At 67.4% G+C, this 115,343-nt stretch carries 97 protein-coding genes, 6 tRNA genes, 1 pseudogene and 1 riboswitch (2 of these 105 cut by a window edge); of the genes and pseudogenes, 58 read left to right on the top strand and 46 right to left on the bottom strand.

The features are described from left to right. The 5 genes from R5O87_RS05195 to dnaE form a co-directional block, all read left to right on the top strand. On the top strand, positions 1-47 hold the 3' end of the coding sequence (locus tag R5O87_RS05195) for a YggT family protein (RefSeq protein ID WP_003801741.1). Its footprint begins 241 nt before the window's first position; the window shows 47 of its 288 coding nt (coding positions 242-288); its start codon lies beyond the left edge, outside the window; it ends in the stop codon at positions 45-47. Between the two features lie 166 nt (positions 48-213). Further along, entirely contained in the window at positions 214-909 is a 696-nt protein-coding gene (locus tag R5O87_RS05190; RefSeq protein WP_331573491.1) for a DivIVA domain-containing protein, read from the top strand. A gap of 81 nt (positions 910-990) precedes the next feature. After that, the gene (gene lspA, locus R5O87_RS05185; RefSeq protein ID WP_410556724.1) at positions 991-1,563 is read left to right on the top strand and encodes a signal peptidase II; all 573 of its coding nucleotides are present in this window, start codon (positions 991-993) and stop codon (positions 1,561-1,563) included. After that, positions 1,556-2,482, top strand: coding sequence for an RluA family pseudouridine synthase (locus R5O87_RS05180; RefSeq protein ID WP_410556723.1), 927 nt, complete (start codon positions 1,556-1,558; stop codon positions 2,480-2,482). The genes lspA and R5O87_RS05180 overlap by 8 nt, the downstream gene beginning before the upstream one ends. A 52-nt stretch (positions 2,483-2,534) precedes the next feature. Then, a complete protein-coding gene (dnaE, locus tag R5O87_RS05175) occupies positions 2,535-6,092 on the top strand; it encodes a DNA polymerase III subunit alpha (protein ID WP_410556722.1) in 3,558 nt (1,185 codons plus the stop codon). A 62-nt stretch (positions 6,093-6,154) separates the two neighbouring features. Here dnaE and R5O87_RS05170 read toward each other — a convergent pair whose 3' ends face one another. Then, positions 6,155-6,613, bottom strand: coding sequence for a flavin reductase family protein (locus tag R5O87_RS05170; protein ID WP_306926770.1), 459 nt, complete (start codon positions 6,611-6,613; stop codon positions 6,155-6,157). 193 nt (positions 6,614-6,806) lie between these two features. Between R5O87_RS05170 and R5O87_RS05165 the strand changes: the two genes are divergently transcribed. The 3 genes from R5O87_RS05165 (at position 6,807) to nrdR (ending at position 9,486) form a co-directional block, all read left to right on the top strand. Continuing rightward, entirely contained in the window at positions 6,807-7,373 is a 567-nt protein-coding gene (locus tag R5O87_RS05165) for a hypothetical protein (protein WP_410556721.1), read from the top strand. A 9-nt stretch (positions 7,374-7,382) separates the two neighbouring features. Further along, entirely contained in the window at positions 7,383-8,777 is a 1,395-nt protein-coding gene (hisD, locus tag R5O87_RS05160) for a histidinol dehydrogenase (RefSeq protein WP_410556719.1), read from the top strand. 136 nt (positions 8,778-8,913) lie between these two features. Next, positions 8,914-9,486, top strand: coding sequence for a transcriptional regulator NrdR (nrdR, locus tag R5O87_RS05155; protein WP_410556718.1), 573 nt, complete (start codon positions 8,914-8,916; stop codon positions 9,484-9,486). Positions 9,487-9,623: 137 nt separating this feature from the next. Here the strand turns inward: nrdR and ppgK are convergent, their stop codons facing one another. Together ppgK and map are read right to left on the bottom strand one after the other, a co-directional pair. Next, the gene (ppgK, locus tag R5O87_RS05150; protein WP_410556717.1) at positions 9,624-10,427 is read right to left on the bottom strand and encodes a polyphosphate--glucose phosphotransferase; all 804 of its coding nucleotides are present in this window, start codon (positions 10,425-10,427) and stop codon (positions 9,624-9,626) included. Positions 10,428-10,507: 80 nt separating this feature from the next. Beyond that, complete coding sequence (gene map / locus R5O87_RS05145; RefSeq protein WP_387100833.1) at positions 10,508-11,386, bottom strand: type I methionyl aminopeptidase; 879 nt, start codon at positions 11,384-11,386, stop codon at positions 10,508-10,510. A 123-nt stretch (positions 11,387-11,509) separates the two neighbouring features. On the opposite strand from map, the gene R5O87_RS05140 reads away from it, so the two are divergent. Next, complete coding sequence (locus R5O87_RS05140) at positions 11,510-11,674, top strand: SPOR domain-containing protein (RefSeq protein WP_190603389.1); 165 nt, start codon at positions 11,510-11,512, stop codon at positions 11,672-11,674. A 7-nt stretch (positions 11,675-11,681) separates the two neighbouring features. Here the strand turns inward: R5O87_RS05140 and panB are convergent, their stop codons facing one another. Then, positions 11,682-12,587 (bottom strand): 3-methyl-2-oxobutanoate hydroxymethyltransferase, encoded by a 906-nt coding sequence (panB, locus tag R5O87_RS05135; protein WP_410556715.1) that lies wholly within the window; start codon positions 12,585-12,587, stop codon positions 11,682-11,684. 243 nt (positions 12,588-12,830) lie between these two features. Here panB and glnA (R5O87_RS05130) point away from each other — a divergent pair, with 243 nt between their 5' ends. The 5 genes from glnA (R5O87_RS05130) to R5O87_RS05110 all read left to right on the top strand — a co-directional run bounded on the left by glnA (R5O87_RS05130) (position 12,831) and on the right by R5O87_RS05110 (position 18,930). Next, the gene (gene glnA / locus R5O87_RS05130; protein WP_076798006.1) at positions 12,831-14,171 is read left to right on the top strand and encodes a type I glutamate--ammonia ligase; all 1,341 of its coding nucleotides are present in this window, start codon (positions 12,831-12,833) and stop codon (positions 14,169-14,171) included. A 9-nt stretch (positions 14,172-14,180) separates the two neighbouring features. Continuing rightward, on the top strand, positions 14,181-17,192 hold the full coding sequence (locus R5O87_RS05125) for a bifunctional [glutamine synthetase] adenylyltransferase/[glutamine synthetase]-adenylyl-L-tyrosine phosphorylase (protein WP_410556714.1): 3,012 nt from the start codon (positions 14,181-14,183) through the stop codon (positions 17,190-17,192). 21 nt (positions 17,193-17,213) lie between these two features. Then, positions 17,214-17,639: a VOC family protein gene (locus R5O87_RS05120; RefSeq protein WP_410556713.1), complete on the top strand. Its 426-nt coding sequence runs from the start codon at positions 17,214-17,216 to the stop codon at positions 17,637-17,639. A 6-nt stretch (positions 17,640-17,645) separates the two neighbouring features. Further along, positions 17,646-18,161, top strand: a complete 516-nt coding sequence (locus R5O87_RS05115; RefSeq protein ID WP_410556712.1) for a GNAT family N-acetyltransferase — start codon at positions 17,646-17,648, stop codon at positions 18,159-18,161. Between the two features lie 103 nt (positions 18,162-18,264). Continuing rightward, positions 18,265-18,930 (top strand): hypothetical protein, encoded by a 666-nt coding sequence (locus tag R5O87_RS05110; RefSeq protein ID WP_410556711.1) that lies wholly within the window; start codon positions 18,265-18,267, stop codon positions 18,928-18,930. Positions 18,931-19,047: 117 nt separating this feature from the next. On the opposite strand, the gene glnA (R5O87_RS05105) is transcribed toward R5O87_RS05110, so the two are convergent. Next, on the bottom strand, positions 19,048-20,472 hold the full coding sequence (gene glnA / locus R5O87_RS05105) for a type I glutamate--ammonia ligase (protein WP_003801701.1): 1,425 nt from the start codon (positions 20,470-20,472) through the stop codon (positions 19,048-19,050). Positions 20,473-20,743: 271 nt separating this feature from the next. Here glnA (R5O87_RS05105) and R5O87_RS05100 point away from each other — a divergent pair, with 271 nt between their 5' ends. Then, complete coding sequence (locus R5O87_RS05100) at positions 20,744-21,181, top strand: RDD family protein (protein WP_410556710.1); 438 nt, start codon at positions 20,744-20,746, stop codon at positions 21,179-21,181. Positions 21,182-21,244: 63 nt separating this feature from the next. Here R5O87_RS05100 and R5O87_RS05095 read toward each other — a convergent pair. The 4 genes and pseudogenes from R5O87_RS05095 to lipB all read right to left on the bottom strand — a co-directional run. Then, positions 21,245-21,547, bottom strand: a pseudogene (locus tag R5O87_RS05095) (DUF3817 domain-containing protein); the annotation flags it as partial. Between the two features lie 150 nt (positions 21,548-21,697). Then, a complete protein-coding gene (locus R5O87_RS05090; RefSeq protein ID WP_410556709.1) occupies positions 21,698-22,450 on the bottom strand; it encodes a DUF4191 domain-containing protein in 753 nt (250 codons plus the stop codon). An 88-nt stretch (positions 22,451-22,538) separates the two neighbouring features. Next, on the bottom strand, positions 22,539-23,558 hold the full coding sequence (lipA, locus tag R5O87_RS05085) for a lipoyl synthase (protein ID WP_410556708.1): 1,020 nt from the start codon (positions 23,556-23,558) through the stop codon (positions 22,539-22,541). After that, positions 23,555-24,223 carry a lipoyl(octanoyl) transferase LipB gene (gene lipB / locus R5O87_RS05080; RefSeq protein ID WP_410556707.1) on the bottom strand — a complete coding sequence of 223 codons (669 nt, stop codon included), beginning with the start codon at positions 24,221-24,223 and terminating at the stop codon, positions 23,555-23,557. The genes lipA and lipB overlap by 4 nt, the downstream gene beginning before the upstream one ends. A 179-nt stretch (positions 24,224-24,402) precedes the next feature. Between lipB and R5O87_RS05075 the strand changes: the two genes are divergently transcribed. Further along, entirely contained in the window at positions 24,403-26,910 is a 2,508-nt protein-coding gene (locus tag R5O87_RS05075; RefSeq protein ID WP_462836393.1) for a protein kinase domain-containing protein, read from the top strand. Positions 26,911-26,933: 23 nt separating this feature from the next. Here the strand turns inward: R5O87_RS05075 and R5O87_RS05070 are convergent, their stop codons facing one another. Beyond that, the gene (locus tag R5O87_RS05070) at positions 26,934-27,827 is read right to left on the bottom strand and encodes a TIGR01777 family oxidoreductase (RefSeq protein ID WP_410556705.1); all 894 of its coding nucleotides are present in this window, start codon (positions 27,825-27,827) and stop codon (positions 26,934-26,936) included. 73 nt (positions 27,828-27,900) lie between these two features. Between R5O87_RS05070 and R5O87_RS05065 the strand changes: the two genes are divergently transcribed. Next, a complete protein-coding gene (locus R5O87_RS05065; RefSeq protein ID WP_410556704.1) occupies positions 27,901-31,464 on the top strand; it encodes a S41 family peptidase in 3,564 nt (1,187 codons plus the stop codon). Positions 31,465-31,552: 88 nt separating this feature from the next. On the opposite strand, the gene R5O87_RS05060 is transcribed toward R5O87_RS05065, so the two are convergent. The 5 genes from R5O87_RS05060 to R5O87_RS05040 form a co-directional block, all read right to left on the bottom strand. Beyond that, positions 31,553-31,981, bottom strand: a complete 429-nt coding sequence (locus R5O87_RS05060; protein ID WP_410556703.1) for an OsmC family protein — start codon at positions 31,979-31,981, stop codon at positions 31,553-31,555. A 162-nt stretch (positions 31,982-32,143) separates the two neighbouring features. After that, on the bottom strand, positions 32,144-32,497 hold the full coding sequence (locus tag R5O87_RS05055) for a hypothetical protein (RefSeq protein WP_410556702.1): 354 nt from the start codon (positions 32,495-32,497) through the stop codon (positions 32,144-32,146). 173 nt (positions 32,498-32,670) lie between these two features. Further along, positions 32,671-34,431 (bottom strand): 2-oxoglutarate dehydrogenase, E2 component, dihydrolipoamide succinyltransferase, encoded by a 1,761-nt coding sequence (sucB, locus tag R5O87_RS05050; RefSeq protein ID WP_462836392.1) that lies wholly within the window; start codon positions 34,429-34,431, stop codon positions 32,671-32,673. A 115-nt stretch (positions 34,432-34,546) separates the two neighbouring features. Next, positions 34,547-35,929 carry a dihydrolipoyl dehydrogenase gene (gene lpdA, locus R5O87_RS05045; RefSeq protein ID WP_410557534.1) on the bottom strand — a complete coding sequence of 461 codons (1,383 nt, stop codon included), beginning with the start codon at positions 35,927-35,929 and terminating at the stop codon, positions 34,547-34,549. 258 nt (positions 35,930-36,187) lie between these two features. Further along, positions 36,188-37,705, bottom strand: a complete 1,518-nt coding sequence (locus R5O87_RS05040; RefSeq protein WP_410557532.1) for a leucyl aminopeptidase — start codon at positions 37,703-37,705, stop codon at positions 36,188-36,190. A 204-nt stretch (positions 37,706-37,909) separates the two neighbouring features. Between R5O87_RS05040 and R5O87_RS05035 the strand changes: the two genes are divergently transcribed. From R5O87_RS05035 to R5O87_RS05020, 4 genes are all read left to right on the top strand, one after another. After that, positions 37,910-38,848: a proteasome assembly chaperone family protein gene (locus R5O87_RS05035; RefSeq protein WP_190603358.1), complete on the top strand. Its 939-nt coding sequence runs from the start codon at positions 37,910-37,912 to the stop codon at positions 38,846-38,848. A gap of 93 nt (positions 38,849-38,941) precedes the next feature. Continuing rightward, a complete protein-coding gene (locus R5O87_RS05030; protein WP_410557531.1) occupies positions 38,942-40,282 on the top strand; it encodes an MFS transporter in 1,341 nt (446 codons plus the stop codon). A 177-nt stretch (positions 40,283-40,459) separates the two neighbouring features. Next, positions 40,460-41,968, top strand: a complete 1,509-nt coding sequence (locus R5O87_RS05025; RefSeq protein WP_410557530.1) for a DUF4192 family protein — start codon at positions 40,460-40,462, stop codon at positions 41,966-41,968. A 457-nt stretch (positions 41,969-42,425) separates the two neighbouring features. Further along, a complete protein-coding gene (locus R5O87_RS05020) occupies positions 42,426-43,703 on the top strand; it encodes an RNA polymerase sigma factor (RefSeq protein WP_410557529.1) in 1,278 nt (425 codons plus the stop codon). A 582-nt stretch (positions 43,704-44,285) separates the two neighbouring features. Here the strand turns inward: R5O87_RS05020 and R5O87_RS05015 are convergent. Continuing rightward, a complete protein-coding gene (locus R5O87_RS05015; protein ID WP_111903465.1) occupies positions 44,286-44,507 on the bottom strand; it encodes a DUF7455 domain-containing protein in 222 nt (73 codons plus the stop codon). A gap of 225 nt (positions 44,508-44,732) precedes the next feature. Here R5O87_RS05015 and R5O87_RS05010 point away from each other — a divergent pair, with 225 nt between their 5' ends. Next, positions 44,733-46,838 (top strand): DNA gyrase/topoisomerase IV subunit B, encoded by a 2,106-nt coding sequence (locus R5O87_RS05010; protein WP_410557528.1) that lies wholly within the window; start codon positions 44,733-44,735, stop codon positions 46,836-46,838. Between the two features lie 67 nt (positions 46,839-46,905). Here R5O87_RS05010 and R5O87_RS05005 read toward each other — a convergent pair whose 3' ends face one another. After that, positions 46,906-47,892 (bottom strand): M56 family metallopeptidase, encoded by a 987-nt coding sequence (locus R5O87_RS05005; RefSeq protein ID WP_410557527.1) that lies wholly within the window; start codon positions 47,890-47,892, stop codon positions 46,906-46,908. Between the two features lie 6 nt (positions 47,893-47,898). After that, a complete protein-coding gene (locus tag R5O87_RS05000; protein ID WP_190603345.1) occupies positions 47,899-48,285 on the bottom strand; it encodes a BlaI/MecI/CopY family transcriptional regulator in 387 nt (128 codons plus the stop codon). A 272-nt stretch (positions 48,286-48,557) separates the two neighbouring features. Between R5O87_RS05000 and R5O87_RS04995 the strand changes: the two genes are divergently transcribed. From R5O87_RS04995 to cydD, 3 genes are read left to right on the top strand one after another with little or no spacing between them, the layout of a single operon-like run. Then, positions 48,558-50,159 carry a cytochrome ubiquinol oxidase subunit I gene (locus R5O87_RS04995; protein ID WP_410557526.1) on the top strand — a complete coding sequence of 534 codons (1,602 nt, stop codon included), beginning with the start codon at positions 48,558-48,560 and terminating at the stop codon, positions 50,157-50,159. 31 nt (positions 50,160-50,190) lie between these two features. After that, positions 50,191-51,240 carry a cytochrome d ubiquinol oxidase subunit II gene (cydB, locus tag R5O87_RS04990; RefSeq protein ID WP_410557525.1) on the top strand — a complete coding sequence of 350 codons (1,050 nt, stop codon included), beginning with the start codon at positions 50,191-50,193 and terminating at the stop codon, positions 51,238-51,240. Positions 51,241-51,246: 6 nt separating this feature from the next. After that, positions 51,247-54,717: a thiol reductant ABC exporter subunit CydD gene (gene cydD / locus R5O87_RS04985; protein ID WP_410557524.1), complete on the top strand. Its 3,471-nt coding sequence runs from the start codon at positions 51,247-51,249 to the stop codon at positions 54,715-54,717. Positions 54,718-54,769: 52 nt separating this feature from the next. On the opposite strand, the gene R5O87_RS04980 is transcribed toward cydD, so the two are convergent. After that, the gene (locus R5O87_RS04980; protein WP_410557523.1) at positions 54,770-55,000 is read right to left on the bottom strand and encodes a zinc-ribbon domain-containing protein; all 231 of its coding nucleotides are present in this window, start codon (positions 54,998-55,000) and stop codon (positions 54,770-54,772) included. Between the two features lie 86 nt (positions 55,001-55,086). Between R5O87_RS04980 and R5O87_RS04975 the strand changes: the two genes are divergently transcribed. Beyond that, entirely contained in the window at positions 55,087-56,076 is a 990-nt protein-coding gene (locus tag R5O87_RS04975) for a GNAT family N-acetyltransferase (protein ID WP_410557522.1), read from the top strand. A 19-nt stretch (positions 56,077-56,095) separates the two neighbouring features. On the opposite strand, the gene R5O87_RS04970 is transcribed toward R5O87_RS04975, so the two are convergent. Together R5O87_RS04970 and R5O87_RS04965 are read right to left on the bottom strand one after the other, a co-directional pair. Next, the gene (locus R5O87_RS04970) at positions 56,096-56,614 is read right to left on the bottom strand and encodes a DinB family protein (RefSeq protein ID WP_410557521.1); all 519 of its coding nucleotides are present in this window, start codon (positions 56,612-56,614) and stop codon (positions 56,096-56,098) included. 9 nt (positions 56,615-56,623) lie between these two features. Continuing rightward, positions 56,624-59,137, bottom strand: a complete 2,514-nt coding sequence (locus R5O87_RS04965) for a DNA gyrase/topoisomerase IV subunit A (RefSeq protein ID WP_410557520.1) — start codon at positions 59,135-59,137, stop codon at positions 56,624-56,626. 56 nt (positions 59,138-59,193) lie between these two features. On the opposite strand from R5O87_RS04965, the gene R5O87_RS04960 reads away from it, so the two are divergent. From R5O87_RS04960 to R5O87_RS04945, 4 genes are all read left to right on the top strand, one after another. Further along, positions 59,194-61,884 carry a bifunctional acetate--CoA ligase family protein/GNAT family N-acetyltransferase gene (locus tag R5O87_RS04960; RefSeq protein WP_410557519.1) on the top strand — a complete coding sequence of 897 codons (2,691 nt, stop codon included), beginning with the start codon at positions 59,194-59,196 and terminating at the stop codon, positions 61,882-61,884. Between the two features lie 78 nt (positions 61,885-61,962). Next, a complete protein-coding gene (locus R5O87_RS04955; RefSeq protein WP_410557517.1) occupies positions 61,963-62,703 on the top strand; it encodes a DUF5998 family protein in 741 nt (246 codons plus the stop codon). Between the two features lies 1 nt (position 62,704). Next, complete coding sequence (locus tag R5O87_RS04950; RefSeq protein WP_410557516.1) at positions 62,705-63,988, top strand: alkaline phosphatase family protein; 1,284 nt, start codon at positions 62,705-62,707, stop codon at positions 63,986-63,988. Then, on the top strand, positions 63,981-64,700 hold the full coding sequence (locus tag R5O87_RS04945; protein WP_410557514.1) for a thymidine kinase: 720 nt from the start codon (positions 63,981-63,983) through the stop codon (positions 64,698-64,700). The genes R5O87_RS04950 and R5O87_RS04945 overlap by 8 nt, the downstream gene beginning before the upstream one ends. 4 nt (positions 64,701-64,704) lie before the next feature. Here the strand turns inward: R5O87_RS04945 and sepH are convergent, their stop codons facing one another. Next, on the bottom strand, positions 64,705-66,333 hold the full coding sequence (sepH, locus tag R5O87_RS04940; protein ID WP_410557513.1) for a septation protein SepH: 1,629 nt from the start codon (positions 66,331-66,333) through the stop codon (positions 64,705-64,707). A gap of 257 nt (positions 66,334-66,590) precedes the next feature. Between sepH and R5O87_RS04935 the strand changes: the two genes are divergently transcribed. Further along, positions 66,591-66,890: a DUF4193 domain-containing protein gene (locus R5O87_RS04935; RefSeq protein WP_306922384.1), complete on the top strand. Its 300-nt coding sequence runs from the start codon at positions 66,591-66,593 to the stop codon at positions 66,888-66,890. Positions 66,891-66,915: 25 nt separating this feature from the next. On the opposite strand, the gene R5O87_RS04930 is transcribed toward R5O87_RS04935, so the two are convergent. Then, the gene (locus tag R5O87_RS04930) at positions 66,916-67,404 is read right to left on the bottom strand and encodes a DUF3093 domain-containing protein (RefSeq protein WP_410557512.1); all 489 of its coding nucleotides are present in this window, start codon (positions 67,402-67,404) and stop codon (positions 66,916-66,918) included. Positions 67,405-67,481: 77 nt separating this feature from the next. On the opposite strand from R5O87_RS04930, the gene dut reads away from it, so the two are divergent. The 4 genes from dut (at position 67,482) to R5O87_RS04910 (ending at position 69,883) form a co-directional block, all read left to right on the top strand. Next, on the top strand, positions 67,482-68,027 hold the full coding sequence (dut, locus tag R5O87_RS04925) for a dUTP diphosphatase (RefSeq protein ID WP_410557511.1): 546 nt from the start codon (positions 67,482-67,484) through the stop codon (positions 68,025-68,027). Positions 68,028-68,101: 74 nt separating this feature from the next. Then, positions 68,102-68,809 (top strand): DUF3710 domain-containing protein, encoded by a 708-nt coding sequence (locus tag R5O87_RS04920; protein ID WP_410557510.1) that lies wholly within the window; start codon positions 68,102-68,104, stop codon positions 68,807-68,809. After that, the gene (locus R5O87_RS04915; RefSeq protein ID WP_410557509.1) at positions 68,802-69,131 is read left to right on the top strand and encodes a single stranded DNA-binding domain-containing protein; all 330 of its coding nucleotides are present in this window, start codon (positions 68,802-68,804) and stop codon (positions 69,129-69,131) included. The genes R5O87_RS04920 and R5O87_RS04915 overlap by 8 nt, the downstream gene beginning before the upstream one ends. Beyond that, positions 69,128-69,883 carry a DUF3159 domain-containing protein gene (locus tag R5O87_RS04910; protein ID WP_410557508.1) on the top strand — a complete coding sequence of 252 codons (756 nt, stop codon included), beginning with the start codon at positions 69,128-69,130 and terminating at the stop codon, positions 69,881-69,883. The genes R5O87_RS04915 and R5O87_RS04910 overlap by 4 nt, the downstream gene beginning before the upstream one ends. Here R5O87_RS04910 and R5O87_RS04905 read toward each other — a convergent pair. Both R5O87_RS04905 and R5O87_RS04900 read right to left on the bottom strand, forming a co-directional pair. Further along, complete coding sequence (locus tag R5O87_RS04905; RefSeq protein ID WP_410557506.1) at positions 69,853-70,686, bottom strand: potassium channel family protein; 834 nt, start codon at positions 70,684-70,686, stop codon at positions 69,853-69,855. The two genes, R5O87_RS04910 and R5O87_RS04905, sit on opposite strands and share 31 nt — an antisense overlap. Further along, positions 70,687-71,358, bottom strand: coding sequence for a potassium channel family protein (locus R5O87_RS04900; protein WP_410557505.1), 672 nt, complete (start codon positions 71,356-71,358; stop codon positions 70,687-70,689). A 94-nt stretch (positions 71,359-71,452) separates the two neighbouring features. Here R5O87_RS04900 and R5O87_RS04895 point away from each other — a divergent pair, with 94 nt between their 5' ends. The 12 genes from R5O87_RS04895 (at position 71,453) to R5O87_RS04840 (ending at position 86,943) form a co-directional block, all read left to right on the top strand. Continuing rightward, on the top strand, positions 71,453-73,429 hold the full coding sequence (locus tag R5O87_RS04895; protein ID WP_410557504.1) for an APC family permease: 1,977 nt from the start codon (positions 71,453-71,455) through the stop codon (positions 73,427-73,429). Beyond that, positions 73,426-74,799, top strand: a complete 1,374-nt coding sequence (locus tag R5O87_RS04890; protein WP_410557502.1) for a class I SAM-dependent RNA methyltransferase — start codon at positions 73,426-73,428, stop codon at positions 74,797-74,799. The genes R5O87_RS04895 and R5O87_RS04890 overlap by 4 nt, the downstream gene beginning before the upstream one ends. 149 nt (positions 74,800-74,948) lie before the next feature. Next, positions 74,949-77,774, top strand: coding sequence for an aconitate hydratase (locus R5O87_RS04885; RefSeq protein ID WP_410557501.1), 2,826 nt, complete (start codon positions 74,949-74,951; stop codon positions 77,772-77,774). 151 nt (positions 77,775-77,925) lie between these two features. Further along, positions 77,926-79,899 carry a 1-deoxy-D-xylulose-5-phosphate synthase gene (gene dxs / locus R5O87_RS04880; RefSeq protein WP_410557500.1) on the top strand — a complete coding sequence of 658 codons (1,974 nt, stop codon included), beginning with the start codon at positions 77,926-77,928 and terminating at the stop codon, positions 79,897-79,899. Further along, positions 79,896-80,441 (top strand): DUF402 domain-containing protein, encoded by a 546-nt coding sequence (locus tag R5O87_RS04875; RefSeq protein WP_410557499.1) that lies wholly within the window; start codon positions 79,896-79,898, stop codon positions 80,439-80,441. The genes dxs and R5O87_RS04875 overlap by 4 nt, the downstream gene beginning before the upstream one ends. Beyond that, entirely contained in the window at positions 80,438-80,998 is a 561-nt protein-coding gene (locus tag R5O87_RS04870; RefSeq protein WP_410557498.1) for a hypothetical protein, read from the top strand. The genes R5O87_RS04875 and R5O87_RS04870 overlap by 4 nt, the downstream gene beginning before the upstream one ends. 100 nt (positions 80,999-81,098) lie before the next feature. Continuing rightward, positions 81,099-81,317, top strand: a complete 219-nt coding sequence (locus R5O87_RS04865; RefSeq protein WP_410557497.1) for a helix-hairpin-helix domain-containing protein — start codon at positions 81,099-81,101, stop codon at positions 81,315-81,317. 89 nt (positions 81,318-81,406) lie between these two features. After that, positions 81,407-82,384, top strand: coding sequence for an aldo/keto reductase (locus R5O87_RS04860; RefSeq protein WP_410557496.1), 978 nt, complete (start codon positions 81,407-81,409; stop codon positions 82,382-82,384). Then, positions 82,384-83,418 (top strand): nucleoside hydrolase, encoded by a 1,035-nt coding sequence (locus R5O87_RS04855; RefSeq protein ID WP_410557495.1) that lies wholly within the window; start codon positions 82,384-82,386, stop codon positions 83,416-83,418. The genes R5O87_RS04860 and R5O87_RS04855 overlap by 1 nt, the downstream gene beginning before the upstream one ends. Positions 83,419-83,553: 135 nt before the next feature. Then, positions 83,554-84,375, top strand: a complete 822-nt coding sequence (locus R5O87_RS04850) for an ECF transporter S component (protein ID WP_410557494.1) — start codon at positions 83,554-83,556, stop codon at positions 84,373-84,375. A 19-nt stretch (positions 84,376-84,394) separates the two neighbouring features. After that, entirely contained in the window at positions 84,395-85,240 is an 846-nt protein-coding gene (locus R5O87_RS04845) for an energy-coupling factor transporter transmembrane component T family protein (protein ID WP_410557493.1), read from the top strand. Continuing rightward, positions 85,237-86,943: an ABC transporter ATP-binding protein gene (locus tag R5O87_RS04840; protein ID WP_410557492.1), complete on the top strand. Its 1,707-nt coding sequence runs from the start codon at positions 85,237-85,239 to the stop codon at positions 86,941-86,943. The genes R5O87_RS04845 and R5O87_RS04840 overlap by 4 nt, the downstream gene beginning before the upstream one ends. Before the next feature lie 153 nt (positions 86,944-87,096). On the opposite strand, the gene R5O87_RS04835 is transcribed toward R5O87_RS04840, so the two are convergent. The 12 genes from R5O87_RS04835 to R5O87_RS04780 all read right to left on the bottom strand — a co-directional run bounded on the left by R5O87_RS04835 (position 87,097) and on the right by R5O87_RS04780 (position 102,024). Next, positions 87,097-89,280 carry a 3-hydroxyacyl-CoA dehydrogenase NAD-binding domain-containing protein gene (locus tag R5O87_RS04835; protein WP_410557539.1) on the bottom strand — a complete coding sequence of 728 codons (2,184 nt, stop codon included), beginning with the start codon at positions 89,278-89,280 and terminating at the stop codon, positions 87,097-87,099. 791 nt (positions 89,281-90,071) lie between these two features. Beyond that, positions 90,072-90,998, bottom strand: a complete 927-nt coding sequence (locus R5O87_RS04830) for a DUF222 domain-containing protein (RefSeq protein ID WP_410557491.1) — start codon at positions 90,996-90,998, stop codon at positions 90,072-90,074. A 421-nt stretch (positions 90,999-91,419) separates the two neighbouring features. After that, on the bottom strand, positions 91,420-92,751 hold the full coding sequence (locus R5O87_RS04825) for an HRDC domain-containing protein (RefSeq protein WP_410557490.1): 1,332 nt from the start codon (positions 92,749-92,751) through the stop codon (positions 91,420-91,422). 163 nt (positions 92,752-92,914) lie between these two features. Then, positions 92,915-94,318 (bottom strand): iron uptake transporter deferrochelatase/peroxidase subunit, encoded by a 1,404-nt coding sequence (gene efeB, locus R5O87_RS04820; protein ID WP_410557489.1) that lies wholly within the window; start codon positions 94,316-94,318, stop codon positions 92,915-92,917. Next, the gene (gene efeO / locus R5O87_RS04815; protein WP_410557488.1) at positions 94,315-95,511 is read right to left on the bottom strand and encodes an iron uptake system protein EfeO; all 1,197 of its coding nucleotides are present in this window, start codon (positions 95,509-95,511) and stop codon (positions 94,315-94,317) included. The genes efeB and efeO overlap by 4 nt, the downstream gene beginning before the upstream one ends. A 97-nt stretch (positions 95,512-95,608) precedes the next feature. After that, positions 95,609-96,463 (bottom strand): iron uptake transporter permease EfeU, encoded by an 855-nt coding sequence (gene efeU / locus R5O87_RS04810; protein WP_410557487.1) that lies wholly within the window; start codon positions 96,461-96,463, stop codon positions 95,609-95,611. A gap of 260 nt (positions 96,464-96,723) precedes the next feature. Next, positions 96,724-97,422, bottom strand: a complete 699-nt coding sequence (locus R5O87_RS04805) for a DUF3000 domain-containing protein (RefSeq protein WP_410557538.1) — start codon at positions 97,420-97,422, stop codon at positions 96,724-96,726. 68 nt (positions 97,423-97,490) lie between these two features. Continuing rightward, a complete protein-coding gene (locus R5O87_RS04800; protein WP_410557537.1) occupies positions 97,491-98,603 on the bottom strand; it encodes a threonine aldolase family protein in 1,113 nt (370 codons plus the stop codon). 61 nt (positions 98,604-98,664) lie between these two features. Beyond that, positions 98,665-99,501 (bottom strand): SDR family NAD(P)-dependent oxidoreductase, encoded by an 837-nt coding sequence (locus tag R5O87_RS04795; protein WP_410557486.1) that lies wholly within the window; start codon positions 99,499-99,501, stop codon positions 98,665-98,667. After that, positions 99,498-100,901 (bottom strand): DUF6421 family protein, encoded by a 1,404-nt coding sequence (locus tag R5O87_RS04790; RefSeq protein WP_410557485.1) that lies wholly within the window; start codon positions 100,899-100,901, stop codon positions 99,498-99,500. The genes R5O87_RS04795 and R5O87_RS04790 overlap by 4 nt, the downstream gene beginning before the upstream one ends. Positions 100,902-101,065: 164 nt before the next feature. Beyond that, the gene (msrB, locus tag R5O87_RS04785) at positions 101,066-101,518 is read right to left on the bottom strand and encodes a peptide-methionine (R)-S-oxide reductase MsrB (protein ID WP_410557484.1); all 453 of its coding nucleotides are present in this window, start codon (positions 101,516-101,518) and stop codon (positions 101,066-101,068) included. Between the two features lie 14 nt (positions 101,519-101,532). Further along, positions 101,533-102,024: a hypothetical protein gene (locus R5O87_RS04780; protein ID WP_306922438.1), complete on the bottom strand. Its 492-nt coding sequence runs from the start codon at positions 102,022-102,024 to the stop codon at positions 101,533-101,535. Between the two features lie 117 nt (positions 102,025-102,141). On the opposite strand from R5O87_RS04780, the gene R5O87_RS04775 reads away from it, so the two are divergent. Further along, a complete protein-coding gene (locus tag R5O87_RS04775) occupies positions 102,142-103,434 on the top strand; it encodes an alpha/beta hydrolase family protein (protein ID WP_410557482.1) in 1,293 nt (430 codons plus the stop codon). A gap of 11 nt (positions 103,435-103,445) precedes the next feature. Here the strand turns inward: R5O87_RS04775 and ybaK are convergent, their stop codons facing one another. Genes ybaK through R5O87_RS04760 form a run of 3 tightly spaced genes read right to left on the bottom strand, consistent with a single transcriptional unit; the run spans position 103,446 to position 105,395 of the window. Then, positions 103,446-103,949, bottom strand: coding sequence for a Cys-tRNA(Pro) deacylase (gene ybaK / locus R5O87_RS04770; protein WP_410557481.1), 504 nt, complete (start codon positions 103,947-103,949; stop codon positions 103,446-103,448). A 12-nt stretch (positions 103,950-103,961) separates the two neighbouring features. Then, positions 103,962-104,420, bottom strand: coding sequence for a SufE family protein (locus tag R5O87_RS04765; protein ID WP_190243062.1), 459 nt, complete (start codon positions 104,418-104,420; stop codon positions 103,962-103,964). A 51-nt stretch (positions 104,421-104,471) separates the two neighbouring features. Continuing rightward, positions 104,472-105,395 carry a sulfurtransferase gene (locus tag R5O87_RS04760; protein WP_410557480.1) on the bottom strand — a complete coding sequence of 308 codons (924 nt, stop codon included), beginning with the start codon at positions 105,393-105,395 and terminating at the stop codon, positions 104,472-104,474. A gap of 218 nt (positions 105,396-105,613) precedes the next feature. On the opposite strand from R5O87_RS04760, the gene zapE reads away from it, so the two are divergent. After that, entirely contained in the window at positions 105,614-106,651 is a 1,038-nt protein-coding gene (zapE, locus tag R5O87_RS04755; protein WP_410557479.1) for a cell division protein ZapE, read from the top strand. A gap of 126 nt (positions 106,652-106,777) precedes the next feature. Here the strand turns inward: zapE and R5O87_RS04750 are convergent, their stop codons facing one another. The 6 genes from R5O87_RS04750 to R5O87_RS04725 all read right to left on the bottom strand — a co-directional run bounded on the left by R5O87_RS04750 (position 106,778) and on the right by R5O87_RS04725 (position 107,753). Then, positions 106,778-107,014, bottom strand: coding sequence for an antitoxin (locus tag R5O87_RS04750; protein WP_410557478.1), 237 nt, complete (start codon positions 107,012-107,014; stop codon positions 106,778-106,780). A gap of 169 nt (positions 107,015-107,183) precedes the next feature. Next, positions 107,184-107,255: transfer RNA gene (locus R5O87_RS04745), tRNA-Val, on the bottom strand. 52 nt (positions 107,256-107,307) lie between these two features. Beyond that, positions 107,308-107,380 (bottom strand) — tRNA-Gly (locus tag R5O87_RS04740). A gap of 56 nt (positions 107,381-107,436) precedes the next feature. Beyond that, a tRNA-Val gene (locus R5O87_RS04735) sits at positions 107,437-107,511 on the bottom strand. 38 nt (positions 107,512-107,549) lie between these two features. Further along, positions 107,550-107,620 (bottom strand) — tRNA-Cys (locus R5O87_RS04730). Positions 107,621-107,680: 60 nt separating this feature from the next. Next, positions 107,681-107,753 (bottom strand) — tRNA-Gly (locus R5O87_RS04725). A gap of 307 nt (positions 107,754-108,060) precedes the next feature. On the opposite strand from R5O87_RS04725, the gene R5O87_RS04720 reads away from it, so the two are divergent. From R5O87_RS04720 to R5O87_RS04680, 9 genes are all read left to right on the top strand, one after another. Then, positions 108,061-108,132: transfer RNA gene (locus tag R5O87_RS04720), tRNA-Val, on the top strand. A 96-nt stretch (positions 108,133-108,228) separates the two neighbouring features. Beyond that, positions 108,229-109,074 (top strand): PD-(D/E)XK nuclease family protein, encoded by an 846-nt coding sequence (locus R5O87_RS04715; protein WP_410557477.1) that lies wholly within the window; start codon positions 108,229-108,231, stop codon positions 109,072-109,074. 57 nt (positions 109,075-109,131) lie between these two features. Further along, positions 109,132-109,734, top strand: a complete 603-nt coding sequence (def, locus tag R5O87_RS04710) for a peptide deformylase (RefSeq protein WP_410557476.1) — start codon at positions 109,132-109,134, stop codon at positions 109,732-109,734. Beyond that, positions 109,731-110,651 (top strand): methionyl-tRNA formyltransferase, encoded by a 921-nt coding sequence (fmt, locus tag R5O87_RS04705; protein WP_410557475.1) that lies wholly within the window; start codon positions 109,731-109,733, stop codon positions 110,649-110,651. The genes def and fmt overlap by 4 nt, the downstream gene beginning before the upstream one ends. Beyond that, on the top strand, positions 110,648-112,228 hold the full coding sequence (locus R5O87_RS04700; protein WP_410557474.1) for an RsmB/NOP family class I SAM-dependent RNA methyltransferase: 1,581 nt from the start codon (positions 110,648-110,650) through the stop codon (positions 112,226-112,228). Before fmt ends, R5O87_RS04700 begins: the two co-directional genes overlap by 4 nt. Before the next feature lie 71 nt (positions 112,229-112,299). After that, positions 112,300-112,956, top strand: coding sequence for a ribulose-phosphate 3-epimerase (rpe, locus tag R5O87_RS04695; protein WP_410557473.1), 657 nt, complete (start codon positions 112,300-112,302; stop codon positions 112,954-112,956). Between the two features lie 142 nt (positions 112,957-113,098). Next, a riboswitch (FMN riboswitch) is annotated at positions 113,099-113,246 on the top strand. A 95-nt stretch (positions 113,247-113,341) separates the two neighbouring features. Continuing rightward, the gene (pnuC, locus tag R5O87_RS04690) at positions 113,342-114,067 is read left to right on the top strand and encodes a nicotinamide riboside transporter PnuC (protein ID WP_410557472.1); all 726 of its coding nucleotides are present in this window, start codon (positions 113,342-113,344) and stop codon (positions 114,065-114,067) included. Next, complete coding sequence (gene ribD, locus R5O87_RS04685) at positions 114,064-115,236, top strand: bifunctional diaminohydroxyphosphoribosylaminopyrimidine deaminase/5-amino-6-(5-phosphoribosylamino)uracil reductase RibD (RefSeq protein ID WP_410557471.1); 1,173 nt, start codon at positions 114,064-114,066, stop codon at positions 115,234-115,236. The genes pnuC and ribD overlap by 4 nt, the downstream gene beginning before the upstream one ends. After that, positions 115,236-115,343, top strand: partial view of a riboflavin synthase gene (locus tag R5O87_RS04680; RefSeq protein ID WP_410557470.1) — the 5' end (the start) only. The gene runs 540 nt beyond the window's last position; only the first 108 of its 648 coding nucleotides appear in the window; it begins with the start codon at positions 115,236-115,238; its stop codon lies beyond the right edge, outside the window. Before ribD ends, R5O87_RS04680 begins: the two co-directional genes overlap by 1 nt.

The following is a 115,343-nucleotide window of genomic DNA, read 5'->3' as shown; positions in this document are numbered from 1 at the left end:
TCATCGGCCTGAGCATTGCCATGGCGATCACCAAGTCATTTGCATAACTTCATATCAGCTTGCCGCGCAAGGACGGTCCGCAGGGATCCCCGGGCGCAGAAGACCTTTTGTTCGACGCCACGGTGTTGAATTAGAGGAACCAGACCAAATTTAGGTACCGTAGTTTTGACGGCCGGAAGGCCTCCTGACGAACTAGACCAACGAGGTGACCAGATGGCTTTGACGCCAGAAGACGTTGTCAACAAGCGCTTTCAGCCGACCAAGTTCCGCGAAGGCTATGACCAGGACGAAGTTGACGACTTCCTGGACGAGATCGTCGTCGAACTGCGGCGCCTGAACCAGGAGAACGAAGAACTTCGCAAGAAGCTCGCCGAAGGCGGCTCCGGATCGCCGGCTGCCACCTCCGCCGTCGCCCCTGTCGTCGAGAAGGTCCCCGCACCGTCCAAGTCCGAAAAGGACGAGGCTCGCGCGAAGGCCGAAGCCGAGGCCAAGGCGGCCGAAGCTGCCAAGAAGAAGGAAGCCGAGCAGGCTGCTCCCGTCGCAGCCCAGGCACCCGCCGTCACCAGCAGCAACGTCTCCGAGTCGGCTGCCGGCCTGCTGGCCATGGCCCAGCAGATGCACGACCGCCACGTGGCAGAGGGCCAGCAGCAGCGCGACAAGATCATCGCTGAAGCACAGATCGAAGCCAGCAGCCTGGTCAACGACGCGCAGGAGAAGTCCCGCAAGATCCTCGGTGCCCTGGAGCAGCAGCGCTCCGTCCTCGAGCGCAAGGTGGAGCAGCTGCGCGGCTTCGAGCGCGACTACCGCTCACGCCTGAAGGCCTACATCGAGGGCCAGCTGCGCGACCTGGACGCCCGCGGTTCCGTTGCCGCCCCCGAGGTTGGCGAAAGCAGCAGCGCCGCCGTTTAGCACGTATTCTGAAGGCCGGTGGCTGAGGATTCCTCGGCCACCGGCTTTTGCCATTAACGAGCGTTCCCGAATGAAAGCACCATGACTGACGACCTTGCCGCTGACGCAGCGCACCCAGCTTCATCATCACCGCGGCCACGGCGCGCCGTCCTGCTGTCCCTGTTCGCCGGGCTGGCAGTCTTCGCCTACGTCTTCGACCAGCTCACCAAGCTGTGGGTCACCAGCACCATGGTGGAGGGCGAACGGATTCCCGTGCTGCCCCCGCTGCTCCACTGGTACTACATCCGGAACTCCGGTGCTGCCTTCTCCATCGGGGAGAACGTGACCTGGGTGTTCTCGATCATCATGGTGGTGGTGGCCGCCGCCATTCTGTTCCAGCTGCGCAAGCTCGGATCTGCGTGGTGGGCGCTGGCGCTGGGACTGCTGTTCGGCGGCGCGCTGGGGAACCTGACGGACCGGCTGTTCCGGGAACCGTCGTTCGGAATGGGGCACGTGGTGGACTTCATCCAGCTGCCCAACTTTGCGATTTTCAACATCGCCGACTCCGCCGTCGTGTCATCCGTGGTGATCATCTGCCTGCTGACCCTGCGCGGGATCGCCCTCGACGGGTCACACCACAGCGTCGAAAAGCGGGAGGGCGGCGACGATGTCTGAGCGGGTGGTGGTGCCCGAGGAACTGGACGGGACCCGCGTGGACGCCGGCCTGGCCAAGCTGATGGGCATGTCCCGTTCGTCCGCGGCAACGCTGATCGCCGAAGGCAACGTGGTCAGCGGCGGCAAGCCGGTGGGCAAATCCGCCAGGCTCGCGTCCGGCGCCGTGCTGCATGTGACCGTCCCCGAGCGCCGGGATCCCCTTGAAGTCGTGGAGGAAGTTGTGGAAGGCCTGAAGATCCTGCTGGATGACGACGACTTTGTGGTGGTCGACAAACCGGTGGGCGTCGCGGCGCACCCGTCTCCGGGCTGGGTGGGACCCACCGTCGTCGGCGGCCTCGCCGGTGCGGGCTACCGGATCTCCACCTCCGGTGCCACGGAACGTGCCGGCATCGTGCACCGGCTCGACGTCGGAACCTCCGGGGTCATGGTGGTGGCCAAGACAGAACCCGCCTACACGGCCCTCAAGCGGGCGTTCAAGGAACGCACCGTGGACAAGGTCTACCACGCCGTGGTCCAGGGCCTGCCGGACCCCCTGCAGGGCACCATCGACGCCCCGATCGGCCGCCACCCCGGCCACGACTGGCGCTTCGCCGTCATCGAAGACGGCCGGCCGTCGGTGACGCATTACGAGGTCCTTGAGGCCTTCGGCAAAGCCACCCTGGTGGAAGTACACCTGGAGACAGGCAGGACCCACCAGATCCGGGTCCACTTCGCAGCGCTCCGCCACCCGTGTGCCGGCGACCTCACCTACGGGGCCGACCCCCGGCTCGCCGCCACGCTCGGGCTCACCCGGCAGTGGCTGCACGCGCGTGAACTGGGCTTTGACCACCCGCGCACAGGGGAACGCGTCACGGTGACCAGCGAATACCCCGAGGACCTCGCCTACGCCCTGGAGGTCCTGGGCACGGGCAAGGCCTGAGTCTGCGGCACGCCGACATTAATTGTCAGGGGGTCGGCACTAGAATGGTCCGGTGACTTCCAGCAATGACTCGTTCGTACATCTCCACACCCACACCGAGTATTCGATGCTGGACGGCGCCGCCAGGCTCGGCGAGCTGTTCGACGAAACCGAGCGGCTGGGGATGCCCGCCCTCGCGACCACCGACCACGGCTACCTCTTCGGTGCCTTCGACTTCTGGCGGAAGGCTACCGACAAGGGCATCAAGCCCATCATCGGCGTCGAAGCGTATGTGACGCCCGGGACCGCACGCGGCGACAAGGGCCGCGTCCGCTGGGGCGACGAGAGCCAGCGCAAGGACGACGTCTCCGGCGGTGGCTCCTACACCCATATGACCCTCCTGAGCTACAACAACGTGGGCATGCGGAACCTGTTCCGTGCCTCCTCGATCGCCTCGCTGGACTCGGTCTTCGGCAAATGGCCCCGGCTGGACCGCGAGCTGCTGAACACCTACTCGGAAGGGCTCATCGCCACCACCGGCTGCCCTTCCGGCGAGGTCCAGACCCGGCTCCGGCTTGGCCAGTACCGCGAAGCGCTGGAAGCCGCCGCGGAGTTCCGGGACATCTTCGGCGCGGAGAACTACTTCTGCGAACTCATGGACCACGGGCTGGACATTGAACGCCGTGTCACTGGCGACCTCCTGCGGCTGGCCAAGGAGCTGAACCTCCCGCTCGTTGCCACCAACGACCTGCACTACACGCACGAGCACGACGCCAAGGCGCACGAGGCCCTGCTGGCCATCCAGTCAGGCTCGACTCTCCTCGAACCCACCTACGACAACGGCGGCTCGCGTTTCGCGTTCTCCGGCAGCGGCTACTACCTGAAGTCGCCGCGGGAAATGCGCGAGCTCTTCCGCGACCACCCGGACGCCTGCGACAACACGCTGCTGATCGCTGAGCGGTGCGAGGTGTCCTTCAACACCGGCGCCAACTACATGCCCCGCTTCCCCTGCCCCGAGGGCGAGGACGAAACGTCGTGGCTGGTCAAGGAAGTGGACAAGGGACTCCAGTACCGCTACCCCGCAGGGATCCCGGACGAGGTCCGCAGGCAGGCAGACTACGAGCTCGGCGTCATCACCTCGATGGGGTTCCCCGGGTACTTCCTGGTGGTGGCCGACTTCATCAACTGGGCCAAGAACAACGGCATCCGCGTGGGTCCGGGCCGTGGCTCCGGTGCAGGTTCCATGGTGGCCTACGCCATGCGAATCACCGACCTTGACCCGCTGCGGCACGGCCTGATCTTCGAGCGGTTCCTGAACCCCGACCGTGTGTCCATGCCCGACTTCGACGTCGACTTCGATGACCGGCGCCGTCCGGAGGTCATCGACTACGTGACCCGGAAGTACGGCGACGAGCGCGTGGCCATGATCGTCACCTACGGCACCATCAAGACCAAGCAGGCACTCAAGGACTCCTCCCGCGTGCTCGGCTACCCGTTCAGCATGGGTGAACAGCTGACCAAGGCACTGCCGCCTGCCGTGATGGCCAAGGATATTCCGCTTGCCGACATCCAGAACAAGGACGCCAAGCGCTACAGCGAGGCGGCGGATTTCCGGCAGCTGATCAGCACGGACCCCGAGGCCGCCAAGGTTTTTGAGACCGCGCTGGGAATTGAGGGCCTGAAACGCCAATGGGGCGTGCACGCGGCCGGTGTGATCATGTCCTCGGACCCCATCATCGACGTCATCCCGATCATGCGCCGCTTCCAGGACGGCCAGGTCATCACCCAGTTCGACTACCCGACGTCCGAGGGCCTCGGCCTGATCAAGATGGACTTCCTCGGTCTTCGAAACCTGACGATCATTTCCGATGCCCTCGAAAACATCAAGATGAACCGCGGCATCGACCTTGACCTGGAAACGCTGGAGTTGGACGACGCCGCGTCCTATGAGCTGCTGGCCCGCGGTGACACGCTGGGCGTTTTCCAGCTCGACGGCGGCCCCATGCGGTCCCTGCTCAAGCTCATGAAGCCTGACAACTTCGAAGACATCTCCGCCGTGCTGGCGCTGTACCGGCCGGGTCCGATGGGTGCCAACGCGCACACCGACTACGCGCTGCGCAAGAACAAGATCCAGGACGTCATCCCGATCCACCCGGAACTGGCGGAGCCGCTGGAGGACATCCTTGGCGGCACCTTCGGACTGATCGTGTACCAGGAACAGGTTATGGCCGTGGCGCAGAAGCTCGCCGGCTACTCCCTGGGCCAGGCAGACATTCTGCGCCGCGCCATGGGTAAGAAGAAGAAGTCCGAGCTGGACAAGCAGTTCGCCGGCTTCTCCCAGGGCATGCAGGACAACGGCTACTCCATGGAGGCCGTGAAGACCCTGTGGGACATCCTGCTGCCCTTCTCCGATTACGCCTTCAACAAGGCGCACTCGGCGGCGTACGGCGTGATCTCGTATTGGACGGCGTACCTGAAGGCGCACTATGCGCCGGAGTACATGGCCGCGCTGCTGACCTCGGTTGGCGACGACAAGGACAAGTCCGCGATCTACCTCAACGAGTGCCGCCGCATGGGCATCACGGTGCTGCCGCCGGACGTCAACGAATCGGCCCTGAACTTCACCCCGGTAGGGGAGGACATCCGCTTCGGCATGGGCGCCATCCGGAACGTCGGCGTCAACGTCGTCGAAGCCATGGTGGCCGCCCGCGAAAAAGAAGGCGCCTACAGTTCCTTCAAGGATTACCTCATGAAGGTGCCGGCCGTGGTGTGCAACAAGCGCACCATCGAATCCCTGATCAAGGCCGGGGCCTTCGACTCGTTGGGCCACCACCGCCGCGCACTGGCCATGGTCCACGAAGAGGCCATCGATTCCGTCATTACCCTCAAGCGCAACGAGGCCATCGGCCAGTTCGACCTCTTTGCCGGCTTCGACGAGGCCGAGTCCGAGTCCTCGCTCAGCATCGAGATCCCCGACCTGCCGGAATGGGAGAAGAAGGACAAGCTCGCCTTCGAGCGCGACATGCTGGGCCTGTACGTCTCAGACCACCCGCTGCAGGGCCTCGAGGGCGTCCTGAGCCAGCACGCCGACCAGTCCATCACCTCGATCATCGCGGAGGACGGGCCGCACGACGGCGCCATCGTCACCATCGCGGGCATGATCACCTCGCTGAGCCGCCGGATCGCGAAGGCCAGCGGCAACGCCTATGCCCGGGCGGAGATCGAGGACCTCGGCGGTTCGATGGAGGTCATGTTCTTCGGCCAGGTCTACGGACCCATCGCCTCGGTGCTCGCCGAGGACCTGATCGTGGTGGTCAAGGGCCGGCTGCAGCGGCGCGACGACGGTGCCGTCACCCTGAACTGCATGGAGCTCTCCGTCCCGGACCTCAGCCAGGGCACCAACGGACCGCTGGTGATCACCATGCCCACGCACAAGGCCACCGAGGCCGTGGTCACGGAACTGGGTGACGTGCTGCGGAACCACCGGGGCAACTCCGAGGTCCGGGTGAACCTGCAGGGCGACAGCCGTATCGAGGTCATGGCGCTTCCGGTGCACCTTCGGGTGAACCCGAACCCATCGCTGTTCGGGGACCTGAAGGTGCTGCTGGGCCCGGCCTGCCTGGATGCCTAGGCTTCGCCGGCGTATAGATCCGGCGGCCGTTCAGATTTCCAGGGTCCTGGTTTTCCAGGCACTTAGATTTCGTAGTCCAGCGGAACGGGCTGTCCGTAGGTGCCGGAGTGGTACAGCAGCGGCGAGCCGTCCTCGCCGACCTGCCCTTCCACCACCTCGACCACCACGACGGCGTTGTTTTCGAAGGACAGGCGCATCTGGATCTTGCCGATCAGCCAGCCGGAAACGTCCTTGAGTACCGGCACGTCATAGGGTCCGTGCGCCCAGTGGTCGCCGGCGAAGCGTTCCTTGGTGCGGGCGAACCGGTCGGCCAGCTCCTGGTTCTCGAGTCCCAGCATGTGCACACCGATGTACGCGGTGTTGGCAACCGCCGGCCACGAGCTGGAACTGCGCGCCATGTTGAAGGTGAAGCGCGGCGGTTTGGCGGACAGCGAGGCGACAGAGGTTGCGGTAAAGCCGTAGGGGACGCCGTCGTAGTTCACGGTGATGATCGCCACGCCCGCTGCATGCCGGCGGAACATCTCTTTGAACGTGCCCTCGAAGGCGCCATCTTCTGATGTCACTGGAACCGATCTCCCTACTGCAGCCGTGCCGATTAAGTCTCTAGTACAAGACTATGGGGCTTCCGGGCGGATGGGACATTCCCCTGGCGGGCAGGCACGCGGCGCGGACTGCCGGCCAACATTTGAAGGCCACATTTGTTAACGTTTCCTCATGACCCAGCCTCAACCCTCCCCTCCAGCCCGCTCCGCCGTCGAGGCCCAAGCCGGCCTGCGGCGGCCCGGCAAGGCCAGGACAGGCAAGGGCTGGGCGTGGGCGGCCGGGATTGTCGGTGCCGGCATCCCGGCCGGGCTCCTCTGGTGGCTCCTGGCCCCGGGCGGGCAAAACCTCATTTCGGGGAACTCCGCGCTGTCCTCCGGAACCAACAGCGAGGGCTGGCTGCCCCGGGACCTGGTGCTGGCGGGACTCTTTGTCTTTGCGGGCTGCCTGGTGGCTGTGCTGCTGTCAGGCCGCCGTGATGGCGGAACGAGGCGGCTGCTGCTGCTGTCCGTCGCCGCAAGCGCAGCGGCAGCGGTCCTGGCGTGGCAGACCGGGGTCCTGGCGGGTCACCTGCTGGGAGGGCCGCAGGACACCTCGGCGAACGCAAGTGTCGCCTTCTCGCTGCGGTCCCTGACCGTCCTCGTCCTGTGGCCCGCGGCTGTCGCCTCAGGTTTCTTCGTCCTGCGCATCATCGGCCTCCTGCGCGCTTCCGTGGACCAAGGGCAGGACGGCGGCGCGTAAAATGTACGGGTGACCACTTCTCCGGACAGCCCCACAGACGCAAACAGCCTGGCACGCCCGAACACTCCCGCCGTCGACTTCCGCACCGTTGACCTGCGCGGCCGCAGCCTTAGCCTGGCCGAACTCCGCGAGGCCGTGCCGCGGGCACGGCAGCAGACGGTGGCAGACGCCGAGCAGAAGGTCACCGACATCATCATGGCCGTCCGCCAGCGCGGCTTCGCCGCCCTTGCAGACTTCGCCAGGACGTTCGACGGCGTGGAGCAGGCCCATCCGCGGGTTCCGGCCGAGGCGCTCCAGTCAGCGCTGGACGGACTGGACCCTGCCGTGCGTTCGGCGCTTGAAGAGTCCATCAGCCGTGCCCGCCGGTTCGCGGACGGGCAGCGCCCGGCCGACATCGACATCTCCCTCGGCGACGGCGCTGTGGTCAGCCAGAAGTGGGTGCCCGTGGCACGCGTGGGCCTGTACGTCCCCGGCGGCCTGGCGGTCTACCCGTCCTCGGTGATCATGAACGTCGTCCCGGCGCTGGCCGCAGGCGTGGAGTCGATTGCCCTCGCCTCCCCGCCGCAGAAGGACTTTGGCGGCCTGCCTCACCCCACCATTCTGGCCGCTGCGGCACTGCTGGGAATCGACGAGGTGTACGCCATCGGCGGAGCCCAGGCCATCGCCGCCTTCGCCTACGGCGTCCCGGGCGAATCGGGGACCCCCGCGCTGGAGCCCGTCGACGTCGTAACCGGACCCGGGAACATCTTTGTCGCCACGGCCAAGCGCCTCGTCAAGGGCGTCGTGGGGATCGACTCCGAGGCCGGCACCACGGAAATCGCCATCCTCGCGGACGCCACGGCCCGCCCCGCCTTCGTTGCCGCCGACCTCATCAGCCAGGCCGAGCACGATCCGAAGGCCGCCTCCGTCCTGATCACGGATTCCCTCGAACTGGCCGTGGCAGTCCGCGAAGAGCTGGAACTGCAGGCTGCCTCCACCAAGCACAGCCAGCGTGTCCGCGAAGCGCTTTCCGGCCCGCAGTCGGGCGTGGTGCTCGTGGATGACCTCGACCAGGGGATCGCGGCGTGTGACGCCTACGCGGCCGAACACCTGGAGATCATGACCGCGGACGCGCCTGCTGTGGCGGCGCGGATCCGGAACGCCGGCGCCATTTTCGTCGGCGACTACAGCCCCGTGAGCCTCGGTGACTACTGCGCCGGTTCCAACCACGTGCTTCCCACCAGCGGCACGGCGGCCTTCTCGTCCGGGCTGAACGTGACCACGTTCCTGCGCGCCATCCAGGTGATCAACTACTCCGAGGCGGCGCTGGGGCAGGTCAGCGGCCACATCGTCAGCCTGTCCGGCGCGGAGGACCTCCCGGCGCACGGCGACGCGGTGACGGTCCGCTTCCAATCGGGCCGCTAACCACTACATGTAGACGTCCGGCACTACATGTAGTAATTACAGGCTTGTTATTCAGCTATATCTGGCCGTAAACTGGTGCTGAACGAAGCTTTGGATAGGGCTTCGACGAAGGCAGCGACTGAAGGGCAGGAAAAACGTGTATTGTCCGTTTTGCCGCAACCCTGATTCACGCGTGGTGGACAGCCGGATGGCCGACGACGGTTCCGCCATCCGCCGCCGTCGGCAGTGTCCCGAGTGCGGGCGCCGCTTCACCACGGTGGAAACCACCAGCCTGTCCGTGATCAAGCGGTCCGGCGTGGGCGAGCCCTTCAGCCGCAGCAAGGTCATCAACGGTGTCCGCAAGGCCTGCCAGGGCCGGCCTGTCAGCGAGGACGACCTCGCCATGCTGGCGCAGGAAGTCGAGGAGAATATCCGGGCCTCCGGCGCCGCCGAAATCGACGCCCACGAGGTTGGCCTGATCATCCTGGGGCCGCTGCAGAAGCTGGACAAAGTGGCGTACCTCCGCTTCGCCAGCGTCTACCAGGCCTTTGAGTCACTCGAGGATTTCGAATCCGCCATTGACCTGCTCCGGCACGAGTCCGCTGACGAAACGGGTCCCGAAGGCAAAAGCCCGCAGGAAAAGAACGCCGCGGACAAGAGCACAGCCGTGGACAAGAACACTGCAGACAAGAACCCGGCAGAGAAGAACACGGCGAAGAGCGCGCTCTAAAGTCTCCGGTGGCGGCAGCGGAGGGGAAGCCGCAGCCGCCACCGGCTCCATTGCAAACAAAGACGCTGAAGGCGGCAGACCCGTGTCTGCCGCCTTCAGCGTTTCTGCGGGCCGCGCGTAACGCGGCCCGCACGGAATTACTTGGCCAGCTCGTGCTTGACGGCGATCTCGAGGGCGGCGCCCACAATGCCTGCCTCGTTCTTCAGCTCGGCAGGAACGATCGGCGTGCGCAGCTTCAGGCGCGGCAGGTACTCGTCGGCGCGCTTGGAGATGCCGCCGCCCACGATGAAGAGTTCGGGGGAGAATAGGAATTCGACGTGGGAGAAGTAGCGCTGCAGCAGGACACTGTATTCCTCCCAGCTGAGGCCGTCACGTTCGCGGGCCACGGCGGACGCCTTGCTTTCGGCGTCGAACCCGTCGATCTCCAGGTGGCCGAGTTCGGCGTTGGGCACGAGCCGGCCGTTGAAGATGAACGCGGAGCCGATGCCGGTGCCGAGCGTGATGACCAGGACGGTTCCGTCGATGCCGGCGCCGGCACCGTAGCGGGCTTCGGCAAGGCCGGCCGCGTCGGCGTCGTTGATGACCTCCACGGGACGGCCCAGGCGGGCGGTGAGCAGCGCGTCGATGTCCGTGTTGAGCCAGCTCTTGTCCACGTTGGCGGCGGAGTGGACCACGCCGTGCTGGATGATGCCGGGGAACGTCACGCCGATGGGGCTGTCAGCCTCGGGGGCGTCGGGCCGTGCGGAGAGCTCCTCGACCACCTGGGCCACCACCTCGACCACCGCTTCCGGCGTTGCCGGCTGCGGGGTTGCCAGGCGGAAGCGGTCGCCGATCAGTTTGCCCTTCTTCAGGTCGACGATGCCGCCCTTGATTCCGGTACCGCCGATGTCGATGCCGATCAGCGGGGCGTTCTTGCGGGTCTTTTCGTCCTTCTTGGCCAATGGGATTCCGTTCGTGGCAGGGTAGGGGCTCGGGCTGGGCAAGGGTGACTTGCCGGATGACGCGGGCGGGTTGGCTGGCGTCAGGGAAGGGTGAGGACCTCGGCACCGGATTCGGTGACGAGGAGGGTGTGTTCGAACTGCGCGGTGCGCTTGTGGTCCCTGGTGACCACTGTCCAGTCGTCGGCCCACATGTCCCACTCGATGGTGCCGAGGGTCAGCATGGGCTCGATGGTGAACACCATGCCGGGTTCGATCACGGTGTTGTAGGCCGGGGCGGCGTCGTAGTGCGGGATGATCAGGCCGGTGTGGAAGGCTTCGCCCACACCGTGTCCGGTGAAGTCGCGGACCACGCCGTAGCCGAAGCGCCTGGCGTAGGACTCGATGGCGCGGCCGATCACGTTGATCTGGCGTCCAGGGGCAACGGCCTTGATGGCGCGGTTGAGGGACTCCCTGGTCCGTTCAACCAGCAGCCGCGACTCCTCGTCAACGTCACCTACCAGGAAGGTGTAGTTGGTGTCGCCGTGGACCCCGCCGATGAAGGCTGTGATGTCGATGTTGAGGATGTCGCCGTCCTGCACCACGGTGCTGTCCGGAATGCCGTGGCAGATGACCTCGTTCAGCGACGAGCACAGCGACTTGGGGAAGCCGCGGTACCCCAGCGTGGACGGGTAGGCGTTGTGGTCCAGCAGGAACTCGTGGCCGATGCGGTCCAGTTCGTCCGTGGTGATGCCGGGCCGGATGTGCTTGCCCACCTCCACGATGGCCTGCGCGGCGATCCTGCTGGCCACCCGGATCTTCTCGATCGTTTCCGGCGACTTGACCTCGGACCCGGTGAATTTGGCCGGGCCCGGCTTGCCCACATACTCCGGCCGCGGGATCGACGCGGGAACGGGCCGCTGCGGGCTGACGGTTCCCGGAGTAAGCGTGCCGGTGGGTGCGGTCGAGGCTAAGGAAGGCATAGATTGATCATATAAGGCAGCACAGAACGCCATGTAAATTAATGCGCGCCGCGGCTACCGTTGCGGGTTACGTTACGTGGATCACGCGGCAGTGTGCCGACAACCGGAAAGCGAGGAAGACCGATGCCCGAGTACTGGTACAACGTCAAGACCCACATGGTGGAGGAAGACGCGATGTCGGACTGGACCCAGCTGATCGGTCCCTATAAGACCCGGGAAGAGGCGGAACATGCCCTCGAGAAGGTCAAGGCACGCAATGAATCCTGGGAAAAGGGCGACGACGACTAGCGGCTGACTAGAACGAATGCTCCGGTCCGGGGAACTGCCCCGACCGGACGTCGTCGCCATAGGCCTTGGCCGCATCGCTGAGGACGGTCCGGAGGTCCGCGTACTGCTTGACGAACTTGGCCATTTTGCCGCCGCGGAGGCCGGCCATGTCCTGCCAGACCAGAACCTGTCCCGTGGTGGCGTTGCCCGCACCGATGCCGATGGTGGGCACTGAAATGGCAGCGTCCACGGCCTTGGCTGTCTCCGCGGGAACCATCTCCATGAGCACGCAAAACGCGCCGGCGTCGGCCAGGGCAGCGGCGTCCTCGACGAGCCGGGCGGCGTCGTCGCCCCTGCCCTGCACGCGGTAGCCACCGAGGGAATGCTCACTCTGGGGCGTGAAGCCGATGTGAGCCATCACGGGAATGCCGGCCTGGACCATCGCCCTGACGGTGTCGGCGTAGAACTTGCCGCCCTCGAGCTTTACTGCGTGCGCCAGGCCCTCCTTGAGGAAGCGCACGCCGGTCGCCACGGCCTGCTGCGGCGAAACCTCGTAGCTGCCGAAGGGGAGGTCCGCCACCACCAGCGCGCGCTTCGCGGAGCGTGCGACCGCCCGACACAGCGGCAGCAGCTCGTCGACGGTGACGGGAATGCTGGTTTCGTTGCCAAAGACGTTGTTGGACGCGGAGTCGCCCACCAGCAGGACTTCGGTGCCGGCCTGGTCGAAGATCTCCGCCGTGTATTGGTCATACGCCGTGAGCATGGCGAAACGTTCGCCGCTGCTCTTCGCCTGCTGCAGGTGGTGCGTGCGGATCCGGGAGACCGGCTTCCTCGCGGATTCCGACGGCGGTACCGCAGCTGCCGTGGGGCCGTTCCCGTACGGTGCAGGTACTTCAGCGGACATGCTTGGGTCGGGACTGCTGGTTGAGGCCATGGCAAGAGCGTAGTCCGGGATCCGCCGTGCTAGCCACCGGCCGCTACGCAATGCCGGGTGATTCGCGTCATAGCCGATTTGCCCGGGCGGTGCTGCCACGGCCCGGGCTGAGTGTTAACGCTGTGTTACGCGCTGCAGCCGCGCCAGCATCACGCGTAAATGCTTAGTAAAGTGATGCGTGAGCTGCCGCTGCTCCGTCGTGGACGGACCGGGGCATGAACGTAGACCGGAGAAGAGGCCTTCATGGACCGCCAGCAAGAGTTTGTCCTGCGCACGATCGAAGAGCGCGACGTACGTTTTGTGCGCCTGTGGTTCACCGACGTCGTTGGCTCGCTCAAGTCGGTGGCGCTGGCACCTGCCGAGGTCGAGGGCGCCTTCGACGAGGGCCTCGGCTTCGACGGCTCGGCCATCGAAGGCCTTGCCCGTGTCTTCGAGTCGGACATGCTGGCCCAGCCGGACCCGTCCACCTTCCAGATCCTTCCCTGGCGCGGGGAGACCGAACAGACATCCCGCATGTTCTGCGACATCCTGACTCCCGACGGCGAGCCCTCGGCAGCGGATCCCCGCAACGTCCTCAAGCGCACCCTGGCCAAGGCCGCCGACATGGGGTTCACCTGCTACACGCACCCCGAGATCGAGTTCTACCTGCTAAAGTCGCAGGAACCCGGCCCCGACGGTTCACCCATTCCGGTGGACGAGGGCGGCTACTTTGACCACGTCCCCGGCGGCGTGGCCCAGGACTTCCGCCGCACCGCCGTGACCATGCTCGAATCGGTGGGCATTTCCGTGGAGTTCAGCCACCACGAGGCCGGCCCGGGCCAGAACGAGATCGACCTGCGCTACGCGGACGCCCTGCAGACCGCGGACAACATCATGACCTTCCGGACCGTCATCAAGGAGGTGGCGCTGCAGCAGGGCACGTACGCCACCTTCATGCCCAAGCCCTTCACGGCCCATCCGGGTTCGGGCATGCACACGCACTTCTCGCTCTTCGAGGGCGACACCAACGCGTTCTTCGAGGCCGGTGCGGAGTTCCAGCTCTCCAAGACGGCTCGCCAGTTCATCGCCGGCATCCTCAAGCACGCCCCCGAATTCACCGCTGTGACCAACCAGTTCGTGAACTCCTACAAGCGCCTCTGGGGCGGGGGAGAGGCACCCAGCTACCTGAGCTGGGGGCACAACAACCGCTCCGCGCTGGTCCGGGTCCCGCTGTACAAGCCGGGCAAGGGACAGTCAGCCCGGATCGAATACCGCGGCATCGACTCGGCCGCCAACCCGTACCTTGCCTACGCCGTGCTTCTGGGCGCCGGTTTGAAGGGCATCGAGGAAGGCTACGAGCTGCCTGCCGCGGCCGAGGACGACATCTGGTCGCTGAGTTCCGCGGAGCGCCGCGCCATGGGCCACGATCCGCTTCCCGCCAGCCTGCACGACGCCATCCGTGCCATGGAGGACTCGGAACTGATGCCGCAGATCCTGGGTGAGCAGGTCTTCGAGCACTTCCTGCGCAACAAGCGGGCGGAGTGGCAGGACTACCGCCTGCAAGTAACCCCCTATGAGCTGCAGCGCAACCTCGCCATCCTTTAGGCGGCTGCGGTGAGCTTGGCCCGCCGGCTCATTACCGCCGGCTTCAGCGATCTCGAGAAGGGTGAACGGTTCCTCGCCGCCCCCGAACTGGAGGGCATCGACCAGGACACCCTGTTTGCCGGCCTGCAGATGGCCGCGAACCCGGATGCCGCGCTGCAGTCCCTGGTCCGGCTGATCGAGAAGCACCCGGACCTGCGGAAGCTGGCAGCAGCGGATACTGAGGTGAGCGAGCCGCTCTACCGGGTCCTGGGCGCCAGCGAGGCACTGGGTGAATTCCTGATACGGCACCCGGAGCACCTCGACGCATTCAGCGTGACCGCCAGTCCGGAACCGCTCCAGGCCGATCCGGCCGAGCTGCGTGCCCAGCTGCTGAGGTCTGTGCGCGCAGACCCGAACGCGGCCCGGCCGGTGGCCGGCATCTCTGGCCCCGAGGCTTACGAAGCGCTCCGCACCGCCTACCGCCGGGGCGTCGTGGACCTTGCCGTCAAGGACCTCTGCGCCGCTGACCCGCTGGACTTCATGCCCGCCGTCGGCGCCGAACTCGCGGACCTGGCCGGGGCGGCCATCGAGGCCGCCCTTGCCGTCTCCCGCGCCGAAGCGGCAGGGAAGTTCGACGCCGGGGAGGTCGCCGACGTCGCACTGTCAGTGATCGGGATGGGCAAGTGCGGAGCCCGCGAACTGAACTATATTTCCGACGTCGACGTCATCTACGTGGTGGAAGCGGGCGAGCTGGACGACGCGCGGGCCAACACCATCGGCACGGCGCTGGCGTCAGGCATTTCGCGGGCCATTTCCTCCCCGGCGCGCGAGCCCGGCCTGTGGGAGGTTGACGCCAACCTCCGCCCGGAAGGAAAGTCCGGCCCGCTGGTCCGGACACTGGCTTCGCACCAGAGCTACTACGCCCGCTGGGCGGAAAGCTGGGAGTTCCAGGCGCTCCTGAAGGCGCGGACCATCGCGGGTGACGCAGAGCTGGGCGCCCGCTACGAGGAGGCCGTATCGCCGCTCGTGTGGGCCTCGGCGAACCGCGACGGCTTCGTTGAGTCGGTGCAGGCCATGCGCCGCCGGGTGACCGAACACATCCCGCCCGCCGAGGAACAGCGGCAGATCAAGCTGGGCCGCGGCGGACTGCGGGACGTCGAATTCACCGTCCAGCTGCTCCAGCTTGTGCATGGCAAGTCGGATGAATCCCTGCGCCGCCGGGACACGACGTCGGCCATTGCCGCGCTGTCCACCGGCGGCTACATCGGCAGGGCTGACGCGGCGGCGTTCGACCACGCCTACCGGTACCTGCGCCTGCTCGAGCACCGCATCCAGCTTTTCCAGCTGCGCCGCACACACCTCATGCCGGTCAAGGAGGAACCCCTCCGTACCCTGGCCAAGGCCGTGCTGGGCCCGTTCTCCACGGACCGGCCGCACCCCGACGCCCTCCTGGCCGCGTGGCAAAAGACCAAGCGTTCCGTCCGCGAGCTCCATGACCGGATCTTCTACCGTCCGCTCCTAAACACGGCCGCCAAGCTCAGCAGCGAGGACGCACGCCTGACTCCCGAAGCCGCGCAGGGCCGGCTCGCGGCGCTCGGTTACCGGGACCCGCAGGGCGCGCTCCGCCACATCGAGGCCCTGACGGCCGGCGTCAGCCGGCGGGCCGCCCTGCAGCGGCAGCTGCTGCCCATCCTCCTCGGCTGGCTGGCCGAGGGCGTGGACCCCGACGCCGGTCTGCTCGCCTTCCGCAGGATCAGCGAGGCCCTTGGCACCACCCACTGGTATCTAGGCATGCTCCGCGATTCGGCGGCGGCGGCCGAGCGGCTGTGCCATATGCTGTCCAATTCCCGGCTCATTGCCGACCTCCTCGAAGTCTCGCCGGAATCGGTGTCATGGCTGGGGACGGACAAGGAGCTCGCGCCGCTCAGCTTTGAGGCACAGTGGCAGGAGATCACCTCCAAAATGTCCCGGCACGCGGACCCGGAAAGCGCCATGCGCCTCATCCGGCTTATCCGCCGCCGTGAAATCCTGCGGATCGCCATCGCGGACAGCGCCGGCCTGCTCCGCCAGGACCAGGTGGGGGCGGCCCTGGCCGAGACGGACCGCGCCGCCATCCTGGGCGCCCTGCGGGTGGCCGAGAACGTTGTCTCCGCCGCCGGCCCGCTGAAGACCTCGGTGCTGGTGGTGGCCATGGGCAGGCAGGGCGGGCTGGAGATCGGCTACGGATCCGACGCCGACGTCCTGTACGTCCACCGCGCACTGCCCGGAGCCTCGGACGATGAAGCCCAGCAGCAGGCAGCGAAGATCGTGGGCCATCTTTCCACCCTGCTGACGCAGCCGCTCAAACCCGCGATCATGGCTGAGCGGGTTCTTGCCGTGGACGCGGACCTCCGCCCGGAGGGCAAGAACGGGGCCATGGTGCGGTCGCTGGAGTCCTACGGCGAGTACTACCGCCGCTGGTCGCTCATCTGGGAGGCGCAGGCGCTGCTCCGTGCCCGGCCGATCGCCGGTGACGATGCCCTTGCGGCGGACTTCGTAAAGCTGGTCGATCCCATCCGCTACCCGGAGGCGGTTTCCGATGCGGATGTCCGGGAGATACGCCGCATCAAGGCGCGGGTGGAATCCGAGCGGCTGCCCCGCGGCGCCGATCCTGCCAGGCACCTGAAGCTGGGACGCGGCGGCCTGAGCGACGTGGAATGGCTGGTGCAGCTGCTGCAGCTCCAGCACGCCGGGAAACACCCCGAACTGCGCACCACGTCCACCCTGAAGGCCCTGCACGCGGCGTCCACGCTGGGGTTGCTGGAGGACGAGGACGCCCGCCTGCTGGCCGACGCGTGGCGGCTTGCCAGCCGGATCCGCTCCGCGAACGTGATCTGGACGGGCCGCGCCTCTGACCTGCTGCCGTCCTCGCGGCGCGACCTGGAGGCGGTGGCCAGGTGGTGCGGCTTCGAGGAAGGGATGGCCACGGCCTTCGAGGAGGAGTACCTGAGGGTGAGCAGGCGGGCCCGTGCGGTGTTCGAGAAGGTCTTCTACGGCCACTGAACCGGTGCTAGGTTTGGGCGCATGGCTACCCAAATCTTCATGAACCTGCCCGTCAGGGACCTCGACAGATCCGTACAGTTCTTCACTGCACTGGGCTTTACGTTCAACCAGGACTACACGGACGAGAACGCCACCTGCATGGTGATCAACGACGACGCCTTCGTGATGCTCCTCGTGGAAAAGTTCTTCAAGACGTTCACCGCCAAGGAGATCGTGGACGCGACCTCGGCCACCGAGGCCATCATGGCCTTCTCCGTGGACAGCCGGGAGGCGGTGGACCAGATGGTGAGCAAGGCCCTGGCGGCCGGCGGAACCGAATCGCAGGCGGTGCAGGATTACGGGTTCATGTACAGCCACAGCTTCCAGGATCCGGACGGGCACCTGTGGGAGGTCATGTGGATGGATCCGTCAGGTCCGCCCGCCGACGGGGCGGCACACGCCTCCTGACGGACCATGAGTCCGGACGTATGGCTCATTCCGTTGCGGGACCTGGATGCCGATGCCCGGGCCATCCAGCTGGGCGCGGTGGCGGAACTGGAAGTTGCCCCGGGCCAGCGGGAGTTTGTGGGCGACCCGCTGCGCATGATGCTGGCAGGGCTCGAGGACGGGTCCCGCAGGCCCTATGTCATCGAGGCCGGCGGCAGGGCTGCCGGGGTGCTGACCCTGCAGTCGGGGGCAGCCCGGCTCGCCGGCTGGCCCGACGACGACTCCGCCTGGCTGCTTCGCGGGTTTTTGATCGACAGGCGCCGGCAGGGCCGGGGCCTGGGCCAGGCGGCAGCCTCTGCGGCGGTGGCCGCCGCCGCCAAACTGACGGCGAGGCTGGGAGGCGGCCAGGCCGGCGTCGTGCTTTCAGTCAACGAGCGCAACCCGGCCGGGCAGGGAGCCTACCTGAAGGCTGGTTTTGCGGACCACGGCGTCTATCTGGGTGGCGACGCCGGTCCGCAGCGGACCATGTACGCCGCCTTCTGACTGCCGATCCGGCGCAGAATCAGCGTTGGACCGTTGCGCCCGCACGGGGTCATGCCTACGCTGTGTGTTGGCAGTGCACTTCAAACCTTGTTGGGGGGAAGGCTTGAAAAGGTCTTCGTCTCGGAGGCACTCGCCGGAACAGGCTGGCTCCCGGTCTCAGCACGTCGGGAGCCAGCTTCCGGAGCGCCAACTGCGCCAGGACGGGGCACGCCAGGACGCCGCACGCCAGGACGCGGACCATGCCCGCGCGCGGGCGAAAGGCGGCCGGGCCCGAAAACTCAGAAGGGCTGAGCTGCTGCTCATCGGGGCCGGCGTCGCGGCCACTCTGGTGGCGGCGGCGTACCAGTACGCCGGGATCAGGAGCACTCTGGAAAGCAGCACCGCGTCCTCGCTCTACGCCCAGCAGCAGGAGATCGACAGGATCTTCGTGGACAACGTGGACCTGCAGCCGTACTTCTGGCACCGCAAGGAGCTGCCCGACCCCTCGGCAATCCGGGACCCTGCGGCGAAGCTGGAGGCGGAGCAACTGGCGGGCCGGGCGGAAGCAACCGCCCACCGCATCCTGGACCACTTCGCCCACCTCAGGTACCAGATGGGAACGCAGGCCTTCACCTCCGAGCGGGCGGACTGGGAGGCCTACATGCGGCGGAGCTTCGCGGACTCGCTCGTTCTGTGCCGCGCGCTGCGGGGAGACCAGGAAGCCTTCGGCGGAACCGGTCCGGACTCCCTCTGGGGGCGGTACGCGGAGGAACCCTGCCGGGGATCATAACCGGGAACGGCCACTTAACCTGGAACGGCTACGTAGCCGGGAACGGCCAAGGGCGGCCACCGGTCAGTAACCGGTGGCCGCCCTTGGCGGTGTCAGGAGGATCTCACGGGGGTCAGGCTAGACGCCGTAGTAGAGCTCGAACTCGTAGGGGTTCGGGCGCAGCGACAGCGGGCGGATCTCGTTCTCGTACTTGTACTCGATCCAGGTGTCGATCAGGTCCTGGGTGAACACGCCGCCGGCCTGCAGGAACTCGTTGTCCTCAGCCAGTGCCTGGAGGGCTTCCTCGAGGGTGCCCGGAGCCTTGGGGATGTCCTTGGCTTCCTCAGCGGGGAGCTCGTAGAGGTCCTTGTCGATCGGAGCCGGGGGCTCGATGCGGTTGCGGATGCCGTCGATGCCGGCCATCAGCTGGGCAGCGAAGGCCAGGTACGGGTTGGAGGAGGGGTCCGGAGCGCGGAACTCGATGCGCTTGGCCTTCGGGTTGGAGCCCGTGATCGGGATACGGATACCGGCGGAGCGGTTGCCCTGCGAGTAGACCATGTTGACCGGGGCTTCGAAGCCCTTGACCAGGCGGCGGTAGGAGTTGACCGTCGGGTTGGTGAACGCGAGGACGGCGTCGGCGTGCTTCAGCAGGCCGCCGATGTACCAGCGGGCGGTGTCGGACAGGCCGGCGTAGCCCTTCTCGTCGTAGAACAGCGGCTCGCCGTTGCTCCACAGCGACTGGTGGCAGTGCATGCCCGAGCCGTTGTCACCGAAGACCGGCTTCGGCATGAAGGTGACGGACTTGCCCCAGGCGTCGGCGGTGTTCTTGATGACGTACTTGAACTTCTGCAGGTCATCGGCCGCGTGGGTCAGCGTGGTGAACTTGTAGTTGATCTCAGCCTGGCCGGCGGAGCCAACTTCGTGGTGGCTGCGCTCGACCTCGAGGCCTGCCTCGTCCAGGGCGACACACATGGCGTCACGCAGGTCGGCCTGCTTGTCGGTCGGGGAAACCGGGAAGTAACCGCCCTTGACGGGGGTCTTGTAGCCGAGGTTTCCGCCCTCTTCCTCGCGGCCGGTGTTCCAGTGGGCTTCCTCGGAGTCGATCTTGTAGAAGCTGCCCTCGGGGGAGGACTGGTACTGGACGTTGTCGAACACGAAGAACTCGGCTTCGGGAGCGAAGAACGCGGTGTCGGCGATGCCGGTGGAGGCGAGGTAGGCTTCAGCCTTCTCTGCCACGCCACGGGGGTCACGGTGGTACGGGTCGCCCGTACGCGGGTTCACGATGGAGAAGTTCAGCGCAAGGGTCTTCTCCATGCGGAAGGTGTCCAGGAACGCGGTGGTGACGTCCGGAATGAGCTGCATGTCAGACTCGGCGATGCCCTGGAAGCCGCGGATGGAGGAACCATCGAACAGCTGGCCGTTGACGAAGAAGTCAGCGTCCACGCTCTTGGCCGGCACGTTGAAGTGCTGCTGAACGCCGGGGAGGTCGGTGAAGCGGATATCGATAAACCGAATGTCTTCATCTTTGATGAACTTGAGGACTTCGTCCGCAGTCTTGAACATCTATGCTCCTTACGCATATGTAATAACTGGCTAGAAAGCCAAGTGGTCCAGCGCAATCCAATGGGCGGAAACACAAAAGTGCCCCGCTCCAGGCTCGCTAGCAACTGTTACCACCCTAGGGATTCGGGATTTCCCGTCCGTGTCCGCTTTGTTTCCGGCAGGTTACAGAACCTACTGATATGTAAACGCTATACGGTGTCCACACTGTGGTCCACGCCTATCCAGAGTATGAACGTCCGCGGGTCCGTGGGCGGCTCGGTAAACTTGGTGGGTGGTAGATCGCAAAGACATCGGTTCGTGGCTCAGCGGGCCGGACACTTCCGGCATTTCCAAGTACCCGGGGGAACGCCTGGGCTTTCCCGAGTCGGGGCCGGGGTCCATGGCCCGTGCCGGCCGGCGGATCCTGGCGATCACCATCGACTGGACCATCGCCCTGCTGATCAGCAATGTGTTTCTCGGCGGGAATTCCATGGCCACACTGGGCGTGTTTGCGGCGGAGCAGATCCTGCTGATCGGAACCCTCGGCTACAGCATCGGCCACCGGGTGATGGGCATCCAGGTGGTGAAGCCCGACGGCTCAGCGGCCGGCCCGCTGGCCGCCCTGGTCCGCACTGTCCTGCTGTGCCTGGTGATCCCGGCCGTTATCTTCGACCCCGACCAGCGCGGACTCCATGACAAGGCCATGAACACGGTCCTCATCCGCATGTAGCTGGCCGTCCGCCGCTGGCTGAGCATCCGCATCCAGCTGACCGTCGGCAGGTAGCCGGCCGGGGGTGAGGTGTCCCCGCCGGAGCGCCCACCGTTCAAACAGGACGGTGGCGAACGGAAAAACCGCCGAGAGTCCTGCGAACAGCGCCACCGTGAACGGCCAGCGCTGCAGACGCCACAGCACCAGGGCTGCCACTCCGTAGCCGATGAACAGGGCGCCGTGCACCGGGCCGGCAATCTCCACACCGAGTTCGGTGGTCCGGGCGATCCACTTGAAGTACATGCCGGCGAGGAGTGCGGCCCAGCTGAAGGCTTCGGCCACCGCCAGCAGGCGAAAGACTCGGACGACGGCGGACGGGAGTTTCACAGGAGGCCCCGGCTTCTGTAGGGGCTGGGGTCTGGCTGGTTTCACAATGCCGTTCAAGAAGGCAGCTCGCTGGAACGGGCGCACCCGCTCAAACGGGAAACGCCCCGGGGCCGGCGCAAATGCGGCGGCTGCCGGGGCGTTTCAGGCGGATCAGCGTCCGCGCTGGGGGCGTGCCTTATAGGGGTCCACGCCCTTGGGGATCGGAAGGCGGGTGCCCAGCGACGAGATGCGCTTGGACACGGCGCTGACCTCAGTCTTGGTGAGCTCGTTGTTGAGCTTGTTCATCTTCTTCACCACCTGGCTGATGGGGACCTGGCCGTCGCCGCGCCCGGTTTCGATGACGTGGATGGTGACGTTGGGAAGGATGCGCGCCAGCTTCTTCCGCTCGCCTTCGATCAGCGGGCGAACACGGTGGGTGGGGCCTTCGGCCACGAGCACGACGCCGGGACGCCCGACGGCGCGGAACACGGCATCCTGGGTGCGGGGGTTCACAGCCACGGGCTGCTCCTCGGTGATCCAGCCGCGCTTCAGCGTGCTGAGGGCAGCCCCGGACGCGCCCGGCTGGTTCTCGATCTGGGCGAAGGCTGCCCGTTCAGCCCGGCGCGACAGGATGAATGTAGCCGCCAGGAAACCCAGCGGGATACCGATGATCAGGCCCGTGATCCAGTTATTCAGCAGCAGGCCGACAATGAGGCTGACGGCCACGACGCCCAGGAACGCCAGCAGCATGAGCCACGGGACCATGGGGTCGTGGCGGCGGGTCATGTTGAAGACCTCGCGGATCTGCTTGAGCCGGCTGGGCTTCTTTTCCTTCACGGCCTTCGGCTTGCGCCCAAAAAGACCGCGCTTGGAGCCATCAGCGGCTGCAGGAGTGTTGTTGCTGGAGTCAGGGGATTTCGCCATAGTGCCTTTATTCTACGTGATTCACGACAAAGGGCCGGACGCCGAAAAGATCCGGCGTCCGGCCCTTGGCCATGGGAAATACCTGGTGCTACTGGTGCGCCGCGAGCAGGGAGCTGGCTTCCTGGCGGGTGGTTCCGGAGTCCTGGATGCCGTCGGCGATGTGGGCGAGTTCGGCGGGGATGTCGCGTCCTTTTTTGCGCATGGCGGTGGCCCAGAGCCGGCCGGCGCGGTAGGAGGAGCGGACCAGGGGGCCGGACATGACGCCGAGGAACCCGATGTCTTCGGCTTCGTGCTGCAGGTCGACGAATTCCTGGGGTTTGACCCAGCGGTCCACGGGGAGGTGGCGTTCGCTCGGGCGGAGGTACTGGGTGATGGTGATCAGGTCGCAGCCGGCCTGGTGCAGGTCGGCCAGGGCTTCGGAGATCTCTTGCCGGGTTTCGCCCATGCCCAGGATGAGGTTGGATTTGGTGACCATGCCCAGGTTCCGGCCCTGGGTGATGACGTCCAGGGAGCGTTCGTAGCGGAACGCGGGGCGGATGCGCTTGAAGATCCGGGGCACGGTTTCGACGTTGTGCGCGAACACTTCGGGTTTGGAGTCGCAGATCGCCTTGATGTGCTCGGGTTTGCCGGAGAAGTCCGGGATGAGGAGTTCAACGCCGGTGCCGGGGTTCAGTTCGTGGATCTTGCGGACCGTTTCGGCGTAGAGCCAGACGCCTTCGTCTTCGAGGTCGTCGCGGGCGACGCCGGTGACGGTCGCGTAGCGGAGTTGCATGGCCTGGACGGAGCGGGCGACCTTGGTGGGTTCGAACCGGTCCACGGGGGAGGGTTTGCCGGTGTCGATCTGGCAGAAGTCGCAGCGGCGGGTGCATTCGGAGCCACCGATCAGGAAGGTGGCTTCCTTGTCTTCCCAGCATTCGAAGATGTTGGGGCAGCCGGCCTCTTCGCAGACGGTGTGCAGGCCTTCCTTCTTGACCAGGTTTTTCAGGCCGACGAACTCCGGGCCCATCTGGACCTTGGCCTTGATCCAGTCCGGTTTGCGTTCCACCGGGGTGGCCGCATTGCGCTGCTCGATCCGCAGCATTTTCCGGCCTTCAGGTGCCAGTGTCACAGGAGAGCTCCTTCGGGGGTTGCAACTAGGGCGTCTTCATTGTTGCGCAGTTCCTCGGTGATCCGCGAAACGAGATCGGCCGGGGAGACGTCGCGGCCAGTTTCCTGGGCGATGGTAGTCACACCGGCATCGGTGATCCCGCAGGCGATGATCTGGCCGTAGGGTGCGAGGTCGTTGTTGCAGTTGATGGCGAAGCCGTGCATGGTTACGCCCTGGCTGACCCGAATGCCGATGGCGGCGATCTTGCGGGCCGGTCCGTTGGCGTCCTCGTCGATCCAGACACCTGCGCGGCCCTTGATCCGCACTGCCGTGATGCCGTAGTCCGCGAGCACCGCGATGATCACGGCCTCCAGCCGCTCCACGTAGTCCCGGATGCCGGCCTTGTTCTTCAGCTTGATAATCGGGTATCCGATCAGCTGGCCCGGCCCGTGCCAGGTGAGCTTGCCGCCGCGGTCCACGGGAACCACAGGGGTGCCGTCGAAGGGCCGCTCGTGATCCTCGGTCAGCTTTCCGGCCGTGTAGACGGCCGCATGTTCGAGGAGTAGTACGGTGCTGGGGGCCTTGCCGGCCAGGACATTTTCATGGATTTCGCGCTGGATGTCCCAGGCGTGGCTGTAATCAACGAAATCCGGGGCAAGACCGAGCTTTGTGAACTCAAGAGTCATGCGTTCCAGCTTAGACCTCAGCCGCCGTTCTGCCCGGGAGTGTGCCCAAGCTCTCACCCCGTCACTGGTCACATTCCGCACCATTCCGGATCATGGCCGGGCGCCCCGGGCCTGCCTGTGGATAACTTCTGCAGGAATTGCCGGTTTCCGGTACTCCTTAAGCCATGGACCAGCACAGCTTGGAAAACCTCAGCCTGGAAATGACCACTCCGGAAAGCCACGGCGCCTTCATGGACGGTTCTGCCGGGGAGGCTCCCGCCGTCGCGGGCTACTCGGCATGCCGCCGGCTGGGCCGCGGCGGCAGCGCCGAAGTCTGGCTGGTGTCGCAGGACTCCACCGGCGCGAAGCTGGCCCTGAAGTGCTTCCGCCGGCCCCCTGGCGGTGGTGAACTGGGCGGCAGTGGATTGGGCAGCGGTGGATTGGGCGGCGGTGAATTGGGCAGTGATGAACCGGGCAGTGGGTCCATGGCCCGCGAAGAGGGTCTCCGCCGGGAACTTCTCATCATGTCCGTCCTGGACCACGAACACCTCGTCAAGGCTTATGGCGTGGTCAGGTTGGATGAACCTGACAGGACTGATGAGCCGGGCAGGACGGATGGGCAGGGCAAGGCGTACGGCGCCGGAGAGTGCAGCTTTGGTCTCCTGATGGACTACGCGCCCGGGGGTTCGCTCCAGGAGTTGGTCACTGCGAGGCGCACCCTGAGCGTCGGTGAAACGGTCACGGTCCTGACCCCTATCGCGCAGGTCCTGGGCTATCTGCACGGCAAGGGCTTCACGCACTCGGACGTCGCACCGGGCAACGTACTTTTCACCGCGCATGGAAAACCGCTGCTGGCCGATCTCGGTGTCGCCCGGATGGTGGGGGACGCTTCCGGTGTTCCCGACCAGCACACCGGCGGCTTTGCGGACCCGGCTCCGGTGGACGCGGTCCGGGCTGGTCTTCAGCCGGAACGCGACGTCTATGCTGCTGCCGCCTTGGGCTGGTATTGCCTTACCGGACAGCCCCCTCCGCCGTCCGCAGCCAGGCCGCCGCTTTCTCTTCTGGTGCCGGATGTGCCCTCCGAGTTGGCGGCGGCGTTGGAGGCCGGGCTGAGCGATGACCGGCGGCAACGTCCGGCTGCCGCTGAGTTTGCCACGGCGGTCTACCGCAGCGCGGCCGCGGTCCCCGTGGACCTGTCGCGCTCGGTGCATGGCACCGTCCTGCCCGAGTTGCTGACGCGCAGGCCTGTCCCGCCGTCCGGCGGGAGGCTGAAGAAGCGCCTGCTCGCGTGGGGACGGCGACTGAAGACCACCGGCTGGGTGCGGGCGTTGGCCCGGCTGTCATTGCGCGGGGAATTGCGTGGCGACGCGCGCGGGGAACTGACGGCGCCGGCTGCGGCCCCACCGGACGCGTCTGTCCGGGCTGTCGGAGACAGGCGCGGTGTCAGGCAGGCGAATGCCGGGCCTGCCGCTGACGGGGATATAGCGGTCAGGGATACAGCAGTCGGGCGCACTGCTAGGCGTGCTGCTGCCGGGCATGCAGTTAGCAGGAATAGCGTGGTCGGGCGCACCGGCAGGCGCGCTGCTGCGGGGCATGCAGCTGACAGGGATTCCGCGGTCGGGCGTATGGTCGGGCGCGGCACTGCCGGGCATGCCGCTGATAGGGATGCTGCGGTCGGACGCACTGTCGGACGCACTGTCGGGCGCGCTGCGATCCGGAGTGCCGCCGTCGGCCAGGCGAGCCGGCACTCCGCGGCAAACCGCCATTCCGCCGACAGCCGCCACTCCGCGGGCTGGCAGCACGCCGGGGACACCGGTCACATGGCAAGACGCAGGGCGGAGCGGCGGCGCACCGACAGGCAGACACCTGACAGGCATGCATCTGACAGGCAGACCACTGAAAACCAGACCACTGAAAACCAGACCACTGACAGACTGACCACAGACAGGCGAACCCGTTGCAGGCGGGCCCCGGGTGCCGGGGTTGGGGCACTGCCGACGCGGGTGCGCAGGGACGCCAGGGCCGGCCCGGGCGGTAGCCGCCGCCTGGCAGTAACGGGTGGCGTGCTCACCGCAGCAGTGCTTGCCGCCGCCGGACTACTGGGATTTCCCGGGGCAGCGCAGGAGTCGGGCCAGGCGGCGCATGAGGCCGGCCAGGCGGCCCAGGAGTCAGTCAGGGAGGCTCAGAATCCGGCGCCAGCGGCGCGGGATGCAGGTCAGGCGGCGCTGGAGGCAGTCCTTCCGGCGGGCAGCCCCAGGCCCGCGGCAGGCGCTGTGGCCAGGGCGGCCGCCCTGCCCGGTGATGTCCGGCGGCGGCTCGCGTCGGAAGATCCGGTGGTGGCTGTCCTCGGACTGGCGCAGCTGCGTTCGCTGGCGCTGCGCGAGGGCAGGCTGGACTTGCTCGACGACGTCAATGCTCCGAATACCCCTGCTCATGCCGCAGACCAGCGGATCCGGGCCGGTCTGGAGAAATCCGCGACAGTGCTGGCCGGCTTCACCACGAGCCTGTACGGTGTGCGCCGCCTGCCCGGAAGCACGGCTGCGAGGGCCGTGGTGGCGGTGACGTCATCGACGTCGGCTTACGAGGAACGCTCGGCCGGGGGAGCGGTAACGGCCACGGGAGTGCCGCAGCAGGATGTCAGGCTGCGTCTGGTTCTGGTCATGGCGGAGGGACGCTGGCGCATCGCCGACATTCTGCCGCCGGCCTGAACACCAGCCGGATGGAACAGCGGCTACTCACCGCCCGCCACCCATTTGGCGGCAAGCGCCACCGAGGGATGCCGCCAGGTGAATCCGCTGTCCCTGAGCAGTGCCGGCTCGATCCGCTGGCTCGCGAGGAGGAGTTCGTCGGCCAGCTTGCCCATGACGAGGCGAAGCGCAGGGGCCGGCGCCCGCAGCAGGGCAGGGCGGTGAAGCGCCTTTGCCAATCCGGCCACGAGGGTGTTCACATCGGCAGTTTCCGGTGCGGCGACATTCACGGGGCCCGAGTTCCCGGACGTGAGGAGGAACCCGAACGCTGACGTGAGGTCGGGGAGGGTAATCCATGGCCAGTACTGCCGGCCGTTGCCCAGAGGTCCGCCGATCCCGGCCCGCAGCAGGGGCAGCAGGCGCCCCATGGCCCCGCCCGACCTGCTCAGCACCACTGCCGTCCGCGGGGTCACCACCCGGACATCTGCTGGGGCCTCGCGGGCTGCCGCTTCCCACTCGACGCAGATGCGCGCCATGATGCCCTGCCCGGCGGGGGAGTTCTCGGTCAGCATGGCGTGGCCCGCGTCGCCGTAGTAGCCGGCGCCGGACTGGCTGATGAACGTCCGGGGCGGGGAGTCGAGGTGGCGCATCGCCGAGGTAAGTGTCCGGGTGGGATCGAGGCGCGACCGAAACAGCTCATCGATCCGGTGCGCTGTCCATGGCCTGGCGCCGATGTTGGCGCCGGAGAGGTTGATGACGGCGTCGGCGCCCTCCAGGCTGCCCGGGTCCAGGGTTCCGCTCGCGGGATCCCAGGGGATTTCCGACGGCGACGACGGCGGCCGCCTTACCAGCCGGACGACGTCGTGTCCGTCGGACGTGAGCTGGGAGGAGAGTGCGGTTCCGATGAGCCCGGAGGCGCCGGCCATGACGATACGCATGATCCATCTCACCATGCCCGGCACGGCAGGGCACCTCCCCGATGGCGCATGTCACGTTGACTATGATCGAACGATGACCTCTTCGAGTTACCTCCGGTTCCCTCATGTTCACGGCGATCTGGTCACGTTTGTGGCCGAGGACGACGTCTGGATTGCTCCCCTCAGCGGCGGCCGCGCCTGGCGTGTTTCCTCGCTCCAGCTGCCCGCCCGCAACCCCCGCTTTACGCCGGATGGGAAGAAGCTGGTCTGGACGGTCGTGCAGGGGACGGCTCCCGAGGTGGTCATCGCCGATGTCGACGGCGGGGGATACCGCCAGCTGACCTTCTTCGGGCACAGCACCACCCGGGTCAAGGGCTTTACCCCTGCCGGGGACATCGTGGTCACCAGCGCGTTCCGCCAGGCCGAGAGCCGCCACACGCATGCCTACCGGCTGTCCACCGAAGGCGGCTGGGCCGAGGAGCTCCCGCTGGGGCCTGTTGAGTCCGTGGCTTTCGGGCCGGAAATCGGGGACGAAAAGCCGGTGGTGGTGGGCAGCGTGCTGTCCCGTGAACCGGCCTGGTGGAAGCGCTACCGTGGCGGCACGGCCGGAAAGCTCTGGATCGACAGCGACGGAAACGGCGAATTTGAACGCCTCGTGCCCGAGCTGGACGGCAACCTCGCCGATCCCATGTGGGTGGACGGGCGCATCGCCTTCCTCTCGGACCACGAAGGCTACGGCAACCTGTACTCGGTCCTGCCCGGCGGCGGGGACCTGCGGCGCCACACCGACCACGAGGACTTCTACGTCCGCCACGCCTCCACCGACGGCAAGCGCGTGATCTTCGAATCGGCCGGTGAGCTCTGGCTCCTGCATGACCTTGGGTCCGAGGCCGTCCGGCTGGACGTCACGCTCGGATCCGCATCCCAGGGCCGCCGCCCCTCACTCCTCAAGGTCTCCAAGCACCTCGGCGACGTCCGGCCCGACACCTCCGGGGAAGCAAGCGCCGTTGAATCGCACGGAACCATCCACTGGTTGCGTCACAAGGACGGGCCGTCCCGGGTTGTGGAAGCGACGGCCGGCGTCCGTGCCCGCCTGCCGCGACCCCTTCGCGACGGCCGCATCGCCTACGTCGCAGATCACGACGGCGACGAGGCCCTGTTCATCCGGGAAATTGCCCCGCAGGTCCCGGCACACGGCGGCGCAGCCCCAGCAACCCAGGCGGCCAAGACCAATGCGGCGCCGGACACTACGTCCGGGGCAGACCAGCAGGAACCCGCGTCTCCTGCGATGGCGTTGCCCAGCCCCGTTTCCGCCGCCGGTGTGGCGGGACCCCGTCCTGCAGCTGCCCGCGCAACCCAGCCGGTGGCCGACGATGCTGCGGCCGATCTCGCCCCGGCGGAGGCAGCAGCGGGGACCGCGGCCAGCCAAGCAGCGGGAACAGTGGCTGCCGGGCCGAGCCCGCTCACGGTCCGGTTCCCCAAGCCTTCACGCGCCAGCGCCATCGAAGCCAGCCCCGACGGCCGGTGGATCGCGATCGGAACCGCCTTTGGCGACCTCTATATTGCTGACACCCAGGACGGCTCACTGACGGCGGTGACCAGCATCGGCGAGGGCAGCATTGAGGACCTTGCCTGGTCGCCGGACTCCGGCTGGCTCGCCTGGTCCGAACCGGTGACATCGTTTGGCTCACGCAGCCGCCTGCGGCTGGTCCGCTCCGGCGTCCCTGAAAAGCCTGCCATCGTGGAGGTGACGGACGGGCGCTTCCGGGACGAATCGCCGTCGTTCTCCCCGGACGGCAAGTTCCTTGCCTTCCTTTCCAACCGCAGTTTCGATCCGGTCTACGATGGACATTCCTTCGACCTGTCCTTCCCCAGCCCGATCAAGCCCTACCTCGTGGCGCTGGCGGCGGACACGGCGTCGCCGTTCGGCCCCACCGTGGCCCTCGCAGACGGCGGGGAGGAGCACGGCAACGAGGCGCACGGCAAGGCAGCGCGGTCTGACGCGGCCCGTGAAGACGATGCACCGGCCGACGTCCGCGTGGACGCCGAGGGCCTCGCCCACCGGGTCATCAGCGTCCCGGTTCCGCAGGGCAACTACTCGGACCTGACCGCCGCCCAGGGTGCGCTGCTGTGGCTCGACAGCGCCCTGGCCGGCGTCACCGGGGAGGGCCGGGCGAGCCTGGAGGACAAGAACGCGGCGCCGAGCCTGGTCCGCTTCGACCTGGCCAAGCGCAAGAGCACCACCCTCGTGGAGGCCCTGGACAGTTACCGGCTTTCCGGCGACGGCAAGAAGGTGGTCCTGGTCCACGACAAGCAGGTCCGGGTGGTGCCCTCCGACGCCAAGGCCGACGAGGACTCCGGCCAGCTGGTCAAGGTGGACCTCACCCGTATCCGCGTCCTGATGGATCCGCTGAGCGTGTGGGGCCAGGCGTTCGACGAGGCGTGGCGGCTGCAGCGCGACTTCTTCTGGACCGAGGACATGGCCGGCCAGGACTGGGACTCCATCCACGCCCGCTACCGTCCGCTCGTGCAGCGGCTCGGTTCCCATGACGATCTGGTGGACCTGCTGTGGGAGCTGCACGGCGAGCTCGGCACGTCGCACGCCTACGTGCGCCCGGCGGCAGCCGTTGAGAACGGCAGCAACGGCCAGGGCCGGCTGGGTGCCGACCTCGCCTTCACCGGTGAGGGCTGGGAGATCGAGCGCATCCTGGCCGGGGAGTCGTCGGACCCGCTGGCCACGTCACCCCTGACGCGGCCGGGCGCCGACGCCAAGGCCGGGGACGTCCTGCTGGCGATCGACGGCGTGCGTCTCACCGGGTCGCTGACCCCGGCCATGCAGCTGGTGGGCGCGGCCGGGCGCGCAGTGGAACTGACCATCCGCAACGGCGCCGGCCACGGCGAGTCCGCCGGAGTCCAGCGCCGGATCGCCGTCGTCCCGATCAGGGATGAGGAACGTCTCCGGTACCAGGACTGGGTGAACGCCAACCGCCGCACGGTCCGCGAGGCATCGGACGGCAAGTTCGGCTACCTGCATATCCCGGACATGCTGGCCAACGGCTGGGCGCAGCTCCACCGCGACCTGGACACCGAGACGGCCCTTGACGGCCTGATCGTTGACGTGCGGCGCAACCGCGGCGGCCACACCTCCCAGCTCGTGGCCGAACTGATCGGGCGGAAGGTGACGGGCTGGAGCATGCCCCGCGGCGAAAAGCCCCGCACGTACCCGCACCACGCACCGCGCGGGCCGGTCATCATCCTGGCCGACGAATTCGCCGGATCCGACGGCGACATCATCACCCAGGTGTCCAAGCTTCGCGGCATCGGCCCGGTGATCGGCACCCGCACGTGGGGCGGCGTCGTCGGCATCGACAACCGCTTCACCCTGGCCGACGGAACGGGCGTGACCCAGCCCCGCTACGCCACGTGGTTCGGCGGCGGCGTGGGCTGGAGCGTCGAAAACCACGGCGTGGCTCCGGACATCGAGGTGACGTTCCCGCCGCACGCATACGCGGCCCGCCGGGACCCGCAGCTGGAGTCCGGCATCACAGCGCTGAAGGAGATGGTGCAGGAGCTCCCCACGGACCGGCCTCCGCTCCGCGAGGGCTACCGCCGGCTGCGTCCGGAGCCGCTGCCGGCCCGCCGCCACAGCCAGGCGTAGCCGTAGACCACGGGTAGCCTTAAAAGCACTGAAGGCCCTGCTCCGACTGGATTTCTCCAGCGGAACAGGGCCTTCGGGCTTTAAGGGATCAGGAGGCCAGCATGGCGTCCAGGGTGATCTCGATGCCGGTCAGGGCCTGGGATACCGGGCAGCCCTTCTTGGCGGATTCCGCGATGCGCTGGAAATCCTCTTCTGAGATGCCGGGGATGCGGGCGTTCAGGGTCAGGTGGCTGCCGGTGATACCGGTGCCGGGCTGGAAGCCGACCTCGGCCTTGGTGTTGACCTCGTCCGGGGTGAAGCCGGCCTGGCTGAGCTCGTGGCTGAACGCCATGGAGAAGCATGCGGAGTGTGCCGCGGCGATGAGCTCTTCGGGGCTGGTCTTGCCGCCTGCCGCTTCGGTGCGGGCCTTCCAGGTGACGTCGAACGTGCCGAGGCCCGAGCTGTCCAGGGTGGTGTTGCCTGAGCCTTCCGTCAGGCTGCCGGTCCATACAGTGTGCGCGTTGCGTGTTGTAGCCATGTCACTCCTCAACGTTGATTCGATCCGGGGATACGGCAGCAGCCGTTGCCCCGCCGCTACCAATCCTATGGATTCGGTCCCTCCGGTGCACGGGTTGTCCGCTGTCAGAGGATTATGACCGAACCGCCGGATTTGCGGCTGGTTCCGGGCTGGTTCCCCGGGTTAGTTCCACAGGGTGGCGATGGCGACGTTGATCAGCGCCAGCCCGCCAACGCCGTGTGCGAGGCCGGTTGAGACGGGCTGCCCGTTCTTGACCTTGCGCGCCCCAATGACGGCCAGGACTGCCACAACGACGGCGATGACGAACTTGATGCCGAGCTTGGCGTAGTTCGGGTGGGCGTCGGGCATGAGGGGAAGGAGGCCCATCATGGCGATGCCTGTGAGCAGCTGCAGGAAGGCTCCGTCGCGCTGGCGGGGGTGCACGGTGGGCTGCTTCATCGTGGCGATCCAGTAGCCCACGATCATGGCGGCACCGACGACGTGCAGGAACACCAGAATGTTGAAGAGAATAGTCATGGCTCCAGCTTAGCCAGTCTGTTCTACGTCCTGTAGCAAATCCGCGCGTGCCCCGGCGGCGGTTTAAAAGTGGCCCGGCGGTTTAATCAACGACGGCGGTGCGGGCCTTCCGGTGACAATTTCACCGGTGCCCGCACCGCCGTCGTTATTGGCAGTTGGCTACTGTCCCTGGGTTACAGTCCCAGGTCCGCTTCGAACGCGCCCTCTTCGAGGCGGGCCTTCAGCGTCTGCAGGAAGCGTCCTGCGTCCGCACCGTCCACCAGGCGGTGGTCGTAGGTGAGGGACAGGTACATCATGGAGCGGATGGCGATCGAGTCGTCACCGTTCTCGTCCTGGACCACGACGGGGCGCTTGACGATCGCACCGGTGCCCAGGATGCCGACCTGCGGCTGGTTGATGATCGGGGTGTCGAACAGCGCACCGACGGAACCGATGTTGGTGATGCTGAACGTGCCGCCGGACAGCTCGTCCGGGCCGATCTTGCCGCTGCGGGTGCGGTTTGCAACGTCGGCGATCTTGCCGGCGAGGCCCGCGAGGTTCAGGTTGCCGGCGTCGGAGATGACCGGAACCAGCAGGCCCTTGTCGGTGTCGACGGCGATCGCCAGGTGCTCGGCGTTGTGGTACGTGATTTCCTGCTTGTCCTCGTCGTACGCAGCGTTGAGCTTGGGGTGCTGCTTGAGGGCTTCGGCCACGGCCTTGGCGATGAAGGGCAGGAAGGTGAGCTTGGTGCCGTTCTGGGCCTGGAACGAGTTCTTGGCCTTGAGGCGCAGCTTGGCCACCTTGGTCATGTCCACTTCGTGCACCTGGGTCAGCTGGGTGGAGACATCCAGCGACTCACGCATGCGGCGGGCGATGACCTGGCGGATCCGCGGAGCCTTCTGCACGGTGCCGCGCAGCGAGGACGCTGCGGCCGACGGAGTTGCGGAAGCGGCGGCGGGGGCTGCCTGGGCGGCGGCCGGGGCTGCCTTCGATTCAGCGGCGGCCAGCACGTCCTGCTTGCGGATGCGGCCGCCGACGCCGGTGCCGGAGACGGAGGCGATGTCCACACCGTGCTGGTTGGCGAGCTTGCGCACCAGGGGAGTGACGTAGCCGGACTCGCCGCCTGCGGCCGGAGCAGCCTGCGGTGCGGGCGCTGCCTGGGGAGCCGGTGCTGCCTGGGGAGCAGGCGCGGGGGCTGCTTCCTGGGCGGGGGCGGGCTTCTCAGCTGCCGGTGCGGGCTTTTCAGCTGCCGGTGCCGGCTGTTCCGCAGCCGGGGCGGCAGGAGCCTCTGCGGGAGCCGCAGCAGGGGCAGCGGCGCCGGAACCGATGACCGCGAGGACAGAGCCAACCTCGGCGGTCTCGTCCTCGTTGACGCGGATTTCCTGCAGCGTGCCGGCCACCGGGGACGGGATTTCGGTGTCGACCTTGTCGGTGGAAACCTCGAGCAGCGGCTCGTCAACTTCCACGGTGTCGCCAACAGCCTTGAGCCAGCGGGTGACGGTGCCTTCGGTGACGCTCTCGCCCAGGGCCGGCAGGGTGACCTCGTGCCCTTCGCCGGAGGACGCGGGCGCAGCAGCGGCTGCAGGTGCTTCCTGGGCCGGTGCCTCGGCAGCAGGAGCGGCAGGTGCCTCTTCGGCGGGTGCTGCAGCCGGTGCTTCCTCGGCGGGAGCAGCAGGCGCCTCTTCGGCGGCGGGGGCTTCGGCAGCGCCGCCGCCCGAGCCGTCACCGATGCGCACCAGCGGGGCGCCAACTTCAGCGGTCTCGTCTTCGGCGACGAGGATTTCCTCGATGACGCCGGCGATCGGAGAGGGGATTTCAGTGTCTACTTTGTCGGTGGAGACCTCGAGCAGCGGTTCGTCCACCTCTACCCGGTCACCTACCTGCTTGAGCCAGCGGGTGACAGTTCCTTCGGTGACGCTCTCACCGAGGGCGGGCAAGTTAACGGATTCAGACATGTCGTCCCCGTTCTCCTTATTTATGTAAAAGTGCGGATGATTGCTGCATTATTCGGGCCTGGTGCACGCTGCTGGTCGAGCCGGTGCACCAGGCCCTGTTGTCTTGCGGAACGAGTTAGCCGTGAAGGGCTTTGCCGGCCAGGGCGAGGTTGGCCTCGCCCAGGGCCTCGTTCTGGGTCGGGTGGGCGTGCAGCAGCTGGGCCACATCCTCCGGGTAGGCTTCCCAGTTCACGATCAGCTGGGCTTCGCCGATCTGCTCGCCCATGCGGGAACCGAGCATGTGGACGCCCACCACCGGGCCGTCCTTCTGGCGGACCAACTTCACGAGGCCGCCGGTGCCGAGGATGGAGCTCTTGCCGTTGCCGGCCAGGTTGTACTCCTGGGTCTCCACCTGGTCGTCGCCGAACTTCTCCTTGGCGGCCTTTTCGGTGTAGCCGACGGTGGCGATTTCCGGCTCGGAGTAGGTCACCTTGGGGATGTTGACGTCCTCGACGATGACAGGCTTCAGGCCAGCGATTTCCTCGGCCACGAAGATGCCCTGCTGGTAGCCGCGGTGGGCGAGCTGGACGCCGGGGACAATGTCGCCGACGGCGTAGATGTTGCCCACGCCGGTGTGCAGGCGCTCGTTGGTGATGACGAAGCCGCGGTCGACGGTGAGGCCGGCCTCTTCGTAGCCAAGGTTGGCGGTGACGGGACCGCGGCCCACGGCGACGAGGAGGAGGTCGGCTTCGAAAGTCTTGCCGTCAACGAGGGTGACCTTGACGCCGTCGTTGTTCTGTTCGACGCCCTGGAAGAAGACACCGGTGGAGAACTTGATGCCGCGCTTCTTGAAGGCACGCTCAAAGTTCTTGACGATCGCTGCGTCCTCGTTGGGGACCAGCGAGGGCAGGCCCTCAACGATGGTGACGTCGACGCCGAAGGACTTCCAGACCGAAGCGAACTCGACGCCGATCACGCCGCCGCCCAGGATGATGGCGCTCTTGGGGATGTAGTCCATGGTGAGTGCTTCATCGGACGTGATGACCTTGCCGCCGATTTCCAGGCCCGGCAGCGTGCGCGAGTAGGAACCCGTGGCGAGGACGATGTTCTTGCCCTTGTAGGCCGTGCCGTTCACGACGACGGTGTCGGTGCCCTGCAGCTTGCCTTCACCCTCGATGACAGTGATGCCCTTGGACTTGATCAGGCCCTGGAGGCCCTTGAACTTGCCGGCGATGATGCCGTCTTTGTAGGCGTTGACAGCGGTGATGTCGATGCTGTCCAGGGTGACGTTCACGCCGTACTTGGAGGAGTCGCGTGCGTGGTCAGCCAGTTCGGCCGAGTGGAGCAGCGCCTTGGTGGGGATGCAGCCGTTGTGGAGGCAGGTTCCGCCGAGCTTGCCCTTCTCCACGAGGCCAACGGTGAAGCCAAGCTGGACGGCCCGGAGAGCCGTGGCGTACCCGCCGCTGCCACCACCGAGTACCAGGATGTCGAATTCTTGCGCAGTTGCCTGATCGGCCACTTAGACGCTCCCTCGCGTGAACGATGACACGAGAGTACGCATCATCTGGTCTTGGAAATTGCTCTGCCGTGATTATGCCAGCAGGCCTTTTCCCTTTCATTTGTGACTACCGTGGTTCACCTTAGCGAACCACTTATCCATGCTCCACCTTGCCGGTGCTTTTGTGGAGCGCTTGTGTCGAGTGTCACGCGGCTGTGTGGCGAGCGGATCACGCTGCCGCACAGCCGCTCAGCACGACGACTCACGCGGCACGCGGACTCAGGCCAGGAGATCCTCGACGTAGGACACCAGCGTGCGCACGGTGCAGCCGGTGCCCTGCTTCGGCGTGTAGCCGTAGGGTGCCCCGTTGTTGAAGGACGGTCCGGCGATGTCGATGTGCGCCCACGGGATGGTCTGGCCGCCCTTGTCCTTGCCCACGAACTCGCGCAGGAACACGGCCGCCGTCATCATGCCGCCATGGCGCTCACCGATGTTGGCGATGTCCGCCACCTGGGAGTCCAGGCTCGGCCTCAGCTCCTCCGGCAGGGGCATGGGCCACACGAGCTCGCCGGCCCTGTCGGCGGCGGCCTTCAACGGGCCGGTCACGCTGTCCGCGCCCATGATGCCGGCGGTCCGGTTGCCGAGCGCGATCAGCTGTGCGCCGGTCAGGGTGGCGACGTCGATGATGGCGTCCGGGTACTCCTGGCTTGCCGCGACGATGCCGTCGGCCATGACCAGCCGGCCCTCGGCGTCGGTGTTCAGGACCTCCACCGTCTTCCCGCCGAACATGGTCAGCACGTCGGCCGGACGCGAGGCGGCGCCGGAGGGCATGTTTTCGGCGATGCACAGCCAGGCTGTTGCCTTGACGGGCAGCCCCAGGCCGGCGATGGCCAGCACCGTATTAAGCACGACGGCGGCCCCCGCCATGTCGCTCTTCATGTCGCCCATGCCGAGGGCCGGCTTAATGGAAATGCCGCCTGTGTCGAAGGTGATGCCCTTGCCGACCAGGGCGATCTTCCTGGTGGCCTTGGCGGGGGAGTACTCCACCTTCACGAGGCGCGGCTGCCGGGCGGAGCCCTTGCCGACGCCCATGATGCCGCCGAAGCCCTCCTTCTCCAGGCGCTTTTCATCCCACACGGTGACTTTGACGGGCAGGCCCTTGGCAAGGTCCTTGGCGGCCTCGGCGAACGACTCGGGGTAGAGGTGGCTCGGCGGCTGGTTGACGAGCGAGCGGGTGGCGTTGACGGCCTTGCCCAGCAGGCGCGCACGGTCGAGTGCGGCGTTCAGGTCCTTGTCGCCGGCCAGTTCGGTGAAGATCGCGACGTCGGCCACGGGATCCTTGATGCCGTCCTTGGAAGACCGGAATTCGGTGAAGGAGTACGCGCCCAGCGCGGCACCCTCGGCGATGGCCGCAACATCGGCGACCTTCGCCGTCGGGAACGCCAGCGTGACCGAGGACAGGCCCGCAAGCTGGCGGACGGCGGAGCCGGCAGCGCGGCGCAGCGCCTCCCCGGAAACCCTTCCTCCGGCGTCGACCTTGCCCACGCCGGCCAGCACGAGGATGCCCGAGCCTGTCTCCGGAAGCCCGGGAAGGCGCACCGCCTGGTCGGGAGCGCCGGTGATGCCGAGAACCTTCAGGGAATCGGTCAGGGCCTCGGCAGATTTCGCGGTCAGCGGGTTTTCCAGCAGGAACGGGCCGTCCGTGCCCTGTCCGACGCCGATGACCACCGCGTCACTTGCCGCCTTCTTCAGGTCCCTTGCAATGGCACTAAGGTTGATTTCAGTATTCTTGACCACGAGGATCGGTCCTCAATTCTCTGTGATTATTCGGGCAGGGAGCGCAGGCAAAAGAGCCAATTCCGATCGTAGTCTCTCGTTCCGAAACTGCGCGGGAGCGCCGGGGAGTCGGGCCGGTTGAGAGCCTCGCCACAACACCCCGAGGAATGACGCCGCTGTTCCGGGCGTTATGAAGATTAACCCCGACCACGAAAGGAACTCGCCGTGTTTGAAAGGATTTCCGGCTCGCTGCTGGACCCCGACGCGCTCTATGCCAAGAACATTGGACTGTTCCATAACCCTGAGCTCCGCGGGCTGAATCTGGTGATGGGCTTTACCGGCTTCGCCGATGCCGGCCACGTGGTCCGGCAGATCACCGACGAGCTGCTGGACACCCTCGACTCCGAACGGGTCGCCGTGTTCGATGCCGACCAGCTGATGGACTACCGGTCCCGGCGTCCGCATGTGACCTTTGTTGAGGACCACCTGCAGGACTATCAGCCGCCCACCCTGGCCCTGTACCGGCTGGTTGACGGGCTGGGCAAGCCGTTCCTGTTCCTTGCCGGCTTCGAGCCGGACCTGCAGTGGGAACGCTTCGCCCGTGCCGTGGTGCAGATCGTCGAAGCCCTGGACGTCAACCTGGTGACGTGGATCCATTCGATTCCCATGCCCGTGCCCCACACCCGTCCGGTCGGGGTGACCGTGCACGGCAACCGGCCCGAACTTATTGAGGGCATCTCCTCCTGGAAGCCCACCGTGGAGGTGCCCGCCGCCGTCGGGCATGTCCTGGAGCTCCGCCTGACGGACGCCGGCCGCAACGTTGCCGGGTACGTGATCCACGTGCCGCACTACCTTGCCGAGGCGGAGTACCCCACCGCCGCAGTGGCGGGACTGGAGTACCTGGGCGCCGCCACCTCGTTGATGCTGCCCACCGACCGGCTGCGCGAGTCGGGCCGGGAAGTCGGGCGGCAGATTGCCGAGCAGATCGAGGCCTCCGAGGAAGTCCAGCAGGTGGTGGCCCGCCTCGAGGCCCGCTATGACGAAAAGGCCGAGGGCACGGTGCGCCGGTCCCTGCTCGCCAACGAAAATGATGAACTGCCCGACGGCGACGCACTGGGCGCCGCTGTAGAGGCTTACCTGGCGCGGGAAAACCCCGCGCCGTAAGCCCCGTCACGGGGCGGCATAAGACTCGTCACTGAAAGGTCAAAACCGGGCAAATTAAATAGTATTTTTGTCCGCGCCGGGGATAATAAAAGGGTGACTGCACCCCGCGCCTGGCTCATTTGGTCCATTGGCATCTTCTCGTACCTCGTGGCCGTGACGCAGCGTACGTCGTTCGGTGTGGTCGGTCTCGAGGCCACCGAGAGGTTCCATGCCAGCGCCTCGGCCATCTCCTTTTTCACGGTGCTGCAGCTGCTGGTATACGCCGGCCTTCAGATTCCGGTGGGCGTCCTGGTGGACAGGTTCGGTTCCCGGGCCATGATTGCCGGGGGCGCCCTGCTGATGGGCCTGGGCCAGCTGCAGCTGGCATTTGCCGACAGCGTTCCGGCAGGCGTGCTGGGCCGTGTGCTCGTGGGTGCCGGCGACGCCATGACCTTCATTTCCGTGATCCGGCTGATTCCGCTGTGGTTCGCGCCCGCCCGGGTTCCGCTGCTGACCCAGCTGACCGGCATGTCCGGGCAGCTCGGCCAGCTGCTGAGCGTGGTGCCGTTCGCCTTTATTCTTCACACCGCGGGCTGGACCCCGGCGTTCCTTGCGCTGGCCGGATTCTCCGGAGTCGCCGTCGTGCTCGTGGTGCTGATGCTGCAGGACGTGCCGCCCGGAACGCCCAGACAGGAGGCTGCCAAGGGGCTGCGCGCCACCGGCGTGTCCCTCTCGCGCGCGTGGAAGCAGCCGGGGACGCGGCTGGGGATGTGGAGCCACTTCACCATCCAGTTCAGCGGAACGGTATTCGCGATGACGTGGGGCTACCCGTTCCTGATTTCGGCCCAGGGCCTCAGCGCCGGCACCGTCGCCTCGCTCATGTCCCTGTACGTGGCCGGTGCCATCGGCGCCGGGCCGCTGATCGGGCGTTTCGTTGCGCGGCACCCGCTGCGGCGCTCCACCATGGTCCTCCTCCTCGTCGCTGCCACGGCTGCGGCCTGGGCGGCGGTGCTGCTGTATCCGGGCCGCTCGCCGCTGTGGCTGCTGGCGCTTCTTATTGTGGTGCTGGCCATCGGCGGCCCGGGATCCATGATCGGCTTCGACTTCGCGCGTACCTTCAACCCGGCGCACCGGATCGGGACCGCTACCGGCATCGTTAACGTGGGCGGCTTCTTCGCGGCGCTGATGGCCATCTACCTGATCGGCGCCGTGCTGGACATCCTCAACTCGACGGGTTTTTCCCGCGGGGAGCTCTATGGCCTGGAGCCGTTCCGCATCGCGCTTTGTGTGCACTTCCTGCTGCTCGGCGTCGGTTCTGTCGCCATGCTGGTGGTCCGTCGCAAGGTCCGCCGGCAGATGGCCGCGCAGGGCGTCGTGGTGCCGCCGCTCCTGCAGGCAATGGCCCAGCAGCGCCGGGAACGGATTGCCCGCCGCAGGACCCTGTCCCGCGACTAGGCTCGCCGCTGGTGGCTGGTGGCTGGTGGCTGGTGGCTGGTGGCTGGGGACGGCCGACAGTGGCGGCTGCGCTCGGGGCCCGTCCTCCACAGGCGCTCCGTTGTCCACATAGCTCAGGGATCCACATACGAGATGTTTGTGTCGCACCTACCGTGACCGCCGACGGAAGCTGTTTCCATGACAGCACCGGAGCATCTCACAATCAGCGGACCCGAAGACATTCTTGGCTACATCCCGCACAGTCTGGGCTATTGGCCGTCAGACAGCCTCGTAGCCATGACCATGCAGGGCAAACGCCTCGGAGCGACGCTTCGCGTCGACCTCCCGGAGGGCGCCGGACGCCGTAGCCGGGAGGCGTTTGCCCGGACGGTCGCGGAGTACCTGCTGGCGGACAAGGAAGCTGACGGCACGTTGCTGGTCTTCTTCAGCGCCGGCGGCTTTGACCACAACGGCTCTGACCACAACGGTTTGGACGGCAACGGCTTTGACGACGGCGGCTTTGACGACGGCGACCCCCACAGGGGTGCAGCACCGTCCTTTCGGCCCCTGCTCGCCGATCTGGAATGCGCCCTCGGGCTTGCTGGCATGCCCGTGCGCGATGCCTGGTCCGTCGGCGAAGACTATTGGCGCAACGTGTACTGCACGGACAGCAGTTGTTGCCCGCCGCCGGGTCGCCCCGTGTCCGAGATCCGTGACAGCCGGCTCAACGCGGAGATGGTGTATCTGGGCAGCAGCGTCGGTGCGCCGCCCGGGGCCGCGTCGCCCGGGAATGCCGATCCATCTGCGGCCGACGATGTGGCCGTCATGGCAGCTGAAGGCAAATGGACTCTGGCCTTGGCCGGCAAGGGGGCTCTTCGGGCGCAGTTCGATGCGGTCCTTGACGTCTGGGCAGCCGCGCTGGAGACCTTCTCGCTCGAAGCCCTTTCGCCTGACGCCCTTTCGGCTGACGCCGTCTCAAGCCGAGCCGTTCCCCGTGGCTACGGGCCAGCTGCAACTGGCACGGTCAGCGGCCTCGAACCGGAAATCGCCGGGTTCCTCCGCGCGTCCCTTCGTATTCCGGCCTGGCGGGACGCGGTCCTGGTCATGGCCGCTGCCGGGCGCGCCGCGGCGGCGTCGGGGGCCGATGCCTTCGGGATCTTCTCTGCTGGGACAGATCTGCCCGTGTCCTGTCCGGCACTGCCTGGGACGTGCCCCGCTCCGAGAGGTCTGCCCGAACCTGTGCCCGACGTCCGGGAGGCATCTTCGGCATCCGGAGCAGGACAGCTACCCGGAACAAAAGAGAGCGCCAGCCGGCACCAGCAGGCCGCGGCCCCAGGTTGTCCCGGCGAGGTGGCCGCTTCCGACGACAGCCCGGATGCCCTGCCCGGTTACGGCCAAGTCCTGTTGGGCCTGAGCCCGCCCGTGCCGGACTGGGACACGCTGAAACGCCTGGAGGCCTTGATGCAGGAGCTGTCGTCGTACGGCGGGGGCGAGGCCCAGGCTGCGGCACTGACGGCGACGGGCTGGATCGAATGGTGCCGGGGGAGAGGTTCCTTCGCGCACGCATCATTGACCAGGGCTCTGGAAGCCAGCCCGGGATACCGGCTGGCCGAATTGCTGTCTGAGGTGGTCCGGCGCGGAACAATTTGCGGCTGGGCAGGGCGCCGCGAGGCCGCCTGGCAGAAATTTGGATCGGATGCCGCCTAGTTCGACGCTCGCGTTCGGCACCGCGTGATTTGGCACCGCCCGGTCCGAAGCAGCCGATGACGCTGCCTAGTCCGACCCCGCCTGGTTCGGACGAAGCCTAGTCCGACACAGCCCAGTGCGACACCGCCCCCGACAGCACCCGGCGCAGAGCGGCATAGGCGCCGAATTTGGAGGCAGATCTGGTGCCGCCGGAGCCGACACGACCCCACGGACAGGGCGCAATACCGCCCGGTCGGCCCCCGGCGCGGAAAATCGTGAGACAATGGAGGCCGAGACCCGGTTGGGTCCGTGAATCAATGCTTGCAGTGGATCCCAAACGGGAACATTGCAGCCGCCCCGGCAGTTCTACTTAGTGGCCCTGTCGGTCGGTTGCATCTGATGTCAATCACGGACTTGACAGGGTCATAGTGGTGTTGCCCGAAGGTGACTCCACAGACCGCCGCTAGAAAGGTTTTCTGTGACCCCGTCTTCCGCGAAGAAGGAACCCGCCGCCCTGGCCGTTGACACTGCCGAGGAGAAGCCGGCGGCATCCAGCGCCAAGCGTGCAGCCACCCGTGCCGCTGGGAAGCCCGAGCCCAAGAAGCGCGGACCCAAGCCCGGAGCCAAGGCTGCAGCCGAAGCTGCCGGAAGCCGCTCAACCACCGATGACGATGCCGACCTGGAAGTCGAGGAGGACCTCGACGACGCGCAGCCGGACACCGCTGATCTGGTCGATGAACCCGACGAGGCCGGCAAGGAAGCCGCAGCGCCTACCGGTTCGGGATTCGTTTACTCTGACGCTGACGACGACGACGCACCTGTCCAGCAGGTTATGTCGGCCGGCGCCACCGCCGACCCCGTCAAGGACTACCTGAAGCAGATCGGTAAGGTAGCCCTCCTTAACGCCGAACAGGAAGTTGACCTGGCGCTCCGCATCGAGGCCGGCCTGTTCGCCGAAGAAAAGATCGCCGCCGATGACGGCTCCATGGACGCGAAGTACAAGCGCGAGCTTGAGTTCATCATCCATGACGGTAAGCGCGCTAAGAACCACCTGCTTGAGGCCAACCTCCGCCTCGTTGTCTCGCTGGCCAAGCGCTACACCGGTCGCGGCATGCTGTTCCTGGACCTCATCCAGGAAGGCAACCTCGGCCTCATCCGTGCCGTCGAGAAGTTCGACTACACCAAGGGCTTCAAGTTCTCCACCTACGCCACTTGGTGGATCCGTCAGGCCATCACCCGTGCCATGGCGGACCAGGCCCGCACCATCCGTATCCCGGTGCACATGGTGGAAGTCATTAACAAGCTGGCCCGTGTCCAGCGCCAGATGCTCCAGGACCTGGGTCGCGAACCCACGCCCGAAGAGCTGGCGCTCGAGCTGGACATGACGCCCGAGAAGGTCGTCGAAGTCCAGAAGTACGGCCGCGAGCCGATTTCGCTCCACACGCCGCTCGGCGAGGACGGCGACTCCGAGTTCGGTGACCTCATCGAGGACTCCGAAGCAGTCGTTCCGGCCGACGCCGTGAGCTTCACCCTGCTGCAGGAACAGCTGCACTCCGTGCTGGACACCCTGTCCGAGCGCGAAGCCGGCGTCGTTGCCATGCGGTTCGGCCTCACGGATGGCCAGCCGAAGACTTTAGACGAAATCGGCAAGGTCTACGGCGTTACGCGTGAGCGCATCCGTCAGATCGAATCCAAGACCATGTCCAAGCTCCGCCACCCGTCCCGGTCGCAGGTGCTGCGGGACTACCTGGACTAGGAAACGCGAACAAAAGGCCAGGCCTTTCGCCGGACATCGGCGGCAGGCCTGGCCTTTGTCGTGCCGGGCCAAGTTGTGGCCCGAGCGGCCAGGGATGCCAATCGTGCGGCCGGCGGGCGGTCGTCCTAGCGCGGCCATGTCTTGCGGGGGCTGGTCTGGCCCGTAGGAGATCCACGGTCCGCACACGAATGCGGCCGCAGCGCAGGAGGGTTGAACCGGCAGGGCTAAAACGCTGGCGCGGAGTGCTGCGCTTGCCTGTGCCCTCAGCTACAAGGAATCCATCCCGGCGGCTCAGACGCCGCGCGCAGCTGTCCGCACTACCCGAAGTGGCCGCGGCAACAGTCACCCGCCTCGGGCTGCATGCATGCGGGCTGGATCCAAAAGTTTTCTTGATCCTCTGAGAACGAAAACTAGGTAGCATTTCAGGGCGTTCCCAGCGCTGAGAACGCCCTGTGCTGCTACACAGTTGGGCGCCGCAAGTTGGAAGAACTGGCGAAGAGAAAGCCACCGGGGGCCGCGGCAGCGCAGGCAAAGAAAAAGCCAGGACCCCCGCGCGGGGATCCTGGCTTTACGCTTTGTTGGCTAGTCGACCGGAACCGGTGCCTTTTCGTGCAGCCGGTCCGTCTCATCGTGCCAGTCAGAGCTGAGCGGCCTAAGGGTCGCTTCGACGGCGCGTGAATGGTGGGCGCAGAAGAGCAGCTCACCTCCGGAGGACTCGAGTACAACCCGGACGTATGCCTGCGCTCCGCAACGGTCACACCGGTCAGCTGCGGTTAGCGTGCGGTCGGCAACTGCTGTTGTCATGTCGGCCTCCTTAGTAGATCTGTACATCTATATAACCAGCATTCGCGGCCATTCCATGGCAAGGATGGGTCACTTTCGCTGTCCGCGTATCACGTGTGCGTAACGAACGCCGGGAGCGGTGACCCGTGTCGGGAGTGGCAGTCAGGCATTTGGCGGCATCGGGACTAGGCTAGAGGGAGCTTTTTAACGCCGATCCGGCCTGTTCCCCAAAGGAGTTCACTACCTGTGGCACCGAGTTCTGATTACACCGCCCGCCACCTTTCGGTGCTGGAGGGGCTGGAGGCCGTGCGCAAACGCCCCGGCATGTACATCGGATCCACGGACTCCCGCGGCCTCATGCACTGCCTCTGGGAAATCATCGACAACTCCGTTGACGAGGCGCTGGCCGGCTTTGGCCACGACATCAAGATCATCCTGCACGCAGACAACTCCGTAGAGATCCACGACGACGGCCGCGGCATTCCCGTCGACGTCGAACCCAAGACTGGCCTCACCGGCGTCGAAGTCGTCTTCACCAAGCTCCACGCAGGCGGCAAGTTCGGCGGCGGCTCCTACACCGCCTCCGGCGGCCTGCACGGCGTCGGCGCCTCCGTCGTCAACGCGCTCTCCGCGCGTCTTGACGCCGAGGTGGACCGGGGCGGCAAGACGTACAGGATGTCCTTCCGCCGGGGTGAGCCCGGCCGCTTCAACGACAACGGCCGCCCCAACCCGACCGCCGCCTTCGCGCCGTTCGTCGAGGACTCCGTCCTCGACGTCGTCGGCAAGGCCAAGCGCGGCGTCACCGGAACACGCATCCGTTACTGGGCAGACACCCAGATCTTCACGCCGGATGCCCGCTTCTCCTACGAGGAACTCACCGCGCGTGCCCGCCAGACCTCCTTCCTGGTCCCCGGCCTGAAGATCACCGTCCGCGACGAACGCAAGCTCCCCGGCACCCCCGGCGAGCTCGGGGCGCACGAGGAAGTTTTCCACCACGACGGCGGCATCTCCGAGTTCGTGGACTTCCTCGCCGCAGATTCCGGGGTCACGGACGTCTGGCGCCTGCATGGCGCCGGCAAGTTCAAGGAAACCGTCCCCGTCCTGGATGAGAAGGGCCACAGCAAGATCGCGGAAGTGGAACGCGACTGCGAAGTGGACGTCGCATTGCGCTGGGGGATCGGCTACGACACCACCGTCCGCAGCTTCGTGAACATCATCTCCACCCCCAAGGGCGGCACCCACCAGGCCGGCTTCGAGCAGGCCCTGGTCAAGACGTTCCGGAAAACCGTGGAAGCCAATGCGCGGAAACTCAAGGCTGGCAACGACAAGATCGAGAAGGACGACATCTTCGCCGGACTCACGGCTGTCCTGACCGTTCGCCTCGCCGAGCCGCAGTTCGAGGGCCAGACCAAGGAAATCCTCGGCACCTCGGCGGTCAAGGCAATCGTGGCCCGCGTGGTGGAGAAGGAGATCGCTGCCAAGCTCAACTCCGCCAACCGCAACGACAAGGCCCAGTCGGCGCTGCTTCTGGAAAAGATCGTCAGCGAGATGAAGTCGCGCATCTCGGCGCGCGTCCACAAGGAGACGCAGCGCCGCAAGACAGCGCTTGAGTCGTCGTCGATGCCCACCAAGCTGGCCGACTGCCGCACCGACGACGTCGCCCGTTCCGAACTGTTCATCGTGGAGGGTGACTCGGCCCTGGGCACGGCCAAGCTGGCGCGCTCCTCCGACTTCCAGGCACTGCTGCCGATCCGCGGCAAGATCCTCAACGTCCAGAAGGCCTCCGTGGGCGACATGCTCTCGAACGCCGAGTGCGCGGCCCTCATCCAGGTGGTCGGGGCCGGCTCCGGTCGGAGTTTCGCGATCGAAGCCGCCCGCTACGGGAAGGTCATCCTGATGACCGACGCCGACGTCGACGGCGCCCACATCCGTACGCTGCTGCTCACCCTGTTCTTCCGGTACATGCGGCCCATGGTGGAGGAAGGGCGGGTGTTCGCTGCTGTTCCGCCGCTGCACCGGGTGGAAGTCATCAACCCCGGCCAGAAGGCCAACGAAATGATCTACACGTATTCCGAGGCCGAGCTGCACGGCCTGCTGGCCAAACTCGCCGCCGAAGGCAGGAAGTACAAGGAGCCCATCCAGCGCTACAAGGGCCTGGGCGAGATGGACGCGGAGCAGCTGGCCGAGACCACCATGGACCCCCGCCACCGCATGCTCCGCAAGGTCAACATCGAGAATGCGCAGCAGGCGGAACACACGTTCGACCTGCTGATGGGATCGGACGTCGCGCCGCGCAAGGACTTCATCATCGCCGGTGCCTCCAGCCTGGACCGCGAACGCATCGACGCCTAAGGCTCGGCTCCCATGAGCCGGCGCCCGGCGCCGGCTCAGCCGTGGCACCCCGGCGCCTAGGACCAGCTCAGCCCAGCAGGCCGGGAACGATCAGCAGGGCGGTGGGCATGGCCAGCAGCAGCGTGCACACGGCAAGGACGGCTGCCCGGAGGCCGCCGGCGAGCGGGGGCTTAGGTGAGAGAAGGCGGCTGACGCGTGACGCCGTCGTACTTGCCGGGCCGGCGCCGCCGGCACCGTCGGGCAGCTCGAGGCTTGCGCCCGCAAGGCCTGCCGGTTCGACCACGGCGGCCCCATTGGGTGCCGCCGAGCCGCTCGCGACGATGGCGATGGCCTTGATCAGGGTGGCCTTGCTCTCGGTCTTGAGGGCGACGTCGTCCGCCAGCATTTCAATCAGGGAGTTCACGGCTTCCTGGGCGAGGCGCGTGGTTGGCAGCCACGGCAGCGCCTGGCGCCACGCAGCAAAGGCCCACAGCAGCAGGTGGTGGCGCTGGGTGAGGTGGGCGTTTTCGTGAATCAGGACGGCACGCAGCTCCGCCGGTTCAAGGGCCGCCATGAGCCCGTCGGAGAGGACCGTCACGGAGCGGGCGCCGCCCGGGAGACAGTACGCCACCGGGGAATCGTGGCTGATGACCACCGTGCCGGGCCCGTCGTCGGACGGCGAGGCCAGAAGGGCCAGCAGCTCGCGGTGGCGCCGGCGCTGGCGCTCAATCTTGTAATAGGTCAGCAGCAGCGTGAAGACGAGGTGCGCCGTCAGCAGTGCTGCCGCGGAGAGCGCGAAGAGATGCCAGAAACCCAGCGCGGTGGTGGGCGCCGCGAACAGCACCATGCCTGCCAGCGCGCGGAGGCCCGCAATCAGGTTGTCGCCTACGGGCTCGAGGCCGTAGACCAGCATGGCGCCGATCATGGACAGGCCACCGGCGAGGGCGATGGCCTGCCACAGCACCATGGCCGTGAACGGGTCGCGCGCCGGCCAGTGGGCGCGCGAAAGAAGGATAGGTACCGGCCAGGCCAGTACTATCGCCAGGACCGCCAGGAAATATGAGGTCCAGAACATCAGGTGTTAGCTGTGGCCAAGCAGTTTGCGCAGCGTCTCGGCTTCACTTTCCGTCACCGAACCGATGAACCGGGCCAGCACGGCCTCGCGGTCCGGGGCGGAACCCAGCACTTCGTGCATGAGTTCGGCGGTGTGGTCTTCGCGGCTGGATACAGCCTGGTAGCGGTGCGGCCGGGTGCCGCGTTCGCGTTCCACGAGGCCCTTCTTTTCCAGGCGCGACAGGACCGTCAGTACGGTGGTGACCGCCAGGTCCTTGCCCTCGTGCCCTGCTGCTCCGCCATGCGCTGCCGTGCTCTGCGCAAGCAGGTCACGCAGCGTGTTGGCCGTGGCTGCTTCGTGGCCCGCCCAGAGCAGGTCCATGACCGCGCGTTCCAGTTCCCCAAGACTTGCCATCTGTACATCCTTTTGACAACGCACTGCCAAGGGCCGGCTGCCCGGCCCGTGCCGTGATTCCAATACTGCAACTTCAAATCTATCGTGTTTGGTCCTTCGTTTCTACATGAGGTAGAACGCTCGGCGCGTCGCGGGTGATTGCGTTCCTCCGATGTGCATGCAACCGTGTTTACAGTGTTCGACCTGTGTTCTACACTCTGTAGAAGTTGAAGTTCTACGTCGCGTAGAAAACAACGCTGGAGAGCTAGACCCAACCGTAAGTAGGGACCGCCTTGGACGCCTTGGAAATCGCACGCTGGCAATTCGGAATCACCACCGTCTACCACTTCATGATGGTGCCGCTGACAATCGGCCTGGGCCTGGTCGTCGCGGTAATGCAGACCATCTGGTACCGCACCGCGAATCCGGCCTATCTGCGGATGACCAAGTTCTGGGGAAAGCTCTTCCTCATCAACTTCATCATGGGCGTGGCCACGGGCATCGTGCAGGAGTTCCAGTTCGGCATGGCGTGGAGCGAGTACAGCCGGTTCGTGGGTGACGTCTTCGGCGCCCCGCTGGCCCTCGAGGCGCTCCTGGCGTTCTTCGTCGAGTCAACGTTCCTGGGCCTGTGGATCTTCGGCTGGAAGCAGCTGAAGAGGGGCGTTCACCTCGCCTGCCTCTGGGTCGCCGTCGTCGGCTCGTTCTTCTCCGCCTACTTCATCATCGTGGCCAACAGCTGGATGCAGCACCCCGTGGGCGTCACCATGATTGACGGCCGGCCGGTCATGACCGACGCCTGGGCCGTCTTCACCAACAACACCGCCCTCGTGGCCGTGCCGCACACCCTCTTCGGTGCCCTCGCCGTGGCCGGCGGGTTCCTGCTGGGCATCGCCTGGTACCACCTCTGGCGGAGGCGCCGCGACGGGATCGACACCATCGGCCCGGACGGCAAGGTGGTTGCCGGGGAAGCCGAGATCCCGGGCCGCGACCGCACGGACTACTCAGTCTGGATCAAGTCGCTGCGGATCGGTGCCGTCGTCGCCATGATTTCCTTTGCCGGGACCGCGATCACCGGTGACCTGCAGGGCAAGCTGATGTTCCAGCAGCAGCCCATGAAGATGGCCGCCGCCGAGGCCGCCTGCCACGATGGCACGGGCTTCTCGGTCCTGAGCGTGGGCAACGTCGGCGCACGCAACTGTGATGACATCAAGGCCGTCATCGAGGTGCCCGGCATTCTCTCCTTCCTCGCCAAGGGCGACTTCACCACCGAAGTGAAGGGCGTCAACAGCCTGATCGACCAGTACAAGGCGGACTACGGCACGAAAGTCCCGGACAACCCCATCTACGGCGACCGTGCGGGCCAGGAGATCCAGTACGTACCCGTCATGGAGGTCACCTACTGGGGCTTCCGCGCCATGATCGGGTTCGGCGGCCTCGCAGCCCTCGCCGCCCTGGTGGCGCTCTGGCTCACCCGCAAGGGGACCGTCCCCGAGTCGCGCTGGCTCATGCGGCTGGCCGTGTTCGGCATCCTCGCACCCTTCGGAGCCAACGCCGCGGGCTGGATCTTCACGGAAATGGGCCGGCAGCCGTTCGTGGTGGCACCCAACCCTGACCTCAACGGCATCGACCAGGTGTTCATGTTCACCGCCGCGGCCGTTTCGCCCGGGGTCTCCGCCGGTGAGATCCTGACCTCCCTCGTGGTCCTCACTCTGATCTACGCGGTGCTCCTGGTGGTGGAAGTCAAGCTGCTCGTGAAATACGTCCGGGGCGGCGTCGTCTCGGCCATGCCCGAACTGGTCCACGCGCCGGTCGACGAGAACGAGGACGCCACTCCCCGCGACGGCGGACCGGACAAGCCCGGAACCTCCGACGACGTTCTGGCCTTCGCCTACTAGCCCGAGCCTACAAAGACCGAGGATACAAAGCATGGAACTGCTGCCAACCATCTGGTTCATTGCCATCGCCGTCCTGTGGACCGGCTACCTCTTCCTGGAGGGCTTCGACCTGGGCGTAGGGATGCTGATGAAGATCTTTGCCCGCAACAACACCGAACGCCGCGTGCTGCTCAACACCATCGGGCCGGTCTGGGACGGAAATGAAGTCTGGCTCCTGACCGCCGGCGGCGCCACCTTCGCAGCCTTCCCGTTCTGGTACGCCTCCCTGTTCTCCGCCCTGTACCTGCCGCTGCTGCTGGTCCTCGTGGCGCTGATCTTCCGGGCAGTGGCGTTCGAATACCGGGGCAAGGTGGACACTGACCGCTGGCGCAACACCTGGGACTGGGCCATCGCCGGCGGCTCTTTCCTTGCCGCCTTCGGCGTGGGCGCCGCGCTGGGTCTCACCACCACCGGGCTGCCGCTGGACGCCAACGGCGACCGCGACGGCGGGCCGTTCGCCTGGTTCAGCTGGTACGCCGTGCTGGGCGGCCTGGCGGTGGCCTGCTTCGCGCTGCTGCACGCCCTGGCGTTCCTGGCGTTGAAGACCGACGGCGATGTCCGGCACCGTGCGCGGCAGTGGTTCGTGCGGCTGCTTCCCCTGCTGCTCCTTCCGATGGCCGGCTGGGCCATCGGCGTGCAGGTCCTCAGCGGGAAAGCCTGGACGCTGGCTGTCCTCGCGGTGGCCGTGGTCGCCGCGGTGGTGGCCTGGGCGCAGGCCCGGAAGGGCAACGAAGGCCGGGCCTTCCTGGCGACCGGCGTGTTCCTGCTGGGCGGCTCCGCCTCCATCTTCGGTGCGGTCTTCCCGGTGGTGCTGCCGTCCACCATCGACCCCGCCTACAACCTCACCATCGCCAATGCCTCCTCCTCCGACTACACCCTCGGCCTGATGAGCATCGTGGCCTGCGTCGGACTGCCGCTGGTGATCGCCTACCAGGCCTGGACGTACTGGGTGTTCCGCCGCCGCGTCAGCGCAGCGCACATCCCGGAGGCACACAGCTTCCTGCCCGCAGTGGCAGCGAAAGCACTGATCAGGAAAGACTGACCCGCCTTGAAGCCCCAGTTCCCGTCCGGACCGTCCACCCGCCGCGCCCTTTACGGCCTTGGCCTGCTCGCTGCGCTGAAGGCCCTGTCCCTGGTGCTCATGGGACAGGCCGTGGCGTCCGTCCTCGCCGGCCTCATGACGCAGGACCCCGGGTGGGCTGACCAGCTGGCCTGGGGTGCCGCCGGCGTGGTGCTGCGGTCCGTCACGGTCTGGGCCCAGGGAGTCGCCGCAAGGCGCGCAGCCCTGGGGGTCAAGGAGGAGCTGCGGGCGCAGCTGCTCGAGGCGGCACTCCGGAACGGCGTCCGGGCTGCAGGCCCTTCCGACGGCGGCCTGGCGGTGCTCGCGACGCGCGGTCTGGATGCCCTGGACAGTTACTACACCCAGTACCTGCCGGCGCTGGTGAACTGTGCCGCCATACCGCTGCTGCTCGGCGCCCGGATCCTCTTCGCCGACTGGGTCAGCGCCGTGGTGATCGTGCTGACGGTGCCGCTGGTCCCGTTGTTCATGGTGCTGATCGGCCGCTACACCGAGGATAAGGTCCGCGATGCCCAGGCCGCCCTGTCCCGGTTGTCCGGGCACATGCTCGAACTCGCCAAGGGACTTCCGGTGCTGGTGGGGCTCGGACGCGCCGCCGCCCAGCGCCGCGCCCTGGAGGACATTTCCGAGGACTACCGGTCCCGGACCATGGGAACCCTGCGGACGGCGTTCCTGTCTGCCCTCGCACTGGAACTGATCGCCACCATTTCCGTTGCCGTGGTGGCGGTGTTCATCGGCGTCCGGCTGGTCCACGGCGACATGGCGCTGGAGGCCGGCCTGCTGGCCCTCATCCTGGCCCCCGACTGCTACCTCCCGCTGCGTGAGCTGGGTACCGCCCACCACGCGAGCGACGACGGCCGGGCAGCTCTTGCTGAAACGACGGCGGTGCTGGACGCACCGGAGCCCCGGCGGCTCGTGCCGGGTCCGGCCGCGGTTGCCGGCGGCCCGGCGGGCATAACTGTCCGGGACCTCACCGTGCGTTATCCGGGAAGGCAGGGTCCCGCCGTCGGGCCTCTCAGCTTTTCGGCGCCGGCCGGACTGGTCACAGCACTGGACGGTCCTAGCGGGGCCGGCAAGAGCACGGTGCTGGGCGTTCTCGCGGGAACTGTCGGAACCGGGGCGGGCACCGCTGTGTCCGGAACCCTTGAGGGATTCGCGGCGGGCGATGTGGCCTGGGTGCCGCAGCACCCCGTGATGGTGGCTGACACCGTGCGCGGAGAGGTGCTGCTGTACCTGACGGCGGCCAGTGCAGTGGCCGGGGGTGCTGAAGCACCTGCCGGGGGAGTGCTGCGCTGCCTGGCGGCCGTCGGCGCAGACCATCTTGCGGACAAGCACCCGGCCGAACTCAGCCCCGGCGAGCTGCGCCGCGTCGCCCTCGCCCGCGGCCTGGCCCGCATCGAGGCGGGAGCCACGGTATTGCTCCTGGACGAACCCACGGCACACCTCGACCGGGACTCGGCCAACCGTGTCCACGACGCGATCCGTGCGCTGCGCGGCCGTGCCACCGTCATTCTGGTGGCCCACGACCGGCAGACGAGGGAACTCGCCAACAGGATCGTGCCGGTGTCCGGCCCTTCAGCCGGGGCCGCGGCGCCCACCAGCGATATTCTGTCCGCTGCTCCGGTCCCGGCCGGTGCCGCTGAGCGCCCTGCGTCTGCCGTTGGGGAGGGCGCTGCCGCTCCCGGTGCCGCGCCCGGCGTCCCCGCCACCGGGGCCCCAGTCAGCGCCGGCCATACCGCCGGGATCCTCGCCCGGCTGCTCGCGCCCGTCCGCGGACGGTTCGCTGCTTCCGGGTTCGTCGGCGCCCTGGCCGCCCTTTTCGCCGTCGCGCTTTCCGGATTGTCCGGATGGCTCATCCTGCGCGCCAGCGAGCAGCCGCCCATCATGTATCTCCTGACTGCCATCGTTGGTGTCCGGTTCTTCGGCATCGGCCGCGCCGTTCTGCGCTACTGGGAACGGCTCCTCCTGCACGAAGCCGTCTTTGCCGCCCTGACGAAGCTGCGCGGCGGCCTCTGGGCGTCCCTTAGCCAGCGGGCACTGTCCCTGCGCCGGCTCCTGCAGGGCGGCAACGTGCTGGGAGCCGTCATCGAGGACGTCGACACGGTCCGGGACCTGCTCCCGCGGGTAGTGCTGCCGCCGGTAACCGCCGTGGCGGTGGCCGCAGCCGCTGCAGGTACGGTGGGCTGGCTGCTTCCGGCGGCCCTGCCGGCAGTGCTCGCCGCCGCCCTGGTGAGCCTGGTGGCCGCGCCCGCCGCGGCCCTGATCGCCGACCGGATGTCGGCAAAGGCCGAACAGCGGCTGCGCTCCGGGGTCCTCCGGCGGGTCGCCGCCGCCTTGGACGCCAGGGCTGAACTGCACGCGAACGGAGCGAAGGAACCGGTTCTGGACGGCATCCGCGCGCTGGACCGGGATGCAACCGCCATGGCACGGCGCTCGGCCTGGGCTGAAGGGCTCGGCCAGGCACTCACCGTAGCCGGGTGCGGCGCCGCCGCCCTCTGCAGTGCCGTGCTGGCGGCTCCGCTGGTGCAGGCCGGGTCCCTTCCGGCGACCACCGTCGGCGTTGTGGTCCTTCTGCAGCTGGCGCTCGCAGAACCTTTTGGGGCCATGACGACGGCGGTCAGGCAGTTCCCGGCGCTGCGTGGGGTCCTGCGCCGCATTGGGGAGTCAGGGGTCCTGCAGCCGGGCGAACACGGCACCGGCAAGAGTTCCGCATGCGGCAAGGATTCCGAACAACCTTCCCGGCCGGATTCCCGCGAGTTCGGGCAGCCGGGCGTCGAACTCGATGGGCTGTCGGCCGCTTGGCCAGGGGGCGGTGCAGTCTTCAGCGGTCTGTCAGCGGTGGCCGAGCCCGGGCGCTGGCTGGCGGTGACCGGACCGTCCGGCGCCGGCAAGTCGACGCTGCTGGCAGTGATGCTGGGCTTCCTCCCTGCCCGGGAAGGCCGCATCGCGGTGACTGGCACCGCGGCGTGGTGCCCGCAGGAGGCGCATCTCTTCGATTCGACGGTCCGCGGCAACCTGCTTCTCGGCAGCCCGCGGCAAGAGCCCGGCCCAGGGTCCTCGGCGGAGACCGAGAGGGCGATGCGGGAAGCGCTGGAGGCAGTTGGCCTGGCGCCCCTGCTGGCACGGCTGGCAGGCGGCCTGGATACCCGCATCGGACCCGGCGGAGCATTCCTCAGCGGTGGCGAGCGGCAGCGGCTGGCAGTGGCGCGCACTCTCATGACCCAGGCCGACGTGATCCTCCTGGACGAGCCCACGGCGCACCTCGATGCCGAATCCGGCCGGGCTCTCATCGCGGACCTGCGCGCCGGACTCGCCTCGCGCACCGTGGTGCTGGTGACCCACAACCCGGCCGACATCAGCCCCGACGATGCGCTCCTGGACCTTCAGCCCGAACACCGGCCCGCGGCAGCTGCGTTGATGGCGTCTGCGCGCCTGGCCTAGCGCGCGGCCGGGCCTGGCCTAACGCGCGGCCGGGCCTGGCCAACCGGACGGGCTAGCCGAGCAGTGCCTGCTTCTGGCGCCCGTTGACCACCGACGAGGCGCCGCAGTTCGAGCAGGTGATCCGGTAGGAGCGTGAGGTCGTGAAAACCGGGATGAAGAACAGCGTGAACTTGGTGGCGCGTTCCTCGAGGTGCTGGTGGCTGAACACGCGGCAGTACTGGCAGGTGGCAGACCGGCCCGGAAGCAGCTTCTGAACGGTCTTGAATCCGAAGAGGATGAGCATCAGTTGCCTTTCTGGGCCTGGAGACCCGCCCGGTCATGCCCAGCCTACGGCTTCCTGCCGCTCTTGCGGACGGCTAGCCTGTTCCCATGACGCTCAATCACGCCCCCGCCGTCGACTTCCCGGACCTGCGGTGGCGGTCCATATCGGAAGGGGACCTGGACGCGTGGGCCGAGCTGATCGCCCGGACGGCAGCCGTCGAGCAGCCGGTCTGGTTTGAACGGCGGGCGGACCTGGAACAGATCATGGAGTCCAAGAACAACCCCATCGGGCCCAACACGGTACTTGGCCTGGACTCCGGCGGCGTTCCCCGGGCGTACGCGCGCCTGACAAAGAACAAGGACGGGGAGAAGGCCAACGGATTCTGTGCTGTGGACCCGCAGTGGCAGCGCCGCGGCGTGGGCTCGGCCCTCCTGTCGTGGCTGGAGGCACGGACCAGGCAGCGGTTCGCGGAGGATCACAGCGCCGGGCCGGCCCCGCGGCTGCGGATCTTCATCGAACAGAAGCAGCAGCACCAGTGCGCGCTCCTGCAGGAGTCCGGGTATGAGGTGGTCCGCTACTACAACGAGATGCACCGGCCGCTGTCGCAGCCGCTGCCCAGGGTGCCACTGGACCACGGACTGGAACTGGTCCCGATGGAACCAGGGCTGAGCGAAGCGGTGCGTCTGGCGCACAACCAGATCTTCGCCGACCACTGGGGCAGCGAACCGAGGGACGAGGAAGGCTGGGGCTACGTGGTCAACGACCCCCTGGCCCGGCCCGACCTCAGCGCCGTCGTGCTGGCAAGCAGTACCGGCGAGGTGGTCGGCTACCAGCTGGCCAGCCACGACCCGGACACCGCCGTGACGCGCGGGTTCACCGAGGGCTACACGGACCTGCTCGGTGTCCGCCGGGAATACCGGGGTCGCGGCATCGCACAGGCGCTCCTGGCCGATGCCATGCGGCGTTTCGCCGCCGCAGGGATGGACAAGGCGTCACTGGATGTGGACTCCGAGAATCCCACCGGTGCCATGGCGCTCTACCGCAAGATGGGATATGCCCCGGTCAACACCAGCCTGGCCTGGGACAAGGTCCTGTAGCCGCGGCGGACGCGGGGCGTCAGCCGTCCACGTCCGCCAGGTGGTGGACGACGTCGTGCAGGAAATACTGCGCGAGCGTCAGGACGGTGAACTCCGAGCCGTTGCTGCGCAGCCCGGTCCGGCCCCACTGCGACTCCTGCACCCGGGCGAAGGAGGCTGCCACCTGCTCACCCTCCGTGGTGAGCTCGGCGCTCACCACGGCAGGGTCGGCGTTCGCGTAGTCGCTGTCCACGGCGGTCTGGTCCTGGTCCCAGTTCTCAAACTTCGCGTCGTCCTCGGTGAGCATCAGGTTGAGGCGGCGGTCGAAGAGGTTGAACACGTCCCGGACATGGCAGGCGTACTCCAGCGCGGACCAGGTGCTGCTGTCCGGCCGCTCGGTGGCGTCCGGCCGCCGGAGCACTGCCCGCCAGCGTGGCAGCATGTTTTCGACGCTGCCGGGTACCGTTGACGGCGTGACGGTGGACGCGTCGAAGCCGCACTGTGTGCAGGGGCGGGACAGGACCCAGGTCCAGTCCTTTTCATCCGGAACGATAGGCATGGCAGTAGTCTAGGCGGATTCCGGCCACGCCATGCTCGGGCCGATCACGTCCACGGCCTGGGAAAGCGGAATGCCCGAACCGTCGCGCCGGCCGTGCTCCTGGGGCAGCGAGCGGGCCACTCCTGCCAACGACGATGCCTTCGCCGGGCCGTGGCCGGCCCACGCCAGCAGCAGCGTGTCCTCGCCCTTCAGGAAGCGGTGCGCCCGGACCCCGGCGGTGGCACGCCCCTTGGCCGGGTATTCGGCGAAGGCTGTCACCTTGGCGGCCCCGGGGGCGGTTCCCGGCAGGGCACCTTCCGTGCCGGAAATGGTGACGACGACGGCGGCCTCGTCGCCGGGGGCGACCGCACCGAAGAACACCACCTGGTCGCCGGCGGCGAGTTTGATGCCCGCCATGCCGCCGGCCGTCCGGCCCTGCGGACGGACGACGGCGGCACTGAAGCGCAGCAGCTGTGCCTGCCGCGTCAGGAACACGAGGTCGGTGTCGTCGGACCCTGCCGGCGCAACGCCCACCACGGTGTCCTTGTCCTTCAGCGTGATCACTTCCCAGTCCTCGCGGTTCAGGGGGTAGTCCGGCTGCACCCGTTTGACCACGCCCTGCGCCGTGCCGAGCGCCAGCACCTCATCGAGCGGGGCGAACGCCACGAGGGACTCGCCCTTCAGGAGTGTGATGAAGTCCTTGGCCGGAACGCCGCCGGCGAGGTTCGGCAGCCCCGAGACCGGCGGGAGAACGGGCATGTCCATCACCTGGATCCTCAGCATTCGCCCCTGGGAGGTGACGGCGGCAATCTCGCCCCGGGCCGACGTCTTGATCACCGAGCGGAACACGTCGTGCTTGGAGCGCGGCCCCGTCTCGGCCAGGCTGTCCTGGTTGGCGGTCCGGGCAATCTGGCCGGAGGCAGTGAGGATCGCCCAGCACGGATCATCCGCAATCTCGAGGGCGAGGGGAGCGGGCTTGCCCCTTACTGCCTTACCTTCGACACCGGCGGCGCTGGCCACCGTGGGGGCCACAGCCTCGGATTCCAGCAGCACCGTCCGCCGCGGCGTTCCGTACTTCTCGGCGATCTCGCCCAGTTCTCCGGACACGAGTTCCCGCAGCAGCTGATCGGATTCGAGGATGGCCTCCAGCTCGGCAATCTCCTTGCGAAGCTCATCCTGCTCCTTCTCCAGCTCGATCCTGCTGTACTTGGTCAGCTGGCGGAGCCGCAGCTCAAGGATGTAATTGGCCTGGATCTCGGAGAGGTCGTAGATGGACATTAGCCGCTCGCGGGCCGCGGAGGCCTCGTCCGAGGACCGGATGATCTGGATGACCTCGTCGATGTCCACAATGGCGATGAGCAGGCCCTCCACCAAGTGGAGGCGGTCCTTTTTCTTGCCAAGCCGGAACACGGTCCGGCGCCGCACCACCGAGATGCGGTGGTCCACATAAACGGTGAGCAGCTGCAGGAGGCCCAGCGTCTGCGGCTGCCCCTCCACGAGGGTGACGTTGTTGATGCCGAAGGAATCCTCCATCGGCGAGTAGCGGTAGAGCTGCTGGAGCACGGCGTTCGGGTTGAAGCCGTTCTTCAGCTCGATGACCAGCCGCAGGCCGTGCTTGCGGTCGGTCAGGTCCACGACGTCGCTGATCCCCGCCAGCTTCTTGCTGTTGACGGCGTCCTTGATCTTCTCGATCACCTTTTCCGGGCCCACCATGTACGGCAGCTCGGTGACCACGAGGCCGGTCCGGCGGGCGGAGAGCTGCTCCACCTCCACCTTGGCGCGGGTCTTGAACGAGCCGCGGCCCGTGGCGTAGGCGTCCCGGATGCCGTCCAGGCCCACGATGCGCCCGCCGGTGGGCAGGTCGGGGCCGGGGACGAACCGCATGATGTCTTCCAGCGTGGCGTCCGGGTTGGCAATGAGGTGCCGCGCGGCGGCGATGACTTCCACCAGGTTGTGCGGGGCCATGTTCGTGGCCATGCCCACCGCGATGCCGGTGGTGCCGTTGACCAGCAGATTGGGGAACGCTGCGGGCAGGACCTCCGGCTGGGTGAGCTGGTTGTCGTAGTTGGGGACGAAGTCCACCACGTTCTCGTCGAGGTGGTCCGTCATGGTGAGCGCCGCCGCCGCCAGGCGGGCCTCGGTGTACCGCGGTGCCGCCGGGCCGTCGTCGAGCGAGCCGAAGTTGCCGTGGCCGTCGATCAGGGGGAGCCGCAGCGAGAAGTCCTGGGCCATGCGCACCATGGCGTCGTAGATGGCGGTGTCGCCGTGCGGGTGGAGCTTGCCCATCACCTCGCCCACCACGCGGGCGCTCTTGACGTGGCCCCGGTCGGGGCGGAGGCCCATGTCGCTCATCATGTAAAGGATGCGCCGCTGGACGGGCTTCAGGCCGTCGCGGGCGTCGGGCAGTGCCCGGGAGTAGATGACCGAGTACGCGTACTCCAGGAAGGAGCCTTCCATCTCGGAAGTCACGTCGATATCAACGATGTTTTCGGTGTAGTCCTGGACTGTTTCCCCTGCGGGGGTGCGTGTTTGGCGGCGTGCCATGGGGCTGGTGGATCCTTTTTGGGGTGCACTTTGGGAGGTTTAGCTAGGCTAAGCCTATGGTGGATCAGCCCGGGGACGGCGAATATCCGGAATATTGGGAGGCCGATGTCGTTCTGAGGGACGGCGGCACAGCGCATTTGCGGCCCATCCATCCCACCGACGCGGACGCCGTGCAGACCTTCCACACGCGGCAGTCGCAGAACTCCATCTACATGCGGTTCTTCGCCTTCAAGGAGCGGCTCTCCAGCCGGGAACTCAAGCGTTTCACCGAGGTGGACTACCGGGACCGGGTGGCCTTCGTGATCACCATCGGCGGGGACATCATCGGCATTGGCCGGTACGACCGGCTGGACGACCCCGCCGAGGCCGAGGTCGCCTTCAACATCGCCGACGCGCACCAGGGCCGCGGCATCGGCTCGATCCTGCTGGAACACCTCGCCGCGGCAGCCCGCGAAAACGGGATCCGCAGGTTCAGCGCCGAGGTCCTGCCTGAGAACCGCAAGATGCTCATGGTCTTCTCCGATGCCGGCTACGACGTCAAACGCCATTTCGACGACGGCGTGGTGAGCCTGGAGTTCAACATCGACCCCACGGACAAATCACGCGCCGTGATGGAAGCCCGGGAGCACCGCGCGGAGGCGAGGAGCGTGCAGGACCTGCTGGCGCCGTCGTCCGTGGCGGTGATCGGGGCCAGCCGCAGGTGGGGGACCGTGGGGTACCAGCTCCTGGAACACATCATCGAAGGCGGCTTTACCGGCCCCGTCTACGCCATCAACCCCGAAGCCTTTGAGCTGGCCGGCATGCTGTCCTTCGGCAAGCTCTCGGATGTGCCCGGGCCGGTGCAGCTGGCGATCGTAGCGGTGCCCTACGAGGAAGTCACCAAGGTGGTGGACGAGTGCGCGGCTGCCGGCGTGAAGGGGGTCCTGGTGGCCTCGGCAGGATTTACCGAGGACGGCGAGCGGGGCCTTGCCCGGCAGCGCGAGCTGGTGCGGCAGGCACGGGCCAACGGGATGCGGGTCATCGGACCGGCCTCGCTGGGTATTGTGAACACCAACTCCGCGGTGTCGTTGAACGCCTCCATGGCACCCAGCCTCGCCCGCGGCGGCGGCCTGGGGCTGTTCAGCCAGTCCGCGGCCATCGGGGTGGCGCTGTATGCGGCTTCCAGCCGGCGCCGCGCCGGCATCTCCACCTTCCTGTCGGCCGGCAACCGGGCCGACGTATCCGGCAACGACATGATGCAGTTCTGGGAGGACGACGCCGACACCACCGCCGTGGGCCTGTATCTGGAGTCGATCGGCAACCCGCGCAAATTCTCCCGCATCGCCCGGCGGCTGGCGCGGACCAAGCCGGTCATCGTGGCCAAGTCCACCTCCATGGGGCTGCAGCTGCCGCCCGGCCACGCCGTGCGCACCACCCAGGCTCCCGCCGATGCGCTGGACTCGATGATGCGCCAGGCGGGCGTGATCCGGGTGGAGACCATCGAACAGCTGATGGACGTGGCCCAGATCGTCTCCGCCCAGCCGCTCCCCAAGGGGGCAGGGGTGGCGGTCTTCAGCAACTCCGGGGCCTTGGGGAAGGTGGTGGCGGACAGCGCCGTCTCCCACGGCCTGGGCGTTGAGGAGCTCGTGACGGAGCTGGACCTGGACGCCGGCCTGTCCCGTGCCCTGCCCGCCCTGCGGGACCGGCTCCGCGGGGTTCTGGCCAAGGAGGCAGTCCACGCCGCAGTGGTCGCCTTCCTTCCGGCCCGCGGCCTGACCGTGGAACAGATTGCCGGGGCGCTCGCTGAATCGTCCGCCGAGGCCGGCAAGCCCGTGGTGGCGGCCTTCACCGGCATCCTCGATCCGTCGGTGTACGTGGAAGGCATGGTGGGGGAGGGCTCAGGCACGGCCCCGGTGCCGTGCTACTCGAACCCCGGGGCAGCCGTCGCCGCCCTGTCCGCCGTGGTGCGGTACGCCGAATGGGCGGAACGGGACCAGGGCCTCTTCGTGGATCCGGACGGGTGCGATCCCGACGCCGCCCACGCCGACCTCGAGAACCTGCTGGCGGACGTCCGCGGCGAGCAGCTCAAGCAGCTCGGGCCGCGGGACGCGGCCCGCCTGCTGGCGCATTACGGAATCCGGGTCATGCCCTCGGCAGGCTTCGACTCGGAGGACCAGGCCGTGGAGGCTGCCGGCAGGCTGGGCTGGCCCGTGGCGCTGAAGACCACTGATCCCACGCTGCGCCACCGCCTGGATTTGGGCGGCGTGCGGCTGGATATCCAGGACGCGGACTCCCTCCGGCTGAATATCCTCCAGATGCGCCGGGCGCTGGAGCCCTACGGTTCGGCGTCGCTGGAAGTCCAGACCATGGCCCCGGTGGGCCAGGCCTGCACACTGCGCGCCATCGAGGACCCCCTGCTGGGACCCGTGGTGTCCTTCGGACTGGCCGGCGACGCCGTCAACCTGCTGGACGACTGGGCCCACCGGGCGCCGCCGCTCTCAGCCGCCGACCTTCGGGACCTCATCCGCAGCCCGCGCGCGTCCCGGAAGCTGTTCGGTTACCAGGGGCTGCCCGCCGTCGATGTTCCTGCGCTCGAGGACGTGGCCTCGCGGCTGGCACGGCTCAAGGACGCCCACCCGGAGATCGCCCTGGTGGAGTTCAATCCCGTCCTCGCCACTCCGCAGGGGGCGTTCATCCTGGCCGCCGATGTGCGGATCGGCAACGCGGCGCAGCGCACCGACAGTGCGCGGCGGGCCCTGCGGAGCTAGGCCCCGGGCGCAGCTGCAGGGCAGGCGATGCCGGCCTATTGGTTAGCGTGTGCCACACCGATCTGTGAAAATGGGGAAATGAGCTCCCAGCCTCCCACCTCGAAGCCTCAAGCGCCCGACCACAGCCCGCAGGCTTTCCACCACAGCTCGCACAACCACAGCGTGCAGGGCCAGAGCCTCGAAGGCGCGCTGCAGCAGGCCGGTTTTTACCCCCTGCTGGTGGCCGACGTGGTGGATGACGCCCTCGACGGCCGGGACTGCCTCGCCCATCTGGTCCACCTCGAGACGCACTTCGACCGCGCCGAGGTCCGCCGCCACATTACCGTCCTGGTCCTCACCGAGGACATGCTGGTGATCACGCACGTTGACGATCAGCAGCTCGACGAAGCCGGCGAGCAGATCGTGGCGCAGATCTCCACCGAATCCGTCCCCGTGGCGCAGATCCGCTCGGTGGTGCTGAGCTACATGTACGCCCAGCCGCAGAACTACAAGCCTTCGGACCCGGTCCGCGAGGTCACCCTCTCCATTGCCTGGTCAGGCGGCCAGCGCCTGGACATGGGCCCGGCCAGCTGCGGCGACCCGCAGTGCGAGGCCGATCATGGCTACAGCGGCACCATCGCCCAGGAGGACATCGTCCTGCGCATCAGCGCCGAAGCGGACGGCCTGCAGGCGGTCCAGGACGCCAAGCTTTTTGCCCGTGCCCTGCGTGCGGTGAACACGGGATCGCCCACCCCGGTGCGCCATTCGCCGTCCGCCACCCACCCGCGTCCCCGCATGGGCGTTTTTGCCAACCGGCTCAGCCGCGGGCACAAGCGCTGAGATGCAGGAACAGCACAACCACTCTTCAGACTCCGCAACACGAACTCCGGAACCCGGGCTCGCCGTAAGCAGCCTGCCGGCCGCACCGGCCTACGGCAGCCGTTCAGTGGCCGAGGTGCTGGGCAGCGCGGCAGCCAGCCTCGGCGTGCCGGGCTTCGAGAACGCCCTGGGCCTCCCGCAGGCCAAGCGCGTGTGCGTGGTTCTGGCCGACGGGCTGGGACGCAGCCTGCTCAAGCAGAAGGCGGCGCACACGCCCTTCCTCCGTGGCGTCCTCCAGCAGGGCCAGGGGGCCGTGCCCGTCTGGCTGGATTCCGCTTTTCCTTCCACCACCGCTGCTTCCCTGGCCAGCCTGGGCACGGGGCTCGCTCCCGGCCAGCACGGACTGGTGGGATATGACGTCCTGGATCCGGACCAGGACAAGGTGGTCAACATGCTCGGCAACTGGGATGCCGCCGTGGACCCGCAGCAGTGGCAGCCGTTCCCCACCGTCTTCGAACGTGCCTCCGAACACGTGGCGGTCACCACCGTCAGCCTGCCGCAGTTCGGCGGCTCGCCCATGACCCAGGCGGCGCTGCGCGGCGGCACCTTCGTCTCCGGCACCACCTCGCACGCCCGCACCGCGGCGGCAGCCGAGGCCATGGCCGGCGCGGACTCAGCCCTCATGTACTTCTACGTCAACGACCTGGACAAGGCCGGCCACCGGTACGGCGCGCAGTCACCGCAGTGGGAGCACCAGCTCGAGGAACTGGACGCCACGGTCAAGCGACTGGACGCGTCCCTCCCGGCCGGAACCACAGTGCTGGTCACGGCGGACCACGGCATGCTGGACGTGCCGGAGTCTCAGCGCCTCGACTACGCTGCGGACGCCGCCCTGGTGGACGGCGTCCGGCACACCGCCGGGGAACCGCGCATGGTGCACCTGTACCTGGAGGACGACGCCGGCGATGCCGCGAAGGAACGGCTGCTGGCGGCCTGGCGCGCCCGCTTCGGAGAGCGGATCTGGGCGTTCACCCGGGAGGAAGCTGTAGCTGCAGGGCTCTTCGGAACCGTGCGGCCCGAGGTGACGGGACGGGTGGGCGATGTGATGGTGGCAGCCAGGGACGCGCTGGCGTTCTACGACACGCGCCGCGTCCGCCCGACGGCGATGGAGGTGGTGGGCCAGCACGGCTCCCTGACCAAGGCCGAACGCGAGGTCCCGCTGCTCAGTTTCCAGGCGTCCGGCAGGACCTCTTCGGGTAAGGCAGCGTCCGGCAGGACTGCAGGCCGCCGGGGAACCCGTGGCTGAGCTGGTCTTCTTCTCCGGAACCATGGACTCCGGCAAGTCCACCCTTGCGCTTCAGATGGACTACAACCACCGTGCACGCGGCCGCGGCGGGGTGAGGTTCAGCCGCAACGACCGCGCCGGCGACTCCCGGATCTCCAGCCGCCTCGGACTGCAGGCCGAGGCCGTGGAAGTCGTGGACACCACGGACTTCTGGGACGAGGTGGTGCACCGCCGAACCCAGGGGATCCGCGTGGACTACCTCATCTGCGACGAGGCACAGTTCTACTCAGCCGCCCAAGTGGAGCAGCTGGCACGCGTGGTGGACGAAATCGACGTCGACGTCTTTGCCTTCGGCATCACCGCAGACTTCCGGACCCGGCTGTTCCCGGGTTCGCAGCGCCTGATTGAGCTTGCGGACCGCGTCCAGGTCCTGCAGGTTGAAGCGCTGTGCTGGTGCGGCCGGCGCGCCACCCACAACGCCAGGACGGTCGACGGCGTGATGGTCACCGAAGGTGCGCAGGTGGTGGTCGGCGATGTGGACATGGCCATTGATCCCGCGGCCGGCGGTTCAGACACTGATGCAGGCCATGTGCCCGTGGTGGGTTACGAAACGCTGTGCCGGAGACACTTCATGCGGCGGGTCACCGCCCATGGCGCCAGCATCATCGCCCAGCAGGAGGAGCTGCTCCCGTTCGAGGTGGACGCCTGCCTGTGGCACGGCGCCGGCAGTTAGTTTCTTAGTCGCCCCGAGTGCCGAAGACGATTTCGTCCCAGCTGGGAACACTGGAACGCTTCGGCCGGGACGGCTGGCGTTCCGGCTCGTCCCGGTCCTGATCGGCGCGGGACGGGCCCTGGCCGGGCTGCTGCCGCGTGCCGTCCACACGGCCTCCCTCCACGCGGTTTCCCTCGAAGCGGTTTCCTTCAAAACGACGGCGGGCATTGCCGCCGCCCAGGAGTTCGTCCAGGCCCGGGTTGGCGGGCGACGGGCGGCCGGTGACCGGGCCGGGAGAGTGCGCTGCCGGTGATTTCGGCTCGCCGGGCTTGGCCGGACCCGGGTTGCCGGAAGCGCTGGTGCGACCGGGCACGATGGTGATTTCGCGCGTGTTGGTGCTGACGCCGTCGTGAAGCTTCAGCGACTCATCGTCCGGGTCCTCATGCCGGGGGACCAGGTTGAGGCGGGAAACCATCGAAGGCCGGCCGTCACGGCGCCGGGCCAGAGTGAACTCTGCCGCCGGTGCCTCGGGCGTTCTGTCGTCGTCGTTCTCCTCAGGTTCCGCCTCCGGATCCTGTTCCGCACCGTCCTGTATCGAATGAACATCCTGTGTTGAATGAACGTCCTGTGTTGAATGAATGTCGCGGGCTGAATCCACGTCCTGGGCCGAATGAACGTCCTGGGCGGAGTCATCGAAATCTTCTGACTGCCAGGAACCGTCGGCGGGCGATTCGGACGCAGTGTCTGCAGGTGCTTCGTCTGCCCGCGGGTGGGCGGCCGGGACACCGTTGGCGAGCAGCAGCGCCAGGGCGTCGTCGCTGTCCTCATCCACGCCAAGCCGCTGGCCGCGCCGCGAACGCAGCATGTCCAGCAGGCCGTCCGGATCCCGCTGCTGCTCCGTGCTATTAGCGATGCCGGGGCCGTTGCCAATGCCGGGGCTGTTGCGGACGCCGCCCCGGGCCGCTGCCTCCGCGTCGGTCTCGAAGTCGAATGGCCTGTCGGACACGGCGGAGAGCCGGCGGGCGGGCACAGGTCCGTCCAACGGCTCGAGCTCACTGAGCTGCTGGGCCCAGCGGTTCGCGTTCTGCAGGGACTTGCGCGTGGGGTTGAACGTCCACATCGCGGGAGGTTCTTCACCGATGCTCGCGTGGCCGCCGGGGGCGGCTTCAAACTTGGCCACCACGGTCCAGGTGCCGTCCGGCCGGCGCCATGAGTCCCATTCCAGCGTCGTGGACTGGATGCCGTGGGCGGTGAGCCGGTGGGCCACCATGTCGCCCAGGGTGGCGGGGCTGTCACCGAAGGCCGACCGGTAAACGTCGTGTCCCGGGGCGGGGGAGGCGACCTCCACTTTCTGGGCCTGCTGGGCGATGTAGGCGCGTTCGGCCAGGACCGGCCCTTCGTAGCGCTCGACCTTTTCCTGCGGCATGCCGCAGGCAGCGGCAACCTCGGCAGCCGTTGAGCCGCTGCGGATTTTCGCCTGGATGTCGCGGGGAGACAGGGGAACGGGGGCAACCGCGGACGGGCGCACGGAAGGCCGGCTGGCAGCCAGCCTGAGCGCCTCATTGATCGGCAGCCGGAACATTGCGCCGGCGGTACCGCTTAACAGGAGATGCTCCCCGTCGTCGTGGACGCCTACAAGCCGTAGATCCTGCATACAATCCTCCACCCTGGCATTACTATCATTCGAAACTCTGCCACCCCGCACTGTCTTTTCCCGTTAGGGCAGAGGGCGCGCCGCGAATTTCGGGGAGTTTCCGGTGGCTGGCGGCGGCCGGGGACGCGGTGCTTCCGGCTATGGCTTTTCCGTGCGGCGTGGAGAAAAATGTCCGCGTAACGGGCACAAACCAGGTTCGTCCGGCGTTGTCCCGGATGAATCATTCGAGCGATTCGATGGAGTGTGAGCAGCAGGCCATGGCGACTGATTATGATGCGCCGCGGAAGTCCGAGGAGGACCTCAACGAGGACTCGATTGAGGAGCTGAAGACCCGCCGTGCCGAGAAGCCCACGGCAGTGGTGGAGGAGGACGAGTCCGACCTTGCCGAAGGCTATGAGCTGCCCGGAGCCGACCTGTCCGGCGAGGAGCTGCTGGTACGTGTCCTGCCCGCCCAGGCCGACGAGTTCACGTGTGCCTCGTGCTTCCTGGTCCGGCACCGCTCCCAGATCGCGCGGGAAAAGAACGGGCTGCTCTATTGCCGCGACTGCGAGGGCTAGCCGCGCCGGTGAACGGTGGTTGGGGCTACTCGCCCTTGAGCGCAGCGACCAGTTCCTCCGGCCGGCGCGTGGAGGTCAGCCAGTAGGGCGTGGGGTCTGACGGGTCGGCGATCTCGATCCTGACCACCGGATCAATCCACCCCCGGATGCACAGATAGGCCAAGCCGTTCAGACGCGTCCCGCGCTCCGCCGTCGCTTCCTTGCCGCGGTACGCCGCTGCCCCGCCGACCAGGCTGCGTTCGATGCTCGCCCGGCCCACCTGCAGGGTCCGCGTGGTCACCGTCACTGACGGCGTGGACAGGAACAGCAGCACAGCCTCAATGGCGAACAGCACGGCGGCTGCCGTGAAGCCCGCCGCCAGGCTGATGGGCGCGAAGACCAGGATGCCTGCCGATGCGATGCCCACCGCGACCACCCAGATCCACGCGCCAGGCCACAGCTTCTCGGAGAAAACTACGGTTTCGTCCGGTGAGGAAGGGTTGCGGGCAGGAACGGCAGCGCTTGATTCGGGCATGCCCTCAAGCTTAGTGGCCAGCGGGAGGGCCTACTGCAATAGGAGGAGTCAGAGTGCGGGCGATAGAGTGTGGGACTGTGACTGACGAATCAACGGCCATGACATCCCTCGCCCAGCAGGTTCCGGCGACTGCCGCTGTGCAGCCGCCCAGGGCGGAGTTCGGAGCACCCACGGTGCAGGTGCAGCTGAAAATGCTCGACGACGGCCTGGAAGCGCCGTCGTACGCCCACCCCGGTGATGCCGGGGCCGACCTGCGGGCACGCGAGGACGTGGTGCTCGAGCCGGGCGAGCGGCGCCTGGTCCCCACCGGTGTAGCAATCGCCCTGCCGGACGGTTTTGTCGCCCTCATCCACCCCCGTTCGGGCCTCGCCACCAAGCACGGACTCACGGTGGTCAACGCACCCGGAACTGTCGACGCCGGTTACCGCGGGGAGATCGCGGTAACGCTGCTCAACACCGACCGCGAGCAGGCCATTGAACTGCGGCGCGGCGATAGAATTGCACAGATGGTGATCCAGCGCGTGGAGCACGCGCAGTTCGTCGCCGTGGGGGAGCTGAACGACTCTGTCCGCGGTGCCGGCGGGTTCGGCTCCACTGGCGGGTTCGCCGTTCCGGGCACGTAGCGGCAAATCAACGGCTGGGCCGCGCACCCGCATTTTCGGGGCGCGCGACACGATCACAACTAAGGAGACAACGCATGGTTTTTGGGCGGGGCAAGAAAGCCAAGAGGCAGGAATCGGCAGAGCCGGAGGACGTCCAGGAAACCCCGGATGCGGCCGAGAGTGCTGCGGACGACCGCCGGGCCAACGGCCCCTTCGACGTCTCCGAGATCAGCAGCCGCGACGGCTATGTGGACCTCGGTGCCCTGCTCATCGCCCCGCGCGACGGTCTTCAGCTTCGGCTTGAAGTCGAGGAAGCGACCCAGCGCGTTGTCGCCGTCACCATGGACCTCGAGGGGTCAAGCCTGCAGCTGCAGGCGTTTGCCGCACCCCGCTCCGAAGGGCTCTGGGACGAGATCCGGGAGCAGATCGGCCAGTCCGTCGGCGGCCAGGGCGGCCAGGTTGAAGAGATCCCGGGGGACTACGGCGTCGAACTCGTGGCCAAGCTCCCGGCCGGTGCGCCGGACGGAAGCCAGGGCTACCGCGTCGCCCGTTTCGTCGGCGTCGATGGTCCCCGCTGGTTCCTCCGCGGCGTTTTCGGCGGCGAGGCCGCGCTGGACCGTGAAGCGGCCGCCGGCCTCGAGGACCTGTTCCGGAAGATCGTGGTCATCCGGGGCGAGAACCCCATGCCGCCGAGGGACCTCCTGCAGCTGCGCCTGCCCAAGGACGCTGCCGGACCTGCGGCTCCTGCGGCGCCGGACCTCCAGCAGCCCGAGCGCGGGCCGGAGATCACCCAGATTGGTTGATGCAGGCGGCCCGCAGGACCAGGCGGTACCCATCCGCGGGCTGCCGGAGCGCGGGCGCGCCCTGTGCCACGGATTTATCGAGTCGGTGACCTACGCGCCCCCCTCAGAGGTGGCAGCCTTCACGGCCATCGTCTCGGACCATGACACCCTGCCCGCGGAGCGGCGCGGGCGGCTCCGCGTCATCTGGCTGGGCCGCCGCCGCATTCCTGGGATCGACGCCGGGACGGAACTCAAGCTCGAAGGCATGCTCACCGAAAGGGAAGGCATGCCCACCATGTTCAACCCCCGCTACGAGATACTGTCCCGCCAGGAGAACCAATGACTTTGCCTGAGAACCCCGATTCGGGACCGGGCCGCGAAGAACCCAAGCCCACGCCCGAGACCCCGGGCTTTGCCGGGCTGGCCGAGGACTACGCTTCCAAGGCCGGGCTGCACCGCACGCACGATGGCCGCATCGACGTCCTGAAGAGCGCCGGCGGCTACCAGGGAATCGCCGAGAGCATCCTGCCTGGCCTGGTCTTCCTGGTCGCCTTCACCGCCACCACCGCGCTGACCCCGTCACTGATCGCCGCACTGGGCACCGCCGCCGTCTTCACGGTGGTCCGCCTCGTGCAGCGCCGGCCGCTGACCCAGGCGCTGGCCGGCGTCGTGGGCGTGGGCATCTCAGCCTGGCTCGCCAACACCACGGGAAAGGCCGAGGACTTCTACCTTCCGGGATTCCTGACCAACTCGGCCTACATCGTGGCGATGGTCATCTCCATCGCCGTGCGCTGGCCGATCGCCGGCCTGCTGTTCGGGTTCATCCGGAACGAGGGCCTGGACTGGCGCAAGGATCCGGCCCGCGTCCGCGCCTACCGGCTGGGCACCTGGATCATCGTCGGCGTGCTGGCGCTGCGCCTGCTGGTGCAGGTTCCCCTGTACCTGATGGGCCCGGACGGGCTGGCAGCACTGGCCACCACACGGCTCATCATGGGTGCACCGCTGTACATCCTCGGCGTGTGGATCGCCTGGCTCGTCACGCGGCCAGCGGCAACGCCTGACGGTCAGCCGTCGAAGCCGTCGTCATCCAGCTGATCTGCGGCTGCCGGCGCCCCAACGGCGGCCGCTCCAGCCTGGGCCGGGCTGCCGGACTCCTGCTGTTCGCCGGACTGCTGCCCCTCAGCTGAGCTGCGGCCTTCACCGGAGCCGTGCCCCTCACCCGATCCCCGCCCCTCACCGGAGCCGGGTGACAGCAGCTCGCGCAGCTGGTCTTCGGCCGCGATGGTGGTGACGAAGAACAGTTCGTCGCCGCCGTCGATGACGTCGTCGCGGCTGGGCGTGATCGGTGCCTGGTCCCGCAGGATGGCCACGAGGGTGGAGTCCTCCGGCCAGTCGATGGCACCCACCGTCAGCCCGATGGCGTGGGAGTCATGCGGGACCGTGAATTCAACGAGGGATGACACGCCTGTCTGCAGCGTCAGCAGCCGGACGAGGTCGCCGATCTCCACCGCTTCCTCCACCAGTGCCGTCATAAGCTGCGGCGTGTTCACCGCAACGTCCACGCCCCAGGAGTCGTTGAACATCCAGTCGTTCTTCGGGTTGTTCACCCGCCCCACGGTGCGCCCGATGCCGAACTCGGTCTTGGCCAGCAGCGAGACGACGAGATTGACCTTGTCGTCGCCGGTGGCGGAAACCACCACGTCGGCGTCCTCAAGCTTGGCGTCCTGCAGGGTGCTCAGTTCGCACGCGTCGCCCACCAGCCAGTGCGCCCCGCGCAGGCCGCTGCGCCCGATCACTTCCGGCTTGAGGTCAATGAGCAGGATCTCGTGCTTGTGGGACAGCAGCTCACGGGCAATCGAGGAGCCGACGCTTCCGGCCCCGACGATGACGACTTTCACTTAGGACTCCTTGGCGGGTGCTTTGGCGAGGATGTGGGCGACTTCGGACGTGCGGTCCACCCGCAGCATGGCATGCACCGTGTCGCCGTCCTGGTAGGAGGTGCCCGCGGCGGGCAGCATCCCCTCGCCGAACCGGGTCAGGTAGGCGACCCGGACGTCGGCCACCTTTTCGATGGAGGAGACCGGATGCCCCACCCATTCCGGGTGCAGGTCGAGTTCGGCCAGCACGAGGCGGCCGGACGGGTCGCGGTAGTCCCCGGCAAGGTGCTGTTCGGGAAGGATACGGCGCAGGACCTGGTCGGCGCTCCAGCGCACCGCGGCCACCGTGGGGATACCCAGGCGCTGGTAGATCTCCGCCCGGCCGGGATCGTAGATGCGGGCCACCACGTGCGGCACGTGGAACGTCTCGCGCGCCACCCTGGTGGCCAGGATGTTGGAGTTGTCGCCGCTGGACACGGCCGCAAAGGCATAGGCGTCCGCAACGCCGGCCTGCTTCAGGGTGTCGCGGTCAAAGCCGACGCCGGTGACTTTCCGGCCGGTGAAGCCCGAGCGGAGGCGGCGGAAGGCGCGGTCGTCCTGGTCGATGATGGCCACCGAATGGCCCGCATCCTCGAGCGTGTGCGCCAACGTGGCCCCAACGCGTCCACAACCCATGATCACGAAGTGCGCCACGCGTTCTCTCCTCAACTCTCGCCGACTGCTCCGTACGACTCTACCGCCGGAAACCTGCCATGACATCGCGTGCGAATCAGACTAGCTTTGTGTGGTGCTGACAATTCTGAATGCCGTTAAGCGCGTGCTGGTGGGAAGGCCCTTCCGGAACGACAGGATGGCCCACACCCTTCTGCCGAAGAGGATCGCGCTTCCCATCTTCGCCTCGGATGCATTGTCCTCCGTGGCCTACGCCCCCGATGAGATTCTCCTCACGCTGGCACTGGCCGGCGTGAGCGCGGTGGCCATTTCCCCGCTTGTCGGCCTCGCCGTCATGGTGGTCCTGCTCACGGTGGTGGCGTCCTACCGGCAGAACGTCCACGCCTACCCGTCCGGCGGCGGTGACTACGAGATCGCCAACGAGAACCTTGGCAAGTACGCTGGGCTGACGGTGGCGTCCGCTTTGCTGGTGGACTACGTCCTGACCGTCGCCGTGTCCATGTCCTCTGCGGCGACCTACCTCACCACAGCCATCCCGTCGCTTCATGGACAGCAGGCCCTGATCGCCACCATCGGCGTGGTGATCCTGGCGCTCGTCAACCTGCGCGGCATCAAGGAAGCCGGCAGCGTCTTCGCGGTGCCCACCTACATCTTCATGGCCTCCATCTTGGGCATGACCGTGGTAGGAATCTTCCAGGCCGTGACCGGCGAGCTCGGCCAGGCGCCGTCGGCTGCGTTCACGATTGTCCCCTCACCCGATTTCGACCAGGGCCTCGTGGGTCTCGCAGGGGCGTTCCTGCTGCTGCGCGCCTTTTCCTCCGGTGCCGCCGCCCTGACCGGTGTGGAAGCCATCAGCAACGGCGTGCCGAACTTCCAGAAGCCCAAGAGCAAAAACGCGGCCACCACGCTGCTGCTGCTCGGCATCATCGCTTCGGCCATGCTGGCAGGCATCATCTACCTGGCCAACGCCACCAAGGTGCACATCGTGCTGGACCCGGCCACCGAGTTCCTGCTCAACGGGCAGCCGCTGCCCGAGGGCTATATCCAGAACCCGGCCATCAGCCAGATTGCCCAGACCATCTTCGGCGCCGGGTCCATTCCGTTCTACATCGTGGTCGCGGCCACCGGCGTCATCCTGGTGTTTGCCTCCAACACGGCCTTCAACGGCTTCCCGGTGCTGGGCTCCATCCTCGCCCAGGACGGCTACCTGCCCCGGCAGCTGCGCACCCGCGGCGACAGGCTGGCGTTCAGCAACGGCGTGCTTGCCCTCGCCGCCGGGGCACTGGTGCTCATCCTGTCCTTCAACGCGGATGTGACCAAGCTCATCCAGCTGTATATCGTCGGTGTTTTCATCTCCTTCACGGCAAGCCAGCTGGGCATGGTCCGGCACTGGGGCCGGGAGCTGAAACTGGCCAAGGACAAGGCCGTCAAACGCCGGATGCTGAAGTCGCGCACCATCAACATGATCGGCTTTGGCATGACCGCCCTGGTGCTGGCCATCGTGCTCATCACCAAGTTCGAACAGGGCGCCTGGATTGCCCTGCTCGCCATGTTCATCCTGTTCCTCATCATGTGGAGCATCCGCGCCCATTACGACAACGTGGCCAAGGAGCTGGCGGTCGACGAGGACTCCTCGCCGCGCGCGTTGCCCACCCGCGTGCATGCCGTGCTGCTGGTGTCCCATGTCCGCAAGCCCGTGCTCCGCGCGCTGGCCTATGCGCGTGCGTCCCGGCCGTCCCGGCTGGACGCCATCACCGTGGACATCAACGCCGAGGAAACAGCGCACACCCTCGCCGACTGGGAGAAACTGGAGATCCCGGTTCCGCTGACCATCCTCGCCAGTCCCTACCGCGAGACGGTCACGCCGATCATGGACTACATCAAGAATATGCGCCGCGACTCGCCCCGGGACCTCATCGTGGTCTACATCCCCGAGTACGTGGTGGGTAAATGGTGGGAGCAGCTGGTGCACAACCAGACAGCCCTCCGCATCAAGACCCGGCTCCACTTTGAGCCGGGTGTCATGGTTGCCAGCGTTCCCTGGCAGCTCAAATCATCCGAAGAAGCCAAGAGACTGCAGGACATTCAATGAGCCCGGACACCCAGACCACCTCCACCGGACTCGAACTGGTGGTCGACGTCGGCCCCGTGGCCCACGGCGGACACTGCGTGGCCCGGCACGAGGGCCGCGTGGTCTTCGTCCGCCACGGCATCCCGGGGGAGCGGGTGCGGGTCCGGCTCACCGACGCCGGTGAGAAGGCCAAGTTCTGGCGCGCCGACGTTGTGGAAGTCCTGGACGCCTCGCCGGACCGGGTGCCGCACTTCTGGCGGACCGCCGACTCTGCCGGCTCCTGGGCGCACGGGCGCCCGCCGGTCGGCGGCGCCGAACTCGGCCACATATCACTGCCGCGCCAGCGGAGCCTCAAGTCCGAGGTGCTGGCCGAACAGCTCAGGCGGCTGGCCGCCGTCGAGCTTTCCCCGGACGTTGAAGCGGTGGGAGCGGCAAACGCCCCAACGGATGCCGGGTTAAAGCACGACGGCGGGGCCGGACTTGGGTGGCGCACGCGCGCGAGCTTTGGGGTCACCCAGAGCGGCCGGCTCGGCATGCACGCGCACCGCTCCGACCAGGTGATCCCGGTGCAGGAGATGCCGCTGGCCGTCGACGGGATCAACGCCCTGCGGCTGTGGGACGTGGACCTGCAGGGCATCGAGCGGGTGGAGGTGGCCGCACCCGCCAACGGCTCGCGGCCGCTGGTGCTGCTCGCCCCGGCCCCCGGAACGCGCGCCAAACGGCTGAACTCCATCCTGTCCCAGCTTCCGGCGGACGTGTCCGTGGCCAGCTACGATCCCCTCAAAAACGAGACGCTGCAGCTCCGCGGCCGGACCTGGGTACAGGAATCCGCGGCCGGCCACGACTACCGGGTCACGGGCGCGGGCTTCTGGCAGATCCACCGCGACGCGCCGGAAACCCTGGTGGGTGCCGTGACCGGATTCCTGCACGACGGCGGGTTCCTGGAACCCGGCGCCGCGGTGGCGGACCTCTACGCCGGCGCCGGCCTGTTCACGGCCCCGCTGGCCGACGCGGTGGGGGAGACCGGGTCCGTGCTGTCGGTGGAGGGTGCGCCCGGCACCAGCCGGGACGCGCGGAAAAACCTGCACGGTGCACCGCAGGTGGAGATTGTGCAGGGCAAGGTGGAGCGCGTGCTCCGCCAGCGGCCGCGCCAGTTCGACGCCCTCATTCTCGATCCGCCGCGCGCCGGCGCGGGCAAGGCCGTGGTCAGCCAGCTGATCGCCTCAAACCCGCGTGCCATTGCCTACGTTTCCTGCGACCCGTCGTCGTTCGCACGCGATATTGGGTACTTCCAGCAGGGCGGCTGGCAGCTGTCCGGTCTGCGCGCCTTCGACCTGTACCCGCACACGCATCACCTGGAGACCGTCGCACTGCTGACTCCCCGCGGGTGATGCCACTACTATGGGCGATGTAGCCCCCGTCGCGCCCGTGTACCCGGCTGACCATGCAGTTTGATGCGACCGGCACTAATTAGGGTGTCCTAACTAGCAAGCGGTCAACCGCGCGACAAAGATGAAACTGTTGCGAGAGGAGTCCTGCGATGAGCACTGTGGACAGCTTCGGTTCAAAAGGCAAACTTGATGTTGCCGGAACCGAATACGAAATTTTCCGGTTGAACTCCGTTGAAGGTTCAGAAACCCTTCCGTTCAGCCTTAAGGTACTGCTTGAGAACCTGCTGAGGACCGAGGACGGCGCGAACATCACCGCCGATCACGTTCGCGCCCTGGCAGGATGGGACCCGAATGCCCAGCCCGACACCGAAATCCAGTTCACGCCCGCCCGCGTGATCATGCAGGACTTCACTGGTGTCCCCTGCGTGGTGGACCTTGCCACCATGCGTGAGGCAGTCAAGGAGCTCGGCGGTGATCCGAAGAGGGTGAACCCGCTTGCTCCGGCCGAGATGGTCATCGACCACTCCGTCCAGATCGACGTTTTCGGTAACTCCGGCGCACTGGAGCGCAACATGGAGATCGAATACCAGCGCAATGGTGAGCGCTACCAGTTCCTGCGCTGGGGCCAGACCGCGTTCGACGACTTCAAGGTCGTCCCGCCGGGAACCGGCATCGTGCACCAGGTCAACATCGAATACCTGGCCCGCACCATCATGACCCGCGAAGTGAACGGCGCGCTCCGCGCCTACCCCGACACCTGCGTCGGCACCGACTCGCACACCACCATGGTCAACGGCCTGGGCGTGCTCGGCTGGGGCGTCGGCGGCATCGAAGCCGAGGCTGCCATGCTGGGCCAGCCGGTTTCCATGCTGATCCCGCGCGTTGTGGGCTTCAAGCTCAGCGGCAGCATCCCTGCCGGTGCCACCGCCACCGACGTGGTGCTCACCATCACCGAGATGCTCCGCAAGCACGGTGTTGTTGGCAAGTTCGTGGAATTCTACGGCGAAGGCGTTGCCGCGGTGCCGCTGGCCAACCGCGCCACCATCGGCAACATGAGCCCGGAATTCGGTTCCACGGCTGCCATGTTCCCGATCGACGACGTCACCCTCGACTACCTGCGCCTCACCGGCCGCCCCGAGGAAAACGTTGCCCTCGTGGAGGCGTACGCCAAGGAACAGGGCCTCTGGCACGATCCCTCCCGCGAACTCCGCTTCTCCGAGTACCTCGAGCTGGACCTCTCCACCGTGGTTCCGTCGATCGCCGGCCCGAAGCGTCCGCAGGACCGCATCGAGCTGACCGAGGCCAAGGACGAATTCCGCCACGACCTCAAGAACTACGTCACCCACGACGCCGACGCCGGCACGCTGGACGAGTCGCTGGAGGAAAGCTTCCCGGCTTCCGACCCGCCCTCGTTCACCACCGGCGGCACGCACGTGACCGACACCGACCGCGTTCCGCCGAAGTACTCCGCCGCGCACGGCGCCGAGGGCCGCCTTTCCAGCCCCGTCGCCGTGAAGATGGAAGACGGCCGCGAGTTCGACCTGGACCACGGAGCGGTGACCATCGCGTCGATCACCTCGTGCACCAACACGTCCAACCCGTCCGTCATGCTCGCCGCCGCCGTGCTGGCACGCAACGCCGTGAACAAGGGCCTCACCGCCAAGCCGTGGGTCAAGACCTCCGTCGCCCCCGGCTCCAAGGTGGTCACCGACTACTACGAGAAGTCGGGCCTCACCCCGTACCTGGAGAAGCTGGGCTTCTACATCGTGGGCTACGGCTGCGCCACCTGCATCGGCAACTCCGGCCCGCTCGAAGCCGAGATCTCCGAGGCCATCCAGGCCAACGACCTCGCCGTCAGCGCCGTCCTCTCGGGCAACCGCAACTTCGAAGGCCGCATCAACCCGGACGTCAAGATGAACTACCTGGCCTCCCCGCCGCTGGTCATCGCCTACGCCCTGGCCGGTTCCATGGACTTCGACTTCGAGACCGATGCCCTGGGCAAGGACGAAGCCGGCAACGACGTCTTCCTGAAGGACATCTGGCCGAACCCGGTCGAGGTCCAGGAAGTCATCGACTCCTCCATCGACAAGGAGATGTTCGCCAAGGGCTACGAGGGCGTCTTCGAGGGCGATGACCGCTGGAAGGCACTCGACACCCCGGCCGGCGACACCTTCGCCTGGGATGAGAAGTCCACGTACGTGCGGAAGCCCCCGTACTTCGAGGGCATGAAGGCCCAGCCGGAGCCCGTCCAGGACATCGCCGGTGCCCGCGTGCTGCTCAAGCTCGGTGACTCCGTCACCACGGACCACATCTCCCCGGCCGGTTCGTTCAAGTCCGACACCCCCGCCGGCCAGTATCTGCTGGCCAACGGCGTGGAGCGCAAGGACTTCAACTCCTACGGCTCGCGCCGTGGCAACCACGAGGTTATGATCCGCGGCACGTTCGCGAACATCCGCATCAAGAACCAGCTCCTGGACGGCGTGGAGGGCGGCTTCACCCGCGACTTCAGCCAGGCTGACGGCCCGCAGGCCTACGTCTACGACGCCGCCCAGAACTACCAGGCAGCCGGCACCCCGCTGGTGGTCCTGGCGGGCAAGGAGTACGGCTCCGGTTCGTCCCGTGACTGGGCAGCCAAGGGCACGGCACTGCTGGGCGTCAAGGCCGTCATCGCCGAGAGCTACGAGCGCATCCACCGCTCCAACCTCATCGGCATGGGCGTTCTTCCGCTGCAGTTCCCGGCCGGCGAGTCCGCTGCCACGCTGGGCCTGACGGGCACGGAAACCTTCGCTGTTGAGGGCGTCACCGCCCTGAACGAAGGCACCACGCCCAAGACCCTCAAGGTCACCGCCACCGCCGAGGACGGCTCCGCCAAGTCCTTCGACGCAGTGCTCCGCATCGACACCCCGGGTGAAGCGGACTACTACCGCAACGGCGGCATCCTGCAGTACGTTCTGCGCCAGATCTCCGCTAACTAGCGGAATCCAGCCGGGTTAGGCCCGGCAAGCAGCGCGATGAGGCCCCGGCCGGTCAGCAGACCGGCCGGGGCCTCTGCGTTTGCACTGCCTCTGGCGTTTGCGCGGAGGCGTTAGAGTTAATAGGCATGTCTACCAGCCGAAGGAGGGGCCGTTGGGAATCTTGGAGACCATCCGGAATCCGCAGGACCTGAGCAAGTTGTCCGCGGCGCAGCTGGATCAGCTGGCCGCCGAGATCAGGGAATTCCTGATCGGCAACGTCTCCCAGACGGGAGGGCACCTGGGTCCCAACCTCGGCGTCGTCGAACTGACTATGGCGGTTCACCGGATCTTCGATTCGCCCCGCGACAGCATCGTCTTTGACACCGGCCACCAGTCGTACGTGCACAAGCTCCTCACCGGACGGCACGACTTCAGCACTCTCCGCCAGCAGGGCGGCCTGTCCGGCTACCCGGACCGCGCCGAGTCCGAGCATGACATCGTCGAAAGCTCCCATGCCTCATCCTCGCTGTCCTGGGCCGACGGCATCTCCCGTGCCCGCCAGCTGACCGGTGACGGCGACCGGTACGTCGTCGCCGTCGTCGGGGACGGCGCGCTCACCGGCGGCATGGCCTGGGAGGCCATCAACAACATCGCCGCGGACAAGAAGCGCCGCGTCGTGATTGTCGTCAACGACAACGGCCGCTCTTACGCACCTACCGTGGGCGGCTTTGCCGACTACCTGGCATCGCTGCGCCCCACCATCGACTCCCTCCGTGCCGCCCCCGCCTACGAGGGTGCCCTGGACTGGTGGAAGAAAAAGCTCCAGAACGGCGGCCCCGCGGGCCAGTTCACCTACAAGAGCCTGCATGCCATGAAGAAGGGCATCAAGGACTGGTGGGCTCCGCAGGGCATGTTCGAGGACCTCGGCATGAAGTACATCGGCCCGGTGGACGGCCACAACCTCCAGGCCATGGAACACGCCCTCTCGACCGCCAGGAACTATGCCGGCCCGGTCATCGTGCACGCCATGACCGAGAAGGGCCACGGGTACGCGCCTGCCCGTGCGCATGAAGCGGACCAGTTCCACGCCGTCGGAATCATCGACCCCGAGACCGGCGAGCCCGCAGAAGCCGGCGGCGCCAAGTCCTGGACATCGGTCTTCGCGGACGAGATCGCAGACATCGCCGATGAGCGCAAGGACATCGTCGGCATCACCGGCGCCATGCTCATCCCGGTGGGGCTGCACAAGTTCGCGGCACGGTATCCGGAACGCGTGTTCGACGTCGGCATCGCCGAACAGCACGCCCTCACCTCCGCGGCGGGCATGGCTTTCGGCGGGCTGCACCCGGTGGTTGCCGTCTACGCCACCTTCCTCAACCGCGCCTTCGACCAGCTCCTGATGGACGTTGCCCTGCACAAGGCCGGCGTGACAGTTGTCCTGGACCGCGCCGGAGTCACCGGCCCCGATGGAGCCAGCCACCACGGGATGTGGGACATGGCCATGGTCCAGATCGTTCCCGGGCTGCACCTGGCCGCGCCGCGAGACGCCACGCGGCTGCGCGAGGAACTCCGCGAGGCCGTCGCCATCGAGGATGCCCCCACTGTCATCCGGTATTCCAAGGGTACGGTCGGCGCCGAGGTGGAGGCCATCGAGCGGCTGGCCGACGGTGTGGACGTGCTGTCCCGCCGCCCGGCCGGATCCACGGAGAACGATGTCCTGATCGTCAGCGTGGGCGCCATGTCCGAGCTGGCCCTGAATGTCGCCAACCGGCTGGGTGCCCAGGGCATCAGCTCCACCGTCGTGGACCCCCGCTGGGTCCTCCCGGTCCGGAAGTCGATCATCGCCCTGGCCGCCAGGCACCGCCTCGTCATCTGCATCGAGGACGGCGTCCGGGCCGGGGGAGTCGGGTCCCGGATCCGTCAGGAGATGCGCGCCGCCGGCGTGGACACCGCGCTGAACGAGGTGGGCCTGCCGGTCGAGTTCCTGGACCACGGAACCCGGAGCCAGGTGCTGGAAAGGGTGGGCCTCACCGCCCAGCAGATCACCCACGACGTCGTTGCCCAGGTGCTCGGGACCAAGGTCCCGTTCGCCCGCCCGCTGCCCGGCCAGGAACACCCCACCACCGGAAGCCTGCCCAAACTGTGAGGGAGCCGGATTCCCTGCAGCCAGGCGAACTGGTGGTGTCCCGGAACCGCAAGTGGGACGGCACGGCTCACTGGGTGGTGCCCGGCCGGTACCTCGGCGAGGACCGGCACGGCTGGTGGATCTTCCAGCCCGCCAATGAGTTCTGCTCCCGCCCGGGCGCCGCGTTCTACACCGCGTCCGACGCCGTGCTCCTGGTTCCACGGACCGGGGAGTTCGTGGTCACCTTCTACGACGACACCTACCCGGGGGACTTCCGCGTCTACGTCGACCTGGCAACGGGCCACGAATGGCGCCGGATCAAGCCCGGCGTCACGGAATTCCACATGATCGACATGGACCTGGACGTCATCCGCTCGGTGAAGCGCGGCGTGTTCGTCGACGACGAGGACGAGTTCGCCGAGCACCGGCTCGGCATGGAGTACCCTGAGACGCTGGTGCGCGCCATGCAGACCGAGTGTGACGCCCTGTTCCTTGCCGTCAAGGGCCAGGAAGCGCCCTTCGACGGCACCGACACCACCTGGTTTACGAGAGGACGGGCATGAGCGGAATCATCCGGGTCTACAAGCGCGACGACGAGGGGACCCTGCTGTTCCGGGAAGCCTGGTTCGACGAGGACTACAGCCAGTTCGTCATGAACCACGGGGCTGTTGGCCACCAGAGCAAGACCCAGGAGACCGACGTCCCGGACGCCGAGGCGGCCGAGCGCCTGATGGACGCCTTCGAGATGGCCTGCACCGAGGACGGTTACGCGGAGATTCCCGACGAGGAGCAGTACTGGGTGGTGGCCCAGTACGCCCTCAAGACCAAGGAAGGCACCAGCCGCGACCGCTACCTCGAGGAAAAAGCCAAGGACGCTCTGTCCGGCCACCTGGCCTGGCGCGGGCTGGGCGTTGTGGAGCGCTCGGAATTCGGCGACGCCAAGCTTAACATCTTCTGCCTCTGCCCGGACGTGAACAAGGCCGTGAACGCCATCAAGGTCTGCATCCGCGGCGAGGACCTCGACTTCACCAAGCTGAGCATCGGCGCCGCCCCCTTCAGCGACCTCTCGGCCCTGAAACTCAAGCATTCACCCAAGCAGGCCGCCGGCTTCACCCTCTAAGCCAGCTTCGCCCCCAAGCCAGCTTCACCACAGGCAGTTCATTCACCCCATGCAGTCGCAGCAACTCAGGCAGTCACAGCACAAGGGAAGGCAGAACGTCATGACAAAGAAGTCAACCAAGCCGGGCCACACGCCGCTTCCGCGGGGCCTCGCCTCGCCCGACCGCAGGATCCTCGCCCATTCCGGCGTGGAGTCCCTCGAGCAGCTGGCGCAGTTCGGCAGGCGCCAGCTGGCGGCGCTTCCCGGCATCTGCCCGCGGACCCTCGCGCAGCTTCAGGATGCGCTGGAGGAGCACGGCCTGGACTTCGCCTCCGCCTGAGCGGGTCCTGTAGCCGGGGCCGGTCCCCGTGAAGCGGGGCCGGCGTCCGGCCGCGAATGCTGCCGCCCGCGCCGTTATAGGGTGATTCCATGACTGAATACCGCCGTCTTGGAAAATCCGGACTGACCGTCTCGGTCGTGGGCCTCGGCTGCAACAACCTGGGCCGGGCAAACACGGTGACCGAATCGCAGGAGGGGACGGACGCCGTCGTACATGCCGCCCTCGACGCCGGGGTGACCCTCTTCGACGTCGCCGACACCTACGGCCGCGAACCGGGACTCAGCGAAACGATGCTCGGCAAGGCCCTGGGGGCCCAGCGCGACGACGTCGTGGTGGCCACCAAGTTCGGCATGGACATGCGCGGGGCCAACGGCGAGGACTTCGGCGCCCGCGGTTCGCGCCGATACGTCATCCGCGCAGCGGAGGCGTCCCTGCGCCGGCTCGGCACCGACTACATCGACCTGTACCAGTTCCACACGCCCGACCCCCAGACGCCGATCGAGGAGACGCTCGACGCTCTGAACGACCTCATCACCAGCGGCAAGGTCCGCTACATCGGCCATTCGAACCGCGCCGGATGGCAGATCGCCGAAGCCGAATTCGTGGCGCGCGCCCGCGGCGGCGCACGGTTCGTGTCCGCGCAGAACCACTACAACCTCCTGGACCGCCGGGCCGAGCAGGAGGTCACCCCGGCTGCCGAGGCCTACGGGCTGGGCGTGCTGCCCTACTTCCCGCTGGCCAATGGCCTCCTGACCGGCAAGTACGCGCAGGACCAGGCGCCGGAAGGATCACGCCTCAGCCACACGCGGACCAATCTGGTGCACGATGCCGACTGGCAGCAGCTGAAGGCGTTCAGCGACTTCGCCGCCGCCCGCGACCTGACCGAAGTGCAGGTGGCCTTCTCCTGGCTCGCGGCACAGCCGTCGGTCAGCAGTGTGATTGCCGGCGCCACCCGTCCGGAACAGGTCCGGCAGAACGCCGGGGCGGTGGCCTGGGTGCCGGACCGTGCCGAACTCGACGAACTGGATGCCATCTTCCCGCAGACCCCCAAGGTGGCCCTGTTCTGATGCCGTCCATCCTGATGGATGTTGACACCGGGATCGACGACGCCCTCGCGCTGGTCTACCTGCTGTCCCGGCCGGAGGTCCGGATCGAGGCCATCACGTGCACGGCGGGCAACGTCGGTGCCCGGCAGGTGGCGCTGAACAACCTCGCCCTGCTGGAACTCTGCGGCCGGGCCGGCATTGAAGTTGCCATGGGCGCGGAAGTGCCGCTGGAGATTCCGCTGGTCACCACAGAGGAGACCCATGGCCCGCAGGGGATCGGCTACGCCGAGCTTCCGCCGCCGAAGCAGGAAATTTCACCGCGGCATGCCGTGGACGTGTGGGTGGAAGCCGCGCGGGCGCGCCCGGGTGAGATCACCGGGCTGATCACGGGGCCGCTGACCAATTTCGCGCTGGCCTTGCGGGCGGAACCGGACCTGCCCAAGCTGCTCAAGGGGCTGGTCATCATGGGCGGCTGCTTCAACTACCAGGGCAACACGACCCCGACGGCGGAATGGAACGTTTCCGTGGACCCGCACGCGGCCGCGGAAGTCTTCGCCGCCTACAGCGGGCTGCCGGAGGAGAACCTGCCGGTGGTGTGTGCGCTCGAGACCACGGAGCGCATCGAGCTGCGGCCGGAGCACCTGCAGCGTCTCGCCGAGGCTGCCGGGGCCGAACCGGAACTCGTGCTGGCCGAGCAGCCGGAGGGCCAGCGCAGCCGCTCGGGCAATCCGCTCGTGGCGTGCCTCTCGGATGCCATCCGTTTCTATATGGAGTTCCACCGGCTCTACGACCAGGGCTTCATCGCCCACATGCATGACGCCTTCGCGGCCGCCGCGGCCATCGGACGCACGCCGTACGGCACGCGGCCGGCCACAGTTCACGTGGAAACGGACGCGCCCCGCCTGGTCGGCACCACTGTGGCGGACTTCCGTGGCATCTGGAAGGAGCCGTTCAATGCCAGGATCGTCACGTCGAACGACCCCGCGCAGTGCTTCGACGAGCTGATCACCTCGGTGGGCGCCCTGGCGGCCGGCATGGGGAAGCGGCCGCTCTAGCGGGACCGTAGCAGGCGTGCGCGCGGGTCGGTAGGATGGTAGCCGCGTCGAGGTGACATTAGGCGCCTGCTTCCGCGCACGCGCAAGATCACGCCACGGGTGCGGGACCCGCCGTTTTCAGCCTAAGGATCCACCATGTCACAGCCGTCCCTGACCCTCCCTCCCACGGACCGGAAAGCTGTCCGCCGCCGGAGGGTCCTCGAACTGCTCGGCGCCGCGGCCATCGCCGCCACCTTCGTCTTCCTGGTCCTCACCCAGCCTGCCGACATTGCCGGCGGGCTCGGCAGCGTTTCCTCGCTCGTCGCGCTGGGCGGCTTCCTCCTCGGCGCGCTGCTGCTGATCGTGGGCGTGCTTCCCACCCTGCCCACGTCCACCGTGGTGCTTATCCCCGTGGCGCTGGTCCTGAACATCGTGCTGGGACAGCTCATGGGCACCAGCGGCCTGCCATTCTACCTCGACTCCATCGGCACGGTGCTCATTGCCGTCCTTGCCGGGCCTGCCGCCGGTGCCGCCACGGGTGCGCTGAGCAGCATCGTGTGGTCGTTCTTCAACCCGACTGTCCTGCCCTTCGCGGCAGGTGCCGCGCTGATCGGCTTCCTGGCCGGGGTGGCCGCACGTTACGGGCTGTTCCGCCGCTTCTACCTTGCTCCGGTTGCTGGGTTCGTCACCGGGATCATCGCCGGTGTGGTGTCAGCGCCGATTGCCGCGTTCGTCTTCGGCGGCACGTCCGGGGCCGGCACCGGCGCGATCGTCAGCGCCTTCCGGGCCATGGGGGACACCCTGCTGGCCGCCATCACCAAGCAGGCCCTGATTTCCGATCCCATGGACAAGGCCATCGTCTTCGCCATCGCCGCCATGCTGGTCTACGCCCTGCCCCGGCGCACCACGTTCCAGTTCCCGTTCGTCCGCCGTTTCCGCGTCCTGGCCGGCAAGGAGCCGGCCGCGCGGAATTCCTGACTCCGGAACCGCCGGCCAGGTGTCCACGCGCCTTAATCCGCTGACCGCGCTGACGGCCGCCGCCGCCGTCCTGGTCATTACGACGGCGGCAGGCAGTTGGGCGGTATCCCTCACCGTGGCAGCCGGCGCAGTGCTGCTGTCCGCCGCCGCGGGCACTGTGCGGCGGGCCCTGCTGGCCGGGGCCGCCATAATTGTGCCGTTCTGGCTTTCGCTGCTGGTGATCCACGGACTCTTCTTCCCGGAGGGGCGCACCATGCTCGCCAGCTGGGGACCTGCCCGGGTCACGGCCGAGGGGCTGGCCTTCGCTTTGGAGATGGGGCTCCGCACCGCAGCCTTCGTGCTGGTGCTCATGGTGTTTTCCTTCAGCGTCCGGGTCCCCGAACTGGTTGCCGCCCTGTCCGCGCGCAGTGTCCCGCCGCAGGTGGGGTATGTGCTGGCGTCCACGCTGCTGCTTGCACCGCTGGTCGCTGCGCGGCTGGAGAAGGTCCGCCAGGCGCAGGAGTCACGGGGCCTCGTGGTGGGGCGAGGGATTGGCAGCCGGGCCGCGGCCATCCGGCTGCAGATGGTCCCGCTGGTGCTGGGCCTGGTGCACGACGCCGGCATCCGTGCCCAGTCCCTCGATGCCAGGGGGTTCCGGAGCGCCGGTCCCCGGACCAGCTACACGGAGGTTCCCGATTCACCCGCCCAGGCAGCGTTCCGCATCGTGGCGATCCTGGTTTCCGTGGCCGCGGTGGGGTGGCGAGTGGCCGGTGCGCTTTCGGCCGGCTCCCTTGCCGCCGGGTCCCAGCCCGTCTTTCAGTATGTTCTCCTTCAGCCCGTCCTCTTTCAATCCGTCCTCTTTCAAGCCGGCGGCGGCGCCGGGTGATCGCTGACAGGGCTGACGCCACCACGCTGCTGGCCTCCATCGACTCGTTTTCGTACCACGGTGACGCCGGCCCTGCGCTGCGCGGGGTTGGGGTGGCCGCCTCGCCCGGCACACTGACGGCGGTGCTGGGCGGGTCCGGCAGCGGCAAGTCCACGCTGGGCCGTCTCCTTGGCGCGTGGCTGCTCGGCGGCCGGGACGGGATGCTGGCCGGGAGCCTGCAGCTGGAGGTGGCCGGGCACCCCGCCGAGAGTGGTCCGCTGTCCTTTGCCGGGGCGGCGGATGACCCCCGGATCGATCCCGGGGCGTGGGCAAGGCACGTCGGCTATGTGCCGCAGGACGCCGCGTCCATGCTTTCGGCGGTCCGCGGAACCGTGGCGGAGGAACTCGCCTTCAGCCTGGAGAACCGCGGAGTTCCGCGGGCCGAGATGGTGCGGATTGTGGCCGATATTGCCCGCCGCACGGGACTCGACGGGTTCATGCAGCGGGATCCCGCAACGCTGTCCGGCGGCGAGCTACGGCGGCTGGCTGTGGGCTGCGCCGTGGTGGACGGTCCCGGCGTCCTGGTCCTCGACGAGCCGCTCGAGTCGCTGGACCAGGCCGGGATCCGGACCGTCGTGGAGCTGGTTCATGCCGAGCTGGCCCGGGGTACCGCCATTGTGGTGCTGAGCCAGCACGCCGACGCGCTGACCCGCGACGCGGAGCGCTGGCTGGTACTGAAGGACGGCGAGGTGACGGCGGCCGGACCACCGGGCAGGATCCTGCAGGGTTCGGCGCTGGCTGAGTCCGGCGTCGTGATCTCGGCCTCCTGCCCAGGGCGCGAATTGCAGCCAAACCCAGACCCAGACCCAGAACCGCGACTGGAGCCCGACGCTGCGTCCGCGCCGGCGCCCAAGCCCGATCCGGGGTCTGAACCGAGCGCTGCTCCGTCTGCGCCGCCCGCTCCGTCTGCGCCGCCCGCTCCGTCTGCGCCGCCCGCGGTGTTGACGCTTCCCGCGGCGGAGGCGGCTGCCGTCGGGACCTCAGCCGTTGAACCCACGGCAGCTTTGGAGCTGGCGAATGTGGCCTTCGGGTTCGGGACGGGTCGGATGGCTGCTGATGACAGCCTGCTCCTGGACGGTGTGGACCTGCGGGTGATGCCGGGGGAAATCGTGGCCGTCACGGGACCCAACGGCGCCGGGAAGTCCACGCTGCTGAGGCTCTTCAATGGCCTGCATCGGCCGCTTCGCGGCGACGTCCGCGTGGCCGGCGAGCCCATTGCCGGTGTTCCGACTGGCTTGGTGGCCCGCCGGCTTGGGCTACTCTTCCAGCACCCCCATGACCAGCTGTTCGAGCGGACCGTGTTGCGGGAGGTGCTGTTCGGGCTGGACCGGCTCTTCGAGTCGGGTGCGCCGGAACGTGCACGGGCAGCCTTGGCCGCCGTCGGACTTGAAGACAGCGGCAGCGTGCACCCCCATGAGCTGCCGGCGTCCGGCCAGCGGCTGTTGGCCCTCGCGACCGTACTCGCGCGGGAACCGTCGGTGCTCGCGCTCGACGAACCCACTGTGGCCCTGGACGCCCACGGCCTCAATCGGCTTACCGCTGCCGTGTCAGCGGCGGCCGGCCGCGGTGCCGCCGTCGTGATGGTCACGCACGACCTTAGGTTCGCCACGGCTCATGCGCACCGGCTGCTCAGACTCGACGGCGGCCGGCTACGGCCGCACTGAGCGATTCCAGAAGCCGCAGGTGCCCTCAGTCCAGCCGCCGGTGCCTAGCGCGCGAACGGACACTTGACGCCCCTCGGGAAGGGCCCTCAAGTGTCCGTTCGCGCTGCGTCAGGGGCGAGGTGTGTCAGGAAGGGGCTGTGTCCGCGCGCTGTGTCAGGAACGGGACGCCACGCCCGGAGGCAGGAACCGTTTGCCGTTGACGCGTTCCGAGGCTCCCACCCTGTCGAGGTAGGGGGTGATCCCGCCCAGGAACATCGGCCAGCCGGCACCCAGGATCATGCACAGGTCGATGTCCTGGGGCGCTGCCACCACGCCCTCTTCGAGCATCAGCCCGATCTCCTCGGCGAGGGCGTCCTGGGTCCGGCGCAGCACTTGCTCGGCAGTCGACGGCGTACTGCCAAAGGACATCAGCGCCGAGGTGGCCGCCGGGATCTCCTGGCCGCCGTCCCCGGACGCGGACCACAGGGAACGGATGTTGTTATCGACCAGTTTCTGCAGGTTCTGCGAGACCGGGAAGCGGTCCCCGAAGGCCACATGCAGGGATTCCTGAACGTGCTGGGCCACCGGCAGTCCCACCATCGCGAGGAGCGTGAACGGCGTCATTGGCAGACCCATCGGCCGCAGTGCGGTATCCGCAACATCGGCCGGCGTGCCTTCGTCAAAGGCGGCCGTGACTTCGCCCATGAGCCGCAGCAGGATCCGGTTGACCACGAACGCCGGGGCGTCCTTGACCAGGACTGCCGTCTTCTTCAGGCCCTTGGCGAGTTCGAAAGCGGTTGCGATCACCCCGTCGTCGGACTTCGGTGCCCGGACGATCTCGAGGAGCGGCATGACCGCGACGGGATTGAAGAAGTGGAAGCCCACCAGGCGCTCGGGGTGCCGCAGGTCCGCGGCCATGGCCGTCACGGACAGCGAGGACGTGTTCGTGGCGAGGATGCAGTCAGGCCGGACGATGGCCTCAAGTTCGGCAAACACCTGCTTCTTGACGCTGAGCTCCTCGAAGACTGCCTCTATGACAAAATCGGCGTCCGCGAACGGCTCCTTGGAGACGGACCCGGTCACGAGTGCCTTGGCCTTCGTGGCAGCGTCGGTGGCAAGCCGGCCCGTGGCCACCAGCTTGTCCACCTCGTTGTGAACGTAACCGACGCCCTTGTCCACCCGGCCCTGGTCGACGTCGGTCAGAACCACGGGGACCCCGAGCTGGCGTGCGAACAGCAGCGCGAGCTGGCTGGCCATAAGGCCGGCGCCCACCACGCCGATCTTCGTGACGGGCCGGGCGAGTTCGCGGCCGGGGGCGCCGGCGGGCCGCTTGGCCCGTTTCTGCACGAGATCAAGGAAGGCGTAGACGGTGGCGCGGAACTCGTCCGTCTGCATGAGGCCTGCCAGCGTTTCGCATTCGAGTGCGGCAGACTCGGCCTGGGTCATGGTGCGGTTCGCCGCCATGATGTTCAGCACCTCCGCCGGCGCGGGGGAGGCATTGGACGTCTTGGCCTCGACGATGGCACGGCCGGCAGCGACGGCGTCCGCCCAGCGCACGGCGACTCCGGGATCAGCCGGATCGACGGCGGCTGGCCGTTCGGGTGCTGTCCCCGAAGCTGCGGTACCCGAAACTGCGGTGCCGGCGACAACGCGCGCAGCCCAGGCGACAGACTGCGCCAGGAAATCCTCCGGCTCGAACAGCGCATCCGCGATGCCGAGCTTGAAGGCTTCGGAGCCGGACAGCGTGCGGTTGTTGTTCAGTGCGTTCTCGATCATCACCTTCACCGCATTCTCCGGCCCGATCAGCCGCGGCAGAAGGTACACGCCGCCCCATCCGGGCACCAGTCCAAGGAAAGCCTCGGGAAGAGCCAGCGCCCCGGCGCCCGTGGACACGGTGCGGTAGGTGGACTGCAGGGCGATCTCCAGTCCGCCGCCGAGGGCCACACCGTTGATGAAGGCGAAGCTGGGAACGCCCAGGTTGGCCAGTGTGGCATAAACATCGTGACCCAGCTGCGCCATCCACAGGCCGTGTTCCCGCTCCTGCAGCTTGGTCACCGCGGAGAGGTCGGCGCCGGCGACGAAGAAGTTGGGCTTCCCCGTCACACCCACGGCCGCGATCTCGCCCGCGGCCGCCCGCTCGCGGAGTCCTTCGAGGACGGTGCCCAGTTCAAGAAGGGTATTGGGTCCGAGCGTGGTTGGTTTGGCGGGGCCCAGTCCGTTGTCCAGGGTGATCAGGGCCAGGATGCCAGGGCTGGCGTGGCCTTCCGTGGCCGGGAGTTCGATGTCCTGGACTGTGGAATGGGTGACCGCCTCATCAGGGAAGAGATCGGCAAGCTTGCGGAAATCAGCGGCGCTCATTCTGTGGCTCCTCATTGAGACTGGCGTGCGGTCGGTGCCCCGGAATAGATGGGACAGCCGGAACTGCCGGGACCGGGCACCGGTGAGCCCAATGTTACTCGTGAGTAATATCGGCTGCAACCGGCGCGAAGCCTCCTTAGGCTGCTGGCGATGACCAGTACGGCCAGGGATCCGCCGGCAGCGGTGGTTCAGGGCCGTCGAAAGCCGTCGGGCTCCCCATGTCGTCAAGGTCGTCGGGAGGTTCCGAAGGTTCGGGGCACTGGTAGCCGCTCGGACCTGGATAGCCGTCGAACCCATTGAGCGGATCCGGAACGTCCGGATGATCTGGAGGCTCTGGCCAGTCCTTCCGGGTGGCAGTTCCCGCCGGTGCTTGCCGGGAGGTGGTTCGGGCCATTCGGGTGGTTCCCAGTCCTGGTGCTCGGCCGGATAGGACCGGCCCATGGGTGAGATCCAGCCCGGCGGGGCGTCCCGGGTGGCGCCGACCGGCCGCCACGCCGTGGAGTGTTTCAGGCGGTGGTGTTTGGGGCAGGGTTGGCCGAGGTTGGCGACGCCGGTGCCGCCGCCGTCGGCCCAGGCGAGGATGTGGTCGGCGTCGTTGTCGAGGGAGTGGTTGTTGCAGTTAGGGAACGTGCATTTGGCGTCACGGAGCCGCAGCCATTGGCGCATTGGTTTGGTCAGCCGGTAGCTGGTGCGTCCGATCTCCAGCGGCGCCCCGTCGCGCGGGTCGGTGAGGACCCGGAGGAATGAGGTTGCGCCGTCGGCGACGAGCCGGCGTGCCATGGACGGCGGGATCAGCCCGTAACCATCCAGTGTGGCAGGTTCCTCGGACAAACCGAGCAGCGAAACACCGGCACCGTAACCAGGACCTGCGCCGCCGGGGACGGAACATCAATCCCACCATCGACTCCCTGAGCTGGGTCAAGCGACCAGCTGGCGAACGCGTCGGCCCGGAGCTGGGTGAGGGTTCGGCTTTCGGTCGGGCCCTGCGCGGCCCGGGCTGCGGCCGTGCTGCGGTTCCAGATCCCGGCCGCCTGGTCCGCGGGCAGATAGGCCGACAGCCAGGCCATGCCGTCACGGTCCGGGGCACACTCCAGCCGCCGGTCCTCCACGCTCTTGTGGTGGCGTTTTTCAATGCTGACCGGATGATGCCGTTCCCGCCAGTACCGTGCCTTCGCCCGGAACCTGGCCGGCGTCAGCTCCCCGGCCGGGCAACCCCGCGCCGGGTTTGGTGCGTCCGGGTCCAGGAAATGCGCCTCAAACACCGCCGCGGCTTCGGCCGCCAGCCCGTCGGTTTCGTCGCACATGATCCGCGCGTGCTGCCACGAGATAGTTCCTGATCCGAGCGCGCCCAGTGCCAACGGCAGATCCTTGGTGAGTTTGGCGGATTCGACCAGCAACCGCTCCGCCGCCCCTTCACTGACGGTCAGGACGCCAGCCACCTCAGCGGTCACCGACATCCGCCGCACAGTGCGGTCCTGCGGGGACGCCCCCGCCGGAGCCATGGCCTCCTCCGCCGCCACGAAACCGGCAGCGAGCTGAACCTTCACCGCCGCCAGCCGCGCCTCCATCACAGCCACACCGGCCAGACCCTCCAGGCACGCATCCGCCTGATCCCCCAAAGGATCCGCCTCATCTGGATCCGCCTCATCGGACAGCGGGAGCCGGACCCGGATCAGCCGCCCGGCGCAGCACAGCAGCCAGCGAAAGAGCAGAGGCACCGGGGGCCTCCAACGTCTCCGCAACCACTGCGTTATCCATACCCACACCATGACAGGGGCCACTGACAATTTGAGGGTGGAAAGCGCACCAGAGACGGGCAGGATCGAAAAGTTTTTTTGATCCGCTCCAGAACGAGAACCAGGTAGCAGCACAGGGCGTTCCCAGCGCTGAGAACGCCCTCAGCTGCTACCTAGTTGGATGCTGTGTCCCGGAAAATGGCGCTGGGACAACTCCGGGACCGGCCGATCAGCACTGGATGCCGCCCCGGATTCGGGGCAGAATTAAGTCAGCGGGCGGAACGACCCCGTTGCCGCACTTGGATTGTGTTGACCTAAACACGCCGCTAGGCGGCCCATTGGTGGCGTTCCGCCCGTCCACTGCGTGTTTTCCCGCGACTACGGCGGTGCCTCTGGGCACAGCCTACGCGGGGGATTCCCTCGGCTCCCTGGCTTCCTTGGGCGGAAGCGGCTGGGGGTTGAGGAACGCCCCGGTGATCAGTGGCGCTACCAGCTGGATCTGCCACGGCCGGGCACCGAGCTCCCGCAGTTCCGCGGCAATGGCGGCTTCGCTGACGTCCGCCGGTGGCCGCCACGCGACGCGGCGGAGGTAGTCCGGAGTCAGCAGGTTTTCGAGCGGAAGCTTGAGTTCGTCCGCCTTCTCCTGCAGCAGCGGCCGGGCCGTCTGCAGCCGCTCGGCGGCCGCAAGGTCACGGTCGGCCCAGACCCGCGGGGGCGGCGGAGCGTTGGTGGGCAGGTGGAGCGGCGGCAGGTCTTCGAGCGCCCGGGCCGCGGCGATGCAGCGCAGCCAGCGCGGGGCCTCCCGCTGGGCGGCCCTGCCATGGAACCCCTTGGTGCCGAGCAGTTGCGGAACGGTTGTCGGCATCGCCTTGGCTGCGGCGACGAGTGCAGAGTCGGGAATGAGCCGGCCGGGGGCCACATCGCGCTTCTGGGCCAGGGCGTCGCGTTCCAGCCACAGCTCCCGCACCGCGGCCAGCTGGCGGCGGTCCCGGATCTGGTGCAGTCCTGACGTCTTGCGCCAGGGGTCCACCCGCGGCGCTGCGAGCCCGGCGGACAGGATTGCGGCGAACTCCTGCTCGGCGTACTCGAGTTTTCCGTCTGCTTCGAGCAGTTCGATAAGTTCCTCGCGCAGTTCCGTCAGAACTTCGACGTCGAGGGCTGCGTACCGGAGCCAGGGCTCCGGCAGGGGACGCGTGGACCAGTCCGCTGCAGAGTGCTCCTTGGCGAGGCCGAAACCGAGCAGCTGCTCGATCACGGCCGCGAGGCCGACGCGGGGAAGGCCGGCCAGGCGGGCTGCCAGTTCCGTGTCGAACAGCCTGTCCGGCCACATGCCCAGCTCCGAGAGGCAGGGGAGGTCCTGGCTGGCGGCGTGCAGAATCCATTCGACGCCGTGCAGGGCATCGTTGATGATCCGCAGGTCCTCGAACGGCTCGGGGTCGATCAGCCAGGTGCCCGAACCTTCCCGGCGGATCTGCACGAGGAATGCGCGCTGCCCGTAGCGGAAGCCCGAGGCGCGCTCAGCGTCCACGCCGGCCGGGCCCGTGCCCGCGGCGATGGCGGCGGCGCAGCGTTCCAACCCTGCCTGGGTTTCGATGACCAGAGGCACCCCGTCGCGGGGGGAATCGAGATCAATGACAACGGGGACCCGGCTGTCAAAGCCTTCCACCGTTATATGGGGTGTGTTTTCAGCAGCCGGAGCGCCGGCTGTGGTGTTATCCGGATTTTGAGGGGTCATGATGACCCTAGTTTACCGGCAGCAGGCCCGAAGCCGGGCCGGAACAGCACGCGCCGCCGTCGGAACTGACGGCGGCGCGGTCCGCATGCCACTGTGAATACTGCCCATGCCGCTGTGAATAGTCGAAACAGGACCAGTCGAACACCGCCCAGGTGAACACGGCTCAGGCGAAGAGACCCTCCCCGACGAAGCCGCCCTGCTTGACGCCCGGCGGCACGGCGAAGAGGCCGGAACCCGTGTGCTTCAGGTATTCCAGGGCCAGGACGTCCTGCTTTGCCATGGCCATTTGCATCGGCACGTAGTGCGTCCGCGGGTCCTTGACGAAGGCAATGAAGAACAGCCCGGCGTCGAGGTGGCCCAGCCCGTCCGAGCCGTCGGTGTAGTTGTACCCGCGGCGGAGCATCCGTACGCCGCCGTTCTGGTCCGCGTGGGCCAAACGGACGTGGGAGTCCATGCCGATGAGCGGCTCGCCATCGTTGCCCTTGATGGCGAAGTCGGGGGCAGTGAACTCCTTCCCACCGGACAGCGGTGCGCCTTCCGCCTTGGTCCGGCCGATCAGGCCTTCCTGTTCGCGGAGTGAGGTACGGTCCCAGATCTCGATGTGCATACGGATGCGCCGCGCCACCAGGTAGCTGCCGCCGGCCATCCAGGCCTCGCCTCCCCGGGATCCGGCGCCGGCCCACACGTGCTCGTCAAGCAGTGCGGTGTCCTCGGCCTTGAGGTTGTTGGTCCCGTCCTTGAAGCCGAAGAGGTTGCGCGGGGTCTGCTGCGCGCGCGACGTCGACGACGTGCGGCCGAAGCCCAGCTGCGACCACCGGACGCGGGCCTTGCCGAAACCGATCCGGGCCAGGTTACGGATGGCGTGCACGGCCACCTGGGGATCATCGGCGCACGCCTGCACCACGATGTCGCCGCCCGTGCGGGCCGGCTCCAGCGCGTCGCCAGGGAAGTGCGGCAGGTCGATCAGCGCGTCGGGGCGCTTTCCGTCAAGGCCGAAGCGGGCCTTGCCGTCCTTCTCGAACAGTGAGGCGCCGAAGCCAAAGGTTAGGGTGAGCCGGCCGGCGTCGAGGTCCAGCGCCTCGCCGGTGTCCTCCGGCGGGGCGTCGTACGGTCCGTCGACGGCGCCGGTGGTACCGGTGGTCCGGCCCGCGGTCATGGCGTCGGCGGCGGCGGTCCAGTCCTTGAGGAGTTGGATCAGCGCCGCTCGGTCTTCGGTGGTGACGTCGAAGGCCGCCATGTGGAGGCGGTCCTGCGCGGCGGTGGTGATCCCGGCCTGCCGGTCGCCGAAGAAGGGGATGACGGAATCGTTGGCAGCCGGCGGCGCTGCTGCGGCCGCGATGGCGTCGTGCCCGAGCAGGCCGGCGGCGATTCCGGCTACCGCTCCCGCGCCGCCCACGCCGGCCAGTCCGAGAAGTCCGCGCCGGGACAGGCGGCGGGTACCGCCGTCGGACGTTCCTGCCGACGCTACGGAAGCGTCGGAGTGCCCGGAACCGCCGGAAAGCACGGAACCGTCAGAGTGCGTGTCAGACGGTGGCTGCTGGCCGCCGCCGAAGGGGCAGCCGCTCACAGCACTACTGCCGCTGTGAGCTTGGACAGCGGCTCGCCGAGGGCATCCACCAGGGCGCTGAGCTGCTGGACCTCGTCCTTGCTCAGCTCGTTGTAGTAGGCAAAGTCGTCGCCCTTGGCGTGCTTCTTCAGTTCGGCCTGCAGGGCACTGAACTTGGCGTCGAGGTCCTTGGCCAGCGCGGCGTCCTTCTGCTCAAGTGCGGGCTTGAGGTTCTCGAACGCGATCCGGGCGCCGTCCACGTTGGCCTGGAAATCCCAGAGATCGGTGTGCGACCAGATTTCCTCCTCGCCGGTAACCTTGCCGCGGGCAACCTCATCCAGCAGTTCCTTGGCGCCGTTGCCCAGCTTGTCCGCGCTCAGCTTCACGGTACGGGTTCGGGTGCTGAGTTCCTCCGTGTCGGCCACGAGCTGCTTGGCGATTGCCGAACGCTCGGCGGACGTCAGCGCCTTGTAGCCGGCCGGCGGGAACAGATCCTTTTCGGCGCGGTGCCAGCCGGTCCATTTCTGTCCCGGTTCCAGGTCCGCCTCGCGGGCGTCGAGCTTGGGGTCGAGGTCGCCGAAGGATTCGGCCACGGGTTCGATCCGTTCCCAGTGCATGCGGGTGTCGGCGTACAGGCTCTTGGCCTTGGCGGCGTCGCCCGCGGCGTAGGCAGCGGCGAATTCCTTGGTTCCGGCCACCAGCTGCTCGGTCTGGTCCTTGACGTAGGCGGTGTACTGGGTGACTCCGGTGTCCACCAGCTTCTGGTGGTCGGCGTCAGCGGCGGCCTGCTTGCCGGAGTCCTTGACGGTGAAGTCGGCGCGGATGCCGTCTCCCTTCATCCCCGGCTTGCAGGCGGTGGTGTACTTGCCGGCCGGCGCGGTGAGCACCAGGTTGCGGGTGATCCCGGGGCCGATGTTCTCCACCTCGGCCACGATCCGAAGGCCGTCTTCGGCGAGCATGTAGAACTCGGTGACCTCGGCGCCGTCGTTCTTGACGGCGAAGGTGAGGTTCCCGCTCGGGGCAACGGTTGCAGAAACCTTGCACTCGGTATCGGTGCTGGTCACCTGGATGCGTCCGTCGGTGGCGCCGGTCGCGTTGGCGTTGGCGTTGTCGGTGCAGGATGCGAGGGCCAGCGGAAGGACCGCGGTGGCTGCCACGACGGCGAGGCGGGCACCGGCAGTACGGCGGGTTTTGGGCGAGGTCAAGCCTGGCATGTGGATTCCTTGGAGGTGTTGGGCTGTTGGGGATGCAGCGGGGGTTTATTGGGGGGTGTTTGGCTGAAGCAGGCGCTGCCGGTCTGGAACCTGCCGGTCAGGAAGCGACGGCGGCAGTTGCGGCCGGGGCTTCCACCGCCGGCCGGAGCTGCGGGCGGAAGTTGGCGCGGAGGTAGAAGAACATGACGGGGACGGCGTACAGGACCCAGGCGGCTGCCTCCAGCCACGTGGTGGCGGGAGAGAAGTTCAGGGTTCCCTTCAGCAGGGTGCCGTACCAGGACGACGGCGGGACGGCGGCCGAAACGTCGAAGGCAAGGCTGTGCAGCCCAGGCAGGATGCCGGCCTCCTGCAGGTCATGGACGCCGTACGCCAGGACGCCGCCGGCGATCACCACCAGGGCCACGCCCGTCCAGGTGAAGAAGCGGGAAAGGTTAACTTTCAGGACGCCGCGGTGCAGCAGGTACCCGAGCCCGGCCGCCACGGCGAGGCCCAGGAGGGCGCCGAACAGCGGCGTTCCGGATTCGCCGCTGGCCTGGGCTGCGGCCCACAGGAAGAGTGCCGTCTCCAGGCCTTCCCGGCCGACGGCCAGGGCCGCGACAAGCACCAGGCCCCAGGCGGCGCCGTCGGCCACGCCATCAACGCGGGAGCGGAGTTCGCTGCCGAGCGTGCGGGCGGTGCGCGCCATCCAGAAGACCATCCAGGTGACCAGCCCGACGGCGACGATGGACAGGCTGCCGCCGATCGCCTCCTGCGCTTCGAAGGTCAGCCCGCGCGGACCAAAGGTCAGCAGCGCGCCGAATCCAACCGACACGGCGACAGCGATTCCCACGCCGGCCCACAACCGGGGGAGCAGCGCACGGCGGCCGCTCTTGGTCAGGTAGGCCATCAGCAGGACGACGATGAGCGTCGCCTCGAGGCCCTCCCGGAGGCCGATGAGGAAGTTGGCTGTCATAAAAAGAGCACCTTCTGCCGGAGGAGCCCGTCTTAGGCTCACCTAAGCACGGGACTTTACACGGCCACGGCGATTAGGCAAAAGAATCGTGCCGTAATTGCCGCGGAAATTACTCCACCGGTTTGGGCAGCCCGGTTTTCGGCAGGACAGAGCAGCACAGGGCAGGGCCGGGCACTGCAAAGTAGGGCAGGACGGTGCGGCCCGGGACAGTGCACAGCAGGGCAGGACAGGGCGGAGCAGGCGCGGTGTCCAGGCAGCGCCTAGCTGCGGCGCCTTCGCGGAAGTGCGGAGACGCCGTCGGGCAGCGGCGGAAGGCCGGCGAAAGTGCACACCATGTCCGACCACGCCTCGAGGTGGGCCTGGACGTCGGCGCTTGCAGGCGTCCACGAGGCCCGGAGTTCGATGTCGATCGAGGCCGGCCGGTCCGCCAGCGTGCCGAAGCTTTCGGAGAGCACGCGGGTGGCCGTTCCGCCGGCCGCGCGGTAGGGGGCGTTGTGGGTTTCCAGTGCCTCCACGAGCCAGGTCCACGCTACGGAGCCGAGCATTTCATCGTTGCCCATCTCGGCGTCGAGCTGCGCCCGGATGTAGGTGACGATCCGGAATTCGCCGTCCCACACAGCCGACCCGTCGGGGTCGTGGAGCAGGATGAAGCGCCCGGTGGCGAGCTCCTCGCCGTCGTCGTCAGCGTCCCCGGTGGACGGTCCCGCGGAAGTTCCGGCAGCGGCGGACCGGGCCAGTGTCATGGCCGCCGGACCGTGGACCGGTGAACGGTCACTGTCGCTGCTGGCCGCACCGCCGCCGGGAACGAAGACCTCGGCGCCGAGGGCAACGGCGAACGGCGCCAGCCGGGCGGGCGCCGGGATCTCGTCGAGGCGCAGCTCGCTGCGGCAGCGTGCTTTGCGGAGCGTTCCCAGCGCATAGAGGAAACTCGCGGGAACCTGGGCAAGTGCGTTCACAATGGCAGGGTACGCATTGGGAACCGCCGGTTCCGGCAGGCTCGCCGCCCGCTCACGCAATCCCGCGCATGTTACTGCCCTGCCGCCCGGGCGGACCCGTGCCGGGCGAGTTCGGCCTTGATGGCCGCCACGAAGGCATCGACGTCCTCCTCGCTGGTGTCGAAGGAGCACATCCAGCGGACCTCGCGGGTGGCCTCGTTCCAGTCGTAGAAGCGGAAGGACTCCCGGAGCCTGTCCGCCACGCCCTCGGGCAAAACCGCAAAGACGCCGTTGGATTCGGTCTTCTGTGTGGGTTCCACACCGTCAATCCCGTCCACCGCGGCGCGCAGCCGGGCGGCCATGGCGTTGGCGTGGGCGGCCGAACGGAGCCACAGGTCACCTTCGAGCAGGGCGATGAACTGCGCGGACATGAACCGCATCTTGGAGGCGAGCTGCATGTTCATCTTGCGCAGGAACAGCAGGCCCTGGGCGGCGTCCGGGTTCAGCGCCACCACCACCTCTCCGAACAGCAGCCCGTTCTTGGTTCCGCCGAAGGACAGGATGTCCACGCCGGCGTCGCGTGTGAAGGCCCGGAGGGGAACGCCCAGGTGCGCCGCCGCGTTGGCCAGTCGCGCCCCGTCCATGTGTAGCTTCATGCCCTTGGCGTGGACGTGCTCGGCGATCGCCCGGACCTCGTCCGCCGTGTAGCAGGTGCCCAGTTCGGTGGTCTGGGTGATGGAGACGGCCAGCGGCTGGGCGCGGTGCTCGTCACCCCAGCCCCACGCCTCGCGGTCGATGAGCTCCGGCGTGAGCTTGCCGTCCGGGGTGTGCACCTGCAGCAGTTTCATGCCGCCCACGCGTTCCGGGGCGCCGTTCTCGTCCATGTTGATGTGCGCCGTCGACGCACAGACCACCGCACCCCAGCGCGGGAGCAGCGACTGCAGGGACAGCACGTTGGCGCCTGTGCCATTGAACACCGGGAAGCACTCGATGCCCGGCCCGAAGTGCTCCTCCATGAGCTCCTGCAGGCGGGCCGTGTAGGCATCTTCTCCGTAGGAAACCTGGTGTCCCTCGTTGGCGGCGGCCAGCGCGGCCAGCACCTCGGGATGCACGCCCGAGTAGTTGTCCGAAGCGAAGCCGCGCACGGAGGCGTCGTGCAGCCTGGACATGGTGCCGCTGCCGGCAGTTTCAACCGTTGTTGTCATCTCGTTGGTCACGCTTTCAGTCTAGGTAGTTGCCGCGGTCCGTGTACTTGCGGCACTCTGTTCAGTTCTGTTCAGTTGCGCCGGCGGGCACAGGGGCCAGCAGCAGCCGCTGCCCGTTCAGCTCCGCGGCGGGCCGGCTGAAGAGTTCGACGGCGGCCGCCGCCAGTTCCTCGACGTCCGTGTAGCCGGGGAACTTCCGTTCCGGTTGTTTGGCGCGCATGGCTGCGTCCACCAGCGACTTCACCACCAGGACGACGGCGGCGCTGTGCTGGCCGCCGTCGGCTGGGCTGTTTGGGTCTTGGGTTGCGTCGGCCGGGCCGTTTGGGTCTTGGCTGTCCTGCCGGAACCCGTCCGCCACGGCCATGGTCCACGCTTCCGCGGCAGCCTTGGCGGCCACGTAGCTGGCGACGCCGGCGGCGGGACTCTCCACCGCCGTCGACGACACCATGGCAAACCGCCCGCAGGGCGAGGCGGCGAGGTCGTCGTAAAAGACCCGGGTCACGTTGCGGAGCGTTGTGACGGCGCTGCGTTCGAGGAAATCCCAGTCCTCATCGGTCTGGCTGGTGATGCCCTGTGCGCCGCGCCATCCGCCCACCAGGTGGATGACGCCGTCGATCGTTCCGGCCGTGCGCGCGAGCTCCTGCTGCAGTTCGCGCACGGCGGCGAGGTCGCCGAGGTCGCACACGAGCGGCGTGGCACCGCCCGCCGCATCCGCGGCGGCCTCGATGCGTGCCTTGTCCGAACCCACGGTGAAGACGGTGAATCCGGCCCGCAGCAGGGCCCGGGCAGCGGCGATTCCCGAAGGCCCGCTGCCGCCCGTGACCAGCACGCGCAGCGGCCGGCCATCAGGCAGGCTGGCCCCGGTCACGCCGGCGCCGGCCATGCTGCGGTCTGTCATGCCGCCGTCGCCGCCGGGCCGTCCGCCGGCAGCGCAGAATCCGTGGAACCGGTGATGCCCGCGGTGGATTCGATGACGGGACGCATCTTCTTTTCCAGGGCTTCGTAGAACATGGACAGCGGGAACTCGTCGTCCAGGACCTGGTCGGTGAGGCCCCGCGGCGGACCGTCGAGGGGGAGGGCGCCCGGTCCCTTGGCCCAGACAGAGGCCGGGTTCGGGGTGACGGTCCCGGAGATCAGCTCATAGGCTGCCAGCCAGTGGGCGGTCTTGGGCCGGTCGATGGAACGCCAGTAGAGTTCCTCAATCCGGGCTCCCAGCTCCACCACGACGCCGGCAACGTGCTCCCAGTCGATGGTCAGGCGGCTGTCGGTCCAGTGGAGGACGCGGTGCTGGTGCAGCCACGCGAACAGCAGCTGGCCGCCGAGCCCGTCGTAGTTGCGCACCCGGCTGCCGGTGATGGCGAAGCGGAAGATGCGGTCGAAGATGACGGCGTACTGCACGAGCTTGGCGTGCCGGCGGGCTTCCGGATCCGCGGCCTCGTCTTTTTCGATCTTCACCGATTCCCGGAAGGCTGTCAGGTCGCAGCGCAGTTCCTCCAGGGAGTACAGGAAGAACGGCATCCGCTGCTTGATCATGAAGGGATCGAACGGCAGGTCCCCGCGCATGTGCGTGCGGTCGTGGATCAGGTCCCACATGACGAAGGTCTTTTCGGTAAGTTCCTGGTCCTCGAGGAGCTCCGCAGCCGCGGCCGGCAGTTCGAGCGAGGTGATGTCGGCGGCGGCCCGCAGGACGCGGCGGAAGCGTGCCGCTTCACGGTCCGCGAAAATAGCACCCCAGGTGAACCGTGGCGTCGCGCGCACGCCGACGGTTTCGGGGAACAGCACTGCGGAGTTGGTGTCGTAGCCGGGGGTGAAATCAATGAACCGGATCGGCACGAACAGGCGGTTCGAGTAGTCGCCCTGCTCCAGGCCTGCAATGAAGTCCGGCCACACCACGTCGATGAGGACTGCCTCCACAAGCCGGCTGCTGCTGCCGTTCTGGGTGTACATGGGGAAGACCACCAGGTGCTGCAGGCCGTTCTCGCGGTCCGCCTGCGGCTGGAAGGCCAGCAGGGAGTCCAGGAAGTCCGGCACGCCGAACCCGCCCTCAGCCCAGCGGCCAAAGTCGCGGCTTACCAGCTCCAGGTACAGGGAATCGTGGGGGAACGCGGGTGCCAGCGCCTTGATGGCGCCGATGAGGGCTTCAACGTGGCCGTGCGCTGCCGCGTGGACGGCCTCGTCGGGGATCGAACCGTCCTGCACCTGGAGTTGCCGCAGGGCAATGGCCGCGGCCTTGAGGCGCTGCCATTCCGGGTGTTCTGCGGAGATCCGGGCTGGTGCTGTGTGTACGGTTACGGTCATCGCTGGCCTCGCCTTTCGCGTTATCTGAGCTTCTACGGCGAGCGTAGCAAGCAGACAGGCCTCCTAATCGGTCAAAGGCTTGAGCGTAAGAAACTGTAGTGCTCGAGGCTGTCCGGATAACCGCTAGGCGCAGCGCGCGGCAACCTCAGACAGCTGCCTCAGGGTTAGGCATCCCCGGCGGCCGGAACCAGCTTCAGTGAGATGGAGTTGATGCAGTACCGCTGGTCAGTCGGGGTTCCGTACCCCTCACCCTCGAACACGTGCCCGAGGTGCGAGTCGCAGTTTGCACACCGCACCTCGATGCGGTCCATGCCCAGGGTGCGGTCGTGAATGTACCGCACGCGCCCTTCGGCCAGCGGGGCCCAGAAGGAGGGCCAGCCGCAGTGCGAATCGAACTTTTCCTTGCTGGTGAACAGTTCGGTCCCGCACGCGCGGCAGTTGTAGACGCCGGCGGTGTGGGTGTCCCAGTATTCGCCGGTGTACGGGCGTTCCGTGCCGGCCTGGCGCAGCACGTGGTACTCCTCGGGCGTCAGTTCCTGCCGCCAGTCTTCGTCTGACCGGCTGGCGGCCGGGGCTGCGGCGGAGTTGGTGAGGTCGGATTTCTCAGGAGTGCTCATAGTCGGACCAACGCTCAGGAGTCCCCGATAAATCCCGAGCCGGCATATAGGTGCAGCACCGGGAGCCCCAGCTTGTCCTGCGCCCGGTTGGCCCAGTCGGTATGGAAGGTGTCCGACACTGCGTGCGGCCTGGTGATGACGACGGCCTGGGCTGCCCCAAGCTCCTTGACCTTGGCCACGAGGCCGTTGACGGCCCCGCCGGCCACCACCTCGCCGGCAACGCCGCCGCCGAGGCCTTCCAGTGCGCTGACCGAGGTGGCCAGCGTGGCGTCTGCCGCTGCCCGTTCCTCGGCAGGGTCCGGGGCATGGGAGGTCAACTCGCGGAACGCCTTGGCAATGTCCAGCATCGACAGGTTCTCAAGGAAATCCACCAGCAGATGCCGTTCCGTATTGGCCGGCACCAGCACAACCAGGGGCGCGTCACCCCCGTCCACCAGGCGCTCGATGTTCACGCGGTCGTCCGCACCCAGCGGCTCTTCAGTCAGAATGACGATTGGATCGCTCATGGCATCAGCCTAGTCCTGCCCGCCAATGCCCGCATGTATTTGGCCCGCACGCTTTTGCTCCGCCCGCCAAGGACCGCGGATGTGCCGGATGGGGCCGGATCCGTCAAGATGGGAGGCATGGATTCCGCGCAGGCCGCTTTGACAACTCCCTCCACTGCCCAGGGCAATGCGATGACCCTGAGGGCGAAGTGGACGCTCGGGGGAATCATTGCCGGCGGCAGCGCGGCTGCCCTGCTCGGTGCCGGATCATCCGCCCTCGCGCTCTACTTTGCGCGCCGCGTCCTCACCCCCGCCCGCGTGCGGGCTGCGGACCAGGAAATCCTGGCGGTCATCCGAGAAGGCAGGGACTTGCAGGTTATCCTCGCGGCCACGCCGGAGACAACGCACCACGGCGTGTACAGCCTCTTCTTCGACGCCGGTGCGGGGCATGCCCGGATCGGCAAAATCCTGTCCTATTCCCCGGCCGAGCGGACCGTGCTGCGCGAGGTGGAAGCCGTCTACAGCGGCAACCTGGAATCCGCAGGCCGCGGCTGGTGGGGAGGCGCCACGTACCAGCACCCCTCCGACGTCGGGCTCGCATCCGAAGACGTAGCCATTGAGGTCGAGGGCGGAACAGCCCCCGGCTGGCTGATCCCGGGAGATCCCGGCGCCGAGACGTGGGCCATCATGGTCCACGGGCGCGGGGCCACCCGGCAGGAGTGCCTGCGTGGGGCGCGCGTGGCCCATGAGCTCGGGCTGCCCAACCTCCTGGTTTCGTACCGGAACGACGGCCTGGCGCCGGCTGCATTCGACGGGCGGTACGGGCTGGGCTCCACGGAATGGAGGGACATCGACGCTGCCATCGCCTTTGCCCTGGCCCGCGGCGCCCGGGAGGTTGTGCTCTTCGGCTGGTCGATGGGCGGCGCCATCTGCCTGCAGACCGCGGACCTCTCGGAGTACAGGCATGTCATCCGGGCCATGGTCCTGGACGCGCCCGTCATTGACTGGGTGAATGTGCTGGCCCACCACGCTGAGCTGAACCGCATCCCGTCGGCCGTCGGCCGGTACGGCCAGCTCATGATGGGGCACAAGGTGGGCCGCCGGCTCACAGGCCTGGCAGCGCCCGTGGACCTGAAATCAATGGACTGGGTGTCGCGGGCCGTTGAGCTCCGGACGCCCACGCTCATCATCCACAGCGTCGACGACGAATACGTTCCTTACCAGCCGTCGGCCCTGCTCGCCGAAAAGAACCCGGAAATGGTCACCTTCGAGCCGTTCGAGGGGGCACGGCATGCCAAGGAATGGAACGCCGACCCGGTCCGCTGGGAAGGGCTGGTCCGGGCGTGGCTGCAGCAGCAGCTGGCGCCGCGGCGGAATCCCGGCCAGCCGGAACCGGGTCAGCCCGAGCCGGTCCAGCCTGAGCCCGTTTAGCCCGATCCCGTTCAGCCGGCCTGGGAGCCTGTCCCGATCGAGGCCGTAACGGCCTTGGTAAGGCGCACCAGGTCACGGGGATCCAGTTCGATGTCGAGGCCGCGCCGGCCGCCGGACACCAGGATGGTGTCCAGGGTAAGCGCGCTTTCGTCGATGACGGTGGGGGAGGGCTGCCGCTGGCCCAGGGGCGAAATTCCGCCCAGCACATAGCCGGTGCGCCGTTCGGCTGCCGCGGGGTCCGCCATGGCGGCCTTCTTGCTGCCCAGGGCGGCAGCGATCGCTTTCAGGTCCAGGTTTCCGCTGACAGGCACGACGCCGACTGCCAGTTTGCCGTCGACCTCCACCATGAGCGTCTTGAAGACCCTTGCCGGGTCGATGCCCAGGACCTCGGCTGCTTCCATGCCGTAACTGGCGGCGGCCGGATCGTGGCTGTAGGGGTGCAGATTAAAGGAAACGCCTGCCGCAGCCAGTACGGCTGTGGCAGGCGTTCCTTGCGACGTGTTTTTGCGCGCCATGCGGGCTGGCTTCTAGGCGTAGAGCCGGGCCGCGGCGGCCACCTTGCGCTTGATGCGCCCGAGCATCGCGGTCATGCCGCGCATGCGCAGCGGCGTGATGGCACGTGTCAGGCCGAGCAGTTCCGGCATGTCGTCGGGCACGGCCAGGATCTCCTCGGCGGTGAGGCCGTCCAGTCCCTCGTGGAGCACTCCGGCGAAGCCACGGGTGGTGGGGGCCTCCGGCGGCGCCTTGAAGAACAGCCGGAAGGCGGGGGACCCGCCGTCGTTCTTTTCCGTCTCAATGGTGAGGAAAAGAGGTGACTGGCATTCCACCACCTGCTCCAGCAGCTCGGGGTGGTCGTTCAGGCGCTCCGGAAGCTCCGGCAGGCCGCGGGAAAACTCCAGCAGGAGCTGCAGCCGCTCGGGCTCGCTCAGTGCCTGGAAGTCGTCGACAATCTCCGCCAGGGCGGTGGGAAGTGCTTGAGTACTCATCACTTCCAGCTTACGCAGATTGTTCCCGTCCACCGCTTTTTTACGGAGGATTTACCTCGCGGCAACTGCTGGAACGGAGCCGCGCTCCGCGCCCTTGGCAATCGGCACGCGGACAGCGTTGCCCCATTCCGTCCAGGAACCGTCGTAGTTGCGGACCGTTTCGAAGCCCAGGAGGAACTTCAGCGCGAACCAGGTGTGGCTGGAGCGTTCGCCGATGCGGCAGTAGGCCACGACGTCGTCACCCTCTGTGAGGCCGGCCTCGCCCAGGTACAGCGCCTCAAGCTCGGCGCGGCTGCGGTAGGTGCCGTCCTCTGCTGCTGCCCGTGCCCACGGGATGGACGCCGCGGTGGGAATGTGGCCGCCGCGCAGCGCGCCTTCCTCGGGATAGGCAGGCATGTGGGTGCGCTGGCCGGTGTATTCCTCGGGCGAGCGGACGTCGATCAGCGGCTTGCCCAGGTGGGCCAGGACGTCCTCCTTGAAGGCGCGGATCGGGGTGTCGTTGCGCTCCACCACGGGGTAGTCCGCGATGGCCGGCGTGGGGATGTCGGTGGTCAGGGCACGGCCTTCGGCGATCCACTTGTCGCGGCCGCCGTCGAGCAGGCGGACATCCTCGTGGCCGAACAGGCTGAAGACCCAGAGGGCGTAGGCGGCCCACCAGTTGGACTTGTCGCCGTAGATGACCACAGTGGCATCGCGGGAAATGCCCTTCGCGGCGGCCAGGGCGGCAAACGCCTCGCCCTGGACGTAGTCGCGGGTCACTTCGTCGTTCAGGTCGGTGTGCCAGTCGATCTTGACCGCGCCGGGGATGTGGCCGGTCTCGTAGAGCAGGACGTCTTCGTCGGACTCGACGACGACGAGCTTGCCATCGTTAAGGGCGCCGGCTTCGATGGCCGCAGCCAGCCACTCGGTGGAAACAAGCCGCTCCGGGTGCGCGTAGGCGGCGAACTTCTCGTTCTGTTCAACGGGGTAGGACATGCGTATGGCCTTTCACTGAAACGGTCAGGTCAGACCGCCGGGGGACGGCGGGTCACTGCTCCAACACTAGCCACGGGCCGATGGGAATGCTCCTGTGTGTTAACAGGACGAAATGTGTGCTTGCTCACGGCGTTGCCGGTAGTAAGGCATTGGCCGCGGGGCGGGCTGCCAATGCCGGTATTCTTGCTGGGGACAAATCACCAGCAGAATGGACCACCTTGGTACAGATCGAAAAGCTCGCCACCCGGACGCCGGCGGTGTCGGTGGATGAGCTCCTCAAAGGTTTCTACCCATCGCCCAGATTCGGGCAGGTGTCCTTTGCAAGCTACCGGCCCGACCCGAAGCAGCCCAGCCAGGCGGCGGCAGTAAACGCGCTGCAGGCGTTCGCCGGAGGTGTCGGCGCCGGGGACGGCGGGGGACTGTTCAAGAAGCTTTTCGGCAAGAAGGACGCCAGCCGGGCGGGCATTTACCTCGACGGCGGGTTCGGCGTCGGAAAGACCCACCTGCTGGCCTCACTGTGGCACGCCGCCCCCGGACCCAAAGCCTTTGGCACCTTTGTGGAATACACCAATCTGGTGGGCGCCCTGTCCTTCCGGAAAACTGTTGAGGCGCTCAGCTCCTACAAGCTTGTCTGCATTGACGAGTTCGAACTGGATGATCCGGGCGACACGGTCCTGATGTCCCGCCTCATGCGGGAACTGGCCGACGCTGGCGTGAAGCTCGCGGCCACCTCCAACACCCTGCCGGGTTCGCTGGGCGACGGCCGCTTTGCCGCCGTGGACTTCCAGCGTGAAATCCAGGTCCTGGCGGACCAGTTCGACGTCATCAGGATCGACGGCGAGGACTTCCGCCACCGTGGCCTGCCGGCCGCGCCGGCGCCGCTGCGGAACAGCGAACTGCACGCACACATGAAGGCGGAGTTTGACGGCAAGACCGTTGCCGAAGACGACTTCGGCACACTGATCTCACACCTCGCGGGTGTCCACCCGAGCCGCTACCGGAAGCTGATTGACGGAGTGGACGGCGTTGTCTGGCGGGACGTGGAAACCATCACGGAGCAGGCCGTGGCGCTGAGGTTCGTGGTGCTCGCCGACCGCCTCTACGACAAGGACGTTCCGATCCTTGCCAGCGGCGTTCCGTTCGACAAGCTCTTCACCGAGGACATGATGACCGGCGGCTACATGAAGAAGTACTTCAGGGCGGTTTCGCGGCTTACCGCGCTGGCCCGCGAAGGCCAGAACCACGAGCCGTCGTAAGTTTTTACGGAGACAATAGTTGCTCCGGAGACAGTAATTCTCCGGAAACACGAAAGGTGCCGGCGCCGCCTCTCGGCGGGACCGGCACCTTTTTGACGTTTAGGGGCGAAGCCCGGCAAACCCTGGCTACGGAGCCTTCTCAGCCGGCGGCACGCTGTCCGCCGGTCCCTGGATTGGCCTCTCATTGGCTTTGTCAACGAGAGTGGAAGCGCCAGCCTGGACCTGATCTACCTGGCTGGTGTATTTGCCGCCCGTCTTGGAGTCGACAAAGTCACCTGCCTTGTTGATGCCGTCCTTGATGGCCTGCTCGTTGCCGCGGATCAGACCCTGAGCCTTGCCCTTCAGATCGTCAAGTAAACCCACGAGCACCTCCCTTCAATCACGGAGCCAGTTCGCTCCTCCGCATTCGATCCTAGCCGCGAAGGCGGTGGCTGCCAAGGAGTTCTTGACAAATCTTGTCAAACAGCACGAGGGAAGAAGCGCTGCCATGAGGGCAAGAAAAAAGCAGCTCCGGGGGAGCTGCTTTGTTTCGTGGGCGATACTGGGATCGAACCAGTGACCTCTTCCGTGTCAGGGAAGCGCGCTACCGCTGCGCCAATCGCCCGGAGCCGGTGAAACCGGCGGTATCCTGGGTTCGGATCCCTAGGGATCAAGAGAGCGGACGACGAGATTCGAACTCGCGACATCCACCTTGGCAAGGTGGTGCTCTACCAGCTGAGCTACGTCCGCATTTTTGAAGTTGGCCGTGTGGCCAGACGTTCAACTACAAGCAAGTTTCCTTGCTCTGGTGGGCGATACTGGGATCGAACCAGTGACCTCTTCCGTGTCAGGGAAGCGCGCTACCGCTGCGCCAATCGCCCATTGCATCCGGAACTACCGGAAACCATGGTTTTCACCGAGGTGGGTACGGGATTCGAACCCGTGTATACGGCTTTGCAGGCCGCTGCCTCGCCTCTCGGCCAACCCACCGTGTAGGCCTCGATTCCTGGAATCAACTTCCGGGATTCAGAGCCATGACAGTGTCCTGCGAGCGGACGACGAGATTCGAACTCGCGACATCCACCTTGGCAAGGTGGTGCTCTACCAGCTGAGCTACGTCCGCATTTCGGAGCCGTGATTCCCTGCGTATTTCGCAGTTCGTCGCGTTCCAACGAGTAAGAACTCTATAGGAGGTTCCGGGAAACTCCAAATCGAGTGCCGGCGCCATGGCCGGCGAAGCCGTACTTCCTTGAATTCTAGGGAAATTTTCGAATTACAGGGGTGTAGTTTCTGAGGCCCGGACCGGCTGTCTTCGTCATAACGCCCGGCTTCGGTTGCTTCGGCGACACCTTGCTCAGCAGACCTTTTCTGTCGGTGTATGCGCCGATTTCCGTTTACCCCCAAACGTCCGCTAGCATTCAAATGCATCGGGGCGATTGGCGCAGTGGTAGCGCGCTTCGTTCACACCGAAGAGGTCACTGGTTCGAACCCAGTATCGCCCACCGATGGAAAGTCCGTTCAGCCCAGGAGATAAAACTGGGAGGGGCGGGCTTTTCTGTTTCCGCATCAATGTCTGACCCCCGTGAAAGAGTCTCACCATGACCGCTCCACTCCTCGCCCACGCCACGGAATATGGCCGCATGTACGCCCGCTCCACCACGGAGCAGTTCACGGTTCCCTCCATCACCACCGTCATAGGGCAGCAGGCCCACGGGCTGGACGGCTGGTTCGGCTACATGGGGGCCAGCAGCCTGGCCAAGGATCCGTCCCTGCCGGAGATCCTGGGCAGCCCCGCACGGGTGCGGCAGGCGGTGAACCGCGCGGCCAAGGCGGCTGAAACCTACCGGGACGAGGCCGCGCAGCGCGGGGACCGGGTGCATTACTACTGCGAGCAGGCGGCACTGCGTGCCCTCGGCAGGCCCCACCTGATGAAGGAAGCCCGGGAAGCGCTCGCCTCCAACGGCGAGGAAGCCTTCGCCGCCCGCTTCGACGAGTGGTGGGAGCTGTTCCGGGTGGAGCCGGTCGCTCCGGAGATCACCGTGTGGAACAAGACGGTGGGATATGCAGGAACACTGGACCTGGTCGCGAAGATCAACGGACGCACCTGCCTGATCGACTACAAGACCAAGGGGACCACCCGTGACGGCCAGGTCAAGGCCCTGGACGACAAGGTTGTCATGCAGCTTGTTGCCGGGATGAAGGCGGAGGAAAGCCTGGTGGATCCGGTGGCAGGGGAGTGGGAGCCGTGGCAGCACGGCGAGGGCCCGGTGCTGCTCGCCGTCGCGATCGGTGAAACTGAGGTGCGGCCCGTCCGCGCCAATCCCGAAGTCCTGAAGCATCACTGGTGGAAGTTCTGTGCCCTGCGCCGGGTATGGGAAATGTCCGCGGACACCGTCAGCGCCGGTCCCGCACTGCTGCCGCTGGCGCCGCCGGTCTATTCCTGAGAGCAACTAAACTGGACTGGATCCCGTTACCCGTTCACCGTGAGGAAATGACTGCACATGGCAATTCTGAATATCCGTATCATCGGCGACCCCGTGCTCCGCACGGTTGCCGACCCTGTCACGGATTTCGGGCCGGAGCTGGCCAGGCTCGTTGCCGACATGACCGAAACGATGGAGGACGTGGAGGGCGCAGGCCTGGCCGCGCCCCAGATCGGGGTCAGCCTCCGGGTCTTCACCTACCGGATCGGCGGTGTTGAAGGCCACATCATCAACCCGGTGCTGGAAAACAGTGAGGACTTCCAGCCGGATGAAGTAGAGGGCTGCCTCTCCATCCCTGGCCTGGGCTTCCCGGTCCGCCGTTTCCGCAGTACCCGGGTGACCGGCGTCGATATGAACGGCAACCCCGTCTCGGTGGAAGCGGAGGGCATGCTTGCCCGCTGCTTCCAGCATGAAACCGACCACCTGGACGGCATCCTCTTCACCGACCGGCTCGAAGGTGAGGACCGCAAGGCAGCCCTGCGCTCCATCCGCAACGCCAACTACGACTCCATCACCGAACAGACCACCGCCAAGCGCGCCAAGACCGTCGGCTCCAGTTTCGGCGGCGGCAGCTTCGGCGCTGCAACGTCCGGAACCGGCAGCTTCGGCGCTGCCGGATGAGGGTCCTCTTCGCCGGTACCCCGTCCGTAGCTGTCCCGTCGCTGGATGCGCTGGTGTCCGCCGGTTTCGAGATCGTCGCCGTCCTGACCCGGCCGGACGCGCCGGTGGGACGCAAGCGTGTGCTCACGCCCTCTGCCGTTGCCGCCCGCGCAGCCGAGCTCGGCATCGACATCATCCACGCCGTCAGAGTGGACGACGCCGTCACCGAACGGATCGCCGAAGCCAATCCCGACGTCGCGGCAATCGTCGCCTACGGCGGGCTCGTGCCCCGGGCGGCCCTCGATGTTCCCCGCCATGGCTGGATCAACCTGCATTTCTCACTGCTGCCGGCCTGGCGCGGTGCGGCGCCCGTGCAGCGCTCCGTCATCGCCGGCGACGACATCACCGGTGCCGTGACCTTCCAGCTCGAGGAGGGGCTCGACACCGGCCCTGTCATCGGCACCCTGACCGAAGCCGTCGGCCCGGAGGACACCTCCGGGGCACTGCTTGAACGGCTGTCCCACAGCGGCGCCGTCCTGTTGGCGCAGACGCTGTCCGCCGTCGCGTCCGGCGCTGCGTCACCGCTTCCCCAGCAGGGAGAAGTGAGCCTGGCGCCCAAGCTGACCATCGACGACGGCCGCATCGACTGGTCGGAGCCGGCCTTGTCCGTGGGCCGCCGGGCGCGCGGTGTGACACCCGAACCGGGAGCCTGGACCACCCTTGATGGCCAGCGGCTGAAGCTTGAACCGGTGCGGCTCCGTCCTGACGTGGCCGGCATTCAGCCGGGACACCTGGCTTTGGCCGGGAAGAGCGTGGTGGTGGGCACCGGTTCGCATGCCGTCGAACTCACCAAGGTGCAGCCTGCCGGCAAGAAAATGATGGCCGCAGCCGACTGGGCGCGCGGCCAGTCTTCCCCCGAAAGCGTGGTATTCCAATGAGTGACTCCGGCAGAAGCGGATCCGGGCAGGGCCGATCAAGCCGCGGCGGCCAAAGCGGTTCAGGAGACCAGCGCCGGGGCGGAGGCGGCGCCAGCCGCCGGAATGCCCAGGGCCGGGAACGCAACCGCGGCCCGCAGCGCAACTTCACCGAGAGCGCACCCTCGCAGCGCACCCGCAGGGCAGACCCTGCCAGGCTGGTGGCCTTCGAAGTGCTGCGTGCTGTTGCCGCCGAGGATGCCTATGCCAACCTCGTGCTGCCGGCGCGCATCCGGCAGCACGGCCTCGACCGGCGCGATGCCGGATTCGCCACCGAACTCAGCTACGGTGCCCTGCGGAACCAGGGCACCTACGACGCCATCCTCGGCCGCTGCGTGGACCGGCCGCTGGGCAAGTTGGATCCTGCTGTCCTGGATGCCCTGCGCATCGGTGTCCACCAGCTGTTGGCAATGCGCGTCCCCGCCCACGCGGCGCTCGACCAGACCGTCGGCCTCGCCCGTGCGGTCATCGGCGCCGGCCCCTCCGCACTGATCAATGCCGTGCTTCGGAAGGTAACAGCCCGCAGCCTGGACGAGTGGCTGGATGAGCTGGTCGCCGGCGAGCAGGACGAGAATAAGGTTGCCTCCGTCCGGTATGCCCATCCCGAGTGGATTGTCCGCGCCCTGCGGCAGTCGCTGGTGGCACATGGCCGGCCGGTCGGCGAGATCAACGACCTCCTGGAAGCGGACAACGCGGCCCCCGTCGTCAACCTGGTGGCGCTCCCCGGCCTGGGAAGCCTGGACGAGGCACTCGAGAACGGCGCCGTCCCCGGCGAACTGGTGGAAGGCTCCGCGCTTTCCAGCGGCGGTGACCTGGGCCGGCTGGAGTCCGTCCGGTCCGGCACCACACGCGTCCAGGACGTCGGTTCCCAGCTGGTGGCACGCGCCCTGGCGGCAGCCAGCCTCGAGGCAGCAGCTGCCGGAGATGCCGCAGATAACGCCGGGGAGGCCTGGCTCGATCTCTGCGCCGGACCCGGCGGCAAGGCTGCCCTGCTGGGCGCGCTGGCGAACGAACGGGGAGCCACGCTCCTGGCCAACGAGCCCGCCCCACACCGGGCCAAGCTGGTCAGCCAGGCGCTGTCAGCTGTTCCTTCGGACGTCTGGACCGTTCGGACCGGTGATGGCCGCGAGGTTGGGTCGGAACAGCCTGCCGCTTTTGACCGCGTGCTCGTCGACGTGCCCTGCAGCGGACTCGGAGCCCTGCGCCGCCGGCCCGAATCGCGCTGGCGCCGCACGCCCAAGGACCTTTCCGACCTGGGCCCCCTGCAGCGCGAACTGCTGAACTCGGCGTTGGCGGCCGTCCGGCCCGGCGGCGTGGTGGCCTACGTGACCTGCTCGCCTCACCCGGCCGAAACCACAGCGGTGGTCAGCGACGTCCTGCGCAAACGGGACGACCTGGAGCTCCTGGACGCCGGCAACGCGCTGGACGCTGTCAGCCTTGGCGGCGGCCTGGGCGCGGGCCATGAGAAGACCGCGCAGCTGTGGCCTCACGTCCACAGCACGGATGCCATGTTCCTCGCGCTCATTCGCCGCAAGAGCTGAGGAAGCCGCAGGCGCTGACCCTACCGACTGACCCCATCTCCCCGGATTCTCGTCCCGTGAAAGGACCCCGCATGACGCAGTGCTGCATCAACCCCAGCATCCTCTCCGCCGACTTCGTGAACCTCGAAGCCGAGCTGCAGAAAATCAGCAACGCTGATTCCGTGCACGTCGATGTGATGGACAACCACTTTGTCCCCAACCTCACCCTGGGGCTTCCCGTGGTCCAGCGGATCCAGGCGGTCAGCCCGGTTCCGCTGGACGCCCACCTCATGATTTCCGACGCCGACCGCTGGGCGCCCGGCTACGCGGACGCCGGCGTTGTTTCCGTCACGTTCCACGCCGAGGCGTCGATCGCGCCGGTAAAGCTGGCCCGCGAGCTGCGGGCCCGGGGTTCGAAGGCCGGGATGGCGCTGCGTCCCGCGACGGCTGTGGAGCCGTACCTGGACATGCTTCCGGAGCTGGACATGCTGCTGATCATGACCGTGGAACCCGGCTTTGGCGGGCAGGCGTTCCTTGACATGACGCTGCCCAAGATCCGCCGCGCCCGCGCTGCGATCGAAGGTTCCGGCGTGAACGTGGCCATCCAGGTCGACGGCGGAATCACCGAGGAAACGATTGTCCGGGCCGCGGAAGCCGGGGCCAACGTCTTCGTCGCCGGCTCGGCCGTGTACGGGGCTGCGGATCCGTCCGGTGCCATCGACCGGCTGCGCAAGGCCGGCAGTCTCTAGTCGCAGGAACAGGGTCTTCAAGGGCCCTGCCCTCAGCAGCCCAGTCATGGAGGCCTCAGCCGGCCTCCATGACGGCCGCATGACGGTTTGTAGCGGGAATAGCCTGGGCACCCGCCAAGTTGTGTCAGAATAGCAACACACAATACGTGCTCCGGGGTCGGTGTAAGTCCGAACCGGCGGTGATAGTCCGCGACCCGCGAGCCGGCGTTTCCCTGTGGAAGCCCGGCGGACGGTTGAACTGGTGAAATTCCGGTACCGACAGTTAAAGTCTGGATGAGAGAAGCACGTACAGCTGTACTTGTGGCGTTCCAGAACGCCGCTGCGTTTCGCTGTCGTATACCCCCGGAGCAGTCTCGGCTCTTGAGGGAAGGAACGACACGCACGCATGGACATCCTGCGTTGGCTCTTCGAGGCACAGATCCCTGTGGGTGGATCAGTGCTCATTCTCCGCGAAGTGCTGGGAAACATTTTCGGCCTGGCCAGTGCCCTCGGCGGTATGCGGCGCAAGGTCTGGGCATGGCCCGTCGGCATCGCCGGCAACCTCCTCCTTCTAACAGTCTTCCTGGGCAACGTCTTCGGCTCCGCCACGCCCGCCACGCTGTGGGGACAGGCCGGGCGGCAGGTCATGTTCATCATCGTTGCGGTCTACGGCTGGCAGCGCTGGCAGCAGAGCCGCCGGGCGGCTGGATCGTCGACGGCGATCGCCCCCGCGTGGGCCAGTGCCAGGACCCGCGTGGCGCTGGTACTCGCGCTGGCGGCCGGAACGGCCGCCCTGACCCCGCTCTTCGACTCCCTGGGCTCCTACCCGCCGGTGTGGGCCGACGCCTGGACCTTCATGGGCTCGCTCCTGGCCACCTACGGCATGGCCCGCGGCTGGACCGAGTTCTGGCTGATCTGGGTTGCCGTGGACGTGGTCGGCGTTCCACTGCTCTTCAGCGCCGGGTACTTCGCCAGTGCCTTCATGTACCTGTTCTACGGCTTCTTCACCCTGGCCGGCTTCATCGTCTGGTGGCGGGCGTCCCGGGCCCAGGCCCACGCCGAACCGTCTGCCGTCGCTGACTCAGCCATTAGGGTTGAGACAGCCTTCCCGGACCCGGCGGTGTCCAAATGACTGCCGCCCAGACTCCGGTATCGGCCTTCACCGCCGCTGAAACGGCCGCCATGGACACGGCGCTGGAAGCCGCCCTGCAGGGGCCCCGGGGCGCCAATCCGCTGGTGGGCGCCGTCGTCGTCGGACCTGACGGTCGGCAGTTGGCCACGGGATACCACCGCGGTGCCGGTACCGCGCACGCCGAAGCCGACGCGATAGCGGCGGCGGTCAGCTCCGGCGTCGACCTTCACGGGACCACCATGGTGGTCACCCTCGAGCCCTGCAACCATGTGGGCCGCACGGGACCGTGCGCCCAGGCCATCATCGACGCCGGGATAGCGAACGTCGTGTACGCCGTCGACGACCCCCACGACCCCGCCGCCGGCGGTGCCGCCACCCTGCGGGCCGCGGGAGTCAGCGTGCGCAGCGGGCTGGCAGCCGAGCGTGCGCTGGAGCTGAACCGGCGCTGGTTCCAGGCCGTCGACGCCAAGCGCCCGTTCGTTACCCTGCACATCGCCCAGACCCTGGACAGCCGGATCGCGGCCGAGGACGGTACTAGCCAGTGGATTTCCAGTCCGGAGTCGCTGGCGGACAACCACGGCATCCGGAACCGGATCGATGCCATCCTCGTGGGCACGCAGACCGTGCTGGTGGACAACCCGCGCCTGACAGCCCGCGATGCCAACGGCGACACCACCGGAAAGCAGCCGCTGCGCGCGGTCATGGGCCTTCGCGACGTGCCGGAAGACGCCGCCGTGCGTGGCGACGACGGCAAGGTCCTGCACCTTCCCACCCGGGACCCGCAGGAGGCCCTGGCCATGCTGTTCGCGGCCGGCACAAGGCACGTCATGGTCGAGGGCGGATCGAGGATCCTCAGCGCCTTCCTGGCCGAAGGACTCGTGGACGAACTCATCGTGTACCTGGCACCCACGCTGCTGGGTTCCGGAACGCCGGCCCTCAATGGCCTGGGCATCGGAACGCTGGCGGAGGCGCAGCGCTGGGCATGGGATCCGGCGTCGGGCGGCGCGGTCCGGTACCTCGGGAGGGACCTTCGCCTGCACCTGCTTCCGGAGGACGCCGGCGCAGCCCAAGACCCGCCCGCAGCGGCCCGGCCAACTTCAACACAATCAACGTCAACCGATTCACTATCTGTCCGCACAGGAGCGGACACAGCCATGGGAGGCTACTGATGTTCACCGGAATTATCGCCGAACAGGGAAAGGTCCTCTCCGTGGACCGGGACGGGGACACAAGCGCAACGCTGCGCCTGCACGCTCCCGCTACCGCTGAAGGGCTG

Source organism: Arthrobacter globiformis, from assembly GCF_046536215.2.
Lineage (GTDB): Bacteria > Actinomycetota > Actinomycetes > Actinomycetales > Micrococcaceae > Arthrobacter > Arthrobacter globiformis_E.
This window is presented reverse-complemented; position numbering and strand designations above follow the sequence as displayed.

Bases quoted from the DNA above. Each gene is read 5' to 3' on its own strand.
- R5O87_RS04870 (WP_410557498.1), top strand. From the start codon at position 80,438: ATGAGCGGAATCATCCGGGTCTACAAGCGCGACGACGAGGGGACCCTG.
- sucB (WP_462836392.1), bottom strand. From the start codon at position 34,431: ATGTCTGAATCCGTTAACTTGCCCGCCCTCGGTGAGAGCGTCACCGAA.
- R5O87_RS05115 (WP_410556712.1), top strand. From the start codon at position 17,646: ATGAGTCCGGACGTATGGCTCATTCCGTTGCGGGACCTGGATGCCGAT.
- map (WP_387100833.1), bottom strand. From the start codon at position 11,386: ATGCCTTCCTTAGCCTCGACCGCACCCACCGGCACGCTTACTCCGGGA.
- cydB (WP_410557525.1), top strand. From the start codon at position 50,191: ATGGAACTGCTGCCAACCATCTGGTTCATTGCCATCGCCGTCCTGTGG.
- glnA (WP_076798006.1), top strand. From the start codon at position 12,831: ATGGACCGCCAGCAAGAGTTTGTCCTGCGCACGATCGAAGAGCGCGAC.
- R5O87_RS04715 (WP_410557477.1), top strand. From the start codon at position 108,229: ATGACCGCTCCACTCCTCGCCCACGCCACGGAATATGGCCGCATGTAC.
- R5O87_RS04855 (WP_410557495.1), top strand. From the start codon at position 82,384: ATGCCGTCCATCCTGATGGATGTTGACACCGGGATCGACGACGCCCTC.
- R5O87_RS04960 (WP_410557519.1), top strand. From the start codon at position 59,194: ATGGTGGATCAGCCCGGGGACGGCGAATATCCGGAATATTGGGAGGCC.
- R5O87_RS04910 (WP_410557508.1), top strand. From the start codon at position 69,128: ATGACTTTGCCTGAGAACCCCGATTCGGGACCGGGCCGCGAAGAACCC.
- R5O87_RS04790 (WP_410557485.1), bottom strand. From the start codon at position 100,901: ATGACCGTAACCGTACACACAGCACCAGCCCGGATCTCCGCAGAACAC.
- ybaK (WP_410557481.1), bottom strand. From the start codon at position 103,949: ATGGCGCGCAAAAACACGTCGCAAGGAACGCCTGCCACAGCCGTACTG.
- R5O87_RS05190 (WP_331573491.1), top strand. From the start codon at position 214: ATGGCTTTGACGCCAGAAGACGTTGTCAACAAGCGCTTTCAGCCGACC.
- R5O87_RS04800 (WP_410557537.1), bottom strand. From the start codon at position 98,603: ATGACAACAACGGTTGAAACTGCCGGCAGCGGCACCATGTCCAGGCTG.
- R5O87_RS05025 (WP_410557530.1), top strand. From the start codon at position 40,460: ATGACAGCACCGGAGCATCTCACAATCAGCGGACCCGAAGACATTCTT.
- R5O87_RS04860 (WP_410557496.1), top strand. From the start codon at position 81,407: ATGACTGAATACCGCCGTCTTGGAAAATCCGGACTGACCGTCTCGGTC.
- R5O87_RS05055 (WP_410556702.1), bottom strand. From the start codon at position 32,497: ATGACTATTCTCTTCAACATTCTGGTGTTCCTGCACGTCGTCGGTGCC.
- R5O87_RS05070 (WP_410556705.1), bottom strand. From the start codon at position 27,827: ATGCGTATCGTCATGGCCGGCGCCTCCGGGCTCATCGGAACCGCACTC.
- lipB (WP_410556707.1), bottom strand. From the start codon at position 24,223: ATGACTCTTGAGTTCACAAAGCTCGGTCTTGCCCCGGATTTCGTTGAT.
- R5O87_RS04930 (WP_410557512.1), bottom strand. From the start codon at position 67,404: ATGCCCGAATCAAGCGCTGCCGTTCCTGCCCGCAACCCTTCCTCACCG.
- R5O87_RS05120 (WP_410556713.1), top strand. From the start codon at position 17,214: ATGGCTACCCAAATCTTCATGAACCTGCCCGTCAGGGACCTCGACAGA.
- msrB (WP_410557484.1), bottom strand. From the start codon at position 101,518: ATGAGCACTCCTGAGAAATCCGACCTCACCAACTCCGCCGCAGCCCCG.
- R5O87_RS05000 (WP_190603345.1), bottom strand. From the start codon at position 48,285: ATGGCAAGTCTTGGGGAACTGGAACGCGCGGTCATGGACCTGCTCTGG.
- R5O87_RS04700 (WP_410557474.1), top strand. From the start codon at position 110,648: ATGAGTGACTCCGGCAGAAGCGGATCCGGGCAGGGCCGATCAAGCCGC.
- R5O87_RS04920 (WP_410557510.1), top strand. From the start codon at position 68,102: ATGGTTTTTGGGCGGGGCAAGAAAGCCAAGAGGCAGGAATCGGCAGAG.
- sepH (WP_410557513.1), bottom strand. From the start codon at position 66,333: ATGCAGGATCTACGGCTTGTAGGCGTCCACGACGACGGGGAGCATCTC.
- R5O87_RS05180 (WP_410556723.1), top strand. From the start codon at position 1,556: ATGTCTGAGCGGGTGGTGGTGCCCGAGGAACTGGACGGGACCCGCGTG.
- R5O87_RS04850 (WP_410557494.1), top strand. From the start codon at position 83,554: ATGTCACAGCCGTCCCTGACCCTCCCTCCCACGGACCGGAAAGCTGTC.
- R5O87_RS04775 (WP_410557482.1), top strand. From the start codon at position 102,142: ATGGATTCCGCGCAGGCCGCTTTGACAACTCCCTCCACTGCCCAGGGC.
- R5O87_RS04955 (WP_410557517.1), top strand. From the start codon at position 61,963: ATGAGCTCCCAGCCTCCCACCTCGAAGCCTCAAGCGCCCGACCACAGC.
- R5O87_RS04950 (WP_410557516.1), top strand. From the start codon at position 62,705: ATGCAGGAACAGCACAACCACTCTTCAGACTCCGCAACACGAACTCCG.
- def (WP_410557476.1), top strand. From the start codon at position 109,132: ATGGCAATTCTGAATATCCGTATCATCGGCGACCCCGTGCTCCGCACG.
- efeO (WP_410557488.1), bottom strand. From the start codon at position 95,511: ATGCCAGGCTTGACCTCGCCCAAAACCCGCCGTACTGCCGGTGCCCGC.
- rpe (WP_410557473.1), top strand. From the start codon at position 112,300: ATGACGCAGTGCTGCATCAACCCCAGCATCCTCTCCGCCGACTTCGTG.
- glnA (WP_003801701.1), bottom strand. From the start codon at position 20,472: ATGTTCAAGACTGCGGACGAAGTCCTCAAGTTCATCAAAGATGAAGAC.
- panB (WP_410556715.1), bottom strand. From the start codon at position 12,587: ATGGCCTCAACCAGCAGTCCCGACCCAAGCATGTCCGCTGAAGTACCT.
- R5O87_RS04760 (WP_410557480.1), bottom strand. From the start codon at position 105,395: ATGTCCTACCCCGTTGAACAGAACGAGAAGTTCGCCGCCTACGCGCAC.
- R5O87_RS04795 (WP_410557486.1), bottom strand. From the start codon at position 99,501: ATGACAGACCGCAGCATGGCCGGCGCCGGCGTGACCGGGGCCAGCCTG.
- efeU (WP_410557487.1), bottom strand. From the start codon at position 96,463: ATGACAGCCAACTTCCTCATCGGCCTCCGGGAGGGCCTCGAGGCGACG.
- R5O87_RS05165 (WP_410556721.1), top strand. From the start codon at position 6,807: ATGACCCAGCCTCAACCCTCCCCTCCAGCCCGCTCCGCCGTCGAGGCC.
- R5O87_RS05065 (WP_410556704.1), top strand. From the start codon at position 27,901: ATGACCTCTTCGAGTTACCTCCGGTTCCCTCATGTTCACGGCGATCTG.
- R5O87_RS04765 (WP_190243062.1), bottom strand. From the start codon at position 104,420: ATGAGTACTCAAGCACTTCCCACCGCCCTGGCGGAGATTGTCGACGAC.
- R5O87_RS05090 (WP_410556709.1), bottom strand. From the start codon at position 22,450: ATGGCGAAATCCCCTGACTCCAGCAACAACACTCCTGCAGCCGCTGAT.
- R5O87_RS04975 (WP_410557522.1), top strand. From the start codon at position 55,087: ATGACGCTCAATCACGCCCCCGCCGTCGACTTCCCGGACCTGCGGTGG.
- R5O87_RS05015 (WP_111903465.1), bottom strand. From the start codon at position 44,507: ATGACAACAGCAGTTGCCGACCGCACGCTAACCGCAGCTGACCGGTGT.
- lspA (WP_410556724.1), top strand. From the start codon at position 991: ATGACTGACGACCTTGCCGCTGACGCAGCGCACCCAGCTTCATCATCA.
- R5O87_RS05005 (WP_410557527.1), bottom strand. From the start codon at position 47,892: ATGTTCTGGACCTCATATTTCCTGGCGGTCCTGGCGATAGTACTGGCC.
- R5O87_RS04780 (WP_306922438.1), bottom strand. From the start codon at position 102,024: ATGAGCGATCCAATCGTCATTCTGACTGAAGAGCCGCTGGGTGCGGAC.
- R5O87_RS04970 (WP_410557521.1), bottom strand. From the start codon at position 56,614: ATGCCTATCGTTCCGGATGAAAAGGACTGGACCTGGGTCCTGTCCCGC.
- R5O87_RS04885 (WP_410557501.1), top strand. From the start codon at position 74,949: ATGAGCACTGTGGACAGCTTCGGTTCAAAAGGCAAACTTGATGTTGCC.
- R5O87_RS04935 (WP_306922384.1), top strand. From the start codon at position 66,591: ATGGCGACTGATTATGATGCGCCGCGGAAGTCCGAGGAGGACCTCAAC.
- R5O87_RS04965 (WP_410557520.1), bottom strand. From the start codon at position 59,137: ATGGCACGCCGCCAAACACGCACCCCCGCAGGGGAAACAGTCCAGGAC.
- R5O87_RS04980 (WP_410557523.1), bottom strand. From the start codon at position 55,000: ATGCTCATCCTCTTCGGATTCAAGACCGTTCAGAAGCTGCTTCCGGGC.
- R5O87_RS04890 (WP_410557502.1), top strand. From the start codon at position 73,426: ATGAGCCCGGACACCCAGACCACCTCCACCGGACTCGAACTGGTGGTC.
- ribD (WP_410557471.1), top strand. From the start codon at position 114,064: ATGACTGCCGCCCAGACTCCGGTATCGGCCTTCACCGCCGCTGAAACG.
- fmt (WP_410557475.1), top strand. From the start codon at position 109,731: ATGAGGGTCCTCTTCGCCGGTACCCCGTCCGTAGCTGTCCCGTCGCTG.
- R5O87_RS05170 (WP_306926770.1), bottom strand. From the start codon at position 6,613: ATGTTCCGCCGGCATGCAGCGGGCGTGGCGATCATCACCGTGAACTAC.
- R5O87_RS04835 (WP_410557539.1), bottom strand. From the start codon at position 89,280: ATGAGCGCCGCTGATTTCCGCAAGCTTGCCGATCTCTTCCCTGATGAG.
- R5O87_RS05060 (WP_410556703.1), bottom strand. From the start codon at position 31,981: ATGGCTACAACACGCAACGCGCACACTGTATGGACCGGCAGCCTGACG.
- R5O87_RS04865 (WP_410557497.1), top strand. From the start codon at position 81,099: ATGACAAAGAAGTCAACCAAGCCGGGCCACACGCCGCTTCCGCGGGGC.
- R5O87_RS04825 (WP_410557490.1), bottom strand. From the start codon at position 92,751: ATGACCCCTCAAAATCCGGATAACACCACAGCCGGCGCTCCGGCTGCT.
- pnuC (WP_410557472.1), top strand. From the start codon at position 113,342: ATGGACATCCTGCGTTGGCTCTTCGAGGCACAGATCCCTGTGGGTGGA.
- R5O87_RS05140 (WP_190603389.1), top strand. From the start codon at position 11,510: ATGCCCGAGTACTGGTACAACGTCAAGACCCACATGGTGGAGGAAGAC.